This is a genomic window from Acinetobacter sp. AYS6, assembly GCF_025630795.1.
Classification (GTDB): Bacteria; Pseudomonadota; Gammaproteobacteria; order Pseudomonadales; family Moraxellaceae; genus Acinetobacter.
Genome location: NZ_JAOTNV010000005.1, coordinates 345,509 through 460,851, shown reverse-complemented (window position 1 = coordinate 460,851; position 115,343 = coordinate 345,509). Strand labels below are relative to the sequence as shown.

At 37.8% G+C, this 115,343-nt stretch carries 94 protein-coding genes (2 of these 94 running past the window's edge); 42 read left to right on the top strand and 52 right to left on the bottom strand.

Annotated features, from left to right (window positions below):
- Both OD757_RS06890 and OD757_RS18300 read left to right on the top strand, forming a co-directional pair.
- Positions 1 to 1,039: the 3' portion of a hypothetical protein gene (locus OD757_RS06890; protein WP_263031335.1), read on the top strand. The gene continues 1,610 nt to the left of window position 1, outside the view; the window shows 1,039 of its 2,649 coding nt (coding positions 1,611–2,649); its start codon lies beyond the left edge, outside the window; it ends in the stop codon at positions 1,037 to 1,039.
- Positions 1,040 to 1,218: 179 nt separating this feature from the next.
- Positions 1,219 to 1,911 (top strand): plasmid fertility inhibition factor family protein, encoded by a 693-nt coding sequence (locus OD757_RS18300; RefSeq protein ID WP_411267182.1) that lies wholly within the window; start codon positions 1,219 to 1,221, stop codon positions 1,909 to 1,911.
- A 73-nt stretch (positions 1,912 to 1,984) separates the two neighbouring features.
- Here the strand turns inward: OD757_RS18300 and OD757_RS06880 are convergent, their stop codons facing one another.
- Both OD757_RS06880 and OD757_RS06875 read right to left on the bottom strand, forming a co-directional pair.
- On the bottom strand, positions 1,985 to 3,301 hold the full coding sequence (locus OD757_RS06880) for a tyrosine-type recombinase/integrase (protein ID WP_263031333.1): 1,317 nt from the start codon (positions 3,299 to 3,301) through the stop codon (positions 1,985 to 1,987).
- Between the two features lie 562 nt (positions 3,302 to 3,863).
- Complete coding sequence (locus OD757_RS06875; RefSeq protein WP_263031332.1) at positions 3,864 to 4,769, bottom strand: LysR family transcriptional regulator; 906 nt, start codon at positions 4,767 to 4,769, stop codon at positions 3,864 to 3,866.
- Between the two features lie 249 nt (positions 4,770 to 5,018).
- Here OD757_RS06875 and OD757_RS06870 point away from each other — a divergent pair, with 249 nt between their 5' ends.
- Genes OD757_RS06870 through OD757_RS06860 form a run of 3 tightly spaced genes read left to right on the top strand, consistent with a single transcriptional unit; the run spans position 5,019 to position 8,008 of the window.
- Entirely contained in the window at positions 5,019 to 6,317 is a 1,299-nt protein-coding gene (locus tag OD757_RS06870) for a CitMHS family transporter (protein ID WP_148746009.1), read from the top strand.
- Between the two features lie 12 nt (positions 6,318 to 6,329).
- Positions 6,330 to 7,682 (top strand): acyclic terpene utilization AtuA family protein, encoded by a 1,353-nt coding sequence (locus tag OD757_RS06865; protein ID WP_263031331.1) that lies wholly within the window; start codon positions 6,330 to 6,332, stop codon positions 7,680 to 7,682.
- A gap of 5 nt (positions 7,683 to 7,687) precedes the next feature.
- Positions 7,688 to 8,008 carry a hypothetical protein gene (locus OD757_RS06860; RefSeq protein WP_263031330.1) on the top strand — a complete coding sequence of 107 codons (321 nt, stop codon included), beginning with the start codon at positions 7,688 to 7,690 and terminating at the stop codon, positions 8,006 to 8,008.
- Positions 8,009 to 8,262: 254 nt separating this feature from the next.
- Here OD757_RS06860 and OD757_RS06855 read toward each other — a convergent pair whose 3' ends face one another.
- From OD757_RS06855 to OD757_RS06845, 3 genes are all read right to left on the bottom strand, one after another.
- Complete coding sequence (locus OD757_RS06855) at positions 8,263 to 8,622, bottom strand: RidA family protein (protein ID WP_263031329.1); 360 nt, start codon at positions 8,620 to 8,622, stop codon at positions 8,263 to 8,265.
- A gap of 1 nt (position 8,623) precedes the next feature.
- Entirely contained in the window at positions 8,624 to 9,865 is a 1,242-nt protein-coding gene (locus OD757_RS06850; protein WP_263031328.1) for a D-amino acid dehydrogenase, read from the bottom strand.
- Between the two features lie 80 nt (positions 9,866 to 9,945).
- Positions 9,946 to 10,824 (bottom strand): LysR family transcriptional regulator, encoded by an 879-nt coding sequence (locus tag OD757_RS06845; protein ID WP_263031327.1) that lies wholly within the window; start codon positions 10,822 to 10,824, stop codon positions 9,946 to 9,948.
- Between the two features lie 115 nt (positions 10,825 to 10,939).
- On the opposite strand from OD757_RS06845, the gene OD757_RS06840 reads away from it, so the two are divergent.
- Positions 10,940 to 12,367: a gluconate:proton symporter gene (locus OD757_RS06840; RefSeq protein WP_263031326.1), complete on the top strand. Its 1,428-nt coding sequence runs from the start codon at positions 10,940 to 10,942 to the stop codon at positions 12,365 to 12,367.
- A 180-nt stretch (positions 12,368 to 12,547) separates the two neighbouring features.
- Here OD757_RS06840 and OD757_RS06835 read toward each other — a convergent pair whose 3' ends face one another.
- Complete coding sequence (locus tag OD757_RS06835; protein WP_263031325.1) at positions 12,548 to 13,363, bottom strand: YqiA/YcfP family alpha/beta fold hydrolase; 816 nt, start codon at positions 13,361 to 13,363, stop codon at positions 12,548 to 12,550.
- A gap of 464 nt (positions 13,364 to 13,827) precedes the next feature.
- On the opposite strand from OD757_RS06835, the gene OD757_RS06830 reads away from it, so the two are divergent.
- Entirely contained in the window at positions 13,828 to 15,576 is a 1,749-nt protein-coding gene (locus tag OD757_RS06830; protein WP_263031324.1) for an FAD-dependent oxidoreductase, read from the top strand.
- A 180-nt stretch (positions 15,577 to 15,756) separates the two neighbouring features.
- On the opposite strand, the gene OD757_RS06825 is transcribed toward OD757_RS06830, so the two are convergent.
- From OD757_RS06825 to OD757_RS06815, 3 genes are all read right to left on the bottom strand, one after another.
- Positions 15,757 to 16,848: a M48 family metallopeptidase gene (locus OD757_RS06825; protein ID WP_263031323.1), complete on the bottom strand. Its 1,092-nt coding sequence runs from the start codon at positions 16,846 to 16,848 to the stop codon at positions 15,757 to 15,759.
- Between the two features lie 20 nt (positions 16,849 to 16,868).
- Positions 16,869 to 17,957: a YjgN family protein gene (locus OD757_RS06820; protein WP_263031322.1), complete on the bottom strand. Its 1,089-nt coding sequence runs from the start codon at positions 17,955 to 17,957 to the stop codon at positions 16,869 to 16,871.
- An 834-nt stretch (positions 17,958 to 18,791) separates the two neighbouring features.
- On the bottom strand, positions 18,792 to 18,938 hold the full coding sequence (locus tag OD757_RS06815; protein WP_263031321.1) for a hypothetical protein: 147 nt from the start codon (positions 18,936 to 18,938) through the stop codon (positions 18,792 to 18,794).
- Positions 18,939 to 18,987: 49 nt separating this feature from the next.
- Between OD757_RS06815 and OD757_RS06810 the strand changes: the two genes are divergently transcribed.
- Complete coding sequence (locus OD757_RS06810; protein WP_263031320.1) at positions 18,988 to 19,548, top strand: TetR/AcrR family transcriptional regulator; 561 nt, start codon at positions 18,988 to 18,990, stop codon at positions 19,546 to 19,548.
- 89 nt (positions 19,549 to 19,637) lie between these two features.
- Here OD757_RS06810 and OD757_RS06805 read toward each other — a convergent pair whose 3' ends face one another.
- The 9 genes from OD757_RS06805 to OD757_RS06765 form a co-directional block, all read right to left on the bottom strand.
- The gene (locus OD757_RS06805; protein ID WP_263031319.1) at positions 19,638 to 19,997 is read right to left on the bottom strand and encodes a hypothetical protein; all 360 of its coding nucleotides are present in this window, start codon (positions 19,995 to 19,997) and stop codon (positions 19,638 to 19,640) included.
- A gap of 376 nt (positions 19,998 to 20,373) precedes the next feature.
- The gene (locus OD757_RS06800) at positions 20,374 to 21,732 is read right to left on the bottom strand and encodes an amino acid permease (protein ID WP_263031318.1); all 1,359 of its coding nucleotides are present in this window, start codon (positions 21,730 to 21,732) and stop codon (positions 20,374 to 20,376) included.
- A gap of 146 nt (positions 21,733 to 21,878) precedes the next feature.
- Positions 21,879 to 23,324, bottom strand: coding sequence for an NAD(P)/FAD-dependent oxidoreductase (locus OD757_RS06795; RefSeq protein ID WP_263031317.1), 1,446 nt, complete (start codon positions 23,322 to 23,324; stop codon positions 21,879 to 21,881).
- Between the two features lie 18 nt (positions 23,325 to 23,342).
- Positions 23,343 to 24,674: an APC family permease gene (locus OD757_RS06790; protein ID WP_263031316.1), complete on the bottom strand. Its 1,332-nt coding sequence runs from the start codon at positions 24,672 to 24,674 to the stop codon at positions 23,343 to 23,345.
- 187 nt (positions 24,675 to 24,861) lie between these two features.
- Positions 24,862 to 25,569, bottom strand: coding sequence for a cache domain-containing protein (locus OD757_RS06785; protein ID WP_009387741.1), 708 nt, complete (start codon positions 25,567 to 25,569; stop codon positions 24,862 to 24,864).
- A 65-nt stretch (positions 25,570 to 25,634) separates the two neighbouring features.
- On the bottom strand, positions 25,635 to 26,354 hold the full coding sequence (locus OD757_RS06780; RefSeq protein WP_263031315.1) for a FadR/GntR family transcriptional regulator: 720 nt from the start codon (positions 26,352 to 26,354) through the stop codon (positions 25,635 to 25,637).
- 55 nt (positions 26,355 to 26,409) lie between these two features.
- Positions 26,410 to 27,180: a nuclear transport factor 2 family protein gene (locus OD757_RS06775; protein ID WP_263031314.1), complete on the bottom strand. Its 771-nt coding sequence runs from the start codon at positions 27,178 to 27,180 to the stop codon at positions 26,410 to 26,412.
- A 26-nt stretch (positions 27,181 to 27,206) separates the two neighbouring features.
- Positions 27,207 to 28,640 carry a gamma-aminobutyraldehyde dehydrogenase gene (locus OD757_RS06770; protein ID WP_263031313.1) on the bottom strand — a complete coding sequence of 478 codons (1,434 nt, stop codon included), beginning with the start codon at positions 28,638 to 28,640 and terminating at the stop codon, positions 27,207 to 27,209.
- A 329-nt stretch (positions 28,641 to 28,969) separates the two neighbouring features.
- Positions 28,970 to 29,392 (bottom strand): Lrp/AsnC family transcriptional regulator, encoded by a 423-nt coding sequence (locus OD757_RS06765; RefSeq protein ID WP_002120489.1) that lies wholly within the window; start codon positions 29,390 to 29,392, stop codon positions 28,970 to 28,972.
- 135 nt (positions 29,393 to 29,527) lie between these two features.
- Between OD757_RS06765 and OD757_RS06760 the strand changes: the two genes are divergently transcribed.
- The 3 genes from OD757_RS06760 to OD757_RS06750 all read left to right on the top strand — a co-directional run bounded on the left by OD757_RS06760 (position 29,528) and on the right by OD757_RS06750 (position 33,719).
- Positions 29,528 to 30,763 carry an aspartate aminotransferase family protein gene (locus OD757_RS06760; RefSeq protein WP_263031312.1) on the top strand — a complete coding sequence of 412 codons (1,236 nt, stop codon included), beginning with the start codon at positions 29,528 to 29,530 and terminating at the stop codon, positions 30,761 to 30,763.
- Complete coding sequence (gene astA / locus OD757_RS06755; RefSeq protein WP_263031311.1) at positions 30,760 to 31,854, top strand: arginine N-succinyltransferase; 1,095 nt, start codon at positions 30,760 to 30,762, stop codon at positions 31,852 to 31,854. The genes OD757_RS06760 and astA overlap by 4 nt, the downstream gene beginning before the upstream one ends.
- 401 nt (positions 31,855 to 32,255) lie before the next feature.
- Positions 32,256 to 33,719: an amino acid permease gene (locus OD757_RS06750; RefSeq protein WP_263031310.1), complete on the top strand. Its 1,464-nt coding sequence runs from the start codon at positions 32,256 to 32,258 to the stop codon at positions 33,717 to 33,719.
- A 165-nt stretch (positions 33,720 to 33,884) separates the two neighbouring features.
- Here the strand turns inward: OD757_RS06750 and OD757_RS06745 are convergent, their stop codons facing one another.
- The 5 genes from OD757_RS06745 to OD757_RS06725 all read right to left on the bottom strand — a co-directional run bounded on the left by OD757_RS06745 (position 33,885) and on the right by OD757_RS06725 (position 42,612).
- Positions 33,885 to 34,610 carry a hypothetical protein gene (locus OD757_RS06745; RefSeq protein WP_263031309.1) on the bottom strand — a complete coding sequence of 242 codons (726 nt, stop codon included), beginning with the start codon at positions 34,608 to 34,610 and terminating at the stop codon, positions 33,885 to 33,887.
- A gap of 10 nt (positions 34,611 to 34,620) precedes the next feature.
- A complete protein-coding gene (locus tag OD757_RS06740; protein ID WP_263031308.1) occupies positions 34,621 to 34,968 on the bottom strand; it encodes a hypothetical protein in 348 nt (115 codons plus the stop codon).
- Between the two features lie 298 nt (positions 34,969 to 35,266).
- Entirely contained in the window at positions 35,267 to 35,875 is a 609-nt protein-coding gene (locus OD757_RS06735) for a hypothetical protein (RefSeq protein WP_411267181.1), read from the bottom strand.
- Entirely contained in the window at positions 35,859 to 41,465 is a 5,607-nt protein-coding gene (locus OD757_RS06730) for a phospholipase effector Tle1 domain-containing protein (RefSeq protein ID WP_263031307.1), read from the bottom strand. Before OD757_RS06730 ends, OD757_RS06735 begins: the two co-directional genes overlap by 17 nt.
- 25 nt (positions 41,466 to 41,490) lie before the next feature.
- Entirely contained in the window at positions 41,491 to 42,612 is a 1,122-nt protein-coding gene (locus tag OD757_RS06725) for a TadE/TadG family type IV pilus assembly protein (RefSeq protein WP_263031306.1), read from the bottom strand.
- Between the two features lie 72 nt (positions 42,613 to 42,684).
- Between OD757_RS06725 and OD757_RS06720 the strand changes: the two genes are divergently transcribed.
- From OD757_RS06720 to OD757_RS06660, 13 genes are all read left to right on the top strand, one after another.
- A complete protein-coding gene (locus tag OD757_RS06720; RefSeq protein WP_151768311.1) occupies positions 42,685 to 42,966 on the top strand; it encodes a hypothetical protein in 282 nt (93 codons plus the stop codon).
- A gap of 98 nt (positions 42,967 to 43,064) precedes the next feature.
- Positions 43,065 to 44,429 carry a Tad domain-containing protein gene (locus OD757_RS06715; RefSeq protein ID WP_263031305.1) on the top strand — a complete coding sequence of 455 codons (1,365 nt, stop codon included), beginning with the start codon at positions 43,065 to 43,067 and terminating at the stop codon, positions 44,427 to 44,429.
- Between the two features lie 8 nt (positions 44,430 to 44,437).
- Entirely contained in the window at positions 44,438 to 45,169 is a 732-nt protein-coding gene (locus OD757_RS06710) for a TadE/TadG family type IV pilus assembly protein (RefSeq protein ID WP_263031304.1), read from the top strand.
- The gene (locus OD757_RS06705) at positions 45,166 to 45,801 is read left to right on the top strand and encodes a hypothetical protein (protein WP_263031303.1); all 636 of its coding nucleotides are present in this window, start codon (positions 45,166 to 45,168) and stop codon (positions 45,799 to 45,801) included. Before OD757_RS06710 ends, OD757_RS06705 begins: the two co-directional genes overlap by 4 nt.
- Before the next feature lie 180 nt (positions 45,802 to 45,981).
- A complete protein-coding gene (gene cpaB, locus OD757_RS06700) occupies positions 45,982 to 46,818 on the top strand; it encodes a Flp pilus assembly protein CpaB (protein ID WP_263031302.1) in 837 nt (278 codons plus the stop codon).
- Positions 46,811 to 48,160, top strand: a complete 1,350-nt coding sequence (locus OD757_RS06695) for a type II and III secretion system protein family protein (protein WP_263031301.1) — start codon at positions 46,811 to 46,813, stop codon at positions 48,158 to 48,160. The genes cpaB and OD757_RS06695 overlap by 8 nt, the downstream gene beginning before the upstream one ends.
- The gene (locus tag OD757_RS06690; RefSeq protein WP_263031300.1) at positions 48,138 to 49,847 is read left to right on the top strand and encodes an ATPase, T2SS/T4P/T4SS family; all 1,710 of its coding nucleotides are present in this window, start codon (positions 48,138 to 48,140) and stop codon (positions 49,845 to 49,847) included. Before OD757_RS06695 ends, OD757_RS06690 begins: the two co-directional genes overlap by 23 nt.
- A complete protein-coding gene (locus OD757_RS06685; RefSeq protein ID WP_263031299.1) occupies positions 49,848 to 50,684 on the top strand; it encodes a type II secretion system F family protein in 837 nt (278 codons plus the stop codon).
- Position 50,685: 1 nt separating this feature from the next.
- A complete protein-coding gene (locus OD757_RS06680; protein ID WP_263031298.1) occupies positions 50,686 to 51,561 on the top strand; it encodes a type II secretion system F family protein in 876 nt (291 codons plus the stop codon).
- Entirely contained in the window at positions 51,548 to 51,895 is a 348-nt protein-coding gene (locus OD757_RS06675; RefSeq protein ID WP_263031297.1) for a DUF192 domain-containing protein, read from the top strand. The genes OD757_RS06680 and OD757_RS06675 overlap by 14 nt, the downstream gene beginning before the upstream one ends.
- 2,175 nt (positions 51,896 to 54,070) lie before the next feature.
- A complete protein-coding gene (locus tag OD757_RS06670) occupies positions 54,071 to 54,589 on the top strand; it encodes a hypothetical protein (RefSeq protein ID WP_263031296.1) in 519 nt (172 codons plus the stop codon).
- A 401-nt stretch (positions 54,590 to 54,990) separates the two neighbouring features.
- On the top strand, positions 54,991 to 55,554 hold the full coding sequence (locus tag OD757_RS06665; protein WP_009387817.1) for a hypothetical protein: 564 nt from the start codon (positions 54,991 to 54,993) through the stop codon (positions 55,552 to 55,554).
- Positions 55,555 to 55,578: 24 nt separating this feature from the next.
- Entirely contained in the window at positions 55,579 to 59,769 is a 4,191-nt protein-coding gene (locus OD757_RS06660; RefSeq protein ID WP_263031295.1) for a calcium-binding protein, read from the top strand.
- A gap of 81 nt (positions 59,770 to 59,850) precedes the next feature.
- On the opposite strand, the gene OD757_RS06655 is transcribed toward OD757_RS06660, so the two are convergent.
- Positions 59,851 to 61,311 (bottom strand): coniferyl aldehyde dehydrogenase, encoded by a 1,461-nt coding sequence (locus OD757_RS06655; protein ID WP_263031294.1) that lies wholly within the window; start codon positions 61,309 to 61,311, stop codon positions 59,851 to 59,853.
- 129 nt (positions 61,312 to 61,440) lie between these two features.
- On the opposite strand from OD757_RS06655, the gene OD757_RS06650 reads away from it, so the two are divergent.
- Positions 61,441 to 62,511: an AraC family transcriptional regulator gene (locus tag OD757_RS06650; RefSeq protein WP_263031293.1), complete on the top strand. Its 1,071-nt coding sequence runs from the start codon at positions 61,441 to 61,443 to the stop codon at positions 62,509 to 62,511.
- A 15-nt stretch (positions 62,512 to 62,526) separates the two neighbouring features.
- Here OD757_RS06650 and OD757_RS06645 read toward each other — a convergent pair whose 3' ends face one another.
- The 3 genes from OD757_RS06645 to OD757_RS06635 form a co-directional block, all read right to left on the bottom strand.
- Complete coding sequence (locus OD757_RS06645; RefSeq protein WP_263031292.1) at positions 62,527 to 63,423, bottom strand: DMT family transporter; 897 nt, start codon at positions 63,421 to 63,423, stop codon at positions 62,527 to 62,529.
- A 126-nt stretch (positions 63,424 to 63,549) separates the two neighbouring features.
- Complete coding sequence (gene garD / locus OD757_RS06640; protein ID WP_263031291.1) at positions 63,550 to 65,097, bottom strand: galactarate dehydratase; 1,548 nt, start codon at positions 65,095 to 65,097, stop codon at positions 63,550 to 63,552.
- Positions 65,098 to 65,167: 70 nt separating this feature from the next.
- A complete protein-coding gene (locus OD757_RS06635) occupies positions 65,168 to 66,526 on the bottom strand; it encodes an MFS transporter (RefSeq protein ID WP_263031290.1) in 1,359 nt (452 codons plus the stop codon).
- Between the two features lie 284 nt (positions 66,527 to 66,810).
- On the opposite strand from OD757_RS06635, the gene gudD reads away from it, so the two are divergent.
- From gudD to OD757_RS06615, 4 genes are all read left to right on the top strand, one after another.
- A complete protein-coding gene (gene gudD, locus OD757_RS06630) occupies positions 66,811 to 68,145 on the top strand; it encodes a glucarate dehydratase (RefSeq protein ID WP_009387747.1) in 1,335 nt (444 codons plus the stop codon).
- A gap of 267 nt (positions 68,146 to 68,412) precedes the next feature.
- Entirely contained in the window at positions 68,413 to 69,324 is a 912-nt protein-coding gene (gene kdgD / locus OD757_RS06625; protein ID WP_263031533.1) for a 5-dehydro-4-deoxyglucarate dehydratase, read from the top strand.
- A 30-nt stretch (positions 69,325 to 69,354) separates the two neighbouring features.
- The gene (locus tag OD757_RS06620; protein WP_263031289.1) at positions 69,355 to 70,941 is read left to right on the top strand and encodes an aldehyde dehydrogenase (NADP(+)); all 1,587 of its coding nucleotides are present in this window, start codon (positions 69,355 to 69,357) and stop codon (positions 70,939 to 70,941) included.
- A gap of 241 nt (positions 70,942 to 71,182) precedes the next feature.
- On the top strand, positions 71,183 to 71,896 hold the full coding sequence (locus OD757_RS06615; protein WP_263031288.1) for a FadR/GntR family transcriptional regulator: 714 nt from the start codon (positions 71,183 to 71,185) through the stop codon (positions 71,894 to 71,896).
- Between the two features lie 74 nt (positions 71,897 to 71,970).
- Here OD757_RS06615 and OD757_RS06610 read toward each other — a convergent pair whose 3' ends face one another.
- The 8 genes from OD757_RS06610 to OD757_RS06575 all read right to left on the bottom strand — a co-directional run bounded on the left by OD757_RS06610 (position 71,971) and on the right by OD757_RS06575 (position 81,623).
- Positions 71,971 to 73,722 carry a tannase/feruloyl esterase family alpha/beta hydrolase gene (locus tag OD757_RS06610; RefSeq protein ID WP_263031287.1) on the bottom strand — a complete coding sequence of 584 codons (1,752 nt, stop codon included), beginning with the start codon at positions 73,720 to 73,722 and terminating at the stop codon, positions 71,971 to 71,973.
- 32 nt (positions 73,723 to 73,754) lie between these two features.
- Positions 73,755 to 74,144, bottom strand: coding sequence for a PaaI family thioesterase (locus tag OD757_RS06605; RefSeq protein WP_263031286.1), 390 nt, complete (start codon positions 74,142 to 74,144; stop codon positions 73,755 to 73,757).
- Positions 74,145 to 74,186: 42 nt separating this feature from the next.
- Positions 74,187 to 74,723, bottom strand: a complete 537-nt coding sequence (locus OD757_RS06600) for a DUF3237 domain-containing protein (protein WP_263031285.1) — start codon at positions 74,721 to 74,723, stop codon at positions 74,187 to 74,189.
- Positions 74,724 to 74,780: 57 nt separating this feature from the next.
- Entirely contained in the window at positions 74,781 to 76,031 is a 1,251-nt protein-coding gene (locus OD757_RS06595) for an OprD family porin (RefSeq protein WP_263031284.1), read from the bottom strand.
- 81 nt (positions 76,032 to 76,112) lie between these two features.
- Positions 76,113 to 77,252 carry an acyl-CoA dehydrogenase family protein gene (locus OD757_RS06590; protein ID WP_263031283.1) on the bottom strand — a complete coding sequence of 380 codons (1,140 nt, stop codon included), beginning with the start codon at positions 77,250 to 77,252 and terminating at the stop codon, positions 76,113 to 76,115.
- A gap of 74 nt (positions 77,253 to 77,326) precedes the next feature.
- Positions 77,327 to 79,213 (bottom strand): feruloyl-CoA synthase, encoded by a 1,887-nt coding sequence (locus OD757_RS06585; protein WP_263031282.1) that lies wholly within the window; start codon positions 79,211 to 79,213, stop codon positions 77,327 to 77,329.
- An 81-nt stretch (positions 79,214 to 79,294) separates the two neighbouring features.
- Positions 79,295 to 80,746 carry an aldehyde dehydrogenase gene (locus OD757_RS06580; RefSeq protein ID WP_263031281.1) on the bottom strand — a complete coding sequence of 484 codons (1,452 nt, stop codon included), beginning with the start codon at positions 80,744 to 80,746 and terminating at the stop codon, positions 79,295 to 79,297.
- 37 nt (positions 80,747 to 80,783) lie between these two features.
- Complete coding sequence (locus OD757_RS06575) at positions 80,784 to 81,623, bottom strand: p-hydroxycinnamoyl CoA hydratase/lyase (RefSeq protein ID WP_171056853.1); 840 nt, start codon at positions 81,621 to 81,623, stop codon at positions 80,784 to 80,786.
- Positions 81,624 to 81,872: 249 nt separating this feature from the next.
- Here OD757_RS06575 and mhpT point away from each other — a divergent pair, with 249 nt between their 5' ends.
- The 3 genes from mhpT to OD757_RS06560 all read left to right on the top strand — a co-directional run bounded on the left by mhpT (position 81,873) and on the right by OD757_RS06560 (position 84,446).
- On the top strand, positions 81,873 to 83,105 hold the full coding sequence (mhpT, locus tag OD757_RS06570; protein ID WP_263031280.1) for a 3-(3-hydroxy-phenyl)propionate transporter MhpT: 1,233 nt from the start codon (positions 81,873 to 81,875) through the stop codon (positions 83,103 to 83,105).
- Positions 83,106 to 83,175: 70 nt separating this feature from the next.
- On the top strand, positions 83,176 to 83,631 hold the full coding sequence (locus OD757_RS06565; RefSeq protein WP_263031279.1) for a MarR family winged helix-turn-helix transcriptional regulator: 456 nt from the start codon (positions 83,176 to 83,178) through the stop codon (positions 83,629 to 83,631).
- A 122-nt stretch (positions 83,632 to 83,753) separates the two neighbouring features.
- On the top strand, positions 83,754 to 84,446 hold the full coding sequence (locus OD757_RS06560) for a GntR family transcriptional regulator (RefSeq protein ID WP_191012871.1): 693 nt from the start codon (positions 83,754 to 83,756) through the stop codon (positions 84,444 to 84,446).
- Between the two features lie 43 nt (positions 84,447 to 84,489).
- Here the strand turns inward: OD757_RS06560 and OD757_RS06555 are convergent, their stop codons facing one another.
- The 5 genes from OD757_RS06555 to OD757_RS06535 all read right to left on the bottom strand — a co-directional run bounded on the left by OD757_RS06555 (position 84,490) and on the right by OD757_RS06535 (position 90,623).
- The gene (locus tag OD757_RS06555) at positions 84,490 to 85,434 is read right to left on the bottom strand and encodes a PDR/VanB family oxidoreductase (RefSeq protein WP_263031278.1); all 945 of its coding nucleotides are present in this window, start codon (positions 85,432 to 85,434) and stop codon (positions 84,490 to 84,492) included.
- A 12-nt stretch (positions 85,435 to 85,446) separates the two neighbouring features.
- Positions 85,447 to 86,523: an aromatic ring-hydroxylating oxygenase subunit alpha gene (locus tag OD757_RS06550; RefSeq protein WP_263031277.1), complete on the bottom strand. Its 1,077-nt coding sequence runs from the start codon at positions 86,521 to 86,523 to the stop codon at positions 85,447 to 85,449.
- Positions 86,524 to 86,758: 235 nt separating this feature from the next.
- On the bottom strand, positions 86,759 to 87,946 hold the full coding sequence (locus OD757_RS06545; protein ID WP_263031276.1) for an OprD family porin: 1,188 nt from the start codon (positions 87,944 to 87,946) through the stop codon (positions 86,759 to 86,761).
- 12 nt (positions 87,947 to 87,958) lie between these two features.
- The gene (locus OD757_RS06540; protein ID WP_263031532.1) at positions 87,959 to 88,912 is read right to left on the bottom strand and encodes a formylglycine-generating enzyme family protein; all 954 of its coding nucleotides are present in this window, start codon (positions 88,910 to 88,912) and stop codon (positions 87,959 to 87,961) included.
- A gap of 25 nt (positions 88,913 to 88,937) precedes the next feature.
- Positions 88,938 to 90,623, bottom strand: a complete 1,686-nt coding sequence (locus tag OD757_RS06535) for an arylsulfatase (protein WP_263031275.1) — start codon at positions 90,621 to 90,623, stop codon at positions 88,938 to 88,940.
- Between the two features lie 372 nt (positions 90,624 to 90,995).
- On the opposite strand from OD757_RS06535, the gene OD757_RS06530 reads away from it, so the two are divergent.
- From OD757_RS06530 to OD757_RS06520, 3 genes are all read left to right on the top strand, one after another.
- Positions 90,996 to 92,342, top strand: a complete 1,347-nt coding sequence (locus OD757_RS06530) for an MFS transporter (protein ID WP_263031274.1) — start codon at positions 90,996 to 90,998, stop codon at positions 92,340 to 92,342.
- Between the two features lie 31 nt (positions 92,343 to 92,373).
- Positions 92,374 to 93,654 carry an OprD family porin gene (locus OD757_RS06525; protein WP_263031273.1) on the top strand — a complete coding sequence of 427 codons (1,281 nt, stop codon included), beginning with the start codon at positions 92,374 to 92,376 and terminating at the stop codon, positions 93,652 to 93,654.
- Between the two features lie 251 nt (positions 93,655 to 93,905).
- The gene (locus OD757_RS06520) at positions 93,906 to 96,104 is read left to right on the top strand and encodes an OsmC domain/YcaO domain-containing protein (protein ID WP_263031272.1); all 2,199 of its coding nucleotides are present in this window, start codon (positions 93,906 to 93,908) and stop codon (positions 96,102 to 96,104) included.
- Positions 96,105 to 96,165: 61 nt separating this feature from the next.
- On the opposite strand, the gene OD757_RS06515 is transcribed toward OD757_RS06520, so the two are convergent.
- From OD757_RS06515 to OD757_RS06500, 4 genes are all read right to left on the bottom strand, one after another.
- A complete protein-coding gene (locus OD757_RS06515) occupies positions 96,166 to 97,836 on the bottom strand; it encodes a GMC family oxidoreductase (protein ID WP_263031271.1) in 1,671 nt (556 codons plus the stop codon).
- A 28-nt stretch (positions 97,837 to 97,864) separates the two neighbouring features.
- Positions 97,865 to 98,758, bottom strand: coding sequence for an alpha/beta hydrolase (locus OD757_RS06510; protein ID WP_263031270.1), 894 nt, complete (start codon positions 98,756 to 98,758; stop codon positions 97,865 to 97,867).
- Positions 98,759 to 98,828: 70 nt separating this feature from the next.
- The gene (locus OD757_RS06505) at positions 98,829 to 99,683 is read right to left on the bottom strand and encodes an SDR family NAD(P)-dependent oxidoreductase (RefSeq protein ID WP_263031269.1); all 855 of its coding nucleotides are present in this window, start codon (positions 99,681 to 99,683) and stop codon (positions 98,829 to 98,831) included.
- Positions 99,684 to 99,727: 44 nt separating this feature from the next.
- Positions 99,728 to 101,215 carry a flavin-containing monooxygenase gene (locus OD757_RS06500; protein ID WP_263031268.1) on the bottom strand — a complete coding sequence of 496 codons (1,488 nt, stop codon included), beginning with the start codon at positions 101,213 to 101,215 and terminating at the stop codon, positions 99,728 to 99,730.
- 136 nt (positions 101,216 to 101,351) lie between these two features.
- Here OD757_RS06500 and OD757_RS06495 point away from each other — a divergent pair, with 136 nt between their 5' ends.
- Positions 101,352 to 102,374, top strand: coding sequence for an AraC family transcriptional regulator (locus OD757_RS06495; RefSeq protein WP_263031267.1), 1,023 nt, complete (start codon positions 101,352 to 101,354; stop codon positions 102,372 to 102,374).
- 2 nt (positions 102,375 to 102,376) lie between these two features.
- Here OD757_RS06495 and OD757_RS06490 read toward each other — a convergent pair whose 3' ends face one another.
- The 4 genes from OD757_RS06490 to OD757_RS06475 all read right to left on the bottom strand — a co-directional run bounded on the left by OD757_RS06490 (position 102,377) and on the right by OD757_RS06475 (position 106,770).
- Entirely contained in the window at positions 102,377 to 103,252 is an 876-nt protein-coding gene (locus tag OD757_RS06490; RefSeq protein ID WP_263031266.1) for a class I SAM-dependent methyltransferase, read from the bottom strand.
- Positions 103,253 to 103,365: 113 nt separating this feature from the next.
- Positions 103,366 to 104,889, bottom strand: coding sequence for a flavin-containing monooxygenase (locus OD757_RS06485; protein ID WP_263031265.1), 1,524 nt, complete (start codon positions 104,887 to 104,889; stop codon positions 103,366 to 103,368).
- A gap of 22 nt (positions 104,890 to 104,911) precedes the next feature.
- Positions 104,912 to 105,745: an SDR family NAD(P)-dependent oxidoreductase gene (locus tag OD757_RS06480; protein WP_263031264.1), complete on the bottom strand. Its 834-nt coding sequence runs from the start codon at positions 105,743 to 105,745 to the stop codon at positions 104,912 to 104,914.
- A gap of 65 nt (positions 105,746 to 105,810) precedes the next feature.
- The gene (locus tag OD757_RS06475) at positions 105,811 to 106,770 is read right to left on the bottom strand and encodes a metal-dependent hydrolase (RefSeq protein ID WP_263031263.1); all 960 of its coding nucleotides are present in this window, start codon (positions 106,768 to 106,770) and stop codon (positions 105,811 to 105,813) included.
- A gap of 523 nt (positions 106,771 to 107,293) precedes the next feature.
- Between OD757_RS06475 and OD757_RS06470 the strand changes: the two genes are divergently transcribed.
- Positions 107,294 to 107,914 carry a TetR/AcrR family transcriptional regulator gene (locus OD757_RS06470; RefSeq protein WP_009387753.1) on the top strand — a complete coding sequence of 207 codons (621 nt, stop codon included), beginning with the start codon at positions 107,294 to 107,296 and terminating at the stop codon, positions 107,912 to 107,914.
- A gap of 77 nt (positions 107,915 to 107,991) precedes the next feature.
- On the opposite strand, the gene OD757_RS06465 is transcribed toward OD757_RS06470, so the two are convergent.
- Positions 107,992 to 108,714 (bottom strand): pirin family protein, encoded by a 723-nt coding sequence (locus OD757_RS06465; RefSeq protein WP_263031262.1) that lies wholly within the window; start codon positions 108,712 to 108,714, stop codon positions 107,992 to 107,994.
- A 572-nt stretch (positions 108,715 to 109,286) separates the two neighbouring features.
- Here OD757_RS06465 and OD757_RS06460 point away from each other — a divergent pair.
- From OD757_RS06460 to OD757_RS06450, 3 genes are all read left to right on the top strand, one after another.
- On the top strand, positions 109,287 to 109,514 hold the full coding sequence (locus OD757_RS06460) for a hypothetical protein (RefSeq protein ID WP_009387797.1): 228 nt from the start codon (positions 109,287 to 109,289) through the stop codon (positions 109,512 to 109,514).
- 320 nt (positions 109,515 to 109,834) lie between these two features.
- Positions 109,835 to 111,154, top strand: a complete 1,320-nt coding sequence (locus OD757_RS06455; protein WP_009387763.1) for an NCS2 family permease — start codon at positions 109,835 to 109,837, stop codon at positions 111,152 to 111,154.
- A gap of 116 nt (positions 111,155 to 111,270) precedes the next feature.
- Positions 111,271 to 112,269, top strand: coding sequence for an adenosine deaminase (locus OD757_RS06450; protein ID WP_263031261.1), 999 nt, complete (start codon positions 111,271 to 111,273; stop codon positions 112,267 to 112,269).
- 41 nt (positions 112,270 to 112,310) lie between these two features.
- On the opposite strand, the gene OD757_RS06445 is transcribed toward OD757_RS06450, so the two are convergent.
- Positions 112,311 to 112,868: a cytochrome b gene (locus tag OD757_RS06445; protein WP_263031260.1), complete on the bottom strand. Its 558-nt coding sequence runs from the start codon at positions 112,866 to 112,868 to the stop codon at positions 112,311 to 112,313.
- Positions 112,869 to 113,106: 238 nt separating this feature from the next.
- Between OD757_RS06445 and OD757_RS06440 the strand changes: the two genes are divergently transcribed.
- The gene (locus OD757_RS06440) at positions 113,107 to 113,496 is read left to right on the top strand and encodes a hypothetical protein (protein ID WP_263031259.1); all 390 of its coding nucleotides are present in this window, start codon (positions 113,107 to 113,109) and stop codon (positions 113,494 to 113,496) included.
- Between the two features lie 69 nt (positions 113,497 to 113,565).
- Complete coding sequence (gene rnhB, locus OD757_RS06435) at positions 113,566 to 114,132, top strand: ribonuclease HII (protein WP_263031258.1); 567 nt, start codon at positions 113,566 to 113,568, stop codon at positions 114,130 to 114,132.
- A gap of 67 nt (positions 114,133 to 114,199) precedes the next feature.
- Here rnhB and csrA read toward each other — a convergent pair whose 3' ends face one another.
- On the bottom strand, positions 114,200 to 114,454 hold the full coding sequence (csrA, locus tag OD757_RS06430; protein ID WP_004793773.1) for a carbon storage regulator CsrA: 255 nt from the start codon (positions 114,452 to 114,454) through the stop codon (positions 114,200 to 114,202).
- Between the two features lie 245 nt (positions 114,455 to 114,699).
- Positions 114,700 to 115,343 carry the 3' portion of an aspartate kinase gene (locus OD757_RS06425; RefSeq protein WP_004793772.1) on the bottom strand. The gene runs 637 nt beyond the window's last position, so only the last 644 of its 1,281 coding nucleotides appear in the window; its start codon lies off the right edge, out of view — the gene reads right to left on this strand; it ends in the stop codon at positions 114,700 to 114,702.

Here is a 115,343-nt window from a genome sequence, read left to right as displayed (position 1 = left end):
GAATGTTTTAGAAGCAGAAAAATTACATTTTTCAGCATTATTTAATCTTTTATTACTATATACCAATTATCCTGATGCTGAAAAGGTCAATGAAATTGCTCATATTATTGAAAATTCAGAAGAAACTGATTTTTCTCCTGAACAACTCACTAAACTTGAAAGTATTTTATCTAAAGCAAAAGATGCACTTAAACCAAGTCCTGAAGCAATACGTGCTGCGGCAGTCGAGCGTACATTATTGAAATGGAGTAGTATTGTAAGTATTTGTCCTGAGATAGATAAAATAGAATTAAATGATGCTTTAGCACTATTGATGTTATTACGAGTGTCTCCATCAATTAGTAAAACATTTGTATTGGATAGCTTAGATAAAGGTATTCAACCTTTTACTCCAACATTATATCATCGAAAGCTATTATTTAGTCTTTTAAATAATCAATATATAGCCCTAGATCATAGTTCACCATCTTCAGCATTTATTGTGGAGGATGGAGAAGTAGTTAGCTATTATTTAGGGAAAATGAGATGGCGCATCTCTAATGATATATTATATCTTGCAAAGAAAATTGAACAAATTGCACGTTCTAAAGATTGGCCTCACTGCTGGTATGAGCAAGTTTATAATTTAGCTAAAGAATTAGCGGTTGAAGAATGTATTGCTTATTTTAATTATTTAGCTGATGAACGAAACTTCCCAGAACCAGACCCTGAAAAGACAAAGTTGCTTTTTGACGGGTTATTAGTCGATTTTTCAGTGAGTCAGTGTTATTACTTAAGCTATCTTTCTGCTCAAGCTGCTTCTGATTATAAACAAAAGCTTCCTGTAAGTACTGCGCAGGCAGCTAACGTTATGATTTTACGGTGTCAACAAAAGGCGGATCGAGCTCGTAATGAAAAATGGGAGGTTAAGCGTTATAGCAGACCTCGTGATATTACAAGATCATCCATGAGTGAAGTTCTACATGATATTTTTACTGGTTTAGGTGAAAAAGCTTTTAGTGATCCATTGGGAACATTGAACTTTCCTTTAGTTGAATAGAAGCAATTAATACTCTTTCAACCTTGTAAAAAGTTTAAGATTAGGAGTGTAGTCTATTTTAGGAAATCTTTATCCCAGACAGTATATTCTGCTTTTTATATATGTAATTAGCACACTTGATTAAGCTATGTTTTTTTACTTCTTTGTTGATTTACAAAAAAGTGAGGAATATAAATTAAATTTTTAATAGTAGACTAAATCATAGCCAAGAGTTTCAGGGGAGAAAAATTATATCATTTTCAGTTTTTATTAAAGAATATAAACGGTTACGTGAATTATTTAGACTTTCAAGACAAGCGCGTACGCATATTGTACCATCTGTTAGTTTCTATAAGGGTATAAGAGATGGGGTTGCTTATTGGGATATAGAGACAGAGAAAAATAAAATTAGTGTCTTTTACACACTTTATGGCGTAAATGTTAATTCTAAAAAAGACAACTATATTGTTCATGTTGATTCATTTCTATTTTATAAAAAATGGTTAGAAGACACGGTAGTTAGTAAGCGTAATAGATCAACTAATTGTCTAATTAAGGAGGAAATGCATTTAGATGAAAAATTTTATAAAGCAGCGAATATATTGGAAAAAGTGGGTTGTGTAGTTCCACTAGCCAAAGTAACAATCACAAAGGTGTATGGTAAAGAGAGGATATTTTTTAATGATGGTGTAACTAGAACTCTCTGGTTATTATTTAATAATGCAGTGTCATTTCCAATTTGTGTAAATGGAAAGGATAATGCATACAAATTACATCATTTTGTAGGTATAGGTGATGCACCTATTTCATGTCAAAATTTATTGAATTCAGTTAATGATGAATATGAAAAATTTCTAAAAAATAGAGTTGAAATTGAGAAATTTAACATTTGAGTATCTTATCAAATTCTGTTTTTATAAATGTTTAGCTGAAAATGATTGATTTTTGCTTATAAATGCTTCTACCTTAAATGGTAGAAGCATTTATATTTATACAATTTTTTTCTGCATGTAGATTACAAAATTTAGCCCACTCCTCCATTAATCCTTTACGTTTTTCTAGGTAAGCTCCACGTAAATAAGCTGCCTCCACTTCATCTGGCAGTTTATGAGCTAATACATGTTCACAGACTTCACGAGGGTAATCTGTTTTATCTGCTGACCAATCACGGAAAGTTGAACGGAAACCATGTGTTGTGATCACTCGATTTTGCTTAGGATCAATATAGCCAATACCATCTTCTTTAAACTTCTGCTCATGCATGCGCTTGATCAGTGCAGTCAAGGACATATCAGAAAGCATTTCACCACTACGTGGTGTAGGAAAAATAAAGTCATCTGGTTGAGGATGGGTTTCTTGATAAAGTTTTTCAAGTAATCTAATGGCCACTTGTGATAAAGGAACTCGATGTTCTTTATCCGCTTTCATTCGTTCTTTTGGAATAATCCAGATCTTATTTTTAAAATCGATTTCTTTCCATAAAGCCCCAAATACTTCACCTGAACGACAAGCAGTTAAAATTGCAAATTCTAATGCTTTAGAAGAAATACCTTTTTTCTGTCTTAAATGCTGGATAAATTCAGCTACCTGTTCATAAGGTAAAGAGGGATGCGGACGTGATTCTTGTTTTAAATTACCAAGAATGGGTTCAAGGTTGCCTTTCCATGCGGCTGGATTATCTCCAACAAAATATTCCATAGCCTTAGCATAATCGAAAATAGTTTCTATTCGACCACGAACCCGTTTTGCCGTTTCATGTATTCCGATCCAGATTGGTTCAAGTGCTGTAACAATATCTGCTTTGGTAATAGATCCAATCACGCGATCACCTAAGACCGGGTAGATATAGGTTTCTAAACTAGATGACCATTGTGCAATATGTTTTTCATTTTTAAGTTCTAGTGTTTTCTTTTCAATTACAATCTTGGCGCATTCACGGAAAGTCTTCTCGCGATGTTGTTGAAGAAGTAAAGCCTCGCGTTGTTCCTGTTTATGTCGGATAGGATCAATCCCGTTTCGGATTTGCAATCTTAATTCAGTCGCTTTCGCTCGTGCTTCAGCTAAAGAAACTTCAGGGTAGGGGCCAAGACCAATATCACGGCGATGAGGCTTTAGTTTCCCATCTTTATCTAAGCGTTTGCCTACAACAGCACGTAAAATCCATACACGAGAATTACCTTCTACATTCAAACATAGACCATCAACACCCCCTACAGAATGTCGCCCAGTCGCTTTAATTCTCGATACACTGAGTGCTGAAAGCTCTTTGGATTTTTTTGGCATATAACTTTTTACCCCACAACTTACCCCACAAAGAATATTGGAAAGAGCTAGATTGTGCAAGATGGTGTTGGATTGCTTTTATTTTAACTTGATGAACTATATAATTATTTTGTATTTTGTTGGACAGTATAAGACAGATGTTAGACGGACACCGCTTCCGCCAAATATCTTAAAGGGAATCAAACGAATAGTTTGATTCCCTTTTTCTTTGTCAAAATTTTGGCTCTATTCAAGGTTTTAACAATCTCTTCTATAAACATAAAAAACAACAAATTTACTTTTAGCTTACCAATCTTTGATTTTCAGTGAATTCGAATGTACCAAAATGCAATAAGCCTGCATAAAGCTATTGTTCAACAGGAATCTAGGAGAATAAGGAAAATAAAATTATGACTTAGGAAATAAAAGCTTTAATGGATCTGATCTTATTTTAATGTATAAAACGCTTTAAACTTTAACTCGATTTTTATTTACATTTAAATGGGGCGATAGAGTTTTTTTAACTACAACCGAGCGAGAACGGAGCTAGAAATAAGTAAAATTTTAATAAGGGTTAATCAATTTAGCTCATATTTTGAAAATTATTTAGAACAATTCTCATAAATTTTTCAGTAATAAGAGATTGATGTGTAGATTTGAGTTTAATCAAATTAATCGTTCGACTAAAAGGAAAATCAATAATTTTTCGTTTAATTACTTTATTCTCATATAGTGATAGTGGAGTAGATTCGGGTAAAACAGCGATGCCAATATGGGAACTAACGAGCCCTATAGCAGTAGTTAAATATCTGACTTCACATGCGACATCAATATTTTCAATTGATAAATTAATATTTTCAAGAGCACGATTAAACGTCTTATACACGCTACTTCCAGGCATAGTAATAATTTGAGGAAACGATATGACATCCCTAAAATAGATTTGTTCTTTGAATTGTAGATCATGGCCCTCGGTAAAAAAGACTAAGAGTTCATCATCAAATAAGCGATAAAAAGCCAAGTGAGGATCAACAGTCTCAATAGTACCAATACCAATATCAGCTACAGCAGATTTGACAGCCCCATGAATTTCATTTGCATTCAAATCATGTACAACAATTTTGACTAAAGGGAATTCTTTTTTAAACTCTTGAATCCAGTGTGGTAGGAGTGAACTCGCAATAGTCGGTAGAACAGCAATATTAATTGTTCCCAATACATGTTCGGAAATATTTTGACTGAGTTCCAGTGCATGCTCATATTCTAATAATACTGTTTTCAGAGGAATGATCATTTGTTGTCCCTCTGGGGTAATTTTGACGCTATGACGAGTTCTATCAAATAACTTTAAATGAAGTTCATCTTCTAGTTGCTGAATTTGTAGAGTAAGCGTTGAAGGCGATATGCATAAACGATTAGCAGCTCGTGCAAAATTTTTGAGTTCAGCGACAGTGAGAAATGCTCTAATGTGCCTTAATCCTTGTTTCATGACTACATTCCATTGTTCAGAAATTTTAAATTAATAGGCTTGCGAAAGCTCAAAGATACATTATTTATTTTTTAAAGTTAAATTTTCTTCAATTTAACGCTCATATCTCAGAAAAAATCATGGTTCTAAGATACTTTTCTATTCTATATTCAGAAAAATCGAATACTAAATTTGAATAATATTGATTCAGTGAAAGTATAAAAACACATAGGATAAAAGTGAAAATAGGAGCTAATAAAAGGGAATATTATGTTAGCAGGATTAGGATTAATCACGATTATTCTATTATTTGTCAGTATTTTGACAAAAAAGTTATCACCATTAATTGCATTAATTACCATTCCAATCATAGCTTCACTGCTTGGTGGCTTTGGATTAGAAACCAGTAAATTTATTATTTCAGGAATTAAAAATATTGCCCCAATGGCAGGGATGTTTGTCTTTGCTATTTTATTTTTTGGCATCATGACTGATGCTGGAATGCTTGACCCAATTATTAACCGTATATTGAAAACTGTTGGTTTAAAGCCAGCGAGAATTACTGTGGGAACTGCGCTTCTCGCTTTAATTATTCATTTAGATGGTTCAGGGGCGGTGGCATTTCTTATTACGATTCCTGCAATGCTGCCGTTGTATGATAAGTTGGGAATGGATCGACGGGTGTTAGCCTGTGTAGCATCTTTGGCTTGTGGGGTTAATTTTTTACCTTGGACTGGGCCAGTCATTCGTGCTTCTGCCTCCTTAAATATTCCAGTTACAGAAATTTTTACACCTTTAATCTGGGTCCAGATAATAGGTTTGATCTTTACATTTACTGTAGCTTATCTATTAGGAAAAAAAGAAGAAAAACGTCTTGGATTAAAAAATCTTTCCGGTGATTCTGATTTCTTAACATATGACATTGATGAACAAAGTCAGGCTTTGCGTCGTCCACATCGTTTTTGGCCGAATGTTCTCATTACAATTTTTGTTTTAGGAGTAATGATCAGCGGCAAAATTGATCCAGTCGTAATGTTTATGGTTGGTGTAGTTGCTGCTTTGCTCATTAATTACCCTGATATCAATGAGCAGCGACAACGTATTGATGCACATGCAAAGGCTGCCTTAAGCATGGTAAGCATTTTATTGGCAGCCGGCGTGTTTACAGGTGTGATGACAGGAACGGGCATGTTGAAAGAAATGTCCCAACATGCAGTAAATTTTATTCCACCAAGTGCTGGGCAGCATATTCCATTTGCTTTAGGCATTGTGGCAATGCCACTGTCTTTATTATTTGATCCTGACTCTTTTTATTTTGGAGTATTGCCAGTTATTGCGCATACCGCAAGTGCATTTGGTATTGAACCCGTACAAGTTGCACAGGCCGCAATTTTGGGTCAAATGACTACAGGATTTCCAGTGAGTCCATTAACACCAGCAACATTTCTTATTGTTGGGTTATGTAAGTTAGATTTGGCAGATCATCAAAAATATACGATTCCATATTTATTTGCAGCTTCTGTAATTATGACAATTGCTGCGGCTGTATTTGGCGTATTTCCATTTTAAAGGCGTAATATTATGAATACTCTAAATAAAATTCGTATAGGTAGTGGTGCAGGTTATGCAGGAGATCGAGTTGAGCCTGCTATTGAATTAGCCGAAAAAGGTAACCTGGATTATCTGGTATTTGAATGTTTGGCTGAAAGAACGATTGCCTTAGCTAATCAAGCTAAACTTAAAAATCCAAATGATGGTTATGATGTTTTATTGGAAAAACGTTTCCGTGGTGTATTGCCATTTATTCAAGACAAAAAAGGTAAAACTAGATTTAAGATCATTAGTAATATGGGAGCAGCAAACCCTGTCGCTGCAATCCAAAAAATTCGGGAAATATTAACAGAGCTTAATGTTGCTGGTATCAAGGTTGCAGCTGTAATAGGTGATGATGTATTGACTGAGCTCAATGATCAATCTCTGATTCTTGATAATGGTCTAAGTGCTGGGCAATTGTCTTCACAGATAGTTTCGGCAAATGCTTATTTAGGAGTTGATGGAATTTTAGAAGCACTTGCACAAGATGCAGATATTATTATTACTGGGCGAGTAGCCGATCCATCCTTATTTCTTGCGCCGTTAATCCATGAGTTTCATTGGTCAAATACTGATTGGGATAAATTAGGGAAAGGCACATTAATTGGTCATTTACTTGAATGTGCAGGGCAAGTCACAGGTGGATATTTTGCAGATCCTGGAGTTAAGGATGTGCCAAACCTAGACCGTTTAGGTTTTCCGATTGCTGAAGTTGATAGTCAAGGACAAGCTGTAATAACCAAAGTTGAAGGTTCTGGTGGTTTAGTGAGTGAAGCCACATGTAAAGAGCAGCTGTTATATGAAATTCATCAACCTAATGCTTATAAGACTCCTGATGTAACAGCTGATTTTTCTAATGTCTATTTTGAACAAATTGGACCAGATCAAGTTGCTGTTTATGGTGGGACGGGTTATGAAAAACCTCAAAATCTTAAAGTTACGGTGGGTTTTTTTGATGGTTTTATTGGTGAGGGACAAATCTCTTATGGTGGACCAAATGCTAAAGCACGAACAAAACTTGCTAGAGATATTGTCCTTAGCCGTTTAAAACAAACTAATGTTAAGTTCGATGAAATTCGAGCGGATATGATAGGTGTAGATTCTTTGTTTGGTGACTGTTCTCCTCAAGAAATACAAAATCCTTGGGAAGTACGATTACGCGTAGCCGCACGCTGCCAGCAAAAACATGATGCAGTGGCTGTGGCTAATGAAGTTGAATCTTTATATACCAATGGACCTTATGGCGGCGGCGGTGCAGTAAAAAGTGTAAAAGAGGTACTGGCTGTTACATCAACTTTTTTATCTCGTGATCGAGTTCAAGTTCAAGTTATTATGGGATGAAAAATATGAAATTATATGAAATTGCACACAGCCGTACTGGAGATAAAGGCGACAGTTCCAATATTTCAGTTATTGCATATGATGCACAGAATTATGATGATTTATGTGCAATTTTAACTACCGATCTAATTGCTAAACAATTACAACCAGCCTTACAACATTTTTTGGTAGATGAGTTCAGTATTGAGCGATATGAACTTCCTAGAATTGGAGCTTTAAATTTTGTGATTCGGGGAGTCTTAAAAGGAGGTGTTACTCGTTCATTGTCGTTGGATGCCCATGGTAAATCTTTATGTTCTGCCATTTTAAACATAGATTTAAAATGAGAATTAAAAGTCTAAAGCAGGCCTGAGTCTCTATAAATAAATTATGATATGGAGAAATACAGGCTTTTCTTTGACAGAAAATTTGGCACAAATAGTAAAATCTAAAAGATTCTATTGAGATTTAATTGATTGATAAATAATCAAGTAAACTTTTATAGAATCTATTGGAAAGTATTTTAGTGAGTTCGAATCTCACTGCTTCCACCAAGTTCGAAAAGCCCGTGTGAAAGCAGAGGCTTTATTTAAAGCAAATATCATTTGACACTCGCCGTAACCATTACTTCTACTAATACTTGCGGACGAGCTAAATCTGCTTGAAGTGCTGCACGCGCTGGCGCTGTGCCCTCTGGTAACCATGCTTCCCAACATTCATTGAATATTGCGAAATCTTCGGCAATATTTTTAATCCAGATTTGTGCAGTCAAAATACGGCTTTTATCACTACCGGCTTGCTCCAGTAATGCATCAATTTTTGCTAGAACTTCTAAAGTTTGTTGCTTGGCATCAGCATCTAAAGTTGTTGGAACTTGACCAGAAACATAGACTAAACCGTTATGAAGGACACAACCTGATAAACGTGCATTCGTATCAATACGTTGAATATCATGACTCATTTTATTTCTCCAGAGATAAACCATTTAATATAATTGGCGAGGTTGCTTGGCTAATTAATTGACTAATGACCATGGCACAACCAGCAGCCAATGTGAAACCTAAACTACCTTGGCCAATATTTGCCCATAAATTTAAATATTTCGTGCGACCCAAAATGGGTAAACCTGTAGGAGTGGATGGACGTAAACCACTCCATTCTTGTGCAGTATTTACACCTAATAAATCGGGAAATGTTTTTCGTACCGTATCTTTCAATGCATTTATACGTTCTTTTCGGATGTAGATATCTTGATAGCCAATATCGACCATTGCGGCAATACGAAGTTGATTTCCCAATTTTGCATATACAATCTTATTTGCATAATCGGTCACACTCATATTGGGTACAATATTGGCTTTTTCTGGAAATGGTAAAGTTAAGCTATATCCTTTTAATGGATAAACTGGGACTGAAATACCCACCATATTAAAAATTGCGGTACTGCCATTACCAGCAGCAACGACAAATTCATCTGCTTCTATGCGCCCTTGATTTGTTTCAATTGCAGTAATTTTATTATTTTCCACAAAAAAATCTGTCACTTCATGGGTGTACAAGCAACTGAATTTATTACTCTTTTCTAGTGTTTTATACAACGCTAAACAAAATTTGTAGCAATCTGCTGTTTCATCATCAGGTGTATAAATTGAACCTACTAAAGTAGATTCAATACCTTTCAATGCAGGTTCAAGTTGAACTGTTTCTTGTGGTGACAGTACCTTTTGTACAATTGGATCTATCCCAGAGATTGCTTTTTTAAAAGTTTTTTCATCACGATGAATAATCATTTTTCCCGATTTTACCCAGTCAAAATTATCAATTTCATCACGCCATTTAGACATAATACTTTGACTATATAGGGATAACCGTAAAATATGATTTCCATTCACAATGTTGTCTTTGCGATTACATGCCATGAGGAACTGGAATAACCAAGACCATTGGAAAGGTGAGCAATTCAATTTAAAGTTTAAAGGCGAATGGGCTTTTCCTAACCATTGCAGCGCCTGAAATGGCACGCCTGCATCTGCTAAAGGTGCAACATAGCGATAACTGAGTTGACCACCATTTGCAAAACTTGTCTGGCAACCAATCTGGTCATTCGCTTCCACTATTGTAACTTTATGACCTGCTTGAATAAGTGCATAGGCTGTACTTAAACCAATGACCCCACCACCTATGACAACGACATGTTTTTTCATTCTTCCATGCTATATTTCCAAAGCTCATTTGTATTAAAGAAGAAGATAAAAGGTTAAACAAATGAGTTTTTACATAGTACTCATAACTTTTGGTTAATAGATGGCGTCATGAAAGCAACTTCTCTCTTAATCAATTCAATAAAATCTTCTGTCGCTTTGGTCGTACTGACATTGGCATTTTTTAAAATATAAATTGTGGTAAACAAACTTGGTTTTATTTCGTGAATCATATGATTTGGTAAGGAGTGTGCAGCAGTATAAATATCTGTAATGCTACATCCTAAGCCTTCGCGTACCAGTTCGCTCGCCATATAATAGGTTTGTACATTCACAATACTTTTATTAAATGTTCTGTACTTTTTTACAACTTGCATGAGGGAATCTGAGTAGGGTTGAATCCACCTGTTTTCATCAATTGAATGAATATCTTTATTTGAATCAATAGGCTGAGAATCAATATAAACCAGAGGAATTTCCAGCACAGGCGTGGCAATAATGCCATGCTGAGTATGGGGCTGGAATGTTACCGCAATATCAATTTCACGTCTTAATAATTTTTGCTCTAATGCTTGAGTATGATCTGTACCAATATTGACAAAAACATCCGGGTATTTTTTTAGAAATTTTGCAGTTAACTTGGGGATGAGACTCAAACCTAAACTGGGTAAACATCCGAGTGTGATTTGACCTTGAGTATTTCTTGCTAAATTATCCGTTAACTTATTTAATTCATTTATTTTTTCATAAATTGGCTTAATTTCATCAAATAAAACATAGGCTTCTTTAGTGGGCTGTAATTTCCCTTTGACCCGTTTAAATAGAGCAAAACCAAGCCGTTGTTCTGCATGTTTTAGTAATTTACTTGCCGCAGGCTGTGAAATGCATAACGATGATGCTGCCTCTGTAAGTGAACCAAAAAGCATGACTAAATAGAATATTTCTAGGTGTCTAAGATTCATAAATGAGAACATAACTAATAGTTATAGGTAATCTATTAGAATTCATTATTTAATGTCAATGAACCCTTGTAAATTGGTGAGAAATTCAATGCCCAATGATCAAGGAGTGATACATATGTCAGTTGAGCAATCTTCTATAACAATACCTAATATAAGGACACCTAAAAATATTGCCCTTATCGTCATTATTATTTTTAGCTTTGCTTTAGCATTTTATGCAAAAGGCCTACCAATAGAGGAGGTCGGTTTAATTGGATTATTGCCCATTTTTGCCTTGGCGCTCTTAACTGTTATTGGTCTCGATATAGTTCTTGCAGTTATTATAGCTATTGTCATTAGCGTGATAATGACATCCACCAGTGTATTTGAATTAGGTGGAATTCTTGCCAAGTCTACGGGCTCATTTATTGCGACTGTAGGTCTTATTATTATGTTAGGTGCTGGGGTCGGTGAAGTCGCTAACCGAACAGGTGCAGCGAAAGAATTGGTCAAATTTATTGTCAATAAAGTGGGGCTTTCAAGTATTCCTCGCGTCAAACTTGGCATCATGATTTCATCAGTTGTTATTTGTGGTTCATTGGGCACTATGGCAGGAGGTAATGCCATTATTGTTGCTGTCATTATTCCAATTGCCGCAGCTGTTGGTTTAACGCCGCCCACCGTTGCATTACTTTTGATGACAGCTGGTTCTGTCGGTCTTTTTATAGGACCTTTTACACCAAGTACTGTGACTATTTTGGAGTTGGGTGGCTTAACTTACCCGCAATACTTAAGTGCTTGTGCCATCCCTATGAGTGTTGTCACACTTCTTACAGGTTGGTTCATGTCTGGCTATATCCAGAAGTGGACTTTTGGAAAATATACCTACAATGAAAATTTCTTAGAACCTTCTGAAAAAATAGAAAGTGCCTCTGAATTGAAAAGAAGTAAACGCGCAGCGATTGTATTTATTGGCACAATTATCGTGATGGCAATTCTTGGAATTATTTTTAAAGCCGGTTTTAGTTTTGCAATTATTGTGATGCTCACTGTTGCCACATTAACTGGGTTAGTTGCGGGTTTTAGCCCTAAACAAATTTTGGAAGCACTTTATGAGGGATGCGGTAAATTAGTTTGGATGTTTATTCTTTATTGGTTATACAATCCAATTTTAGTTCTTGTTGAAAAACTCAATGCGTACCAAACACTGTTAGATAATGCGACACCGTATTTGGTCGACTTAAGTCCTGCTATGCTGTGTTTTGGTATTTTCTTATTTAATATCGTGGGGCATATACCAGGGGCAGCTGTTGCACAAATGACTTTTACCAATAAAATTTTTGGACCCATTTTACTGGCAAATGGCGTTCCACCTGTTGCGGTTACAGCAGTTTTATTATCAAGTTCCCAAGTAGACTGGTTTGGTCCTTTCCCATCTTCTGATATGTTTGGTCAAATGGGCTTAGCACGTTCAAGTCAACTGAAATACATGCTATATGGTGGTTGGGCGATAGTTATCGCAAATATTCTACTCTTTGCAGTATTGTTTCAGATTTTGAATTAGTTCCTACAAATTAAAGTTATTTCTTATTTAAATGAATTTTAAAAGCCTCTTAATCTAGAAAGTTTAAGGGGCTTTATTTTTCGATGATAATAACTTAGCCCAAGATAAGTAGGATTTCAAAATTCAATCTATTCACTTTTAACAAGAAGAGAATTTTTGCAGCCCCATCTAATCAATTTTTTAAATATTATAATTTTTGATATTTTTTAAGAGGTAATGATCTTTATCTTTCTCAACTATGAAATTAAAGTTAACTTTTCGCATGGAAATTTTTTTTAAGGTTTGTACTATCTCATAGGGAATTGGAGAGTACTTCGTAATACCATTAATTTCATAAAACCCTTTCGACTTTCCATTATCTGTTTTTATACCATCCAATTCTCCATAAACTATTGTGATTTCTCTTTTATATTCCATTAAAAAAAGCCAAATCGATGATGAATAAAAGCTATAGGGTTTGGAAATTTCACCCTTAAATTCATTTCCATATATTTTTTTGACTGCTTGATCTGAATATATCGCTGGGCATAATAGAATCAATTGATCAATTTGAAATTTTTTCGCTAAATGGATTGCAATATAACCGCCTAAACTATATCCAATGACAATATTCACTTTTTTTAGAAGGCTGTAAAAAACAATACTTTCATGTATGTTCTGAGATAAAGATGATTTCGTTTCACTTGTATTATTTAAGCCACTTAAATTGAATGAAAGCGTTCCGATATTTTTACTTCTAAGTAAGTTTTCCAGAGGACTTAAAGAACTTAAATCAGAGCTGCCTCCATGTATCAGTAAAGCGATTTTCTGTGGAAAACTATCATAATAATTGAATTTAGCTTCTAATTCATAAGTACCAAAGTCATGTAGAAAGAAGAAAGAATTTTCATTTTCAGTAGGATCATTTTTTAGCTTATGTGTTGGAAAAATCGTTAGATTAGAAATCGTATTAGAAAAATATCTATCTACAATCGATATAATTTCTTGTTTTTCCATAACTCATATTCCTATTAGAGATGTTGAGAGTGTTCGTTTGTATAAAGTACAATTGAAATAATGATTACTTCATAATTTTATTTTTAAAAGTATAGCTCATATGATTTTTAATAAATAAAAAATTCCGTTTATAAAATTAGAAATTAAACTGGAGAAGGTAGCTCACCCAAAAGATATATTGTGTAGGAGTTTGCCAATGCCACCCATAAAATCTAAATGTTATATTTATTTTAAAATATAGATCATGTATTTTTTACTTTTTTAAAAGATTAAGCTTTAAATAGTTTTAATTGGAGACTTTATTTATAACTTTTATTGGCTCATTTAATACTTAATATTGTGAAATCTTTTTCAGCAATTAGCCTAAAAGATTTTTTAGAAAAATATTATGTTCAAGATGGTTTTTAAAAATATATGTAATAGCTACTTTTAGCTACCAAGAATATGTAAGTAATAGGATAAAAATGTTAGAAACTGATGTTTTAATTGTTGGAAGTGGTCCAGCTGGTTCTTCTGCTGCACTTATGTTAAGTAGTTATGGAATTAGAAATGTCATAATAACTAAATATAGATGGCTGGCAAACAGCCCGCGTGCTCATTATATCAGTCAAAGAACTATGGAAATTGTTCGAGATTTGGGGATATCTGATGAAGTAATCGCAAAAGCAGCACCTAAGGAAGTTATGGGAGATGTTGTTTATTGCACATCTTTAACGGGTGATGAAATTGGACGCTTTCCTTATGGAATGAATCATCCAGAAAGAATGTCAGAATATGCTAAAGCGAGTCCCTGTGAACAGTGTGATCTTCCTCAACACCTATTTGAACCTATTTTACTTTCAAATGCAGCATCACGAGGAAGCCATCCGAGATTTGATACTGAATATTTATCTCATGTACAAGACGAGGATGGTGTAACAGTCACTGTTTTAGATAGATTAACTAAACAAACATACTTAATCCGTTGTAAGTATTTAATTGGAGCTGATGGGGCGAGTAGCAAAGTTGTAAAAGATTTAGATTTACCTATGGCAGGTAAAATGGGGAAAAGTGGCAGTATCAGTATTATTTTTAAAGCCGATTTAACAAAATATGTTTCGCATCGACCTGGCTACCTGTGGTGGATTATACAACCTGGAGCAAACATTGGTGGGATTGGGTTAGGGTTGTTGCGTATGGTCAGACCTTGGAATGAATGGCAGATTGTTTGGGGGTATGACATTGAAAAAGAAGAACCAGCTCTCACCGATGATGAGGCGATTGCAATTTGCAAACAGCTTATTGGTGATAACGACATTGAAATAAATATAAGTAGTAAGTCGTTATGGACAGTAAATGAAATGTATGCAGAGCAATACTCGAAAGGTCGAGTTTTCTGTATTGGTGATGCTGTTCATCGTCATCCTCCTTCTAATGGACTTGGTTCAAACTCATCTATACAAGACGCTTATAACTTATGTTGGAAATTAGCATTTGTATTAAATGGCAAAGCGGGTAGTGGTTTATTAGACAGTTTTAATGAAGAAAGAGCACCCGTTGGTGAGCGAATTGTTAAACGAGCGAATCAAAGTGTTAGAGAGTTCTCTACCATATTTTCTGCTTTAGAGTTAGATGGAAAGTACAGTACAGAGACAATGCAAAAAAGCATTAATGCTTTAAGTGAGAGTCATGAAAAAGGTGCTGTTAAACGCCGTGATTTAAGATCTGCAATTGAATATAAAGCTTATGAGTTTGCTGCTTTAGGTGTAGAAACTAACGTAAGGTATCATTCATCAGCAATTGTTGGAGCAGAATATAATATTGAAAATAAAATAGATTCTAATAGAGATGAAGATCTTCATTATTATCCCTCATTTACCCCTGGTCATAAACTCCCTCATACATGGTTAGTCAAAAATCATAAAAAAATATCAACCTTAGACTTAATCGGAAATGGAAAGTTTACGCTGTTCTGTTGGTTACAGGGTGATAAATGGAAGTGCGCTGTAGACAAACTTAATAACCAGCTCAACTTAGATATTAAAGTTATACAGGTAGGTCCAAAAAGAGATGTCGAAGATTCTTATGGAGAACTTTCTCGCTCTTGGGGTAATGATGAAAATGCTTGCATAATGATCAGACCAGACGGCTATATTGCTTGGCAAAGTAAAGAAATTGAATCGGCGGACAATGAATTGCACAAAGCCATGTCATCAATACTTAGTTTGAATTAGGATTTCATCACTGCTTCCACCAAATTCGAAAAGCCCCTGTTAAAAGCAGGGGCTTTTTTATGTGAATATTTTTAGTACTTAGAAACCCATATAAAAATTTGCATTGAGTTAGGCAGATTTTGATTTCAGCTTAATTTTATCTTTCATAGTGGCTTGGGAATGAATCTTCATTTCTACTATTTAATCTTTAGCATGTTGTTTTTTCTCAAAATCATGAACCATTCGAATACGCTCTTCAGTTGCTGGATGAGAGGATAAAGTATCAAGCACAGCTGTAGATAGTTTATTAGCTGAAGATTCTTCTTGAGAAGTTGGTGGGTTGGACTGATTTTTTTTATCGATACCTTCTTCTGTTGTATCGCTTAAACGTTGTAAGAAATTTGCGAAGTGCGAGACTTCTATATGCTTCCTATCCATCAGCTGTAAAGCATATAGATCGGCTTCGGACTCAAATTTACGCGAGTAATTTGCACCAATCATAGCAGCAGGTAATGACGTAAATAAGTCTGAATTATCTCCTGTCATTGCAATGTATAATATACTTAAGCCTAGACTAGTTAACCCTTGTTGCAAACTATGGCGATAAACCAAATGCCCTTGTTCATGGGCTAATACGCCTAAGATTTCCTGATTAGTATGTGCCATTTTGATCAGTTCATCTGTGACGATAATCGTATTATTAGGTAGCGCTACAGCATTTGCTCCTAAATGATCGCCTTTACGGAAGACTAATTTGGCTGGTCTGTTTTCAGCAATAATATTCAAATATTGCTTAGTAATTTGGTCTTTTTGAGTTTGTGCTAATTGACTGGGTGCAGTCCAATTATTTAATACATAATTCTCGGCTTCATCACCTAGTTTCTTTAAAGTATTTTCAGGTAATTGAAAAGCAAGATAATGGGATGTGGCTGGAACACCCCATTTCACTAGACTGATCGCAAAAGTAACCACAAAAATTACACTAAAAAGAATAAGACTCGGAGAGCGTTCAAGTTTCCAGATCGAATGTTGAACCTTTTTAGTTGTGTAATTAAACCATCCTGGTAATGCACTATGAAATTCAATCCGTGCATCATCAGATAACTCAATCACTGGGTGTAACTGTCCCAGCGCACCAATCAATTTCATATCAGTATATTGATAATGACGCTGTTGTTCTAATTGATCACCATACCGAATGAGAACTTCAGATTTAGATTGAGCTGAAATCTGAGCACGGTGAGGTTTAGACACTATGCCATCATAGAAAATGATATCTACTGGTTGGGACATAAATTATTAAACTCAGATTATTATAGAGAGATGTCAATATCAAAAATATCACTGATTTCTTCAGCTAAAGCACTTTGTTCTTGCTGAGCGAGATTCATCATTTGATCTGGATCATCTAATAAAATTAAACTCATCGATTCAATCTGATATTTGTGAATACGAACTGCAGCCCAAGCAGACATTAAACCTATGGATAAGATTTTTACAATCCAGTTTGAAGCTACAATCCATGCAAAACGCCATTGATTACAGTCTGTTTTAAATTGGCTGTTTCCAACTGTCGTATTGTTCCATGTCGTAATAAAAAGACGTGCAGCAATTAATGGATAAATAAATAATCCAATAAATGCATATACTATAACTATTCCGAAGACTACAACGTTCGGTGAGAACCCAGAAATTGTTCCTGCAAGAGTAAAGTAAATGATTGAAAAAATAGCAATTATACCAATCGCGATAAAAACTGGTATATAAACTGCAGCCATATATGCAGACCATTTCGCGTTTAATTTAAAATTTAATTGTCCAGCATATAAGTTGTTTAGATAATATTTTTTATATAGCCAAATAGCTACAGGTGTAAAGATTCCTAATGTGAAAATATATACCAATATACTTAAAAGAAAGACTTTATAAGATTCTTTTATCGTTCCACCAAAATAAAAACGAGCGTTACCAAACTTACTATTTCTTGCCGTAAAACGCAAAGTAGCGCGAATTAGCCAAGGTATTGCTGTATATAATGCAACTAGTCCAACCACAGTTGCAATCATTGAATACTGTGATGAAATTGCAAATACTGCGTAAATCCCTAATGCAATTAAACGTCCAATCAAAATCTTGGTTGGAATCCCTGTGAAATCAAAGCGGCGTTCAAAAAATTCTGTATTGCCATAGAAATAGCGTAAGCGACGAACTTTAGCCCAAGGTGCATATAAGCTTAAAGTAATAATAGTTAAAAGAATATTAACGATCCAGATTCCAAAATATTCTGAGGCTTTACCATGAAACTTAAAATGATAAATTCCTGATTGAGAAATTGGTGGAGACGTAATATTTTGATCCTCATTCAAATCTTGAGGAGATGAGGGTAAAGCTTGTTCTTGCATTTTATTCTCTTTATTGAAACTAAATGATCTTGATTGAATGTAATAGATAATTAGAAAGCTATTGAGAACATTATATATTTTTTATAAATTGAAAGGAATAGAATGAAAAGCAAACAACACTTTTTACCATTATATTCTTATTGAGTTGTTCCGAGTAAAAAGCTTACCGTGTGAAGCATGCTTATTAGGTTCGAAGTGAGATTGGTACTTTATTGCATTTTTAGCTTTTAAATTTAGTAGTAAATCTAATTTGAACTAAAATTTTTCTGAATCATTCATTTCATGCTATTCACTTTACTTAGCATTAATAGAATATACCTTTCCTTGAATACTTGTTGTACATCTAATAAAGATATTTTCATTTCATCACTTACCATTTTTATATTCTAATCTTACCTGTTAAATCTAATATATCTATATAAATTTTAATCCCGTTATAAACCCTAATTTAATAATAACTCACTCATTATTTATCCTTACTTTTTAATGATCTATTTTAAAGCAAATGTCGTTTTGTGTGCTTGACTGTAAAAGGGTTGGGCACTATTCTTTGCCTGCTGGCCACATTGCCAGCCGGCTTTGACAGGCTGATTCAAACGAGCACTAAAGGTTTTATACTTTTAGTGTGTGCACCCTCGTGCCCCCTCTGCGGCGGAACGGGAGGGGGACACCTTTGGGTGTGCTGGCCTCGTTTGACCAGTCTGTCAACCCTCTTTCGTTCTGCCACCATAATTTTAATGTTTTGGCAGAACTCCCAATAAAAAGGAGTTGGCTTTGCACATTCATCATTTCTTGGCAAACTTTGCCAAACGCTATAACAACACAACTTAGTTTTTAACGAGTTTGATCGCCATAAGGCTGATCAGGCTTTAAATCGTCACGACTAAAAACTTGCAGCAACAATAAAACTTGAGATGTGCCAAGCACAGTCTTTTTAGGCTTTGCTATGCCTTTTATTTGCTTAAAAAAGAGTAAAGGCATTTTTATCTCATTTATATACAACAAGAATTTATTTTATAACGGTAAAACTATGCCACATTCAGATCTTCCATTTCGTGCTTTAAGTGTACTTCACACTTCTCGATATCTGTTTAACAACTATGGCTTTCACAACGTCGGGATCGACAGAATTATTGAGTCGGCGAAAATCCCAAAAGCGACTTTTTATAATTACTTTCATTCAAAAGAAAGGCTAATTCAAATGAGTTTAACCTTTCAAAAAGATGCCCTTAAACAAGAAGTGCTTTCAATCATTCATGTTCAAAAAGAATTAATGCTGCTTGAAAAACTGCGTAAGATTTACTTTTTACATGCCGATTTAGACGGACTCTATCATTTGCCTTTCAAAGCTATTTTTGAGATTTCGAAGGCACATCCAAAGGCGTATCAGGTAGTCGTTGATTATCGAAACTGGCTGATTAATGAAATCTATAAAATGCTTTTAACAACTAATGCCAATGCTTCAAAACAAGATGCGCATATGTTTTTGTTTGTGATTGATGGGGCAATGGTACAGCTTTTAGACCCAAACAAGCCAGATGAAAGAGAAAAGTTATTAGATTATTTTTTAATTACTTTGAGGCGAGATTAATAAGAAAGAAAAGGGGAGGAAAGTAATCAAAACTGCTTACTTTCCTTACTTTTTAAGTAAATTAAACCTGAGCTTAACTTAGATAAGTATTATTTCTTTAATTTAAAACGGTATTTGCATTTTAGGCAGCGGTAGTCCTGAAAAATGTTTTTGTCGATCATTACGCCTGCTTTTTTACCAAAAATATTACCGACCACACCGCCAGTAATACCTGCACTAATAGCACCGATAAAAGTTCCTACAGTTCCACCAACAATCACACCTAATGGGCCAGCAACAGTACCAATAGCTGCTCCAACAGTAGCACCAGTGGCTGCACCACCTACAGTGCCTGCCGTTGTGCCAGCAGCTGTGAGTAAAACACCGCCAGTTGTTCTAAGTAATTTGTCATGGTCACGTGCTTCAACTTCTGTAGAACCACACTTAGGACATTGCAGAGCTTTTTCCATAAAATTTCCTGTCTTTCATCATTGAGTGACACAGTTGATTGGGCTTGAATCAGAGAGTGGGTAAAACAATACTTATCACTAAGCGCTTTGCCTGATCGGTGATTGCAACCATAAACTGGTCTGCTTCGATTTTAGCTGAACATTGACACAAATATTTATAGATCATGTAAACACTTGTACTTTAATAATTATCCCATTAAAAACTAAAGTTTAGAATGACTTAGAGTTACATATCCTTGTATCTAGCAGAGAGCCATTCAATAATGATGAATAGAATGAGAATGTTTTGTAGAGCAGATTTGCTGAAGCTGATGAGGTTGTGGGGGCTGTTAAATGATGAAAGGCTTATCCTGTTTGAATAAGCCTTCTTTAAAGATTAGATTGATTTTTTCCAACTCAAAAATTTATATAATCCAAACATAAAAATAATCCAGATCGGAATTAAAATTACGGATTTTTCAAAGCCTTGAGTCCACATGATATATAAAATCATGCCAATAAAAATCAAAACAATATAGTTACTCAAAGGTGAAAATAGTGCAGGGAATTTAACAACTTTGCCTTCAAGTTTCATGGCACGTTTAAACTTTAAATGGGTAAAGCTAATGATTGCCCAGTTTAAAACCAAAGCTGCCACAGCCATGTACATGAGATAACTTAAAGCGTCTTCGGGGATGAAATAGTTCAGTAATACACAACCAAAAATCAGAATAGAAGAGAAGATAACAGCAGCTTTTGGAACCCCTTGTTTGCTCACCTTTGTAAAAATTTTGGGTGCATGACCTTGTATAGCGAGTCCATACAACATACGGCTGTTTGCATACATGCCGCTGTTATAAACCGACAGTGCAGCGGTCAAAATAATAAAGTTAAGCAAATGTGCTGCCCAACCAATGCCGAGCTGACTAAAAATCATCACAAATGGACTTTTATCTAAACCACCAAGGTCCAGTTGATTCCAAGGAATAAGCGACATGATGATGGCAAGCGAAGCCACATAGAAAACCAAGATTCGAAAGATGACTTGGTTAATGGCTTGTGGAATACTTTTTTCTGGATTTTCCGCTTCAGCAGCAGTCATCCCAATCAGTTCAATACCGCCAAAAGCAAACATTAAGAAGGCGAGCATATAAAATAGGCCCGAGAACCCATGCGGGAAAAATCCGCCATGCTGCCATAAGTTTGAGAAGCTAGCGACAGAGTCACTACCCGCAGTGACCAATAAATATAAGCCAAACACAATCATGGCAATGACAGCAGCAACTTTAATAATGGCTAACCAAAACTCAGATTCACCATAAAATTTAACGTTGCCTAAGTTCAAACATGTGACTAAAACAAAGAAAAATAAGGCTGATATCCAAGCAGGAATGTGTGGCCACCAATAATGCACATATTTAGCAACTGCTGTCAGCTCGGTCATGGCGACCAGAATATAGACCACCCAATAGTTCCAGCCCGATAAAAACCCTGGGAACTTTCCCCAATATTTTTGTGCAAAGTAACTAAAGGAACCGACCACAGGTTCTTCTACGATCATTTCACCCATTTGGCGCATAATTAAAAATGCGACCAAACCGACAATGGCATAACCTAAAATAATAGAAGGACCAGCAGACTGGATGACTTGTGCAGAGCCTAAAAATAAACCTGTACCGACAGCGCCACCCATAGCGATTAACTGGATATGGCGATTTTTAAGTCCGCGTTTTAATTGGGAAGATGAATTGCTCAAAATATATGCGCTGAATAAAAAAGCTGGCGCTATTGTAATAGATTGGCTAGGGATAACCTAGTTTGAAAAGGATTTTACTCAGCTAAATAAAAGGGATTCGCACAAAGCTATACGAATCCCTTTTTGAAAATTGGTTGTTTTATAAATTAGAAAGACACCATTTTTCCAGGGTTCAGCATTGCACCAATGCCATACATACTTTTAGCGAGTGGAATAACAACGGGTGCAAGGGTACGGCCAAAAATAATATTTTGATGATCAATTTTAGATAACATTTCAAAGTCATTAGATTGCCCAACAAAGTCACTCGCAATCGCTTTACCAATGCGTACCGTCTGTGCAACGCCGTGGCCACTCCAGCCGTGAACAGCATAAATCGGGAATTTATTGCCAAACTTACGGCTATCAACTGCACCATTTACGGTTAAATCAGTCGTTCCACTCCAGACAAAATCCATCTCTAGATTTTTAATTTGTGGGAACACCGTATGAATTCGATGTTCTAGATAATTTAAAGTTTTCTCTGGTCCCCAGCATGTTCCTGTACCTTGGCCACCAAACAGTAAACGGTTATTAAACACGGGGCGGTAGTAATCAATCTGGAACTGCGTGTCATAGACTGGATGCCCAAATGGCAGAAGCTCTTTTGTATCAAGCTCTAGCGGGGCAGTCGTCGCAACATAGGTGTAAAAAGGAATCGTTGTATTGTTTTGCTCTGATAAGAGTTTAAACGAGGCATGATGTACCGCCAAAACCACAGATTTTTTAGCTTTGACTACGGCATTTGCTGTTTGAACATAGATACCATCTGCTTTTTCTTCTATCGAAATGACTTCTGTTTGTTCATAAACAGAGCCGCCATTGTGGCAAAACCCATAAATTAAGCCACGGTTCAAAGCTAAAGGATGGATTTGTCCACCCAAATCATCAATTAAACCACCCGTATAATAATCAGACTTAATATAGTCCATGAGTTCGTGTTTACCTACAATGCGCGTATGGACTTCACCTAAATATTTTCGTGCATCGGCGCCTTGTGTTAAACCAACCAAATGTCCTTCATGAACAGCGGCAGTAATGTGCCCATGTTTTCGGTCAAAGTTGAGTTGGTACTTTTCCGAGATGTCATCAATCAGTTGCATTGCTTCTGTAGAGGTAAAATGCCAGAGTTTTTTGGCATCTTCATAACTGAGTCGATCGGCCATTTCTTGAGCTTCCCAGCGCGCTAAACCCGGAGTGAGCTGTCCGCCATTTCTGCCAGAAGCTGCGCTACCAATACGGTTTTTTTCTAGTAAAACAGTATCTACGCCTTGTTCAGCTAAATGTAATGCACTTGATGAACCTAGTAAGCCACCGCCAATAACCACCACATCGCATTCAATATCAGCTTGTAAACTGTCAAATGTATGCCAATCAGAAAGTGAGCTTTCATAGTAGTTCGCTGGGTTATCTACCGATGTGCCTGCTGAAGTTGTTGTGTCAAATTTTGCATGTTTTGGATTTAACCAGCTCCACTCTTTGCCTACTTGTAGAGAATTACTTGGTTTATATTCCACGTCTTTTAAAAGTTGAGGTTTAGAAATAATTTTCATAACAAAGTTCCTGTAAAATTAATAAGCATTACTAATCGCAATACTTTGTTTTTTAATCGTTTTATAGATAAATAAAAGAATGCCTAACGAGAACCAGAAACATCCGAAAGTAAGCGAAGATGAATCAAGGTTAAGCCAGAGGCAAATAATGCTAATGACTGAGATAAGCGGCAAAAACAGATTTAAAAATTTGTTTTTAAACCCTGAGCGCTGTTTATCTTTAATATAAAACTTCATAAAAACCGAGAAATTTACGGCTGTAAAAGCAACTAGTGCACCAAAGCTGATCAGGCTTACAACTTGTGCCAAATCTAGAAAAACCGCAGACATCGAAATAAGACCAACAAATAAAACCGAGAAAAATGGTGTACCTAAGGAGATGTGAATTGTCCCAAAATACTTTTTAGGAAAAATATTATCGGTGCCCATTATATACAGTAAACGCGAAGCACTGGCATGAGAAGCAAGACCAGAGGCGACTGTGTTCATAATTTGTCCGCATAAGAATATGGACTGGAAAAAAGCACCGCCCACATAGAGCACAATTTCAGGAAGCGCTTCTGAAGGGTGATGAAAGCGAAGATTATTAGGGAAATAAAGCTGAATAAACCAAGCCGCAGTAAAGAAAATAAACCCACCAGCAAGTGTCGTTAACATGACTGCTCGGGGAATATTTTTGGTGGGTTGTTTGGTTTCATTTGAAAGCGTAGTAACCGCATCGAAACCTAAAAACGAAAAGCACAAAACTGAGGCACCTGCTACAAGGGGCAAGATAGATTGCTGCTCATGCCAGAGTGGAGCCAACGTAAGCACATGTTCATAGCCTTGCGTAGAGCCAATACCTTGAATGACTAAATACACAAAAATGACCATGAGTATGATAGGTGCAAATACAAACAATAGGCTCAGATTGGCAAGTAACCGAATGCGGAAACAATTCACTAAAGTGACTAGGCTTGCTGACACAATCACCCAGAACCAGTAAGGTAAACTTGGAATAAGAGCGGTGAGATAAATTGCGGCAAGCAAAACATTAATGAGTGGTAATAATAGATAGTCGAGTAGAGAACACCAGCCGACAAAAAAACCACTTTTAGGGCCTAAACTTTCGGCCGTATAGCTATATGCCGAACCTGATTTTTCCGAAGTTTTACTGAATCTTGCATAGCTCCAAGCGGTGAGTAACATGGCGCCAAGTGCGAGTAAATATGCAAGTGGCACATGACCATTGGTAATTCCAGAGACAATACCGAAAGTATCAAATACCGTCATGGGTGTCATGTAGGCAATACCAATAATGGTGACTTGCCAAAGAGACAGTTTTTTTAAGGAAGACGTTTTATTTTCCATGTCATTTCAACCTCAAATTTCGTTGTTTTGCTTTTCATCCGGAAAAGCGATGCTATTTTTGAGCCAAAACTTCCCCTAGACCTGAGTAAACACGTCTATTTGAAGAAAGTTTGTACAAAAGTGGGTGGCTGTTGCGCCTTGGTGATGCCCTAAAGTAAGGTCAAATATTTATATCTTTGACTTCACTCTAGATCACGACCAGTTGAAAAGATTGACACGGTCGCGAGAGTACCTGCTGGGTGCTTTGTCCTCTAAATAATGTGCCTGTCCTGATCGTGACGTCATTTGAAGTAATGACTCGAGAAGAATCATTGATGACGATTGCTTTTTGTTTGATGTTTTTAAGCTTCGGCATGAGGAGTTTTTCGAGTGCAGAAACTAAAATGTCGGTGGCAATTACACCAATAAATTGATCGCGAATCATGACCGGATGGGCAAGGGTGATGGTGTATGCACCATTACAAATATAGTCGACATATGGTCCATGGATGCACGGACTTTTATTTTGGGCAGGTTTATGGAACCATTCAAAAGAACGAAAATCTAAAAACCGCTGAGCATTTTGATAGTTTTCAAGTTTTGCTTGCTGCAACTGATCTTCTTTTTTATACCACCATTCGAGTGTCCAATAATCTTGTTCTTCTTGCGTTGCAGGGCTATAACTTGCAAAGCCGATACCTTGACTGTAATGGCTTTCCTGTAGCGCCTTTTTAATTTCTTTTTGCAATGCTGCACGCTCTGAACCTGAAAGCTTAATATCTTTAGTCTTTTCAGGTTCATGCTTAGAGAGAATTTTGCTCGCTTTGGTCGCCAGCTTTTCTGTAATGGCTGTCGTTTCTTCAACCACCGTCTTTAACAAATTTTGAAGCTCTTCTATATCTAAATGTTGGGTCATTCCTATAACTCCTAAAATTCCGTATTTCTCACTTGATACTTTATAAGCGCTCTACTTTATTGTTTTTATTCGATAGATAACTTATATCGAAGCATTTGGTCTGTTAGCATCGAAATGATTTTTCGTGCTTGAATAACAGCATCATCTTCATTGCCTTGAACAAAAGATGATAAAAGTTGGTGATATTGTGCGACGACCGATTGATGAAATTGATCATCTTGGTAAAGCACAGCAATGAGCGGTGCCCACTCGGCTTGTATAGTTAACTCTTGATTTGCCAAGCGAGCTGATTGGGCAAACGAGGTGAGTGTCAGCAAGCAACGTAAATCAAGTTGAGCACGTATGTCTGCTTCAACGGCCTGTTCAAATTGCTCAATAAGCTCTTTGATTTTATTCAGTTCATATTCAGTGGTTCTTTGTGCGGCTAAATAGGCGCCATGACTTAAAATTGCACTATGAAACTCGCCTAGATCAGCTAGATATTCATTGGAAGCTTGACGTAGCGGATGTTTGTTTAAGAGCAAATCAGGTGGTAACTCACAAACAAAACTTCCGCCGTTTCGCCCGCGTCGTGTATCAATCAGACCCTTTACGCGTAAAGTATTTAACGCTTCACGAACGGTAATGGGTGACACTCCCATTAAGCGAGCTAAATCCGCCTCGTTAGGAAGTTGTTCATTACTTTTAAGCAATCCAGAGATAATTGCATTTTCTAAGCGTTCTACAACTTGTTCCGATCGAGTTGCCTGAGCGATAGGTGCAAAAATTATCGTATATGCTGACATGGCGAATTCTCTAAAAGCTAAGTCAGAGACTTAGCTTAATGAAACGGATAAATGATTAAAACACGCCATATTGATGGACTGCCTGTTCATCTTCAGGCACGGCTGGTATTGCATCCCAAAGTTCAACAATCTTGCCGTTATCCACACGCCATAGTTCAAAATAGGCATGTCGATTACCAGCAATATTTCCTTCAGAATGTGTCAATACAAATTGACCATCAGCAATGGAGCGATGAGTTTTGGAGTATACCAAACCTTGTCCTTCATTACGGATATTGTTCAAAAAATCAATCACTGCCTTAACACCATCGCCAATATCTGGGCTATGTTGAATGAACTGATCATTGTGGGTGTATTCTTTAAATGCTTCGTAATTGCCATCAATTAATGACTTTTTAAAGAAAGAGGTCACAATCTCACGATTTTTCTCTGGGTCATGGTGAGTCACGATTTCAGTTGGGCCATCTAATTGTGTTCTACCACTTACATTTGGAGCGGCTTCTGCCACCAGACCATCCCAGTGTTCCACAATTTTGCCATCTTTGACTCGGTAAATATCAAAACCAACCAAAGGGTTTTCATCTAATCCCTGAAAGCGGCCATGAATTGCAACCAAGTCGCCATCTGCAAGTACACGTACAGCTTCATGCTGCATGTCCGGGCAGTCTTCTACCAGTTGGCGAAGTCCGGAAAGACCATTTGCAACCAAAGGTGAGTGCTCAATAAAGTCTTCAGAAAAATAACGGTCCAAAGCAGTGGTGTCGTGCAAATTAAATAGCTCGTGATGGGCTTTAGTCACCAAGTCTTTCATTTCTTGTTTATTCATTTTGATCTCCTTTTCAAAACTAATTTTTATTGTTCATTTGAACTCATCACATGCTTAACGCGAGTATATTCTTCAAATCCATAGCCTGATAAATCTTTACCATAACCTGATTTTTTGAAACCGCCGTGCGGCATTTCTGCGGTGAGTGGAATATGGGTATTAATCCAAACTGTACCGAAATCGAGTTCACGAGACAGGCGAGTTGCGCGCGCATGGTCTTTTGTCCAAACACTTGATGCCAAGCCATATTCAATATCGTTGGCTTTTTCAATTGCATCATTTTCATCGGTAAATTTTTGAACAGTGATGACCGGTCCAAAAATTTCATTCTGAATTGCTTCATCGTGTTGTTTTAAGCCACTAATGACGGTTGGTTCAAAATAGAAGCCCGGACGGTCTGCTTGTTTTCCACCAGTTTCAACTTTGGCGTGGGCAGGTAAATTGTCAATAAAGGCTTTAACATTCTTTAATTGATTGGCATTGTTAAGTGGACCATAAAGTGCGTCTTGATCATCTGGTTCACCAAAACGAGTATTTTTTGCAGCTTCAACTAACTTGCTTAAAAATTCATCATGAACAGATTCAGCCACAATCACACGCGTTGCCGCAGTACAGTCTTGGCCTGCGTTGAAATAGCCCGTTAATGCAATCATTTCCACTGCTTTATCAATATCGGCATCTTCAAAAACTACCACAGGCGCTTTACCACCCAGCTCAAGATGAGCTTTTGCTAAATTTGCAGCAGCAGAAGCTGCAACTTGTAATCCGGCACGAACTGAGCCTGTGATAGAAACGAGTGCAGGGGTCTTATGTGATACAACTTTTGAACCCACCTGAGCTTGTCCTAACACCACGTTAAATGCACCTTTAGGGAAAAATGGTGCAGCAATTTCAGCAAGTAAAAGCGTACTTTCAGGCGTGGTATCACTTGGTTTAAGTACCACTGTGTTACCTGCGGCCAAAGCAGGCGCAATTTTCCAAACAGCCATCATGAGTGGATAGTTCCAAGGTGTAACTTGCCCAACTACACCGACTGGTTCGCGGCGAATAGAAGAGGTTAAACCTTCTAAATATTCACCTGAAGCAGTGCCATTAAGTAGGCGAGCAGCTCCGGCAAAGAAACGAACCTGATCTGCTGATGCACCCACTTCTTCAGATGCAATTAAGTGTTTTAACTGACCTGTATTACGACTTTGAGCCTCAATTAAACGCTCTGCATTTGCTTCAATGGCATCTGCCAATTGAAGTAAAGCTTTTTGACGAGTCGAAGGTGTACTGCGTCCCCAAATTTTAAATGCTTCTTTTGCAGCGGCATAAGCTGCATCAACTTCTGCCTCGGTTGCATTCGGTGATTGTGCATAAACTTCACCAGTCACCGGGCTTACCAAGTCGAAATAATCATTTCCTTTGCTAGCAACATATTCGCCGTTAATAAAGTGTTGTAGTTGAGTTTTAGCCATTTTTTATACCTTGTCCTTAGGTTTTAACATATAACATATAATACTATATGTATTATGTTTTAAATTTCCTGTCAAATGCTTTGATGAGGGGAGTCAGCGAAAAAAGTTGGAATTTAAATCAAATTAGATTTTAAGTTTTTGATTTGATTATTTAAAAAAATTAAAAAATTTATTGAAGATTTTTAGGGGATGAACACTGTCGTCGTAGTTCAGTAGATTTGAGGAAAGCCAAGAGCAGAATTTTGCTAATCAAAAGCAGCTTGATGAGCTAAACCAGATGCTTAGCTCATCAATTTTTTGTTTTTATGATTTGAAGTTAAAACGGATGATTAGGTTTTATGACTTGCAAGTAGAATGCTGGTTTCACTGTTATAAATACCAGAAATATTTCTGATTCTCTCTAAAACTTTATCGAAGTTTTCTAAGGTGTCAGAGCGTAGTTCAACCAAAATATCCCATTTACCGTTAGTTTTATGCAGACATTCCACGGCACTTTCTAGGCGTAGTTCTTTAATCACAGACTGTGCTTTGGTGCCTTCGACCATAATGCTCATCCATGCACGAATAACGTTGCGTTCTGCATTGGGCTTAAACCTTACCGTATATCCAGTAATGATGCCCGAAGACTCCAAATACTCGATTCTCTTTTTAACCGTTGCGCGTGAAACGTGAACTTTTTCGGCTAACTCGGTAACAGACATCCGTGCGTTATCTTTAAGTAAACCTAAAATAATTTGATCAATGTTATCCATATTGTAATTGTCAATTATCAAATTGGTAAAAAATAATTCATTTTTGACTGAATTACAAATTTTGTGAATCAATTTGATTTTGAATAATAGGGTCATCAGTTAAGCCTAATAATTCAATTTAATGGACTAGATAAGATGAATAATTTTGCAGTTTCTCGTAATGACTTTAACGAGTGGATGGTTCCAGTTTTTGCACCGGCAAATTTCATTCCGGTACGTGGCGAAGGTTCACGTATTTGGGATCAAGAAAATAAAGAATATATTGATTTTGCAGGCGGGATTGCAGTAAATGTATTAGGTCATGCGCATCCAGTGGCAGTAAATGCTTTAACAGAACAAGCAACAAAACTTTGGCATGTCGGTAACGGTTATACAAATGAACCCGTTCTACGCCTTGCAAAACAACTCACCGAAAATACATTTGCAGATAAAGTGTTCTTCTGTAACTCAGGTGCTGAAGCGAACGAAGCTGCTTTAAAACTGGCTCGTAAAGTTGGTCTAGACAGCGGCGTTGCTGGCAAAAGTGGCATTGTGGCATTTAATAATGCTTTCCATGGCCGTACTTTATTTACTGTTTCAGCGGGTGGTCAACCTAAATATTCACAAGACTTTGCGCCACTTCCAAATGGCATTAACCACGTTGCTTTTAACGATTTAGAAGCTGCCAAAGCAGTAATTAATGAGCAAACATGTGCCGTTATTGTTGAGCCGATCCAAGGTGAAGGCGGCGTTATTCCTGCTGATCTCGAATTTTTAAAAGGTTTACGTGCACTGTGTGATGAGTTTGGCGCCTTACTTATTTTTGATGAAGTGCAAACTGGTGTTGGCCGTACAGGCACACTTTATGCCTACATGAACTCTGGTGTTATTCCAGATGTGTTAACGACTGCAAAAGCATTAGGTGGTGGTTTCCCAGTAGGCGCAATGTTAACAACTGATAAGTTTGCTCCACATTTTTCAGTGGGTACACATGGTACGACTTATGGCGGTAACCCTTTAGCAAGTGCGGTTGCAGGTGCAGTATTTGAGTTTATTAATACGCCTGAAGTGCTTAACGGTGTTAAAGAGCGTCATGACTACTATAAAAATGCTTTAAATCAATTAAATGAAAAATATGAAATTTTTCAAACGATTCGTGGTGAAGGTTTACTGATTGGTTGTGCTTTAAAAGCCGAGTTTGCTGGTAAAGCAAAAGACATTAATAATCTTGCGGGCGAAGAAGGTTTATTGAGTTTGATTGCTGGTCCAAACGTTATACGTTTTACTCCGTCTTTGATTATTCCATTTGCCGATATTGATGAAGGTCTAAAACGCTTCGAACGTGCGCTTGCTCGCTTTGTGGAAATTCAAAAGGATGAACAAGCAGCATGATGATTATTCGTTACATCGAACCTAAAGATGTTAATGATCTTTACCTGTTGGCGCAAAAGGCAGGTTTTGGTTTGACATCTTTGCAGCCCAATATGGAAAAACTTGCTGCGCGTATTGAGCGGGCGTGTAAAACAGTCGCAGGCGAACTCCCCAAGGCAGATCAGGTTTATTTATTTGTTTTAGAAGATACTGAACTCAACAAAGTTGTCGGTGTTTGCGGAATTGAAGTCGCGCTCGGTTTAAAAGAACCTTGGTACAACTTTCATGTAGGAACCCAAGTTCATGCGTCAGAACCCTTAAGTGTTTATAACGCTTTACCGACTTTGTATTTGAGTAATGACCATACCAACTGTAGTGAGCTTTGTACTTTATTTTTAGACCCTGACTATCGCTTAAATAAAAATGGCAAATTTTTATCGAAAGTCCGTTTCTTATTTCTCTCAGCATTCCGTCAATATTTTGAAGAAACCATTGTTGCTGAAATGCGTGGATACTCTGATGCCAATGGACAATCACCTTTTTGGAATGCGGTAGGACATAAGTTTTTTAATATTGAATTTACCAAAGCTGATTATTTGAGTGGAGTCGGGCAAAAGGCTTTTATTGCTGAGCTGATGCCAAGACATCCCCTCTATGTCGATATGTTACCTGACGATGCTAAAGCTGCGATTGGAATTGTTCACCCAAATACCCGACCAGCCTACAACCTCTTGCTTGAAGAAGGACTGCGCTACAAAGGCTATGTCGATATTTTTGATGGTGGTGCGACCTTGCAAGCAGATATCGAAAATTTACGGGCGATTAAAGAAAGTCAGTCTGTAACGGTACAAATTGAACAATCTGAAAATATCGCTGTAGGGGATGAAGCTTACATTGTGGCGAATGATGATTATGAAAATTATCGCGCCATTCTTGTGTATAGCCAGCCTCATCAGAACATATTGCAGTTAACAAAAGAACAGGCAAAACAATTGAATGTCGAAAATGGCTTTTTAGTTCGTGTGCTAAGTGTTCAAGTTAAACAGGTTGCGAGTCCAGAATTGGTCAATAAACTCAAAGCCACTGAACATTCTCGAATGGCTGTTAATTAAGCGAAAATTACTATACATTTCACCAAATTTAAGAAGGAATACTATATTATCGCTAGCGCAAGATTTGTATATGGATAAACACAATCTTGCTCGCTGAGCTGGAATTAATTAGCCTGTTTCTATTATATGAAAGACAGATAATTAAAATATTTAATTTATTTATATATTTTAATTGTGTGCTGAAATTATATTAATAGACGATGGGCTAATATAATAATGAAGGAAAGGATTTATGATGGATTTTTATGGTTGTAGGTAATAGCTTTTAAAAAGGAATTTATAAGGTTTTAAGTGATTTAATAATATTATTAACATGATTTAATGGACTAAATTAATAATCATATAATTTATTTATTATTAAAGCATTTACGACGGTTGCTATAAATTGGAGTAAATATTACATGAGTAAGAATAACGGAAAGCAGTTCCTGGAAGGAGATCTTCTTGGTAGTCAACATATGACTGAGCAAGAAGAAGAGAAATTGCAGCGCTCATTAACCAATCGTCATATTCAGATGATTGCGATTGGCGGTGCAATTGGTACTGGATTATTTATGGGTTCTGGAAAAACATTAAGCATTTCAGGTACTTCAATTGTTTTAACCTATTTAATTATTGGTTTTTTCTTTTTCTTCGTAATGCGAGCAATGGGTGAGTTGCTGCTGGCGAATACTAATTTTAAAACATTCGCCGATTTTGCAACGGCTTATCTTGGCCCGTGGGCAGGTTTTTTTCTGGGTTGGTCCTATTGGTGTAACTGGATTATTACTGCGATTGCAGACGTAATTGTGATCGGAGGGTACATGCAGTTTTGGTATCCCGATTTACCCGTCTGGATTCCTGCATTTACTTCCTTAGCAATTTTAACCATACTCAATTTTGTAGCTGTTCGGCTATTTGGTGAGCTTGAGTTTTGGTTTTCCCTCATCAAAATTACTGCAATTATTCTGTTTATTCTGGCTGGTATTTATTTAATTGGTACCGGATTTACTTCTCCAAATGGTGTTAAAGCATCGGTTAGCCATTTGTTTGAAACAGAATCAATGTTCCCATATGGGGTAACTGGTTTCTTGGCCGGCTTTCAAATTGCCATTTTTGCGTTTGTAGGTATTGAGCTTGTCGGGACAACTGCTGCTGAAACAAAAGACCCGCACACCTCACTTCCAAAAGCCATTAACTCGATTCCTTTACGCATTTTGCTATTCTACGTAGGCGCATTGGTTTGTATTATTGCCGTTACATCTTGGGCTAAGGTTTCACCAGAAAAAAGTCCATTTGTAGAAATGTTTACTTTGGTCGGGTTACCAATTGCAGCGGGTTTAATCAACTTTGTTGTTGCGACTTCAGCTTTATCTTCTGCAAATAGTGGAATCTTTGCGACCAGCCGTATGTTATATGGTTTAGCTTTAGACAATGATGCGCCTAAAAGCTTTAGTAAACTATCAAAAAGAAAAGTTCCGATTAGAGGCCTCGTATTTTCAATGGCTTGTGTGACGCTTGGAACATCCATTTTGTTTATTGTTCCAAATGTTATGACAGCGTTTACGATTATTTCAGCGCTTACTTCAATTTTATGTATTTTTACATTCATGCTGATTGTGCTTTCATATATTTATTATCGTAAGAAAAGCCCAGAATTACATATTCAGTCAAAATATAAAATGCCGGGTGGCTTATTTATGGCATGGTTTACGATGCTATTTTTAGTTTTTACTATTGTAATTTTAGCATTAGATCATGACACTCTGATTGCTTTAGAGTTTTCACCAGTATGGTTTATTGGTTTGTTTATTGCCTATAAGTATAAAAAGAAAAAGATGTTGCAGCTCGACATTTTAAAAACTCAAAAGGTTGATTATATTTAAATAACTTTTAGTAGTTTTATTAGAAATCTTAGTATTTTAAACCCAATAAAAAAAGCCTCATTAGGAGGCTTTTTTATAATCTATGCTCATCGAACTGAGTAAGTAAAGAGTTAGCAAAGGTGATGATATCATTGCTGAATGTAATAATATTTATACTCAATAGTATTATTTTCCTACAATCTCACCTTTACGATTCATGGTCACATGACCTGCGAATTCGTTAAGATTGATAATATTTCCATAACCAGTAAATTGTTCTAGCCTAATTTCCTTACCTTTTTCATCGACAATAGAACTCCATTGATCCATTAGAATTGGAACTTTAAAACCATTGAAAGTGTTATTCGTGGTCTGAACTCGAGGGGAGTGGTCTAAAACAATTGCATAGGCTTGATCATTTTTTTGAGTGAGGGTAAAGGTATTGCCATCAATAACGGTATCAGGGGAGAATTTGACGTAAAGGATGTTTGGTATAGATGTTTTGTCATTCCAGCGATCAGGAAAGATTTGTTTAGAAATATCTATAAAAAATGATTGATTTAACTTAATTAATAAAAAGTTTTTTTTATCTTTATCAATATTCGCCTGTGAAATAATTTGATTTTTCTGTATGGTAGATTTTGACCCATCAATATTTATATTTTGAGTAATAATAAGTTTTGAGTTTAATATACCTCCTCCCCATGAGCGTAAATAAATATGATAAGGACTAGCATATAGTTTATTAATGAAACTATTTTCTATAGATTCATTTTCATATTGTTGTGCATAGATAAAATCAACTTTTTCATCTGACTTCCCAATTTGTTTCTTGGTGTTGAAATTAGGAGAAAAATACCCTCCTCCAAGAAATATATTAGTGTTGAGTATAACTCCATTTGTAATTTGCATATTAGAAGTTCTAAGTTCTAAGTTCTAATTCAGAGTTATGTTGATTAGAAAAATTCCAGACATGTCCTTGCAAATCTAATTGTTGATTTTTTAATTTCAGAATAACGCCGACAGGGTCTATTGGTCCATAGTAACCACTGCTTCCTTCGGCGGCGAGAAATGCCAACCAGTCCTTTTTCCGTTTTCTTGGTTTTAAGGCGATAAAATCACGAGTTGCACAGACTTTAGTTATATTTTTTTCATTCAATATACTTTGTCCACATATTGGAAAGTTATATTCTAGAGAAGGTCTTTCCTGTGCCGCAAAAGAACAACTTGAAAACATTAAAAGACCGAAAATAGGGATTAATTTTTTCATTGATTGAGATATTTCTCTGGTTCAACTTTAGAGGTATGCGGAATGTACCAAATTCCATTCGTATATCTGAAAACTTAAATTTTTCACACTCAGACCATATATTCTTAAAATAAGTAAAGGCTATGTTGTGATGAATATACAACAACTTTTGTTATCATTCGATTTTGATATTCATATAAATTATTTTTTACATCAAAAAATCCTTTAATTTATAACTAGGGCCAACGATAAATTTTTCTCTATCTGTGAATAAAAAAATGACAACAACACAACGAGTTGCCATTTATTCTAAAGATAATTAGTTCCAGTTTTTCTGATAAGGAACTTTCCAGTAAAGTTTGGTTGTAATGGTGTAGGTGCCATCTGGATTAAGGGAAATATTGTAATGAATTTCCTTCCCTCGCTTTGGATCACCTTTACCCTCCGGGAGCTGATTTTTATATTTTGCAACTTCTTGTGGGGGGTAAAGAACTATTTGTTTCCAAGATGAAGTTGGAAGCTTATCAATTGCTAATTGTATTTTTTTTTCATTTTGTTTGTCATAAGCTAAAAGTGTTTCTAAAGGAGGTTGTTTTCCTAAAGGTATATTGTCAAGATTAAATGCAGTACGGCTATTGCCCATACCAGCTTTTACTTGTTCTTCATAAGTCAGCCAAGAGGTATATTCAATAACAATTTTTTCAGGAACATAACCTTCGGGTGATACCTTACAACTATCTGATAAGTCGTTATACTTTAACTTTGGATTAATCTTAAAATTATTGCATTCAGGCCAGGTATTTTTATAAATATAGCTTTTATTTTGTCCTTTTATTGAGAAACTGATACTATTTTCCATCATAGATGAGCATCCTGTACTTGACCCTAGCAGTATTATTAATAAGCTATTTTTAATGAGTTTGGCCATTATAAACTCCCTCTTTAGGTTTAAATGTTAATACTGTTCCATAATTGGTTTTAATCCAGTCTAGGTATTTTTGTGTTTGGATTGCTTCACGTTGTTGAGTAGGGTCATAAACAATAGTTGCAGTACCTGTGACATCATTAGACTTTCGTTCCTGATATTCGGTTAATGCCCTGCATCCCCCAATAATTTCCTTGGGTTTACAATCAGAATCATGAGTAAATTCTTGTTCAATTTGTAAAAGTTGTTGAAATTTTCCAGGATTGGTTGGTCCATATTGAGCATTTTGAAATTGCAAAGTTTGTTCCCAATTCAGTTTTAAGTGGTTGGTTTGCGAACTGGCACTTGCTTGCTCAGCAGATTGGGCATATCCTGCTAAATATTTCGCGAGTGTTGTTTGGTCCATACCAGTCAAATGTTGATTAATGTGTGTATTATCTGAATTCGCCCAAGCAAATTGTCTTCCTGGTTCAAAATATGGACCAACTGTTATACCTCGACCATCGCCACTGACTTTATTTCCTGTACTGTCGTGAATAATTGGATCACTTACAACGTTGTATTCACGTTTAGCAATGAGTTTGTCATTAAAAACAATGCCTGCATTTTTAGCTTGGTCAATCATCCACATTAGAGCAACATCACTAATGTCACCATCACTATAACCACCACCTATGTCTGAATGGGCACCCATAAAGCCACGTTCAACACGAGTATTGATTTGTTGCTTTAAGGTTGACTGATATTGTTTTCCATCTTTCTTTTGAGCATCAGCAGAACTGCTATAAATTGATCGTGCCATAAAACCTTTACGATGTTCATTCATAGCAACAGCATGAGCAACAGATTTAAAACGCTCGGATACCGCAACAGTCATATTGTTAGACTTAACATACTGAGTCATATCATCTGAAGGGTCTAAGCCAAGTGCAGGAACACTGTCCCATACACCCATAAATCGGAAATTTATACTGATATTGTATTTCGACTTTAAACAATCTAGGTTGAGTCTACCCCAGTCTGTTTTTACTGCTGTAATAGATTGATAAGATGGATTAAGAACAGCATCACGTTGATTTGGAGAATAACTTTGTGTGAGGAGATATTCTAATTTACTTGCAAACATTCGAGCACTGGCTGCACCACGGCTAAATCCAATAGTATCAATATCAATAATTTGTTCAGTTTTATTAGCTCCAGCTTTTTTCTGCTCTTCTATTAGCTTTTGCACATATTGTGAAAAATAGATCAGCATTTGATCAACACGGTTAGGGAGGGATCCACCTGTAGCATTGTCAATGAGATTTAGTGATGTAGAGTTTGAACCAATATTAGAGTATTGGTCTTCCGTTCCTGCACCTGCAATATAAAAAACATTGTCATGATTTTTAGTCAGTCCTGTTTCAGCATTACTAGAGAACTGTTTTATCTGATTTTTCCAAAGGGTTTGAGTTACATCCATTTGTCCTTTCGATGCATAGGCATCCATAAACTTTTCAACATTACTAGGGTGGTCATTTGTATCTGTATTCCCTGTACCATCGAAAGCAAATAACAACAAACCTTGAGGGTCAAAATACTGGTTAGGCTGTTGATTGACATAACCATATAAATTTTCACCACCTGCTAGTCCTAATGGATCTGGGGTAGTATAGCGACCTGTAGTAGGATCATAATAACGGTAGCCGTTATAGTAAAGTCCAGTTTCCGTATCGGTATATTGCCCAGCATAACGAATATTTAATTGGTACCCTTGACTTATAATATTGGATTCACCAAATAATGCTTTGCCTTGATCTTGCCATACAATGCGTTGCAGTTGATCTGTGACCATACGTGGTCTTCCCATGTAGTCATTAACTACGTAATACCATTTTGCATCTGGTTCCTGATCGGTAAATAGGGCTGTAAAACGTTGCCATAATGTCAATGGTACGGAGTTTGGTTTATGACCATGTCCTGCATAGTCCATAATGGCTAATAACCGATCGCCTGTATAAATATATTGTCGAGTAATGTGGCCTTCTGCATTTAATTCACCAGCAAGTTGAGTTCCATTATAGAAGTAGTAGCTAATTTGAGGATGTTTTAAAGGCTTTTGCTGTTGATCGACATAAATCGTTTTTTTAATACGCTGGCCTGCATCATTGTATTGATAGTCTGCAACCAATTGTTGACCACGCCATACTTTTGCAATTTGTCCGTTTATATAACTAAAGCGAAATTGTCCGTGAGTGGTAGGGTACTGTAGAGGTTCGCCTGCAGTATTATATTGAACAGTAAATTGCAGCGTATTCTTTTGTATACTAGCTAAACGACCAGATTGATAATGATAACCTTGAATACTTTGTTTTGCTTGTTGGTTTTGTCCAATCAAGCGATTTCCAAGTGCATCATAAAAATACATTTCTTGCGGTTCAAGTTTTGCATTAGAGCGAGCGATTACATGCTGCTTGCTATCATATAAATATTCCTGTTGATCTTGTAATAGACCATGATCACTGACTTGGGAAATTTGATGCCTGTCGTTAAAACTCCAATGTTGGCTAAGTAGTAATGTTGGAACTTCATCTGCATAAGCTGATTGGATAAGATTCAAACTTTGTTTTTGAGTTCCTCTAGCATAATGTAAGCCTCGCCAAATGCCTGTAGCAGAGTACTCGAAACCTAAACGAAGTTGATTACCTAAAATATACGTCAGTTGCTTTTGGCCAGATGTTGTATCATCAAAATTTTGTTTTTCAAGTAAAGTCTGTTTAACCCATTGTTGTGGAGTAAGATAGGACATTGTATCTTTACTAGTGGTTAATAAAGTCCCATCTGGTAAAGTCATTCCTAGAGGGATGTCTTTTTTATCATAGTGGTAGTGTGTGACTAAAGGAGACTTGAGGTCCTTATAAGAGATAGAACGACGATCTAAATGACCTTGATCATTATAGTGATATTCTATTGTTTGTAATGGATCTCTAACCTTGACCAAATGTGTACCGAAGTAATCAAAATAGGTCATTTGATTAATAGGTTCTAACGCATTCTTAGCTGGTTGAGTTAAACGGCGTGCTCTTAAGCGATTATAGTCATCATATTGAAATGATAATATTGCGCCTGTTGATAATAGTGCCTGTTTTACTCGATTTGCTTGATCATAACTATAAATCGTTTTGCCTTGTAAGCTCGAGTCTAAAGAGACTAAACGGTTAAAGTCATCGTATTGATAAATTGTTTTAGTACCATCATTTTGAGTAATAATCTTGTGTCCTGGCTTATAGGTATATTCTATTTTGCTTGGAGCAATTAAGCCATTACCTAACGCCGGAACATCCCATTCAGTTTGTATTTGTCCATCCCCAGTATAACGCTGCCACAAAGCATCTCCATGTTGGTTTAGAATTCGACCACTCACGCCATCTGAAAAATAGTCAACATGGCTTAAAACACCTTGCTTGCTATCTGCAATTGTAGTGAGGCGACTATGATCATCATACTTGTAACCCGTTTCGGTAAAAGTCTTATCAGTAAGTTTTTGCTCTAACAATATTTTATTTTCATTATCAAGTTGATAACGTTTTAAACCAGTTTTCGAATCTAGAGTGGCAAGTATTCTATTCGCATCATCATAATAATAAGACTTGATTAAATGGTCATTTATATCAGTGATTGATTGTAAACGGTTTAAATCATCATAATGATATCGTATACCTTGAGTCGACTGCCCGCCATTATTTAACGTAACTTCTGTATGTCGACCATTTGAATCATACTGAAACTTAAAGATTTCAACCTTCGGTTTTGTATCTGTTTCTTGAGAGGTTTTTGTATATTGTATGACTCGTCCTAATGGATCATATTGAGCTGTTGTTTTTGAATGAGAAAAAGGTGTATTCCATGACTCTAACAGGTCATTTTTCCCATAAGTATAAATAATGATATCACTGTCTTTAGGCGAATTAGTTTTTCCGTTAGGTAGAGGACCATCTTCCCAACTGAGCCGTCCTTGAGCATCATAACCATAACGAGTTTCTCGAACTAAAGTTTCACCTAAAGGCGAGAATCCCATTTCTTTAATTGCAATTAATTGATTGTTTTGATTATAAGTATAGCTTTTTCGATATTGCTTTCCCGGAACAACACTTGGATGTGACTCAGCTTTTAAACGACGGAAATCTTGTTGATCAAATTGATTGAGCAGAGGATTGACGAACGAGTGTTGATTTCTTTGCTGTATTAGATAAGATTCATACTCATAGGTTGTGGTCTGAGAAGTTAAACCAGTACCCGATACAGTTTTTGCAATGACCTCACCATGATCATTATATTTTAGGTCAATCGCTCGAATAATTTTACCTGTTGAATCGAGATCAGCAGCATAATTAACTAGTCCTTGAGCATTAAAGCGATATCGCTTATTGACTTCACCACAACTACTACAACCAGCTCCAGAACTTTCTAGTAAATGAAATTGAGTACCATCAATCTGATAAGAATAAGTTGTTTTTTGCCCCAGACTATTGGTTACAATATTTTTAAAGACTGGTTTGTTTTCTGCATAAGTTGCCGGCATATTTTGATAGGTTCTAGCATCATATTGAATTGATACCTTTTCCACACCATTAGCATGTTGGCTTAAAACTGCTCGATCTTGATTGTCATATTGCCATTGAGAAATTAACTTAAACTTTTTTTGAGGCTGATTAAACTGCCATTTTGAGGTCAAGTTATGAATATCACCACCCTGAAACTTAGGGTCATAAGCATATTTAAAACGACGACCATCAGGGTAGACCACTTGAGCCAGATTGTGATTCCGATCGAGGAAATAATAATATTTACCAATAGGAGTTATCACAGTAATTTGAGGTAAACCAAAACGTGTTGTTGTATGCTGAATAGAAAGTTGTTGTCCCTGACCATTTTTAACTGCAACTAAACGTTGTTGTTGATCATAAACAAAAGAAAAATTTAGAGTGGGGTTGTTTTGATCATTATTTGTTGAAGCCGAAATTTTAGTAATGTGTGCAAGACTAGGATCTTGCCCACCTAAATGTTGAAAAAAGTATTCCTGTCCGGTTTGAGTTTTATGCCAAACCCATGCTGAACCATCTATTTTTTTTTCAATCCAGCCATCATTTGGATTTAGTGGTAATGCTCGAATGATAAATTGATTATTGCCAAGAGGAATTTTATTCTTCTTGAAGTTGATGCGCTGCCCAGATTCTAAACGTATTTGTATGATATCTGGTTGTTCATAGAGTTTAATATCAAAAGAACTATACCAACCATAACCTAGTGCTGTATCCGCATGACTTTGACTATTATAAAATCTAGAAAAAGAAAGACCTTTAAATGCTGGAAGCTCTTTAAAGTCATTGATGGTCTCAAATTTATTACCGTTTAGAACATTGATTGGATTCCCAACTCCAGTGTCAAGACCACCACAAGCATAAGTTGGCCCTTCACTTTGGGTAACTATTGCGAATGAAGAGTTTGCGCTACATTGACTAAAGTCAACTACACCAGCATGAGTGGGTAATGAATTTAAACTAGTCGCTAAGCCTAAACTGACTGAGCAAATAGCGAAAATCAAGTTTTTCATATACTAAATTCTTTTAAAGTCATTATTAATAAAAATTTGTTCTCGTTGCACCAGAGCTGCAACTAATTAAATTGTTCGTATCACCAATAATGCTATTGGTGGATGAACTTGTACTACCTGTAGGGGAGTTGTTGCCAATGAGACTGCCTGCCAATTCAGAACCGATATTTGTAATACCCTGAAAGTTCGTTGCATCTTTTTCAAAACTTGAAATTGCAGATTTTTCTGCCGAATCTTGAATATCTTCTAAAAGATCTTTTTCTTTATGACCAACTTGCCATTGCATTGCTTGATTTTCTTGAAGGCGATCAAGTAAATCTTCCCCGACTAAATAACCATTTCGATTAACTGTATTAGTTGGTAGTCCACCCTCAATAGCAGGACTTAGCATTTGAGCAGAAATATCGACCACTATAGGTATTCTGCCAGCAGCTAAAATTCTCAAATTTACAGCATCACGATTACTCGTAAAAAATGAAGTTAATGAACTAAAAATATTCTTCATCATTGGAATGCGTGGTTCATATCCATAGGTAAATCGAAGTTTTAATACATTGGCATCTTGTATGTTTTGCTTTGATTTATCTTTTATTGTCTTAGATTTTGTATCTAAATTATCATTTGGGATAATGCGTACAATTTGTCCAGTTTTAATCTGATAGGCTTTCATTAAAATAGGGTCACTCCAATCATCAAATGATGCTTTAGAAGGATTAACCATATGCATACTGATGAAAGCAGATTCTGTTTTTTTAATAATTTCTTTTAACGCATATCCTTGTAAACCCACTTCAACTAAATTTGGGTTAATTTTTTTTATAGGGCTATTTATATGAGTATCACCAGGTAAATATATTCCAGATGTTGAAAAATAAGGTACTAATCCCTTAAAAAAAGCATTTTGAATTCGCGCTGGATCAGCATTATAAATAGCCCCAGCGCGAGCAGCTTCATATGCTGCATATGTAACATTTAAACGAGCAATATAGATAAGGCCATATTGAATACCAATTAAGCCAATAAATAAGATAAGTGGAGCTATAATTATAAACTCAGTTAGAGAAACACCATTCTGATATTTCTTTCTTTTTTGCACAATAATACCTATAAAAATAAAATAATATTTGTTTCTTAATTGAATTTGCACGATAATACACGAAAATGTACAAAAATAAACTGTACATTTAAAACATTTTATTTTTTTGACTAGGGTGCTTTAATGAAAAAAACAGATTTAAAACTTAATGTAAAAATGAATAAAGTTCGTGGTCAGGGTATGACGGAATATATTATTATTGTGGCTTTAATCGCAATCGCTGCAATTGGGGTGTTTCGTTATTATGGTAATACAGCACGCTCACAAGTGGCAGTTGCGGCAGCAGAATTAGGTGGACAATCTTCTGCAACTGGTAGAACAAATGCAACGAATAATGCAAATAGTGCAACTAAAGAAGGTACTGTTGATAAAAAATTAGGTAGCTATGAACAACAAACAAAATAATTAATTATAAGTAGAGCTATTTAAATTTTCTTGAATAGCTACTCATTATTGTTATTAAAATAATGAGTAGCTATAAATATTATTGAGATGAGGGCGGTATGAAGCATCAATCAGGGCAATCAACAATGTTGATGCTTATTATCTCTTTAATATTAATGTTGACGATAGTTTTTGTTTTTAATACAGCTCAACTATTATCTGAGCGGCAAAAGGCGAAAATGCTTGCCGATCAAGCTGCATATGCAACAGCAACTCGGCAAGCAAGATTATTGAATATAAATGCTTATATTAATCGAACTCAAATTGCTAATCAGTTAGCTATTGCTCAAGGTGTTAGTACAGCTTCTTGGGCTAAATATGCAGCTAAAACCTCTGATAACATTAGTACAGCTACATACTGGTTTCCGCCAGTCAGTGCTGTTTTTTCAAAAATTAGTACTGGCTTAGATTACTTTGCAGATTATATTGGGCCATATATAGAAGCTTATGGGGTTGAAGTTAGGGCGTTAGAGTCGGCACAAGCTGCTTTAAATCTGGTGAGCAATACTACTGTATTAAATACTCCAACAGAATTTGCTGAATTAACAAAAAGTAATAGTTCTGATTATGATGTCCGCTTAGTCATGTCAGCTTCGACCTTTCCAGCTCAGATTATGAAGCAATATGTTGAGAAAGAAAGGCAACGTATGGCTGATGTGGTATTGAGTTCAGCAGATCCTTTTATTACCAACCGCAGTAAAAATGATATTTTACCTAAGCTGATTTTAGCGCCAGGTGGATGGGATGAATATCGTATTCATAAAGCTGGCGGTACTGAATTGGTGCAACTTGATGAATGGAAAGGGGTTGATACTTTATCTATTCATCATTATTACAAAACCATTAAAAGATGGCGGATACGAAGTAGGCATGATGAGATGCCAATTGGTTGGGGTAGCGCACTCGGAAGTCAATTAGGCGAAGATCAAGCACAAAGATCAGGTAGTTATGGAGGAGCAAGCTCAACCAATCCTCGAGCTCGGGATTATTCTGAAAATAATACTCCTCAATGGGATGTTCGAGATAATGGCGGAGAAATGACAGGTGTGGGGATCCCCAAGTTTTATGAATTGAAAGACTTAAATAATAAAGAAATGAATTTTCCATTTGTTATTTCGGTTAAAAAATCTCGCAATAAGCTTGAAACGGTTAATAGAAACTCTAACTTACGAATGTCTCCTAACTTTACGGTACTTGATAATTATGATGAGTTAGAAGGTGGCAAGTTTCGAAATGGTGATATGCAGGCTATTACTCAGGCTGAAGTTTATTTTCAGCGTCCTTGGGAACTTGAGGTAGTTGGAAATCAAATCAATCATGAGTATGGCTCGTTATTTAGCCCTTACTGGAAGGTACGATTATCTGATGATATGGATGTTAGTAAACGGGCGTTGGTAACCGCAGAAGCTGCTTGGTTGAATTGAGAATAAATATGCAAAACAATCAAAAAGGACAATCAATTGCCGAGTTCGCAATTGTGGCAGGAATCCTTAGTATGTTACTGATCGCTATTCCTATGGTTTCTAAACTGGCTACTGTTAAATTAAAATCAGAACAGGCAGCAGATTATGTTGCTTGGAGAGTCAATAAAGGAATTAACACGGATGATTCGGATAAGCTTTCACAGGAAGTTGGACAACGTTTTTTCGCTAGAACTGGTGCTGATGTTTTAAGTGGGCGGAATGCTGATTGTGATGATGCGGCTGATCAGGATATGGCAGGTCAATCATTGGTGCATTGGGATTCTATACAGGTATCCGCTAGTCAGCAAAATGAGAAGTATAGTAAAACATTACGAATTGATCCTTTAGACGTGGCTGCTAAACCTTTTCGAAGTTTAAAATCTAATGGGCAATATACCGTTGACGTTACTGTTCCTGTTAATTTTGTGACAGGTATTATTGATTTCGAATTGCCAGAAACATTTAATATTAAAAGCTCATCAGGAACATTAAGAAATAACTGGGCGGCAAATGAACCAAAAGAAATCAAAAAAATTGTAAAAAAATCCCGCTATTTAATTCCTTATGAACTCATACAAGCCAATATTAATACAGTATATAACGTTGCTGTTGCTTCAATGGGGTTTGAGAAAAAAATTCGTGAAGATGGTATTTATAAAATGGAAATTGTTCCAAATGACCGAAAAGATACATTAAAATGATCAAAAAAAGAAACTTAATATCTATTCTGACTTTAATTTTTTTTATTGCTACAGATGCAAAAGCATGTCTGTTTGGTGATTTGAAAGAAAAGAATATGCAATTGATACCTATTGGTAAAAATACCATATTAAATGGATCAACAATTCAAATGTTTAACTTATTTTCTCCTAGTTGTAGTTTGGAATGTTATATGAGAATTTTAAATGAAAAAAATTTAAGATTCACAAAACAGGGTTCTTTATTTTATATCGGAAAAGAGGGTGGGATTACATTACAACTGTTAAGTTTATCTAATAATGCAATGTCTGCTCGGGTTATTTGTAAGGCGAAAAATAAATTAAAATATATCCAGTTGCCTAACTATATAAAATTAAGTAATCCATCTACTGATTTTCAAAGTGAAGATAATGGTTCTGTTAGTCGGACTATGATGTTTAAGAATTTTAAAAAAAATGATTACTTGAATCTAGTTTATCAAATACAAAAGCAAGCAAAAACGAGTGACTTAAATTCATCATTTTCTTATTTTGAATTAAAAGATGGCAGTGAAGTAAATCTAATCTTTGATATGAGAAAACTAATCAATAATTTAGTTGTTGTGTATGTTGAAAAGAGTATATCGCATGCGTAATTCAATCAACGGAAATACAACTACAGAATACTTAATATGCATGATTTTTGTTCTAACTTTATTAGTTGCTGGTAATAGCATTTTTGGCGATGGAAGTTTTTTCTTTATGTTTAAGGATACTTACGATTTATTTATGAATAAATTTAATGCAACAATTTTGAATTTGGATGCGATACCGTAATGAATTTACCTCATATTAATAAAAAAGTTTTTGCTTTTATTATTTCAATTTTAATCGGGGTATTCAGTATCTGGGGTTTTAAAAAGGCTTTTGATCATAAAGTTGAAAGCCTTACTCAAAAAGGACCTGAAGTTACATATGTTGTGGCGAGTAAAGAGCTAAGTGCTGGAAATCTGATTTCAACCAATATTGTTTCACAAAGAAATGTTCCATCCGAATATCAGCAGTCTAATGCAGTATTGGCTTCTGATTATGATTCCATTGATGGTCTTCCATTAAAGGTGGACTTAAAACCTGGCGATATCATTATGTATTCCATGATTGAGATGAAAAAAGATATCTCTAAGCTTATTCCACCAGGAAGAAGAGCTTTAACGATTCCTGTAGATGATGAAAGTTCAATTTCTACCATGCTGAAACCTGGTGATTTAATTGATCTCATGGTGACTTTGCAAAGTAGCGAGAAAACAGCAACTGTACCTTTAATGCAAGGCGTTAAAATTTTAGCGACCGGAAAGCAAACAGATGTTAATTATGAGGCTGGTGAAACTAGTGGTTATACCAATATTACTTTAGATGTAAGTGCCGAAGATGCTAAGAACATTACCATGGCAGCGAGTATGGGACGAATTTCTGCGGTGCTAAGAAATCCTGATGATCAGGTGATGAGTGATACAACTGGCTTTATACAGTTAATCAATATGCAAAAACAAAATACGGTTGTAAAGACTCCTGTTGTTCAAGTGCCCGTGGTAAAACCTGAGGTTAATTCACATATTCAAGAAAATCAAAAACATTCAGGTTTTAATATTATTTATGGAAATAAAGATGAATAAGTCAACTTTATCTAGAACAATACAGAGCACATCTTTAGCTTTAGTGGCCAGTATTAGTGCATTTCATGTTAGCGCAATGTCTGATGAGTTATATATTGGGGAAACACTTTATCTAAATGATCCAGCTATTACAGATGTTGTTATTGGTAATGATCAAATTGTTAAAGCAAAGAATATTGGTCGTAAAGGTATAGCATTAACAGGCGTGACTGCTGGAGATACCACGGTTAAAATTTGGAATGGTAAACAGTACATTTCATCTGAAGTACATGTTTTTCCGAGTAATTTAAAAAAGACTTTAGAAAATTTGCGTTCAGCTCTAGGTACTATTCCAAATCTGAGCATTAATATTGTTGGTGATAATGTTGTTCTGCAAGGAGCGAATATTAGTTCAGATGATAAAGATAAAATTGATAACTATGCCAGTCTTTTTAAGAATGTTGTCAATTTAGCCAAGACTAAAGAAAATAATGTCCAAGAAAAACAAAAAATGATTTATCTGGATGTTCGTGTTGTAGAAATTTCAACTTCTTCTACTAAAGAAATAGGAATTAATTGGAATACCTCTTCTATTGATGGTCCAAAATTTGGGATTATGGGGGACTTAAAACGAAGTGCCGCTTTTAGTTCAGCCAATAATCCACTTGCTAATAATATTCTTCCATTACCTAAGATTGATCCATTCCAAACATATTTTGGTTTAGCTAGTTATATTGATAGTAAGATTAATCTCTTACAAGAAAATGGAACTGCTAAGATCATTGCTCGACCACTTTTATCTTGTAAAAATGGTGGGAATGCAACTTTCTTATCTGGTGGGCAAATTCCTTATCAATCGTCAGGAGCAACAGGAACGCCTTCGATAGAATTTAAAGACTATGGTATTAAGCTAGATATTCATCCTACAATTTCTAATGAGGGAATTGTCGCTAAAATTTTAGCTGAAGTGAGTACTATTGATTCATCGGTACAAGTATCTGGCGTACCTGGATTTGCAACAAGAAGAACAGAAACAGAGTTTGTGGTTGGTCAAGGACAGACACTCGTACTAAGTGGTTTGGTCGGGGCTGAGAAAAATAGTACTGGAAGTGCAGTTCCTGGTTTAGGAAAAATTCCGATACTTGGTAACTTATTTAAAAGCCGTTCTAATCAAATAAAACAAAATGAACTGGTCTTTTTTGTGACACCTTATGTATATGAAAAAGATTTTGAATCAAAAATGCAGCGCATAGGCCAAAGTGCAGATAGCGTTGCTCAAGCTGAGCTGGGTTCTGGATTAATGCTTCCTAGAAACTATAATTTGCAAGATGAGAATGTTGATGAAACTGAAAATAACAAATAAAAGTCAGGAATCAATATTCACATTTGAAAAGACGGAAATTTTGATTGGTAAGTCGAAGAAATGTGATTTACAACTCAAGGGATGGTTTATAGCCGATCAACATTGTTCACTTAAAAAGTTGAGTGGAGGATATGTTGTTGAGGATTTAAATCGCGGTGCTAATGGGACAGTTGTGAATGGGCGGAAAATTGATTTTTATGGTCCGATTAATTTACAGGTTGATAGTATTGTCATTGGCGGATATACAATTCAACTTTTAGAGGATGATTCAATTGATCAATCTATAAAAGTTGTCAATTTTGAATCGATTGATCAGAACGTATTAGATGCCTTACGAGATACGACAGATGATGAGGCTATTTATAGTACTCAAGTTACCAATATTCCTTATAACTCTAAAACCTATAAGATTCTAGAGGTTGAATGGATTCAGATCTTAAGAGAAAAGTTGGTTAAACAAATGGACTTGAGGCGCAAGGATATTAATACCATGACGCCAGAAGAGTTGAAAGTAGAAACTTTAACATGCTTGGAACAGGTTTTATTTGATGTTGATGAAGAGCTTCCTCAAGTTTTAAATGTAGATAGATTAAAACAAAAGATCATTAATGAGGCGATTGGTTTAGGGCCACTAGAGGAGTTATTAAGTGATCCACAAGTCACTGAAATTATGGTTAATGCGAAGGATGAAATTTTTATTGAACAATCCGGGAAAATTATTAAAAGTGATTTAGAGTTTACTAGTAATAAAGCAATCTTAGATGTAATTGAACGGATTGTGACACCATTAGGACGAAGAATTGATGAAAGTTCTCCTATGGTGGATGCTCGTTTAAAAGATGGTTCTCGTGTAAATGCGATTATTCCACCTTTAGCAATTAAAGGACCCACAATAACTATTCGTAAATTCCCAGAAAAACGAATATTAATTGAAGATCTGGTCAGCTTTTTTAGCTTGAATGATGATATGGCTGATTTTCTTCAACTTTGTGTTGCTGCAAAAAAGAATATTCTAATCTCTGGGGGAACTGGCTCTGGGAAAACCACTTTACTAAATGTGCTCGCAGGATTTATCCCGAATGGTGAGCGTGTGATTACAATTGAAGATGCAGCAGAGCTTAAATTGGATCATGACCATCTGATTTCTTTGGAAGCACGTCCTGGTAATAATGAAGGCAAAGGTACGGTGAATATTCGTGATTTAGTTAAGAACTCATTACGTATGCGTCCTGACCGTATCGTAATCGGGGAATGCCGAGGACCTGAAGCACTTGATATGCTTCAAGCCATGAATACAGGCCATGAGGGCTCACTTTCAACATTGCATGCAAATACACCACGAGATGCGATAGCTCGTCTTGAAACCATGATTATGATGGCAGGTATGGATTTGCCACTTAATGCAATTCGGGAGCAGATTGCATCAGCGGTTGATATTCTCATACAGCAATCCAGATTTTCATGTGGTTCTAGAAAGATTACCTATATCACTGAAGTGACAGGGATTGAGAGTGGTAAAATCCAGCTGCAAGATATTTACAAATTTGATAAAACAGGGCTTGATTTAGAGTCACAAAAAATAAAAGGTTATTTTGGTGCAACAGGGCTTATTCCTACATTCTTACAGGAATTAAAAGAATCTGGTTTTAAAATAGATATTGCTAAATTTCAGAACAGTGGTTTTTAAATGTATATTTATTTAATATTGATTGCTGCTGTTATGGTTGTGTTGACTTATTATCTGATTGTTTCTGAAAGTTTAAGTAATATTTTTTTAAAAAAAACCAATAAATTAGAAGAGCAACTGAACCTTAGCTATGTATTTTTAAACTTAAAGAAAATTCTCTTTATTTATTTTATATTGCTTCTCCTATTTTTTAGTTCAGTACTGCTAATCTTTAAATTTAGTGTGATTTATATATTTGCAGCGATCTTTTTTTCGATTTTACCTTTTCTTTTAATTAAAAGGTTTAAAAAAATACAAGTTGAAAAAATGGAGCAACAATTACCTGATGCTTTGATGCTGATTTCTGGTGGATTAAAGTCGGGAGCTAGCTTAAGTACTGCCTTATTCCAACTAACAAATGAATGTTTACCCCCATTGAAAAATGAGATTGCTTTAATAATTAAAGAGCAGAAAGTTGGTCTACCATTAAATGATGCACTATTCAATTTCCAACAACGCATGCCGATCAATGCGGTCATTCTCATGACAACTAGTATTCGCATTGCTTTAGAAACAGGTGGGGAATTAGCTGAAACTTTAACTAAAGCAGCCGAGACTCTACGTCAAATTAATCAATCAGAAGGAAAAATAAAGGCATTAACAGCACAAGGAAAAATGCAAGCATGGGTGGTTGGTCTAATGCCTATTGCATTGATTTTAGTATTGAGTCAAATGGAACCCGAAGCTATGGATAAATTATGGTCGACTCCAGCAGGTTGGATAGCACTGGCTGGAATCGCAATATTTGAATTGATGGGTATGATCGTTATCAAAAAAATTGTCAATATTGATGTATAACATGAATAATATAATTTTATATATTTGTTTTATTGGATTTGGGGCAGCGATCTCTTTTCTCTCTTGGCAGATCTTTAGTTTTATCTATGCAGTACCAGATGAAAATCGTGAGTATTTAGATAAACCTCCCTTTATATTTTATCTGCAATGGGTACTCATAAAAACTATTGCCTTTTATATAGGGCCTTGGATATCAAAGAAAACTGAAGAACGTTTAACAATGAAAATTGTATATGCGGGCTATGAATATGTTTTTAAGCCAAAAGAAATTGTTGCTTCGCAGATTGTTTTTGGGGGGATGTTTTTTTGTTTAGCATTGGTTTTATTGTATCTATCCAATATAAATGTTCTCTATAGCATTGCATTTGCACTATATGGATTATTATATCCAGTGTTATGGTTAAAAAGCGAAAAAAAGAAAAGAGAGAACATCATTCTCAAAGAAATCCCATTTTTTTTAGATATCATTGTACTGTGCGTAGAGGCTGGTCTTACATTAGTGAATGCATTGGATCAGGCTGTAACAAAGTCAATTAAAAGTCCCACTCGATACGAGTTTTCTAGAGTATTGGCAGACATTCGCAAAGGTATTCCAAAAAATGAAGCTCTACGAAATATGGCGCAACGTGTAGAACAACCATCTGTACAAAATTTGGTATCAGCAATTATTCAGGCTGAAAACATGGGTATGAATCTTGGCCCAATTTTACGAGGTCAAGCTGAACAACGCCGTGTTGAGCGTTTTTTAAGGGCTGAAAAATTAGCTTTGGAAGCGCCTGTCAAAATGCTTTTTCCTTTAGTTGCATTTATCTTTCCTTGTACATTTATTGTTATTGGATTTCCAATATATATCATGATGAAGGATGCATTTGGATAATATGTACTTAAATAATTCTAATATAAAGTTTGAAGTATTTACTGCTACAAGTTTTTTTTCTAGAGCTGCTGGGCTTTTATTTCGAAAGAAATTAAAAGAAAACCAGTGTTTATTAATTAGCCCATGTACCTCAATCCATACTATTGGTATGAGGTATAATATAGATATTGTTTTTATTGATGCTTTTGGTTATGTGACTGATATTTATTATGATGTTAAACCTTTTAAAGTTGTATCTGGCTCAAGCCAAGCTTGTTCAGTGGTTGAGTTTTTAGGAGGTACATTAAAAGATTTATCAATTAATGATAATCATTTATTTACTAAGAAATTGTAAGGTATTTTAAAATATTTATTAAATAAATTTGAAATATTTAGTTTATGTATATTTTAAGTTTATTTAATAATGTTTGTGTTGAATGATGTTGGGTTGGTTTTTGTAAATAAAGTATAGGTAAAATTTATTCTATTAAAATAAATTGATGTGACATTATTCAATTATCATAATTTTATTAAGAAGATGAAAAGTGTCTGTTGAATTTTAAATTAGATGTAAAATTTTAGAAAATAAATCAAGAAAACTTATAATGAAATTATTACAGAACTTGATAAAGCTAATTTTTCAGGACATATTTATAGTTTAACGGAACTACATAATTTAGTTCGTCAAGTATCAGGAAGTTTGAGCGACAATACAACATTAACTTTCTATTGTTCAGATCGTACCTTTAGAGAAAAATACTTAGTACTAAAATAAATATGAGATGATTAGTATCAATTCTTATAGCGAAACTGTGAGAATTGATCAGATTATTGTTTTTTATTTATTCGATAAAAAGTTTTTTAAAATATTTTAAAAGAATGTTTTTAAATATAGCAGTGATTTAACCCATGCAATTAATGAATATAGATTGTATGGGTTAAATGAACAGCGATATGTAAAAGAGTAAAATTTATGATTTTTAAGAAAATGGATATAGTAGGTGAGAAATTAGATCACCTTGTGAGTTTAGTTGAGCCACTCATACAAGATTTGGATCTAGACTTTCCTATTAGGATTGATGACAGCTTGATGGTTGATGAAGAACGGAATATTTATCATTCTTTGTAGGAAGTGGTTATTTGTCACCTGCTGAAAAAATTATCTTAGAAAAAGAGGGCCGTATTATTTTGACGGTTATGAAAATAACCCTGTAACCCCATTTCATTGGCCCGCAGTAGAGGCAATTGTAACCCCTACACAAGCGATATTGTTTACGTCTTTTGAGTTTTCAGTTTCAACAGTTCAAGATCATAGATCACATAGTGAATTTTATGTATCTTCACTGAGTGTTAAATCTTTAAATAACCCGAATATTATCCATATTCATTCAGAGACTGAAGTTCCTCAAGACATAAATAATCTTATTGCTGAAGTTTTAGATATTTATGAAAAAGAAATAATGGATAGATGGGCAGTTTCTACACAGCTTTATTATAACTTTGGTGTAGATATGCTCAAGGGCTTAAGAAACTAATAATTAAAAGAAGAAAATAGAGACATGGCAAGATCATTAGAAACCAAAAATATTATTAATCAACTTGCTGATATCGAGAAGATGATTAGATAATTTAGAATTTAAGATGGATCTTTTTATTTTAAAGAAAATGTATGTAATTGGTAAATTTAATATATTTTTCTTATTAAAAGTGATGGGAAATATATTAAGTGATTTTGTTATATATTTAAATTATAATATTTGAAAATTTGAACTAACAAGTAGCGAAAGGCGATTAAGAAGAAATGAGTTTTTATTGCATACCAAAACAAAATTACTGAAAGTAAACCCGAACATGTAGCTATATATGAACGCTATTGGAAACTACCTCATGAAGTTTTAAAAGAGCATAATTACCTTTATGGTCATTGGCAAAGAGATAGAAATGATCGGCAATTCAATGACAGAATTTATATCTATGCTGATGATGAACGTCATATTGGTTTGATCTTGATACATAGGGGGGTTGCTGCGGGAGTGGAGCATGCCCCAGCTGCTTATGTGTTCTATGCAGAAGATGAGTTGGTGCTGTTGCAAGTATCCGATATGATTAGTTATCCAATTGATATAGAAAAAATTATATGGCAGAAAAATTTATTTAACTCCTTTTGTAGTGGCACCTAAATTCATTGGTCGAGAAGATACTTTAATAGAGTTAATAAGAGAGGCCCTTTTAGCAGAATTAAAAAATCGTAGCTCAGTAAATCAGCAATTTGTGGATGTACAACTATTTTTAAATCATCCATTTGAAAATTATGCTTGGTAACTTATTAAAAAAATAAATAAATCATGAAAACTTATAATGAAATTATTACAATGGAGATTTTTATTTTAAAGTAAATGTATATAATTGGTAAATTAATATATTTTATCTTATTAAAAGTGAGGAGAGTGTATTAAGTGATTTTATTATATGTTTATATTAGAATGTTTGAGAATTTAACTAATAAGTAGTGAAAGGCGATTAAGAAGAAATGAGTTTTATTGCATACCAAAACAAAATTACTGAAAGTAAACCCGAACATGTAGCTATATATGAACGCTATTGGAAACTACCTCATGAAGTTTTAAAAGAGCATAATTACCTTTATGGTCATTGGCAAAGAGATAGAAATGATCGGCAATTCAATGACAGAATTTATATTTATGCTGATGATGAACGTCATATTGGATTACTTTTGATTCATACTGCCATTGCAGCTGGAGTAGAGCACGCTCCAGCTGCCTATGTATTCTATGCAGAAGATGAGCTAGTACTACTTCAAGTAACTAAAACCTCAACGTATCTAATTGATATAGAGAAAAAGATATTAGGTCGAATTTTTGAATTGGCGCCATTTAGTATTCCTGAACATTTTATTGGTCGTGAAACTGAGTTAAAAGAATTAATTAAAAAGATATTTATAAATAAAGAAAAAAAAGAAGATCCACCTTTTTTATTTTCTGAAATAAAAGTGATTTTTGATCAACCATTTGAACATTATGCTTGGTAAGTTATTAAAAAAGAAATAAATTATGAAAACTTATAATGAAATAATTACAGAACTTAATAATGCTAATTCTTCAGGACATATTTATAGTTTAAAGGAACTACATAATTTAGTTCGTCAAGTATCAGGAAGTTTGAGCGAGAATACACCACTAACTTCTATTTTTCAGGTCGTACCTTTAGAGAAAAATACTTAGTACTAAAATAAATATGAGATGATTAGTATCAATTCTTATAGTGAAACTGTGAGAATTGAACTGATTGTTATTTTTTATTTATTTGATAAAAAGGTTTTTAAAATATTTTAAAAGAATGTTTTTAAATATAGCAGTGATTTAACCCATACAATTAATGAATATAGATTGTATGGGTTAAATGAACAACGATATGTAAAAGAGTAAATTTATGACTTTTGAGAGAAAGAAAATTTGGGGCGAGCAACTAGAACAGCTTGCTGGATCGGTTGAGCCTTTATTGGAAGAGCTTGATCTAGATTTACCAATTAAACAGGAATCTACATTGCTAGTTGATGAAGAGCGAAGTATTTATTATTTATCATTTTTTGTAGGAAGTGGTTATTTGTCACCTGCTGAAAAAATCATATTAGAAAAAGAGGGACCGTATTATTTTGACGGTTATGAAAATAACCCTGTAACCCCCTTTCATTGGCCAGCAGTAGAGGCAATTGTGACCCCAACACAAGTGATATTATTTACGTCATTTGAGTTTTCAGTTGCAAAAGTTGAGGAGTGTAAAGCTAATAGAGAATTTTATATATCTTCACTGAGTATTAAATCTTTAGATAATCCAGATATTATCCATATTTATTCAGAAGATCAGGTTCCTCAAGAAGTACACAGTATTATTGCTGAAGCATTTTATATATATCAACAAAGAAAAGAGTGGAAAATTACCACACAGCTTTATTATAACTTTGGTGTAGATATGCTCAAGGGCTTAAGAAATTAATAATTAAAAGAAGAAAATAGAGACATGGCAAGATCGTTAGAAACCCAAAATATTATTAATCAACTTGCTGCTATTGAGCAGACAAATGGGCAAGTTACTATTCAAGACTTACGGCAGGCATTTCTTAATCTTGTGCCTGATGTTACTCAAGATTTAGCAAATAAAACAACTTTGTTTTATGCAGGGAACAACCCAACAGATCCTCTATATATAGCAGCAAAAGCAATTTCGAAGGATACTAGTAACCCTTTAACTATTATGGGTAATACCAAGCTTTCAGAATTAATGCACTCAGATGAAGTGATAGGTTATTTAAAAGAAATTGCTGAAAAAAATAAGATTGCAAAATATACGGACATTATGAACGATGAAACCACGATTGATGGGGTTAAAAGTCGTGCATTGTGGGATGATGCTTCAGAAGCCCTTGCAAAAGCTTCTTCTGGTGATGTTCGTACCCTTACGCCATTTGGTACCGAAGATAAAGTTTTTGCCCGTGTGGAGCTACCAGCTTTACTTGAAAACCCAAATGTAAAAACCATTGATGGGATACCACGTGAGGTACTGAAAACAATATACGATGCTGATATTGCCAGTGGACTCACGCATGCGGAGGCAATAAATAATGCACGTGCGGCAGTACAGGCAAAATCACTCATCTATACTTCGCTCATTGATGAAATTAGCAATGCAAATGGTAAGGTGACCTATGAGGTTAGCCGATTTATAGAGGGGCCAAATAATCTTTCTGACTATACGAAGGGGGCTGCAGTTATTCCACATGCAGATACATCAATAATTCATTCGACATTACTTGGAGATACACCGAGTACCAGTCTATTAAACCCATCCCAAATAGAGTTTTTGAATAGAGGGAAGACTCAATTAGAGCGGGTGGAGTTAGTTACCCAGCAATTGGCTCAGAACGTATCTATATTTGAAAGTACACATCTTTCGAACTTGGCAAAAGGGGCAGGTTTAGCAAGTTTAACGATTGGGTTATTTACTGTGACTGAAAAAGCCCAAGCTGCTGAAACCCCAGAACAAAAACAACAAATTATAGATGATTGGGTCGGTCATACCACGGCAGAGTGGATTGCAGGATCAATTGGTAGTGCGTTATTGGTAGGGGGGGTAGCAGCATTTACAGCAGTATCTGCACCTGTGACTTTAGCTTTAGCGATTGTGGGTGGAATAGTCGGTTCGATTGTGGGTGGTGACACGGTCTATGAGCTTATCAAAGAGGGTGTTAATAAAGTTTTAAGCGACATTAAGTCTAGTTTACATTCAATAGTTGGGGAGTTTTTAGATCAGTTTGATTTGAATGATGTTATGGGGTTATATGAACAGGCAGAGCATGTAACTAGCCCATTAATACTCGATTTAAATAAAGATGGCGTGGTTGGAACACGTGCATTGAGTGAAAATATTTATTTTGACCATGATGGTAGTGGATTTAAAGAAAAAACAGGTTGGGTCAGTTCGCAAGATGGTTTGCTAGTTTTAGATAAAAATAATAATGCAGATATTGAAATAGGCAATGAATTATTTGGAAATCAGACTAGCTTGAATAGTGGCCAATTAGCAAAGAATGGATTTAAGGCTTTAGCAGAATATGACCTAAATAATGATGGAGTGATTGATGCAAAAGATGAAATTTATCAGCAGTTACAAGTTTGGCAAGACATCAATCAAAACGCACATGTAGATCAGGGAGAGCTGACTGGTTTACAAACAATAGGTATCCAACAAATTGATTTAGCTTATACCTCGGCTAAGCAAGTTGATGTCAATGGTAATTATCATAAACAGCAGGGGCAGTTTATCTGGGCAGATGGAACTGCTGGAAAAATAGATGATGTATGGTTTCAAGTAGATACCTTACATTCCCAGATAAATCAGGCCCAAATAGTTGAGATTGATCCTTCAATTGCGATATTACCTGATATTCACCAATTTGGTAACGTTGATAGCTTACATCAGGCTATGGCAAAAGATACAAATGGAATATTACAACAATTAGTTGAACAATTTGTTCGGACAGACTCTCTGTTGGTTAGGCAGCAACTCGTGACTGATATTATTTATCAATGGACTGGGGTAGCTGATTTACCAAGTCACGAAAGAGGAATGTATTGGGATGATCGGCATCTATTGGCTTTAGAAAAAATAATGGGGCGCCAATACCATTCATTTGCAGATGATCCTGAGTGGACTTTAGCAGTAGGAAATAATCAGGCATTTGCTTTAGAGGAAGCATGGGGACTCTTGCGACAGAAAATCTATGATCAACTCTATTTACAACAAAAAATACCTGAAATTTTTGAAAAAATTCAAATATCTGAATCAAATGAACTCGATGTAACTCAACTTTATAGTTATATCAAACAACATAGCCTAGTTGACGTTGCAGAACTATATGATGTTTTAAGCCGTGGTCCACAATTGTTTAAGGATGTACAAAATAGTTTGAGAGACCTTGCTTTGAATGTTTCTACACCAGATTTGATTGATCAAATTCTAGATCAAACTTTGCAAGTTCAGATCTCATCTGTAAATGATAGTTTCTATATAGGAAGTGATGGAGATGATTTACTGATCAGTAATATTGGGACAGACATATTTGTAGGTGGTGAGGGTGTAAATATATATTTTTTTAGTTCTAATAGTGGGCAAGATACTATTCAGGCAAGCTATTTATCGGAAAACTCGTCTTTGACAGAAACTCATATTGTTTTAGATGCCTTGCCGCAGGATATAGTGGTTGAGGTTGCTTCAAGCGACATTATTTTAAAAATCAGTGGAACTGAGGATCAATTAAAAATAGAAAATGCAATTTCAGAGAGTTCAACATTCAAAACGATAACCTTTGTAGATCAAACCGTCTGGACCATTACCGATATTTTAGCCCAGCCCTTGCTAGGTACTGAAAATGATGATTACCTGATAGGTATAGATGCGCGTGATAACACGATTTATGGTTTTGCAGGCAATGATAATCTCTATGGTGCGATTGGTAATGACTATCTAGATGGTGGTGCTGGTGATGACTATTTAATTGGTGGTGAAGGAATCAATACTTATTATTTTGACCGCGGTTATGCAAATGACATCATTATGGCACCTTATTTGACACCTGAATCGGCATCTACAGAAACCCATATTCAATTAGGTATATTGCCTGATGACGTTAGCGTTGAGCTCTTTGATCAAAGCATCCGAATTACAATTAAAGATAGTGGGGATACATTAGAGATTCGTGATGCATTTGTAGAAAACTCAGTGTTTAAAACGATAACCTTTGCAGATCAAACAGTTTGGACCATTACCGATATTTTGGCCCAGCCTCTGTTAGGTACTGAAAATGATGATTATCTAGTTGGTATAGATGTTCGTGATAACAAAATCTATGGTTTTGCTGGCGATGATTATCTCTATGGTTCTATCGGCAATGATTATTTAGATGGCGGTATAGGTGATGACGAGTTAAATGGTGGAGATGGAATCAATACTTATGTTTTTAACCGTGGCTATGGTTATGATTCGATTAATACCCCTTATTTAGATGAAAATTCACCTCAAATAGAAACACATATTTTAATGGATGTATTGCCAAGCGATGTTTCAGTTGAAATTTCATATCAGGATGTCTTTATTAGTCTTAACAATACTGACGATCTCTTGGAAATTAGAGGCGTGTTTACAGAGTTTTCAGCTTTTAAAACGATTACTTTTGCAGATCAAACTGTATGGACTATCCAAGATTTACAGAATTCCGCTTCAATAGGCAGTAATCAGGATGAATCATTAACAGATTTGTTGAGTGGTTTAGCTGACAATTCTAACTACGAAGAGTACGGTTATTTATTTGATGAGTTGTCAGATAACCAATCATTAGTTGGACAGCTTGAAGGGAACAATACGCAAGTGCTGACAGACTCTTTGGTATTAGAAGAAAGCTCTGACGTTGACTATCAATTTAATCTTTTAACAATTGAAGATGTGCAAAAGTCTGATATTGATGTTAATAAATTATTGATAATTACCAATGCGAATAGTGATAGTGAAAATTCTCAAAATGTTAAAAATATTTTGACTCAAAAATATCAGTTTGATGAAGTTGATGATCAAATCGTATTTGATAACACTGCATTTTCAATGGTAAATAATATTAGTTTATGGAATACATCATTTAATCAACAGTTTATAGCCTAAATTTTTTATTATTTTCTTAAAAAACAACTTATTGATTTAAATAAATAAAAAAGCCTCATTACGAGGCTTTTTTATATTCTATTATTTAATATTTGGATCGCCTTTTTTCAAGAAAAAGCGAATCGCTAATTTTTGTAAGAATGTCCCATAAGGAGGGTGGAAAAGCTGAGTCGGGAAAAACCGATGACGTATAAAAACAGTTTTTGCATGTGAAAGTTCACGGAAACCTTCTTCGCCATGATATGACCCCATGCCTGAGTTTCCAATACCACCAAAAGGAGCATCATGGTTAACTACATGCCAACCCCAATCGTTGATGGTCACACCACCTGAATGAGTTTCACGTAAAATACGATCACGTTCTACCGAGCTATGGGTAAAGAAATAAAGAGCTAAAGGTCGTTCGTCCGATTTCACATAGGTAATCGCATCATCTAAAGAATCATATGCCACTACAGGTAAAATAGGGCCAAAGAGTTCTTCTTTCATAATGCGCATGTCGGGAGTGCAATTCAGTACAATCTGTACAGGCATTCTACGGCCTTGTTGGTCGAAGCTATACGTGTCGCAAGGAATAATACGTGCACCTTTTTCTTGTGCATCGGTCAAAATATCTTGAATGCGTTTTAAATGACGGTCATTGACAATGGATGTGTAATTCTCATTGTTCGTGATGTTTTGACCAAACATTTTTATAAAGCTTGATTTTGCAGCATCCACAAACTCATCAATACTTTCTTTTGGAACCAACGCATAGTCAGGTGCTACACAGATTTGACCACTATTGGTTGCTTTACCATGTGTAATGCGTTTAGCAGCATCGGCAAGCGGGTAATTGCGGCTTACAATTGCAGGTGATTTACCACCTAACTCAAGTGTAACAGGTGTTAGATTTTCAGCTGCTGCTCGCATGACGACTTTGCCAATGGCTGGAGAGCCAGTAAAGACAATATGGTTAAATGGCAAAGAGGTAAATCTTGCTGGGTCTGTAATTTCTTCACCAAAAACCGCCACTTCATCTTCATTAAAGACTTCAGCCAGCATGCGGCGAAGCATTGCATTGGTATTCGGTGTAATTTCAGGGAGTTTAACCATGACTCGGTTGCCCGCAGCTAATGCGGCAATGAGTGGGCCAAGTGCTAAATAAACGGGAAAGTTCCAAGGGACGATCACACCAACCACGCCTTTAGGTTGGTATTGCACACTTAAACGGTTTGATAAAAATAAAAGCTCGGTACGGCGTTTACTTGGGCGCATCCAGCGGCGTAAATGATGAATCGCATGATCGGCTTCCAATACAGAGCCAAGCAAATCTAGTAGTTTAGATTCATCGAGTGATCTTGAACTAAAGTCAGCATTAATCGCGGCAGCCAAAGCATCTTGATAACGGATAATTTGTTTTTTAAGTTTATGCAGTTTTGTGCGGCGTGCTTCAAGACTTGGGTAAGGATCTGCCTCAAAATTAGCACGTTGTTTGGAAAAAATAAGTTCCATATGTTCTGTGGCAGAGCCGCTATATTCTTTTAAGGTGGACTGTTCCATTATTATTCCTTCCATACTTTTGCTTATCATACTTTATGCTTGAAGCGTCGTATGGTCGATGTTAAATTGAGACAACAAGAGGTAGTTTAGTGCCATTATGCACGTCACTCTAGGGATGGTGTGAGTTAAATGCCTAAAAATCTTTATAAAAATGCAAATAGTGTTATTGAAGGAAATGATGATAATACATCCTTAGGTTCGAATACATATTTGCTAGGTTTAACCAGTTTATTTGATGAAATGGGTTTGCAAGGCCATTCAATATCCGATGTTTTATCTGGCACGAATATTTCAACAGATGAGATAAATCAATCCTCTTTATATATTTCCCAAGTCCAAAAAATTCAGCTATTTCAAAATATTCAAAAGCTATCACATGATCCACTCATTGGTCTGCGCGCAGGGCAAAAGCAGCGGTTGTCTGATTTTGCGGTATATGGCTATGCGTTATATTCCTCACGTAATTTTAGACAAGCGGTAGAGCTTGGTATCCGACACATTAAGCTTGCAGGACCTATTTTAAAGAAGTCATTTTATATTCGAGATGATGTTGCCGTTTTTGAAGGGCAGGACATTATTGCACTTGGTAAGCTTCTGCCCTTGGTATGCGAGTTTTGGTTTAGCTCCATGCAAACTTTAATTGAACGGGTACTTGAAGAACCATTTCAAGCGAAGAAGCTTTTATTACCCTACCCAGCGCCTGACTATGCAGAAGAATATGAAAAAGTTTTTCATTGTCCTGTTCAGTTTAATGCTGGGGTAATGCAATGGCACTTTGATTTAAAATGGCTCGATGTACCTTGTCCAAATGCCAACCCGATTACTGCGGACATGTGTAAGTCGTTTTGTGAGCGGATGCTAGGTGCTGCTGAACTTGAGGAGCCTGAGTTGGTGAAAACGATTCGTTTAATACTATTGGATGGAACAGGGCTTTTTCCATCAGCTCAAGAAATGGCTGAACGTTTACATATCTCAAAGCGTACTTTACACCGGCGCTTGGCAGGTTTTGATTTAACCTATCAAGAATTGTTAGATGAGACTCGGCGCCGTCTTGCTGATGAATATTTGCGAGAGACAACTTTAACCATAGATGAAATTGCTGAGAGAATTGGCTTTTCAGATACTTCTAACTTTCGAAAAGCCTACCGTCACTGGACAGGCATTTCACCAAATGAGTATCGAATACAGTACCTAAATTAGATTAAGGTTTGTTTATTATTTAAATCGAGAGAGTAACTTTTTCTGCAAAAATGGATTACAGAGCAAAATCGCAAATAAAATAATAAAAATGCCGATAATACTGAATAGATCTGGTAATTCATGCCAAAAAACAAATCCCCATATCCCTGCAAAAATAATGGCAATGTAGTTCATTGGGCCAATTTGGCCAGCTGGGGCTAAGCTATAAGCATAAGACATAAATAGTTGGCTAATATTAGCTAAAAGTCCTGCAGCAATGAGTAGTACCAATTCGTGCCAAGTAAAAATGCGCCAATGCCAAAACATTGGAATAGAAGAAATCAAACTACCAAAAATACAGAAGTAAAAAACAATACGTTCAGGTGGCTCTGTACTGGTTAAAGCTCTTACGGTCACAAAAGCCATTGCGGATAAAAAGCATGCACCCAAGCCAATAAAAGACAACGCGTTAAATAAACCTTGGTCGGGTTTAGCGACAAATAAAACCCCAACGAGTCCAATAACTGCGGCAAAAATCATCGATTTGGTAATTTTTTCTTTTAAGAAAAGCCATGCAATCAGCGGAATAAAGATAGGAGATGAATAACTAAAAACCATGGCATTTGATAATTTTAAGTTCGCAATGGCATAGAAAAAACCATACATTGCAGCAAGTCCCACTAGACTTCGCCACGTGTGCATCCAGAGTTTATCGGTTTTAACAAAATCTAGCCCTTGTTTAAAGAGCATTGGAATAAAAATAAATAAACCCACTGCATTTCTAAAAAACACGACGGTCGCATTGTCTACCGTTTCTGAAGCAAAACGAATGCACACTCCCATAATGGAAAATAATAATGCCGATGTCATAAGACAAAGCAGTGCTTTTCCAAGTTGAGTTGAGGGGAGGTTTGGAGCAGTCTGATTTTGCATAGAGAAATAGAGTTCTTAATTTTCGATGTTATTTTAGCAGCGATGTTAAGTTTTGGTGAAATGTGTCGTAATTAATATGGGAAATGTGAAAAAGATGAGGTGATATGCCTCATCTTTTAAACTTTATTAGGTCACGGGTGCAGGGTTAAATACAGCGAGTGAGTTATGAATACCCCAACGGTCCGACCACGTTTGTTTTTCACCGCTAGCCACTTGTAAAATTAGTTCAAAAAGTTCCCAGCCCACTTCTTCAATAGTTTTCTTCCCAATGGCAATATCGCCAGCACTGATATCAATCAGGTCATACCAACGGTTCGCAATATTGTTTCGGCTTGCCATTTTAATAACCGGCACTGCTGCCAGCCCGTAGGGTGTACCGCGACCTGTGGTAAAGACTTGAACGGTAATACCAGATGCCATTTGCTGCGTACCACAGATAAAGTCACTCGAAGGGGTGGCCGCAAAAATTAAACCCTTTTTAGTCGGTCTTTGGCCCGGTGCTAGAACTTCTACAATCGGTGAGCGGCCCGATTTGGCGATCGATCCCATCGCTTTTTCTACAATGTTATTCAGTCCACCTTTTTTATTACCTGGTGTGGTGTTGGCACTTCGGTCTACTTGGCCTGCGGCTAAATAGTCATCGTACCATTTCATTTCCCGAATTAGATCTTTGGCAACTTGTTCATTTACTGCACGTGGAGTAAGTAGGTGAATACCATCGCGGACTTCCGTAACCTCAGAGAACATGACTGTACCGCCACATTGCACAATCAAGTCAGCTGCGAAACCAACGGCAGGGTTAGAGGTAACTCCCGAAAATGCATCACTCCCCCCACATTGCATGCCTACAACTAAATTAGAAGCTGGAACTTCTTCTCGAGTACGTTGATTAAGCTTTTCAAGGTGTTGTTCTGCCACGGTTAAAATATGGTTGACCATACTTTCAAAACCGTTATGGCGTTCATCTTGCAACTGAATAATATCTTCATTTGCTAGGGGAATATATTTGTTTTCTTTAGGAATATTTAAAAGTCGTTCGGGTTGCATTTTTTCGCAGCCCAGACTCACCACCATAATCTCTCCACCAAAATTAGGGTTGAGTGCAAGATTATGTATGGTACGAATAGGAACAATTGCAGCGGGCGCGTCAATTGCCACACCACAACCATATAAATGGTTTAATCCGACTACACCGTCTACATTTGGATATTTAGGAAGTAAATCACGTTCAATAATTTTAACGACATAATCGACAATACCTTCTACACAGTTAACACTGGTCGTAATACCTAAAATATTCTTTGTGCCGACACTGCCATCTTTATTTTTATAACCTTTAAATGTATATCCGCTCAAGGCTGGAAGCTTTGGATCAGGGCGAGTTGCTAACTCAAGATCATCTAGCTCAGGTGCCTCAGGCATTTGGGTAACAGCTTCATTTACCCATGAACCCGCGGGTAAATCTTTATTGGCATAACCAATAATTTCCCCATAACGAACAATTGCTTCACCTTGCTTTAATGACTCTAATAAAACTTTATGTCCTTGTGGCACATGATCAACCAAGATGAGTTGGTATTCTTCAATAGGTGTAGAAGGTGGTAAACCGCCGTCATTCACTACAATGGCTACATTATCAAGAGGACTAATTTTTATGAGGAGAGGCTTCAGCATGATCGTTCCTTGTATACATTTGAAGAGAGGTCATAACGCTTAAGTTAGTTAAGCGTTATGACTTAAAGTTTTAAGAGGTAGGTTTTAACTCGAAGCGCTGGATTTTGCCGACAATAGCGGTATAGCAAATCACTGCTGCAATCGCATGCACACCGACATAAGTCAATGCAAGGTTGAAAGAACCAGTACTTGCTAAGATATAGCCGATCACAATTGGGGTCACGATTCCTGCCGTATTACCAAACGCATTCATCATTCCTCCTGATAAACCCACCATTTCTTTTGGTGCAACATCAGACATGACTGCCCAACCTAAAGAGCCGATGCCTTTCCCAAAGAAAGATAAGGACATAAAGAATACAATTGCTGCTTGAGAGTCGACGTAATTACACATAATGATTGAGGTTGAAACCAAGAATCCGACTACGATAGGTAGCTTTCTTGAAAAGCTTAAGCTGTAATTCATTCGAATTAATTTATCTGAAATCAAGCCACCTAAAATTCCACCTACAAAGCCGCAGAGTGCAGGTGCAACTGCTGCAAAACCAGCCTCTAAAATGCTGAGATGTCTTTCTTTGACAAGGTAAACAGGGAACCAAGTCAAGAAAAAATAGGTCAGTGTATTTACACAATATTGCCCAATAAAAATGCCGAGCATCATACGGGAAGCAAGAAGTTGCTTAACTTTACCCCATGTAATTTTCTCTTTTTTAGCATTTTGGCTGTTTTCACCCATGTCGAGTAAAGCACCTTCTGAAGCAATATATTTTACTTCTTCGGGATTTACTGTTGGGTGATTGGTTGGGCTATAAATGACCTTGAGCCAGATAAATGAAAGTAGAATTCCTAAACCACCCATAACCCAGAAAATAGATTGCCAATGTACAGTCGCGACAAGCCAGCCCATGAGAGGAGCGAAAAGTACAGTGGAAAAATAGGAAGATGAGTTAAAAATGGCAGCCGCTGTTCCACGTTCTTTGGTCGGAAACCATGCAGCAGCAATTTTACTGTTACCCGGAAAAGCAGGCGACTCAGATAAACCAACTAAAAATCTGAGTACAAAGAGTGAAGTAATGATGGTTGCTGTGTCACCTAAAATATTGGTAAAGCCAATTAAGACAGTGAACAATGACCATAAAAACAAGCTCCAGAAATACACACGGCGAGCACCAAACTTATCGAGTAGCCAACCACCTGGAATTTGACCAATCACATAGGCCCATGCAAAGGCCGAGAAAATATATCCCATGGTAACTGAGTCGATACCTAGCTCATGAGACATTGGCGTTGCAGCCATTGAGAGGGTTGCACGATCACCGTAATTAAACGCCGTCACCAAAAAAATCATCGCAAGAATGTAGTAGCGAGTTTTCGTATGTTTGGCTCTTTGCTGAGTCACTACAGCGATATTTGTTTGCAAATTATCCATATACAAACTCTTTTAATAATCGACCTATTTGCATATCCGTGAAATAGGTGACGTCATGTCAAATTCATCGATAGAATAGATGAGAAAACGGAATTCTGTATCTACTCTATAGTCCTAGTTCTAAAACCGCGTCTTTAGATGTATGACATCATATGATTAAAAATATTATTTTGGCAAGTGGGGCCGAAAAATAATTTTTATGCGGGTTTATATTGACAAGTTGTCTGATGTCTTATAAGTTTTGGTGATGAAAAAATAGCATCAATATGCCAAGGAGTATTTTAATGGCGACCTCTACACCTATCGTTAAATCAATTCGAGCAATTCCTGTTGCTGGACATGACAGCATGCTGCTCAATTTGAGTGGTGCTCATGGACCTTATTTCACTCGTAATATACTCATTATCGAAGATAACTCTGGAAATATTGGTGTAGGTGAAATTCCGGGCGGAGAAAAAATTTTAGCGACATTAAATGATGCTAAAGCCTTGGTAGAAGGACAGCCGATTGGTGAATATAAAAATTTACTTAAAAAAATTCAGCAAACTTTTGCTGATCGTGACAGTGGTGGCCGAGGCAATCAAACCTTTGATTTACGTACCACAATTCATGTTGTAACAGCCTATGAGTCGGCATTACTTGATTTGCTTGGTAAGCATTTAAATGTGAATGTCGCAAGTTTGCTTGGTGAAGGCCAGCAACGTAGTGAAGTTGAAGTTTTAGGATATTTATTCTTTATCGGTGACCGAAAACAGACTTCATTAGACTATGCAACTACACCTCAGCATAACCATGACTGGTATAAAGTCCGTCATGAAAAAGCGTTAACACCCGAGGCAGTACAGCGCTTAGCAGAAGCTTCTTATGATCGTTATGGATTTAAAGACTTTAAGTTAAAAGGTGGCGTATTACAGGGTGAACAAGAAGCTGAAGCGGTTACAGCAATCGCGCGCCGTTTTCCAGAAGCGCGTGTGACACTCGATCCAAACGGTGCATGGTTTTTAGATGAAGCAATTGCTTTAGGCAAACATCTTAAAGGGGTGTTGGCCTATGCAGAAGACCCATGCGGTGCAGAACAAGGTTATTCAAGCCGTGAAATTATGGCCGAGTTTAAACGTGCAACAGGCTTACCCACTGCGACCAATATGATTGCGACCGACTGGCGAGAAATGTCACATAGTATTCAATTGCAAGCCGTTGATATTCCTTTGGCTGATCCACACTTTTGGACATTGGAAGGTTCGGTTCGAGTGTCGCAGCTCTGCAATATGTATAACTTAACGTGGGGTTCGCATTCTAATAATCACTTTGATATTTCACTTGCTATGTTTACCCATGTTGCTGCTGCCGCGGTAGGTAAGGTTACGGCAATTGATACACACTGGATTTGGCAAGAAGGTACAGATCAGCTAACCAAAGCGCCGCTTGAAATTAAAGACGGTAAAATTCAGGTGCCAACAGCACCGGGGCTTGGTGTCGAACTGGACTGGGACCGAATTAACCAAGCGCATGAACTGTATAAATTAAAAGGTTTAGGAGCTCGTAATGATGCCGATGCGATGCAATTTTTAATACCAAACTGGTCGTTTAATAATAAAAAGCCGTGTTTGGTGCGTTAATATTTTATCGTTATTTTTGAAAAATTCACTTTTTGAATTGTCTTAATGCTTTGCTGTCCCTATGGGCAGCTTTTTTTTATGTTTAACGATTAGCTGTAAAATTAAGAATTTTTAACTATATTTTATAAAACAATAGGTTAAATGATTTTTGGTAATGAGCTTTTATCTATTTAAAAATTTTAGATTCTCAGAAGAAAAATATATTGATCAAAATAAAAATTATGATGTAAGATGTCTGACAACATAAACATGTATGGATATTTTCTAATGGATGCTCTTGAGTTAAAAAACATTGTTTCTGATGGTCTTCTTTCTTTTCCGGTGACTGACTTTGACCAAAATGGGGACTTTAATAAATCTTCTTATGCAAAACGTCTTGAATGGTTAGCGCCTTATGGTGCAAGTGCATTATTTGCTGCGGGTGGTACAGGCGAGTTTTTCTCGTTAACTGGAAATGAATATTCTGACGTGATTAAAACTGCAGTCGACACTTGTAAAGGTAGTGTACCGATTATTGCTGGGGCAGGTGGTCCGACACGTCAGGCGATTGAACAGGCAAAAGAAGCAGAGCACTTAGGTGCACACGGTATTTTGTTAATGCCGCATTACCTAACTGAAGCAAGCCAAGAAGGTTTGATCGAACACGTTAAGCAAGTATGTAACTCAGTAGACTTTGGCGTAATTTTTTATAACCGTAGCGTATCAAGATTAAATCTCGATTCAATCCAAAAGTTAGCCGAGATGTGTCCGAACTTAATTGGCTTTAAAGACAGCTCTGGTCAAATTGATATGATGACGGCAGTGACTCAAACGATGGGTGACCGGTTGTCGTATTTAGGTGGTTTGCCAACAGCAGAAGTTTTTGCAGCCCCATATAAAGCCCTAGGTTGCCCAGTTTATTCATCTGCTGTATTTAACTTTATTCCAAAGACTGCAATGGAGTTTTATAACGCGCTTCGCAGTGATGACTTTGAAACAACGAATCGTTTAATTAAAGATTTCTTCTTACCACTGATTAAAATTCGCGACCGTAAATCAGGTTATGCGGTAAGCATGATTAAAGCAGGTGCCAAGATTGTTGGGCACGACGCAGGTCCAGTGCGTCCACCATTAAGTGATTTAACTCAAGCAGACTATGAAGATTTGGCTGCGCTCATTGCGACACTTGGTCCGCAATAATTCTAACTGTTTAGGTATTGGAGCTTTAAAATGAGTAAAAATAACGGTCGGCAGTTTATTAATGGTCAACGCGTTGCTGCAAATGCGCCAGCTCTAGAAAGTATAGCTGCAAAAGACTATCAGCCAACAGGTTATGTATTTAGTCAGGCGACCCTTGAAGAAGTGGATCAAGCTGCTCAAGCTGCACATAACGCTTTTTTAGTTTACAGCCAAACTTCTCAAGAGCAACGTGCCTCTTTTCTTGAAGAAATTGCTCGCCAAATTGAAGCATTAGGTGCGAACCTGCAAGAAGTCGCTTCACTTGAAACAGGCTTACCACTTGCTCGTCTTCAAGGAGAGACAGGCCGTGTTACGGGTCAGCTTCGACTGTTTGCTGAACTTTTACGCCGTGGCGATTTTTACGGTGCTCGTATTGATGTGGCATTACCAGAACGTAAGCCTTTGCCGCGTGTCGATTTGCGTCAATATAAAGTTGGGGTAGGACCGGTTGCTGTGTTTGGCGCGAGTAATTTCCCACTTGCATTTTCAACTGCAGGCGGTGATACCGTAGCTGCTTTAGCAGCAGGCTGCCCGGTTGTCTTTAAAGCACACTCTGGCCATATGGCAACTGCTGAGCTTGTTGCAGAAGCCATTGAAAAAGCAATCGAAGTTTGCGATATGCCTAAAGGCACATTCAATATGATTTTTGGCGGTCGTATTGGCGCAAACTTGGTAGAACATCCACTGATTCAGGCAGCTGGTTTTACGGGTTCTCTTGAAGGCGGAATGGCACTTTATAACCTTGCGCAGAGCCGTCCTCAGCCAATTCCATTCTTTGCTGAAATGTCGAGTGTGAACCCTGTAGTGGTTTTATCTCAAGCGCTGAGTTCTCGTGGTGAACAAATTGCACAGGATACGGTTGCCTCATTTAATATGGGATGTGGTCAGTTCTGTACAAAACCAGGGTTAATTTTAGGCGTACAAGGTCCTGAATTTGACAGTTTCGTAGCAGCTTTAGCTGAAAGCACGCAAAAAGCTGTGCCTCAGGTCATGTTGAATGAAGGAACTTTAAAAAGCTACCGTCAAGGTATTGATGCTCTAAACAGTGAAGCTGGTTTTGAAGTTATTGCGACAGGACAAGACACCGAGTTAGTTTCTCAAGCAAAAGCACATCTATTTAAAGCGGACCAATCTGTTTTATTGTCAGGCAACCCAAAACTACAACATGAAGTTTTCGGGCCAATGTCGATTGTGATTGGCGTAGAGGATGAAGCGACTTTGTTAAAAGGGATCGAGGCTTTAGGTGGACAGCTCACGGCAACCATTATTGGTGATGAAAATGAGTTGTCCGAAGCAGGCGAGCTTCTTCATTTGCTAACTGGTAAAGCTGGCCGTGTATTGTTTAATGGTTTCCCGACAGGAGTTGAAGTGTCTGATGCAATGGTGCATGGTGGTCCTTTCCCTGCAACGAGTGATGCACGCGGAACTTCGGTAGGTACGGGAGCGATTGAGCGTTTCTTGCGTCCGGTATGTTTCCAAAATACACCACAAGTTTTATTACCCGATGCATTAAAAGATAGTAATCCACTACAGATTACTCGTCTGGTCAATGGGCAATTAACTCAGGCCAAAATTTAAAAATTATGCAGCTCAATCAACGCTATTGAGCTGCATATTTTTTAACTTATTCAACGTATTATTAAATATCAACAGAAGCACAAGTTGCTTACTTTTTAAATATGTGTGAGGGTTTGATAAGCGAGATAAAATATTTTATTTTTAATAACTTAGGGGTCTAAAAACCGAATATGACTATCGTCTAAGTTTATAGTAAAATGAATTTTCTAATTTTTTCAACATTTCATGAGTTCTTCAGATTATGTCTAGTGCAATTAAACCTAGATCAACAAAAAAACTAAGCCAGATTATTGTAGAACAACTGATCGAAAAAATTCAGTCTGGAGACTTCCAAGTTGGAGAGAAAATTCCGACCGAACTTGAATTAATTGAAACTTTTGAAGTAAGCCGTTCTGTTATTCGTGAAGCCATCACTGAGTTGCGTTCTTTAGGGTTTGTCGAAACTCGTCACGGGATTGGTACTTTTGTAAAAGAGCAGACTATTGAACAGAATTTTTTGCTGTCTAATGCCAGTTTAGAAACCATTAACGATATTGTTTCTTTACTAGAGCTTCGAATTAGCCTTGAATCGGAAGCTGTCTTTTTAGCCTCAGAGCGCCGTAAGCAAATCCATATCGATAAAATGAAAGCTGCGCTTGAAGACTTTGAACGACATATTTCTTCAGATGAAAATGATGGCACAGTAAAAGCTGATTATGATTTCCATATTGCCATTGCTGAAGCTTCTGAAAACCAATATTTTGTTGATTTTTTAAAGTATCTGGGTGAAAAAATTATTCCGCGTGCACGCTTAAAATCGATTGAGCAAAGCCCAGAAAACCGTGAAGAATATTTAAAAGCGGTTCATCATGATCATGTCAATATTTATAACGCAATTGTCGATCAGGATGGTTTGTTGGCCCGACAAATGATGCGAGCTCATCTGTCTAAAAGTATTAAAAAATTTAAGCAGTAAAGCTTGAGCTAAGATTAGGCAGAGTAAGATAAAAAGAGAGCTTATTTAAGCTCTCTTTTAAATTTTATAGGGTGTTATTTACAGCTAAAGTTTTCAGCTTTTTCGCTATTGCCTTGACCATTGTAACGGGCAATCAGTGGGTAAGGACAAAGTGGACGGGTGCGGTCTGGTGCCCAGTCTTGTGGAAGCTCAGTATTCACTTGTCCACTTGGGTTACCTGCGCCGCGTGCGGTTGCAATAATTTTGTCAGGTGCTTGGCCATATTCAACCCAGTTGACTAAAGCTGTGAGTGCGTCAAATTGGTCGGTCGCAATGCCATCACGGGTATGGTTCATGCCCGGAACTCTAAAGAAACGTGCGAATTCAGGTGCTGTACCTTTTGCATCATTTTTATAGTGTTGTAGCAGTTGATCGTACCAATTTTGGGTGTCATCTACAGAGAAAACGCCGTCTGCTGTGCCTTGTACCACAATCATTTTTCCACCGTGATTACGGAGTTTATCCAGATTGAGTTCATCGGGTGGCATCATGAAAGACATCGAACTTTCAGTATAAACATCATTGGTTGCCGAGAGTTTTGGATAATCGGTATCGAAGTTAAAATTAAAGGCAAATTGTCTAGAATTTTGAGTCACAGTTGGGTCTGGTGGGACTTGAAAAAGAATGCCGACTGCAACTGGGTCACGCGCTGTTCCCACCGAAGATTCGAATTTCCAGCTTGCCCAGTTGCTTCCCACTAAACCGGGGTCGAAAGGTTGGGTTGCATAGAGCGCTTGTCCAGCAGAGTTTACAGGACCGCGGTAAATGTTGGCTAATACATCAATTTGTTCGGTGCTTAGGCAGGTGCCATCTCTTGTGCTTGAGCAAACGGGTACATCGTTGTGAATATCAAAAGCTGTACGGCAAGCCTCGACATCTTGAACCAAGCCATCTGCAACACCGTCTAAAGTATCGCATCGATCTAAAATCGCTTTTGCTAAAACTTTACGCTCTGGAAGAGTAAGAGCAGTACTTAGGTCATTTTCATCTGTTGCGACACGACGAAGCTGCTGCGCTGTGTAGAGCTGAGCCGCGGCTGCGCGAGGTAAATGAAAACCCGGTGTGCTTGCCAAGATTCCATCATATTGGTCGCCCAAACGGGTTGCGGCAATCATGGCATGCCGTCCGCCGTTCGATGTTCCGCCTGCATAGGAGCGGTCTGGCAATTTACCATATGCTGTTTTAATTAGGTTTTTTGCCATAGGCGTGAGTTTGGTAATCGCACCGTAGCCGTAGTTAATTCTAGCTTGAGGGTCTAAACCGAACATCGGATTTTGTGAGGCATTATGTCCAGCATCGGAAGAAATGACCGCAAAACCATCATGTAAAGCATTGGTCAGTGGACCACCGCTGCCGACCTGACCCGTTGCAGGCACTAAGTTACCATCGGTTCCGCCGTTGCCTTGATAGAGAAAACGGCCGTTCCAGTCAACAGGTAAGCGCATTTCAAAACCAATTTGATAAGTTTGTCCATCGACAGGGCTTACACGTTGATCCATATAACCTTTAACCAAACAATGTGCGCCAATCGGTTTATTGGCGACCGTCAATGTGCCTGTTTCTTGAAGGGTGGCAGAGCTAATAACGGTATTGTTGTATTGAAATCCGAGTAAGTCCGTACAGCTTCCTGTCATTTTTACGCCCACGGCAGGAGTCAATTGAGGTGGTTTAGTGGTTGAGGGAACCGTTGTGTCATCATTATCACTTCCACAGCCCGTCAAAGCACCAAACATGGCAAGTACTAAAACGGAGTGGGTCAAAATTCGTTTATTGTTGGTGTAATTCATTATTCATATCCTTATTGAATGAATGGTCGCAATTAATCTAAAACCAGAAAATTAGCTGTGCTTCGTGCAATCATTTTGTTGTTTTGCCAAGCTTCACTTTCAATATTCAGTACAGTTTTGCCTTGTTTAATGAATCGGCATTTTGTAATGACTTCGCCTACAGCACAGGGTCTTAAAAAATCCATGGTTAAATTGATGGTGGTGGCTGGTTTACGGTCATTGGCGAGATATGCAAAAAGTCCCATCACATCGTCAAGCATGGCGCAGATCATGCCGCCTTCAACGGTGCCGCGTGGATTGGTAAAGCTTTCCAGTGCTGTGTAGTAGATGGTGAGTTCAGTATTTTCTTCATTCCAATGAATGTTATGACCACCCAAATGATGGTGGATTGGGGGTAAGTTTTCTAAATTTTTTTGGTCCATAATGAAGAGTCCTTCCTTTTTTGTATGGGGTTATAAAAATTGTTATTTCAGCGTATAGGCATCATAAACAACTGCTTTGCCCAAGCGCATTGCACTGCCTACCGCAACGGTCTGATTGAGCCATGAATATTTTGGTGAGCTAGTTTCAAACTGCATGGTGATTTTGAAATAGTAGTTTTTCGGGTCGACATCTTTGCCTTGGGCAAGCTGTTTTAGTGTTTCTGCCGCGCCATGGCGGTAACCTTTGGTTTGAAGATAAATCAGTGCGCCGTCGTCGGTTTCTAATAAATATCGTGTATCAATAATGGCCAGACCTTTACTGTCAACGATTTGCCAATCTGCGCCATTATTTAAAATGCGGCCCTTAAGTGATTTTCCTTCGAATGTTCCACCTGTAATGGGAATAATTCGGCGTTTACCTGCGTCACTGGTTGTGCCTAATTCCCAAACAGGCGCATTTAGATCAACACTAAATTTTGCTAAAGGCTCAAGCTGAATAGGTGGCGGGCTATATTGCGTTTCGGCATGAGTCAGGCCAATGAAACAAATTCCGCAGAGTAACGTTACAACTTTCTTCATGATGAATTTCCTGAAATAAAAAGAGGTTCTATGTGTGACAGAACCTCTCGTTTTGAATTATTTAAATTTCCATGTGTAGTCGATGTTGATACGGGTTTCGTTTACAGGTTTGATGTTGGCTGTAGAGAGCATGTTGTTGTCATAAATGGCATAGCGCGCGCGTAGCCCTAGATTTTTTAACCAGCCACTTTGAACGGTGTAGCCTAAATCAAAGTCTGTTTCGCGTTCTTTTAGATTAGTTCCGCCTAAGTTGGGTGCATAAATATTGTGACCTGTGGTGTAACGGGTCATAAAACGTAAACCCGGTACATAATCTTTAAAGTCATATTCATAACGGAAGCTATAGGCTTTTTCTTTTGGGTTTAAAAACTCACCCGGCCATGTATCAATCAGAAGTCCAGTTTCACCACCAGTCAAATACGGAAACGCGGTGTCACCGTGGTGCTGGAAAGTCCCAAAAATAAATTTATGGTTTTGATGTTTGAGTTCGAAGTGCGCATGATAAAGATCATTATCGACTAAGCCTGCTTTTGCTTGTCCATCATCGCGGCTGCGGTAGTAACGTAATTGCGAGCTAAAATTAGTGGTGTCATTAATTTTGTGTTGATGTAAGGCACCGACCATGGTTTGGTTATAAAGGTCATCAACATCCATGTAAAAAGCGGTGAGCTTCAATGCAGGATTAAACTGATAGTTTCCACCTAAATAATAGAGTCCATCAGTTTCGGCACTTTTAAATCTTCCATTTACCCCAGAAATTTTAATTTTTTCATAGTTGGTCGAATCACGATGATTTACTTTATCAAGGTAGGCCGCTTGTAAGTCGAAGTCTTTAATATCTTTACTGGTCAGTGAAATGCCTCGATAGGTTTGAGGAAGCAAACGAGCAGGTGAAGCTACTAAAACAGGATTCATTGGCATTAATGTACCGATGCGTAGCTCGGTCTGGCTCATTTTTGCTTTTGCTGTGACTCCAATTTCGCCATAAGAGTCGGCAGGTTCATTGGTGCGGGTGTCTCTAGGTAAGTTTCCTGTACCTCCGTGCTCGGCATCGGCATCGAGTTTAAAACCTGCCGTTGTAAGCACATCCAGCCCAAAACCGACAGTCCCTTCGGTATAACCTGAATTGGCTTTAAGAATAAACCCTTGTGTCCAGTCCTTGGCAGCAGGGTAAGTGGATTGCTCTTGGTAGTCGCGGTCAAAATAGAAATTTCGCGTGGTGAGTTCTACTGAACTGTTATCAATAAAACTGCCAGCCCACACTGAACTTGAGAGCATAAGGGTAGAGTACATCCATAATTTCGACATAGCATTTCTTCCTGAAATAACATTTTTTGTTTTCAACAAGGCATAGTTGTTGTGTCTGCCTTGTTTGGTTTTTAAATCGAATTATTTTCCGAGCAGTTCTCGGGCGACGATTTCTTTCATAATTTCATTGGTTCCCCCATAAATTTTTTGTACCCGCGCATCCACAAAAAAGCGTGAAATCGGGTATTCCTGCATGTAACCGTAGCCACCAAAAAGCTGAAGTAATTGGTCAATCACTTCACATTGGACATCGGTAATAAAGCATTTCAGTGCGGCAACTTGAGTCACGCTTAACTGTTGTTGTTGATACAGTGCTGCACATTGGTCTACAAAAGCTTGAGCGGCTTTGGCTTTAATTTGCGCGTTTGCGAGAACAAAGCGCGTGTTTTGCATTTGGCTTAAAGGTTGCCCGAAAGCTTTACGTTCTAATACATAGTCTTTGGTCAGTTCTATGGCACCTAAAATTGACCCCAACGCCATCATTGAAATGCTTAAACGTTCACGAGGTAACTCTTGCATTAAATAAGCAAAGCCTTGTCCTTCTTCACCTAAACGCTGAGTTGTAGGCACATAAACATCATCAAAAAATAGTTCGGCTGTATCTTGAGCATGTAGCCCGATTTTTTGTAATGAACGGCCTTTTTTAACGCCATCTAAAGCGGCATTGACTAATAAAATCGAAATACCTTTTGCTTTAGCTTGCGGATCAGTTTTCGCAACCAGAACGATCAGGTCGGCATGCAAGCCATTTGAGATAAAGGTTTTTGAACCATTAATACGGTAGTGGTCATTTTCTAAAATGGCTTGAGTGCGTATAGCTTGTAGGTCTGAGCCAGCATTCGCTTCGGTCATGGCAATTGCAGTGACGACTTCACCTGTCACCATTTTTGGTAACCAATAGCGTTTTTGTTCCTCAGACCCAATATTTTGTATGTAAGGAGAAACCAACTCATTTTGCCCGCCAATGGCAACCGCCAAAGATGCAAAACCAGCTTGAGCAGTTTCTTGAACCAGCATGAGTGAGTAATGAATAGGAGCACCGTAGCCACCATATTCTTCGGGTACATCGACGCACAAAAAGCCATTTTCCCCAAGACGAAGCCATAGGTCACGTGGGATGAGGCCATCGTGTTCCCATTGTTCGTAGTAAGGAGCAACCTGTTCTTTTAAGAACCTGCGATAGCTGTCCCGAAATAGTTCAAATTCTGTATCGTGTGGCATGTTGAACCTTTTTTAGGCAAAAGTGAGGCTAAGGCCCAAACCGAAGTTTGAGCTTCCTTTTTTATTTCAATTGCTTATTGTTTTAAGGTGGGCACCCGTATAATCAGCGGGTTATCAGTCTGCTTTTGATAAAGCTCATCAATTAAAGCGGCACGACGTTTCGTAATACTGCTTTGATTGAGGTTGCCTTTGTCGGTCACTTCACCGGCATCTAACTGAGGTGGTTCGGTCATTAAATAAAGCATTGAGACTGTATTTGAGCTGCCAGTCGCATCTTTATTAAAGGTCGTTAAAAATTGGCGGAACCATTGTTGGACTTTAGGGTGTTGCAGTATCTCTGCTGCAGAATGTTCGCCCAGCTTAAGACCTGCATATTGAGCACATGCTTCTAATTTTGGAAAAATCAGAAAGCCAATAGCATTTAGATTTGAACCAGTAATACAAACATCCTGAATCAGTAAATTACCTTGAATCAGTACTTTGTTGCGTAGTGTGCCGACATTCACAAAAGTACCCGTATTGAGTTTAAAGTCTTCGGCAATTCGTCCGTCATACATTAGGCCTTTAGTCGGATCATTGATATCGACTAAACGAACGGCATCGCCTGTATGGAAAAAGCCTTCATCATCAAAAATAGTACTTTGCTGGTCCGCCTTTAAGCGCCAATAGCCTTTCATGACGTGTTTGCCACGAACGCAAAACTCAAGTTTGTCACCACATGGTACTAGCTTAATTTCACATCCCGGAGCAGGGTAACCAATAAAGCCAGCCATTACGCGTGGGCCAGTTGTAAAAGCACAAGAGGGAGCAGTTTCGGTCATGCCCAATCCGCTCATAATGCGAATTTTCTCTCCGCAATGTTGCTGAGCAATTTTATCGAGTCTGTTCCAGCCCGCTTCTGAGAGCGCAGCACCTGCAAAGAATAAAATTTTAACTTTGGCAAAAAAGCGGTCTCTTAATTCTTCATCTTTTTCTAACGCTTCGGTGAGTTCTTCCCAACCTTTTGGCACATTTAAATAAACAGTTGGAGAAATTTCTTTGAGATTACGAATGGTTTCGTCAAATTTTCCTGCAACGGGTTTGCCATCATCAATGTAAATCGTACCGCCGTTATAGAGTGCGATGCCGACATTGTGACTGCCGCCAAATGTGTGGTGCCAAGACAACCAGTCGAGTAGGACAGGCGGCGTTTCTTCAAACTCAGGGAAAGTCTGCAATAACATTTGCTGATTAACACACAACATTAAATGTGTGGTCGGCACAGCTTTAGGCAATTTGGTTGAACCTGATGTAAATAGAAATTTGGCAATCTGGTTTTCATCAAGGGTTTGGTAAAACTCTTGAACATTTGAAACGGGCGTATCTAACAGCGATTGAAAAGACGTGCAGATCTGATCGCCTACAATCCCTTTATTGGTTACCACTTCAATATCGGATGTAATGCATGCCTGAATGGCTTTGGCAAAAGCTTGTCCATCGCTGGCATAAACCATACCAGGTGTAAGCACTTCAAACACATGTTTGAGTTTGCCAAAGTCTTGAGAAATCAGAGAGTAGGCAGGGGAAATAGCCGAGAAAGGCACACCCGCCAGCATGGCACCCATAGAGAGTGTTAAATGTTCGAGATCATTGCCACTTAAAATGACGAGTGGTCTTTCTTGGCTTAAATTGCGGTCATGCAAAGCCTGAGCAATATGCCATGCGCGTTGTAGAACTTCTGCATAACTCAGTTTGACCCATTCGCCTTGAGCATTGCGTTTTGCTGCAAAAATATGTTCGGGTTTGGTTTGTGCAAAATGAATTAACCGATCTGTCAGTTTTTGTGGATACGGTTTTAATTGCTCTTTTGGGCTGATATAGAGCGTGTCATCTTTATGGTGATAATGAATATCATGTTGCCCTAATTTTACGAACCGTTCGCGGTCTTGTGATTGAGTGGCATTCATTTGCATTTCTTTCACTCCATGGAAAGCGCATCACTGCGCTTTATTTTTTGCATCATGCAATTTTTATTTAATATGTTGTTGTCCGCATTAGCCTGACTAAATCGGGTAATGACGTGATTGGGTCTGAATAGTAATCCAGCGTAGTTCAGTAAATTCGGCAACAGAGACTTTACTACCAAAACGTCCGTAACCACTCGATTTTGTTCCGCCAAATGGCATTTGCGCTTCGTCATGTACGGTTGCGCCGTTAATATGACAAATACCCGAATCAATTTGTTGAGCGACTTCCAATGCCTGTGAAATATTTTGGCTAAACACTGCTGAAGAAAGACCGAACTCGCTGTCATTTGCCAGTGCTATGCCTTCTTCAATGCTTGAAAAACGTTGAACTGTGCATACAGGTCCAAATGATTCTTCGCGGTAAAGCAGCATGTCAGGTTTAATATTGAGCACCAACGTCGGTTGCATGGTGGTGTCTTCAATATGGATGCCTAAAGGTAAGTCAGCTCCTTTGTTTTGGGCATCTTCTAGCAAATGCTGAATGCGGTTTGCAGCGCGTCGACTTTCTAAAACACCCAGTACATTGTCTTTTGACATCGGATTACCTGCCCGAATAGAGCGGGTTTTCTCAATCAGCTTTTCAATAAACTGGTCGGCAATTTTGTCTTGAACCAAAACACGTTCGGTCGACATACAAATTTGCCCTTGATTAAAGAATGCTCCAAAAGCAACTGCATTTACGGCTTCATTAATGTCAGCTTCATTTAAAACCACAACAGGGGCTTTACCACCCAATTCAAGTAAAACAGGTTTTAAATATTTAGCCGCAGTCTCGGCAATAATTTTTCCGACTTTGGTTGAACCGGTAAAATTAATGCGTTTAACGGCTGGATGAGACACTAAGCGCTCCACGATTTGTGGGGCATCTTCGGCGGCATGGGTAATCACATTCACCACACCTTCACCAAGTCCTGCTTCGTATAACACTTCGCCAATCAAACGATGCGTTGCTGGACAAGCTTCCGATGCTTTTAACACAACCGTGTTACCACAAGCCAAAGGCATGGCAAGTGCACGTGTTGCCAAAATGACAGGCGCGTTCCAAGGTGCAATCCCTACAATCACACCACAAGGAACTCGCACACCCATCGCAAGATTGCCCGGCACATCTGACGGAATCAGACTTCCATCAATTTGTGTGGTCATGGCTGCGGCTTCACGTAACATGTTGGCAGCAAGATGAACGTTAAACCCATACCATGTTGCAGTTGAACCTGTTTCGTGCATTCCAGTTTCAATGAATTGCTCGGTTTTTTGGTCCATTAAATCGGCTGCTTTTAACAAACGTAAGCGACGTTCGGTAGGCGAGAGTTTCGACCATACTTTAAAAGCTTGTTGTGCCGAGTCTATTGCACGATCAACATCTTCCAAAGTTGCAGCAGCGGCTTTACTTGCCACTGATCCATCAATTGGACTAATACGCTCAAAAGTTGCCTGATTTGATGCATCAACAGATTGACCGTGAATAAGTAACTGTACATTTTGCATGGGTTGTGTCCTTACATTGCCATTAAAAAATCAAAAGTTAACCAGTACGTTTATAGCTCTGTAAACCCGGTTTAATTGATTTTTCATCTAAAAATTGTTTCAAACCTTCTTGGCGGCCATTTTCCGTATCGCGGTGGATACATTGATCAAGTTTGGCATATAAGTAGTCTTCGTTTTGATCCCATGTCAGTTCGCGGCAACGCTTAAAGCCATTTTTAGCGGTACGAAGAACCACAGGGTTTTTCTCAAGTAAGCAATTTGCAAGTTCAGTCACTTCTGCTTTTAGCTGTTCAAGCGGTACGCTTTTATTCACAAGGCCCATGGTTTCAGCTTCTTTACCACTAAAGGTTTTACCCGTCATGATGTAATACAAAGATGCACGGTGACCTACGGTATCTGCCATTGCTTTGCTTACAAGGTTGCCCGGTGGGATGCCCCAGTTAATTTCAGATAAACCGAAAGTTGCTTCATCTGCTGCAATTGCGAGGTCACAAGCCACTAAAGGTGAGAAACCGCCTCCAAAGCACCAACCGTTAACCATTGCAATGGTTGGTTTTGAATACATGCGAAGAAGTTGCCACTGCCAACGGCATGAGTCGCGGCGAATACGTTCTTGATAAATTTCTGGTTGGGTATCGACTTCACGGAAATATTCCTTCAAGTCCATGCCTGCTGTCCAAGAATCACCTGCACCTGTCAACACAAGCACACGTGCATTTTGATCAAGTTCTATCGCTTCAAGCACATCAATCATTTCACGGTTGAGTGTTGGGCTCATGGCATTTTTCTTTTCTGGGCGGTTCAGGGTGACCCATGCAATTCCATCTTCAACTTTAACATCTACTGTTTCCCAGCGGTTTTCATAACTCATCTTCATACTCCTTGAATGATTTTTAGCTGTTCTGGGATTTAATTTAATATCAGTTAAACTTACATTCAAGTCTTTTTTATTAAATTTCATAAATATTTTATAATCCATTGTATTTTAAATATTAATTAATTTTATTGGTTATTTAATATAAAAATATGTTGATTTTTTAGTAAGTTTAACTGATATTTTTTGGTGTGTTTAAACAATAATACACAAAGGGCTAAATGGAACGACTAGTCAATAAAGGACAACACAATGGAAAAAATATCAGGACAGCCTTCAAGGGCAAAAATCACGTTGCTACTGTGCTTTGCCATAGCAATTTTTGAAGGTTTTGATCTTCAATCAATGGGGGTAGCCGCTCCACGAATGCGGGCTGAGTTTATGTTGGATAATGCTCAGATGGCGTGGGCATTTAGTGCTGCAATTTTAGGAACACTACCAGGTGCCATATTAGGCGGTAGATTTGCCGATATTGTCGGGCGTAAGAAAATTCTGATTTTTAGTATTTTACTTTTTGGAATTATGTCTTTGCTAACGGCTTATGCTGCTAACTTTAGTTTGCTATTACTCATTCGTTTTTGTACTGGTTTAGGAATGGGTGGGGCACTTCCAATGATGATTACACTGGCATCTGAAGCTGTACCTGACCAGCACAAAGGGACCGCGGTGAGTATTATGTACAGCGGTATTCCTTTTGGTGGGTTACTTACTTCTGTCGTTGCTATGTCGTTGGCAGGTGATGCAGAGTGGCGTCATATTTTCTATATTGGTGGTATTGCGCCTATTTTACTCATTCCACTCATTATTCGCTTTTTACCTGAGTCAAATGATTATCTACAACGTAAAGGTCAAGCGCAAAAAACCACGCCATTCTTGGAAGTTTTATTTGCGAAAGAACGTCGTATGTCGACCATTCAGCTTTGGGTCAGTTTTTTCTGTACGCTCGTTGTACTGTATTTCCTGTTGAACTGGTTGCCGTTGCTGATGGGCGCGCAAGGCTTATCGAAACTTCAGGCAAACTATGTACAGATGGGCTACAACGTTGGTGGAATTTTAGGTTCAATCCTGATGGGTGTATTGCTTGATAAATTACGCATGAGTTTTGTGATTAAATTAATTTATCTCGGCATTTTATTTTCGCTGTGCTGTTTAGCAATTTCTCCGACAGTTGCTTTACTTGCACTTTCGGCAGTGGGTTGTGGTTTATTTATTGTGGGTGGACAATCGGCGTTGTATGGTCTGGCTGCCATGTATTATCCAACCGAAATGCGGGGAACTGGTGTAGGTTCAGCAGTTGCAATTGGGCGTATCGGTTCTTTTGCTGGGCCTTTAATGGCTGGGTTTTTACTCTCGCTTGGACAAAGCTCGACCATCGTGATTGGTTCAAGCATTCCAGTGATTTTAATTGCAGCGATCTCTGCATTACTTCTTGTCAAAAAACCTAAACAGCCTGTACATTTAGTACAAAGCTCAGGTGCTCGCTAAGTTTTAACGAAAGTATGGGGTTAGCGCCTCATACTTTCATTACAGATTTTCTTATGATGATTGAAAGGTTATGGTACGTTCGAATTTAGTTCCAAAAAAAGTAGAAGATGAGCCTAAGTTAAGTTACATGATTGCTCGTGTTGACCGAATTATTAGTAAACATTTAACAGAACATTTAAAAGAGCTTGAAATTACCTTGCCGCAATTTACTGCACTTTCTGTTTTAGCTTCAAAAAGTAATGTATCCAATGCCAAGCTTGCTGAGCGCTCTTTCATTAAGCCGCAATCGGCCAACAAAATTCTGCAAGATTTACTGGTGAATGGTTGGATCGAGAAAAAACCTGACCCTACACATGGTCGCCGTATTTTAATTACCCTGACTGAAAGCGGTATTGATAAGCTCAATAAATGCAATGAAGTGGTTTCAAAAGTTGAAGAAAAAATGCTGGAGGGTATTGATATCAATTTGGCTTATTTAATTCGTAATAACCTCGATATTATGGTGAATAATCTTAAAAACCTTTGAACGAATGTCTGTTGTAAATTAATTTTTAAACTTAATAGAAATGCTTAAGCACTGATTCAAACAGAAAATTTATTTCATTTTACAAATGAACTTGCTAGCATCGAAGTGACGTTTTTGGTGATGTGTGGCAGCGAATGTCTTCAGGACAACAAGTTTTACTTAAACTAAGAAAAATGATTATTTCAGGGGAACTTGAAGGCGGTGCCAGAATTGCCGAAATTCCGACTGCCGAGTTACTTGGTGTTTCGAGGCAGCCTGTTCGTATTGCCTTTCGGTTGCTCGAGCAAGAAGGGCTCCTCATCAAAAACCCAACTCGTGGTTACACGGTTCGTGAAATTTCAGAACAACTGGTTCATGATGCACTCGAAGTGCGAGGCGTGCTGGAAGGGTTGGCTGCGAAAACTTTGGCAGAACAAGGCTTAAGCGAAGAGCAGAAAAAGACGCTGCAACATTGTATTCAAGAAACTGAAAAACTCTTTAATGATAAAGACGAATTTGGCGATGCTGAACTCGAACGTTATCATCATTTTAACGTCATTTTTCATGACACCATTATTGAAGGGGCGCAAAACGTCGCGCTCATACAAGCCTTAGCGAAAAATAACCAATTGCCGATGGCGTCTGCTCAAGCCATTACCTATGACCAGAACCAAGCTTTGTCGGAATATCGCCGTTTGCACTACGCGCATTTACAGCATTGTTCGATTTTCGATGCATTGGTACATCGTCAGGCAGGGCGTGCTGAAACCTTAATGCGTGAGCATAGTAGTGTGGTGATTTTAGGTGAAACGCTAAGAAATGTTTTAAGTACTTAAGATGAAATAAGTTCCTTTATGTTTGAATAAAGGAACTTTCGAGTTAAAGCTCAATCACAAGATTTTTAGTTTTTGCGCGAGAACAGCAGGGCGTAAATTGGTTGTTTAGTGCATGTTCCTCATCAGTCATGAATAGATCTCGATGATCAGGCGTGCCTTCTACTACACGGGTAATGCAGGTACCGCAAATGCCTTGTTCACACGAAACAGGAACATCAAAGCCATTCGCAATTAATGCTTCAGTCGCAGTCTGCTCTGGTAATACTTCAATGCGACGGCCCGTACCTTTCACTTCAATGGTAAAAGCTTCATCGTTAGACGTATCTACTTTTTGAGCCACAAAATGCTCTTGATGTAACTGATCACTATGCCAACCTGCTTGTTCAGCCGAGCTCATGACAAACTGCATAAACCCTGTCGGACCACATACATATAAGTGTCTATCTGGTGAAGCTTGGACTAAAACCTCTGCCATATTACATTCGGTTTCTGGCTGATCTTGAATATGAAAATGGACTTGATCACCAAAGTGCTCGGTTAAGTTGCCATAGAACGCAATCATTTCATGACTACGAACAAAGTAATGCAATTCGAAAGGAATATTGGCCGAATTAAGCCGATACGCCATCGACAAAATAGGGGTAATACCAATACCACCCGCAAATAAAATAGCCTGTTTTGTTTGAGGGTGAATCTCAAATAAATTGCGTGGTTCACCAATATGTAAATGGTCGCCTTCACGATATTCAGTGTGAATGCAACGTGAACCGCCACGTGAATTGGCATCATGTAAAACACCAATCACATAACGATGCTTTTCAGTGCAGCAGTTTGAAAGTGAATATTGACGGGTGAGGCCGTTTTTCAGATGCACATCAATATGTGCACCTGCCTCAAAATTCGGCAGCTCTGTACCATTTGCTGCAACCAATTCAAACGCGCGAATGGTTGGGGTAAGCTGATGAATTTTTTGAATGATAACGTCCATGTTCATGCTCCTTTAAATAATCCGAATGTTTGGAAACTTCTGCGCGGACGTTTCAGGAGGTGTTTTATTTTCTTCAGCAAGCAGGCGCTCAATAACCTTACGAGACTGCACACCGCCTGAGTCGATGTTGAGCATTAGTAACTTGCGATGTGGATTGTTCAAAATATTTTGCTGCTGCTGTTCCAGCATTTCTAAATCTTCAGTAAAGATTTTGCCTTGACCTTCACGAATTTGATCGGTGAGTTCAGCATTATCTGGCTGGAAGTTGCGTGCCATTCCCCAGAAATACCAATGTGAGGTTTCGGTTTCCGGTGTAATAAAATCGACCACAATTGAGGAAACTTTTTTGTCACTTGGTGCGTGATAACCACCATGTCCAGCATGTGCGACACCGACTTCAATATGCACATTGCTTGGTGCAAAGAAGTGACAACGTTGCCAACGGTCAACAGGTACATCATCCGCCAAGTGATTACCACGAAGGGCCATTTGCCAAAATGGAGGTGCGATCACATTTTCCATATAGCGTTCGGTAATGACATGGTCACCGTCAACTTTAGTGACAGGCAATGATTCATCAATCTCTTTTTGTCCAATACTGCTTGAGTGAACATAGGTCTCGTGGGTTAAATCCATCAGGTTGTCGACCATCAAGCGATAATCACACTGAATATGAAATAGACCTCCGCCATAGCTCCATTCAGGATGATCTGCCCACTCTAAAGTTGGAAGTTTTGCTTCATCTGCTAAAGCTTTCTCGCCTGGCCATATCCAAATAAAGCCGAACTTTTCGACAACTGCATATGCTTTGTTGCAAGGGAATCCATTTACCCGTTGGGCTGGCATTGAAACAGTTTTTCCGTCACAACCCATCACTAAGCCATGATAACCACATACAAGGTTGCCATCTTCGACATAGCCAAGTGAAAGTGGGGCGCCGCGATGGGGACAAAAATCTTCAACGGCTGCAACTTGGTTTTCTTTGCCGCGATAAAAAACAATTTTTTCACCACAGATGGTGCGACCTAATGGTTTGTCTTGGATTTCTTCTGGGCGGCAGGCAACATACCAAGCATTTTTAATAAACATTGTGACGACTCCTTATCACTTATTGGATCCAATTTATAATAAATAAAAATATTGGTCAATTGATAAGCAGTATATTTTTTAAAAAATATTGATCTTTTGATTTGGTTGTTTTGTATATTTTTTAATTGCTATTAAAGACTTTTGTGTTTACTTTGAATTTTAGAGGCTAAATTTTTATTGATCTTAATTTGGATCCATAATGGCTATGGTTAAGCCATTATAGGAGTGTAGAGATTTAGAAATTAACCGTGTAGTGAAGCATCATGCGCTGTTCGTCCAGACTTTTGCCATGTTTGGTGTCGTAATTAATATTTAAGAAAAGAAACTTAAGATTTTTAATCCAAGCATTGAGATCATACTGAATCAACACATCACTTTCTTGTTCAAAATCATTTTGATTCATGGTTGGAAATGAATCGCCATAAATATATTTATAGGTGATTTTTAGACCGTTGATATAGTCTTTAAAGTCATATGAAGCAACGAAATGATAAGACTTTTCATCAGCTTTGGTAAACGCGCCTAAGGTCCAGTTCACCATATGGGGGATGGGCATATTGTCGAGTTTTGGAATACCATCTTTGCCAAAATTTTCTTGATAGCCAATTCCGGTTGTAAAGTTGCCATGTTTGATAAAATGCATAGCGCCTACGGATGTATTGTCATATTCACCAAGCTTTGATTTGCCGACATCGTCGTGGCGAAACACACGTAATTTTGTGGTGTGTTGTTTTGTCCATTGATAATCAAAAGCAAAGTAACTTTGATTGATGAGATCTGTTAAGTAACCATTATAAAATTTCCAATGATATTGAGGCGTTTTTCCATCCCACTGGAAAAAGTAAAGCCCATTAGATTCATGTTTTGAAATGGCGAGTTTGTGGTAGTCTTCCTCATTTTTTGGCGAATAACGATTAATCAAACCCAGCTCGAAATTTTGTTGCGGTGTCTTATATTTTAATTCCAAGCCTTTGTAGTTCACGCGTAATTGATGTGTATCGACTTGTGGCGTAAGTGGTGAGTCGGGAGTGATTTCACCTATATTTATGCGAAAGTTTTGATATTCAACTCCAGCACCTAAGCCATATTTAATTTGGTCTTGTGCTTGTTTCTTGGGGTTAGGGTCAAAGGGTATGACCATATCATTGGTGTGTTGGTCGCTACTTAGGCGATATGCATATTGGATGCTTGGATTGAGGTGTAGCTGAACATCATTAAGTTTGGTTGTCCAGTCACCACGATAGATCAAGCCTTGACTCAAGCTATGGGTATCGGGACTCGTATCATTTTCATATTGTCTGTCGAAGTTAAATGTTTTTAGTGTGAGTGTATTTTGAAAATTAACATCTACTGCACTGTGAGCTAAACAGCAGGCAAGGGTTGTCCCTGAGAAGAAAATCCCATAAATAAAAATATGCTTCATTTTTTAATCCGTTTAAAAGCGTTTTACTGTTCTAAATCCGACATGGCTGGTGGCAAGGTCGAGTTCCTGTGGATGCCTCGCGGCAGCACGATAACGCGCGCAATAATTAGTAGCGCATAAATAAGACCCACCTTTAATGGTGTATTGCAAAATCTGTTCGTGACTTTGCCGATATTTCGATGGATCTCCCATATGGTGATCTCTTGGACCTGTATAGGGTGTTTGCGTCCATTCCCATACATTGCCAATCAAGTCATATAAGCCAAATGGGTTTTTATTAAAACAGCCAACAGGTGCAACATCCTTAAAACCATCTTCCTTTATGTTCTTATAAGGAAATTCGCCTTGCCAGAAATTGGCTACAATATGGCCTTCGTGAGTAGGGCCAATATCGGAATTTTGTTGAAAACCTTTGGCTGCATATTCCCACTCAAGTTCGGTCGGTAAGTCATGACCCAGCCAGTTTGCATAAGCGTAGGCATCATTCCATGTCACCATGCGAACAGGCTCGTGAGGCGCGGGCTGTTTAGGGTTGTTTAAGCCCCATGGATGTTTCCAATTGGCGCCTTTTTCAAATCGCCACCACTGTAATTCTTCAACTGGATGATCTGGTTGTACAAACATAGCTGCGCCGCCTTGCTTTTCTGCATCGGTGACATAACCCGTTTGTTTAACAAACTCTTGAAATTGGGCATTGGTGACTTCAGTTGCATCGATTAAAAACGCGGGAACTGAAGTTGCCTGTAGGTTTAATGGGCGTTCATCTTCATAACCTTGTGTGGTGCCTAAAACAATTTTTCCTTGAGGAAGTTTGACCATGCCGGCTTCTTTATTTTTAGGCCAACCCGAAGGAAGGCCAGAATAATAAGTACATTTAGCTTGAGTACCTAAGTCGGGCAAGGTGGTTTGTTTAAGTTGATGTGTGGTTTTTTGGCACGCACAAAGTAACAAGAACGATGAAAGCATCATGATCTGTTTCATCTAGTTTTCTCTACTTTTTGTTGTATTGCTCAAAATCCACAACACCATTTTCATCGGCATATCTTAAATATTTATCATTTAAGACTTTGACGATCTCAGGATGTTCTGCGTAAACATTATGTTGCTCATTAAAATCTGTTTTTAAATTGTAGAGTTCCCAACCGTGACTTTTAAATTTAGAAGGTGAGTTTTCAACGAGTTTCCATTCCTCAGTTTTGGCATAGCGGCTGCCATGTAATTCTTTAAAGTCATAATAATTGACTGGCCGAATGCGGGCATTATTATTTTTAAAAGCAGGGATTAGACTAAAACCAGATGGTTTAATTTTGGTGCTTGAATTTGGATAAACCTGATTATTTTGAATCCCCGCTAGCTCCATCACAGTTGGGAATATATCTCTGACTGTCGCAAAGTTATTGTTAATTCCATGTTGTTTAGAAACCTGAGCTGGTGATTTAACAATAAATGGAACTCGCACACCGCCTTCTGAAGCGGCTGACTTCCAGTGCGTAAATGGAGTGCTGCTCACTTCGGCCCAGCGTGGTCCCATGTAAACATATGAGCTGGCATTGCCTATATTTTCATAGCGATTGTCGGCATCACCCATTGGGAAATTATGATCACCCCCTTCAGCGCCGTTATCTGACATAAATACAATTAAAGTATTGTCATATAAATGATGCTTTTTAAGATATTGAATGACATCACCTACGCGGTCATCTAACTGCGTAACCATGCCAGCATAAACTTCCATTTTACGCGCTTCGTATTTGCGCTCTTGTGGGGTGAGTTCATTCCAGCTTTTGGTGCCTAAAGCTTGGTTACCACGCTCGACTGGGTATTCTGCATTTGCAGGAATTAATCCTAATTGCTTTTGTCTCTCAAAGCGCTGTTTACGAATTGCATCGTAGCCTTGATCATATTTACCTTTGTATAAGTCTCTATAATGAGCAGGTGCTTGTAGCGGCCAGTGTGGAGCGGTATAGGCTAGGTAGGCAAAAAATGGTTTTTGCGCTTTATTTTTGTCTAAGTACTCAAACGCTTTTTGTGTAAAAAAGTCGGTCGAGTAGTAGTTGTCAGGCAAAGTAACCTTTTGACCATTTTCAGTGTATTGGGTGTTACGCGGATAGTTCTTAGGTTGGTCTTTAAAGTGTAAATCGAAGCCATCGAGCAGAGCAAAAGATTGATCAAAACCACGGGCTTTAGGGTTTTGTTCGGGAGCATAGCCTAAGTGCCATTTACCGACCATGAAGGTGTAATAATCTTTTGTCTTTAAAATCTCTGCGAGTGTATAAGCATTTTGCGTTAAATGACCTGAATAGCCATCAATTTTGAGGAGTGCACGCGGGCTATCGGCTCCAACCAATTTTTCTTGTCGTTTTGAAGTTTCATACATAGCCCCTAAACCGACCAAGTGGTTATCGGCACCTGTCATAAGCTGTGCACGAGTAGGTGAACACATGGATGAAGCATGAAAATTAAAAAGCATTTTTCCTTGTTTTAACAGGCTATCAATATGAGGAGTTTTAATTTCGCCGCCATAAGCGCCAATATCTGAAAATCCAAGATCATCGGCCAGAATAATCATGATATTAGGTGGTTGTTGGTTTTTTGGAGGTGCTGCTTGCGTTGTGTAAAGCAATTGACTGGCAAAAAAAAGTCCCAATGTAAGCTGGCTTACTCTTTTGAATTTCATAACAACAATCCTTTGAAGTTTTATAAATGCATCTTGCATTTCCTAGAAATAAACAGAGCTTTCTTGGCTAAAAACTGCTCTGGAATCGATCATAATAGAATTTTTATTGTGGATCCATAAAAATATTAAAGCATTCTAATTTTATGTTTTTAATAATTTTATACTTATATAATTTATATATTTATAGGGTTTTTAATAATCCGTTTATAATTTTAGTTGATTTTTTGGATCCAAATATTCAGTATAGAAAAAGAGCAGGATGCTCAAAAAATTAATATTCCTCTAGGTCATTATGGATACGGATGTGCATAACCACCCAATCGCTCATATTAGCAATGTCGTGTGTATGTCTTATCCAAGGGAGATACACAAATGGAAAGAGACGTTCTAAGTGAGATCAATCAAAACAACATGAGCCGCTACCAATGGTTCGTCATTTTGATCTGTATTTGTCTCAATATTATTGATGGCTTTGACGTGATGGTAATGGCATTTACCGCTCCATCCGTGTCAGCAGAATGGTCACTTTCAGGGGCACAAATTGGTTTATTGCTGAGTTCTGGCCTTTTTGGAATGGCTGCCGGTTCCATTTTTCTTGCACCGTTAGCGGATAAAATCGGTCGCCGTTTACTCATCTTAGTTTGTCTTGTCATTGCAGGTCTTAGCATGTTGGGATGTGCTTTTGTACAAAGCCACGGCATGTTAGCAGCACTTCGGTTTATTACCGGAATTGGGGTAGGCGGCATTCTTGCGAGTAGTAATGTACTGGCAAGTGAATATGCCAACGCTCGTTGGCGTAGTCTCGCAGTGAGCTTAATGTCTACAGGTTATGGAATTGGCGCGACACTTGGTGGAGTACTATCACTGGCATTGATTGAGCATTTAGGTTGGCGCTCAATCTTTTTAGCAGGTGGAGTTACTACCATTGCAATGCTGCTGATCAGTGCGTGGTTGCTACCGGAGTCTTTAGATTACTTACTCGCGAAACGACCAAAACAGGCACTAGAACGAATTAATGCAACTGTAAATCGTATGGGGCTAAACAAATTACCAGTTATGCCACGTTATGAAAAAATCAGTACGCAAAAGGGCAGTGAACTGGGCAAATTATTTGCTGGACAACTTGGATTTCAAACACTTTGTTTGTGGTTTGCCTTCTTTTTAGTGATGTTTGGCTTTTACTTCGTCATGAGCTGGACACCAAAAATTCTTATTTCAATGGGGATGTCGCCACACCAAGGCGTAAGTACCGGTATTTTAATTAGTATTGGCGGTATTTTCGGGGCAGCCATTATTGGTTTATTGGCATCACGCATGAAAATTTTCTATGCCTTAAGTTTATTTTTAGGGCTAACGTCTGCATGTGTTTTCCTATTTGTTGCAGTCTCATCTCAAGTCAGCATCGCACTCATGGTGGGTTTATTACTCGGCACTCTCATTAATGGCTGTGTAGCAGGCTTATATTCTATTTCTCCAACAATTTATGATGCCGAAATCCGTAGTCGCGGCGTGGGCTATGCAATTGGTTTTGGTCGTATTGGGGCAATTTTATCGCCAACGGTCGCAGGCATTTTTCTGGATAAAGGGATAGCACCCGCAACGCTATATGCCTATTACGGTGTGGTCTTTATTTTGGCTATTTTCCTGATTTTAAGTTTAGGCAATGCTTTTTACCGAAGTAAGAAAGAGCAAAACTACTCTCTTAAAACAGCACCTTAATCCATTAAAAATTAAATAGTTGAGATAAAAAATGAAAAAGACACCATTGTGGGTGGGGGTATGCTTGTGCCCATTATTTAGTCAAGTTGTGCATGCCGAGTTTATCGAAGACAGTAAAGCTGAGCTGACACTACGTAATTTTTACTTCGACCGAGACTATAAAAAAGACCCATATCCCTATACAGCAGCCAGAGATTGGGCGCAGGGTTTAATTTTTAAAGGACAGTCTGGTTATACCGAAGGAACGGTTGGGTTTGGTGTCGATGTACTGGCAATGGCAGGTTTTAACCTGATGGGAAGCCGTGCTGATGACTATGCACGTAGTGGCTTACTTCCAGTGAATACCGATAACTCACGTGATGATTATTATGGAAAAATTGGCATTACAGGAAAGGCTAAATTTAGGAAAAATGAGCTTTTTGTGGGGGACTTAGTTCCACAATTACCGACCATTTTTTCATCGCCAGCGCGTTTGTTCCCTCAGACTTACCGTGGTATCCGCTTTGTTTCAAATGAAATTCCAAATCTTCAACTCGAAGGCTTTTATGTCGACGAAGTACGTCAACGTGATTCGATTCGTTATACAGATGTTGGAACAGACAATATCAACCATCGTTTTGACAAAGCGGCAACTACCGATTCTTTTTATACCTTAGGTGGAAGTTATCAGTTAAAGGATTACCGGTTACGTGCTTATCATGCTGAACTCAAAGACATTTACCAGCAACAGTTTTTAGGCTTTAACGGCAAACAACCTTTAAATGATCAACTTAATTTTTTAAGCGACGTGCGTTTTTTTAATAGTGAAGAAACTGGAAGTAAAAAAATAGGAGAAGTCGATAACCGTCATTTGAGCGGCCTATTTGGTTTGAACTATCAAAATCATACGGTTTCTTTGGGTTATATGCAGTCGTTTGGCTCGACTGGTCTGCCATTTTTGTCGGGAACTGAAAGTCCGGTTGTACTTGATTTTATGAGTTCGGACTACTCAAATAAAGATGAAAAAGTCTACTCAATTCGTTATGAGTATGACTTTAAAAATGCGCGGGTAGGTGATGTTTCATTAAACGGACTGCGTTTTATGACTCGCTACGCAAAAGGCGAAGACATTGATTTACTGCAATATGGCGATCAGCGTTTTAAAGAAGAGTCGATGGAATTTGATTTAGGCTATAAAATTCCTGAAGGTAAGTTAAAAGGTTTGGGAATGCGAGCTCGTTTTTCTCACTATCGCAACGATATGCCAAGTAATATGACATTTCATTCGACCAATGAAACTCGTTTGAATGTCGATTACACCTTTAAATTTTAATGCTCAATATTTAAGTAAATTAAAGACAAGTTAAAACATTGTGAGCAGCAATGTTTTAACTTTAGTTATCAACTGCACAAAATCCCTCTATAATACGGCCAATCTTATTAAAGCCAATTGAGTCTCTCATTAAACACATGGCTTTAATCTCTCATTTTTTAAGTCAATTTCTTCGCTGTGATTCGGCTTATTTTTCAATATTTAGAATTTTATGTGTCTGTGCTGACACATAAAAATATTTAGGTGCCAGCATGGAAATCAAGGTTAATTATCTCGACAATCTTCGACAGGAAGCTAAGTTCGATGACTTTACGGTAATTGCCGATCAACCAATTCGCTACAAGGGTGACGGTTCGGCACCGGGCCCATTTGACTATTTTTTAGCATCGTCAGCATTGTGTGCAGCGTACTTTGTAAAAGTGTATTGTGCCGCTCGAGATATCCCAACTGATAATATTCGTTTATCGCAAAATAATATTGTTGATCCTGAAAACCGCTACAAACAAACCTTTAAAATTCAAATTGAATTACCAGCCGATATTTCAGAGAAAGATCGTCAAGGGATTTTACGTTCGATTGACCGTTGTACTGTTAAAAAAGTGATTCAAACGGGTCCCGAATTTATTATTGAAGAAGTTGAAAGTATCGATGCAGATGCACAAGCATTGTTATTACCAAGCCTAACTTCAGAAAGCCATACCTATATTCAAGGTAAAGACCTGCCATTAGAAGAAACCATTGCCAATATGTCAGCTATTTTGGCAAATTTGGGCATGAAGATTGAAATCGCATCTTGGCGTAATATTGTCCCAAATGTATGGTCGTTACACATTCGTGATGCACAGTCTCCGATGTGTTTTACCAATGGTAAAGGTGCAACCAAAGAAAGCGCTTTAGCGTCTGCATTAGGCGAGTTTATTGAACGTTTAAACTGTAACTTCTTCTATAACGACCAGTTCTGGGGTGAAGAAATTGCCAATGCTGAATTTGTGCATTATCCAGATGAAAAATGGTTTAAACCGGGTCCAAATGGTGAATTACCTAAAGAAATCTTAGATGAATACTGTCTTGAGATTTACAACCCAGATGATGAGTTACTTGGCACACATTTATATGACACCAACTCAGGTAACGTAGAGCGCGGCATTTGCTCGTTACCTTTTGTGCGCCAGTCTGACGGTGAAGTTGTCTATTTCCCATCAAATTTAATTGAAAACTTGTACTTAAGTAATGGTATGAGTGCAGGTAATACTTTGGCAGAAGCTCAAGTTCAATGCTTGTCAGAAATTTTTGAACGTGCTGTAAAACGTGAAATTTTAGAAGGTGAGATTGCACTTCCGGATGTTCCTGAAGAAGTATTAGCAAAATACCCAAATATTATTGCTGGTATTAAAGGTCTAGAAGAGCAAGGTTTCCCTGTTCTCGTTAAAGATGCATCGCTAGGCGGTCAGTTCCCTGTAATGTGTGTGACTTTAATGAACCCGCGTACAGGTGGGGTGTTTGCGTCTTTCGGTGCGCATCCAAGTTTTGAAGTTGCGTTGGAACGTAGTCTGACTGAATTACTTCAAGGCCGTAGTTTTGAAGGCTTAAATGATTTGCCTCAACCGACTTTCCAAAGTAATGCGGTCACTGAGCCAAACAACTTTGTTGAGCACTTTATTGACTCGAGCGGTTTGGTTTCTTGGCGCTTCTTTAGTTCTAAATCTGACTATGACTTTGTTGAATGGGATTTTTCTGGCGAAGGCGAAGAGTCGAACGCAGAAGAAGCTGCAACATTGTTCGGTATTCTCGAAGAGATGGGCAAAGAAGTATATATGGCAGTATACGAGCACTTAGGCGCGACTGCTTGCCGTATTTTAGTACCAGATTATTCAGAAATTTATCTCGTTGAAGATTTGATTTGGGACAATACCAACAAAGCACTTTCATTCCGTGAAGATATTCTAAATCTGCATCGTTTGGATGATGAGCAGCTTGAGGCATTGGTTGAGCGCTTAGAGGAATGTGAGCTAGATGATTACACTGAAATTACCACACTCATTGGCATCGAGTTTGATGACAATACAGTTTGGGGTCAACTCACAATCTTAGAGCTGAAATTGCTAATTTATGTTGCTTTACAACAATTTGAAGAGGCAAAAGAGCTTGTCGAAACTTACTTGCAATACAACACCAACACCGTTGAGCGTGGCTTGTTCTATCAGTGCATGAATGTGGTGCTGGAAGTAATGTTAGATGAAGAACTAGAGCTTGAAGACTACCTGACTAATTTCCGTCGTATGTTTGGTGATACCCGAATGGACGCGGTATTAGGTTCTGTCGATGGTAGCGTTCGTTTCTATGGTTTAACACCAACAAGCATGAAACTAGAAGGACTTGATCGCCATTTACGTCTGATTGAGAGCTATAAAAAATTACATGCAGCTCGTGCTAAAGCCGTGGCGATGTAATTTAAAAAGCGAAAAAAAGCCTATTTTAAAATAGGCTTTTTTTATAAAACAACTCGCTAGTTTAAGCAGAAACTTTTATTAACTCTAAGGTTTCTACCTCTGCTGTATCATTCTGATGTTCGCCCAAAGTGTGTTTAGCTGGAATATACGACATTGCACGTTCTGCAAGGGCTGTAATGGTTAAACTTGGGTTAACACCCAAATTGGCACCTAGCATTGAACCATCTACAACATATAAGTTTTTATAGTTAAAAACGTGATTTTTTCCATCGACTACACCTTGTTCTGGGCTAGATGCAATCGCGCAGCCACCCATACAGTGCGCTGTAAAAGGCACGTTAAACAAAATTTCGGTAATGGTTGTTATGGGATGTCCATTAAACATTTTGGCAACTTTTTCGGTAAAGACATTGGCTTGTGGAATATAAACCGGTAGCTTTTTACCTTCACTAGATAATACCTTGCCAAAAGGCCAAAACCAGTTGCGTTTCAGGCGCATGTTAATTGAGGCATCAGCCGTTTGCATCACCAAGAAAATTAAGGTTTGCCGTGCAAAGCCAACAGGGTTACTCATGCGTAGAAATATAAGTGGGTGGCTAATGAGTACCCATAACCAATAAAAAATACGGGTCCAACCTGGTTTGCCTTTTGCCATGTAGGTACACATCAGTCCCATAGCATCTGAACCACTTTGATAGCGAGTTGCCTCAATATGAGTGTCATGATCAATATAGATACTTGAACCGATGGCAACACCCTTACTCATATCGACATCTTTATCAAAGAAACGAACGCCCAAAATAGACTCAGCATTGGTACGAACCCGATTACCCAAATCATCGGAAATATTTGGTAGAGAACCCGACTGCTTTAAGCGGAAAAGCATCTCTTGCGTGCCCAAAGAGGAAGCCGAGAAAATGACGTTGCGAACACGCCAAGTACGACGCTGTTTGTTAAACCATGAACTTGAACATTCGGTAGTGACTTCATAGCCATCGCTACCATCGACTTTACCATTGAGGGGCTTAACATCAACAACTTTGGTTTCTTCGTAAACCTTGGCGCCATTTTTTTCGGCAAAGTACAAATAGTTTTTATCTAAGGTATTTTTTGCATTGTGTTTGCAACCAGTCATACAACCGCCACAAGCGGTACATGTTCCTCGGTCTGGGCCTTCGCCATTAAAATATGGGTCAGGGTAGGTCTTGCCACCTTGTTCACCCTCGGGCGGAAAAAAGGTCGCAACACGTGTCGGTTTAAATGTGTGTCCAACACCAACTGCATCGCCCATTTTTTTTAGCATATGGTCGGCAGGACCAAAGATTTTATTATCCGTCACCCCAAGCATACGTTCTGCTTCGGCATAGTGCTGAGGCATCTCATTTTTCCAGTCAGCCGCGTCTGCCCATGTACCTTCATCCCAGATATGTTCAGGTGGAACGAGTAAAGTGTTTGCATAAGTAATAGAGCCACCGCCTACGGCATTCCCACAAATAATGGTGACATGGCGAAAAAAACGCATGTTGAAATAGCCAAAAAGCTTCATGCCCGGACGCCAAATCCAGCGGCGGGAGTTCCAGTTATTTTTCGCAAAATCTTCGGCTTTCCAGCGACGCCCCATTTCCATTACGGCCACAGAATAGCCTTTTTCAGTTAGACGGCAGGCAGAAACACTACCACCAAAGCCTGAACCAATAATGAGGTAATCATAGTCATAATTGTTTGTTGCCATGCCGAGGGCTCCTGTCTAGTGATATTTTTTATATTGACTGCGTATGTTTATCAATGAATTGTCCAATGCGCTCAATCGAGTCATCGGATTCTTTTAGTATACCTGCATGAAATTGAAAAACGTGTCCGACTTGGTCATAAACCTTTAAGTTCGTCGGAATACCGTACTTTTCAGTTTGTTCGGCAAGGCGTTTTGCATCGTCTAATAAGACTTCTTCGGTGCCGACATGAATCAGAACCGGTGGTAATCCTGTTAAGTTGGCATAGAGTGGAGAGCAGCTCGGATCGATAGTGGGTTTTTGTCCGCAATAGTTTTTTGCACACCAAGTTAACCAATCTTCGGACAACATCGCATCTTGAGCAGTATGCGTTTTCATCGTGCTTCCAGAAAGACTCAAGTCAACCCAAGGTGAAAGTAAAACTAATGCCGCTGGTAATGGTAACCCTGCATTTCGTATTGCAATTGCAGTACTTAAACTCAGGCCGCCGCCAGCAGAATCCCCTGCGATCACGAGTTTGTTCGGGTCTTGTCCTTGAGCAAGTAAAGCTTTATAAACTGCAATTACATCTTCAATAGCAGCAGGGCTTGCGTGCTCTGGGGCTAGGCGATATTCAGGTAACCAGACTTGTGCTTGAGCTGTATGTCCAATTTGAGCAGCAAGCTTAGTGTGACTTTTTGAGCTACCCACCACATAACCACCGCCATGTAAATACAAGATGCCGAGTTCTGATTGAGTTATTTTGGGCTGAATATGGACTGTCGGTACTTGATCTATCGTTTGCTTTTTTGTTTTATAGCCACGTGGTCCAAGCACAATTGCACTGGCTGCATCGCTACAAAAACGCTGTAGCTTTAGTGGCATTTTTGGGGATAAAGCTGGACGTAGCGTGGTACGGATGGTCCATGCAAGAAGCTGCTTCATAATAAGGACTCAGACTAAGCCTAATGTCAGTCAGCATCTCTTAAAATGAAGAGTATGCTGACCACTATTTTTATTTTGCTGATTTGTTGAGTAGGCGAGTTTGCAAGGCAGTCGCAGTTGCAAAAATCTTTTGGTAACCCTGGGGAAGAATACGCTGAATCACATCAACGGCTTTCGCATCGGCTCCAATCAGTAAGCGGCGACGGTCCTTACGAACAGCTTCTAAAATTTGTTGAGCGGCCTCATCAGCTGGGGTGCGAAGTAATTTATCGAAAGCATCCTGACTTTTTAGAGGGTCCATTCCTAAAGACTGGACGCTATTATTCATGCGCGCAGCTTTGGCAATATTGGTACGAATACCACCGGGATGCACACAAGTCGCACTCACTCCTGCATTTTGTAAATCGAGTTCTTGGCGTAATGATTCAGTAAAGCCACGAACAGCAAATTTACTGGCGTTATAAGCACTTTGGGTTGGCTGAGCTGTTAAACCAAACATACTGGAAATATTAATAATATGTCCGTCACCACTTTGCTTTAAGTAAGGCAAAAATTCTTTGGTGCCATAAACCACGCCCCAAAAATTAATCCCAATGAGCCATTCAAGATCTTCATAGCTCACACCTTCAGCCGTACTACCAATGGCTACACCCGCATTATTAAAAATCAGGTTAACTTGGCCATGTTCATCTACTACTGCCTTTGCCCAAGTTGCAACCTCATCACGTTTAGCTACATCAACTTTTTGAGTGGTGACTTTGACAGAATAAGGTGCCAAAAGCTCGACTGTTTTAGCTAATCCAGCTTCACTGATATCAGAGAGTGCCAGATGGCAACCTTGTTTGGCTAATGCAATGGCAAGCGCTTGTCCAATACCAGAGCCCGCACCTGTCACAGCTGCGACTTTATTTTTAAAAGACTTCATAAAATTCTCCGTTTATTTTTTTCATTTCCTATGGTGAAGCTTGTTTAAGAAATAGCTGAAACCTGCGTGTAGTTTTCAATATCGAAGCGACGAGTACGTTGTCGATATTCAAGGGTAAAACCCGGCCAGTTATTGGTATTTTTGCCATCAGCAGTCTGATACCAACTGGTACAACCTTGTGCCCAGACAGTTTTTTTCATTTTTTCTTGAATGCTTTGATTAAACTCATGTTGAACTTCTGCACGAACATTAGTGAACAGAAGTTTGTTTTGTAGGGTGGTTTGAATGGCATCTAAAATATAATTCACTTGGCTTTCAATCATATACACAATTGAGTTGTGCCCAAGATTGGTATTTGGACCATAGAGCATAAAGAAATTTGGAAAGCCGCTCACAGTTAAACCGAGATAAGCTTCTGCACCATCTTTCCATGTATCTTTTAAGGTGCGGCCATCAAGACCTGTGATCTGCATTGGCGCCATAAATTCTGTTGCAGCAAAGCCTGTACCATAAATAATGGTATCGATTTCACGCAGATTTCCTTCCGTATCTAAAATACCGTTTTCAGTAATTTCTTGAATGCCCGTATTAATCACATCGACATGAGGCTGAGTCAGTGTTTCATACCAATGGTTAGAGATTAAAATACGCTTACAACCAATTGGATAGTCAGGCATTAAGCGGTGGCGCAACTTCCCATCTTTAACGACTTTACGAATGTGGCGCTGGAATAAATATTCCACCAAAGGCATTTCATTGAGTGAAGTAGTAAAGGCCAGCAAACGAATTTCATGGTGTCCGTATTGCAAGGCACGGTCCAGACTTTGCAAAATAGGTAATTTACGGAAAGCCTTTTTCTCTAAAGGTTGGTAAACCCGATCTGGTTTTGGAATCACGTAAGGTGCCGAGCGTTGATAAACGTCTAGATGTGCTACTTGTTTTGCAATTTCAGGTACAAACTGAATTGCGCTTGCGCCTGTGCCAATGACTGCAACACGTTTGCCAGTTAAGTCATAGTCATGATCCCAACGTGCTGAGTGAAATGCTTTACCTTTAAAGTTTTCAATACCTTTAAGTTTTGGATAGGTGGGGCGGTTGAGTTGGCCTACTGCGCCCACTAAGAATTCAGCTTTAAACTGTTCGCCAGTCGTACTTTGGATGTGCCATACACCTTGTAGGGCATCAAATTCTGCACTGGCTATTTCAGTGTTAAATTGAACATGCGGACGAATGTCATATTTATCCGCGCAGTGGCGTAAATATTGATAAATCTCTTGAGATGTTCCGTAACGGTTCTTCCAGCCTAACTCTTGCTCAAAAGAAAAGGAGTACAGATGAGAAGGTACATCACATGCAGCACCCGGATATGTGTTATCACGCCAGACACCACCAACATCGGCAGCTTTTTCAAAGAGTGTAAATTGTTCAAAACCTGCTTGTTTGAGACGAATGGCAAGTCCTAGACCACCAAAGCCAGTGCCAATAATGGCGATACGTACATTTTTATTTGAATTAGTCGACGAATTAAACATAGGCTGCTCTAAAATCCTTAAAAACAGTGAGCGAAACAATCGCAATTTCCTGTATGCAGAATAGACGTTTATTTGCTTGATTTAGAGGATGGATGAGGACAAAATATTGTGATTCGAGGACATTCTGAGCAATACAGTGAAGTATGCATGGGCTTTTGAACGCAGTGTACATAGTGTTCGGTTAATGGCTGATTTTGCGGTGGAATCAGGCATTTCTTATCAGACGATTTTAAAAGGGACTGGGCTTGGCCAACAACAATTACTTGATCCTAATATGGTGGTGACAGGCCATCAGGAATTACAGCTGATTCAGAACCTAGTTGAGCAATTGGGAAACAGGTCCACATTAGGCTTAGAAGTAGGTACACGCTATCATTTCACAACATTTGGGCCATTAGGCATGGCCCTGATGAGCAGTGCCAGCATTCGCGAGGCACTTGATTTAGCCTTAACCTATTTCTCACTTACTTTTGCGTTTACCCGGTTTTTAGTTTCAGATACCAATGAAGGTACTCGTATTGAAATTGACGATGAAGGCATCCCATCTTCAGTGAGGCAATTTATTATTGAACGTGATGCAGCCGCTTTAATTACGGTACAACGCGATCTAGTCCAAGATAATTTTTGCCAATATTTAGCTTTTTCTTTTGAACCCGCAGGTAGTTTAGAAGCTTACAAAAACTTATTTGGGGTGATGCCTGAATTTGGTTCTAGCAAAAGTTTTGTTCTGCTTGATGCTCAGAAAATTAATCAAAAGTTGCAAATGGCAAATGAGCTGGTGCTACATACGGCAGAAGAACAATGTCGACAAATTTTAGATAAGCGTCAAACCCAAAAGAAATTTATTAATTTAGTACAACAGCAATTGATGACTGTGCGAGGTGAAATGCCTTCTATGGAAATCGTGGCTGATCGTTTGTATTTAAATGTCCGTACTTTACGCCGTCACTTGGCATCTGAAGGAATGACTTTTATTCAGATCCGTGAAGAAGTCAGACAAGTTTTAGCAGAACAATATCTAACTTTGCCCAAGGTATCTATTGAACAAATTGCCGAGTGGCTGGGTTATGCCGAACCTGCCAGTTTTATTCATGCCTATAAAAGATGGCATGGGAAAACACCGCATGCAGTAAGGTTAAGTGGTAAATCATCAAGCTGACTTCATTTATTTAAACGCAAATGCAATAAACGCGTTGCCGAGGTGTGGCGAATCTCATCGATTCGTGCATTAAAATAACGTTCAGTAATGGCTTCACCTGATAAGTCTTCGACTACTTCAAATCCCATCTGCTCCACGGCGTGATGTAAATCTATTGGTTTAAATTGACCTAGTAAAGGCTCTTTCAACAAATGGGTAAACTGAGCAACGCCCATACTTCCAAGTCTCTCAATACCATTTAATTCCTGAAAATCGGTTGAATAGTCGAGTACCACTTCACTACCGTTTGCAGCAAATTCGGCAATACTTTTTAAAGTTTCCAAGGTCGTTTGCGGGTTTAAATAGTGCGTTGTACCTAACCATGAGAAAAATGCAGGAGCAGATGAATCATAGACACTTCTGGTCAGAGCTTCTGAAATAGACTCTTTTTCAAAATTAATTGCGACAAACTCAACGGTAGTAGGAATATTTCCTAACTTTTTTAGCTTGGCTTGTTTGGCCGCTTGAGTATCAGGATGGTCCACTTCAAAAATTTTCAAAGTAGGGTAATGCTGTGATTCGCGTAGTGCAAAAGAGTCTAGGCCAGCACCCACTAATACATACTGTTGAGTGTTTTTCTGAACTGCTAGATCAAGTAAATCTTCGGCATAACGAGAGCGTCCGACCACTTGCCCAGTAAGTAAACCTAAAGTGCGGTTTAAAACTGCAGAATTCATGACTTTAACAATCAGTGGGTTAGAGAGCAGTTTTTTCCAGCCCTTACTGGTTAGTTCAAAAGCATAAGGATCTGAAAATACAGGGTTCTTTATATTTTGAAAATGATTGGCCCGTAATGCAGCAGCAGCTTCGGCGGTACGACTTGATTGACCTTCTTTCATCTTTATCCTGTTTTTTTACTTCTTGAAGATATTCAACGAAGAAGGCAGTGTATTTCATGAAAACCTAAAATACACTGCCTCTTTCTTACAACGGATTTGATCGAAATTACAAATTAGTGAGTCTTTGTTGTTTGGTACGTCACTTCATAATCTTTCAAATCTACTTTTTTCAAACGTTGTTTAAGTTTTTTCAGTGACCATGGCCATGCAGCAAAGTTACGCCCGTTGGCATCAAGGTAGTAACTCTTACAGCCGCCGCTATTAAATACCGTTGTTTGTAAGTGTTTTTGTACCAAGTCATTGTGCTTCTTAATCACATCAGGCTTAACATTTAATTTGCTAATTCCTTTGTTTTTAATTTTCAATAAGCCATCTACGATATAGTCGAGCTGCGCTTCTGCCAAACCAATGAAAGAGTCATAGACCAGTACGTTAGGCCCCAAAACTAAAAATGCATTTGGTACATTTTCAATGTTGGTGCCTAAGTAAGCCTCTGGTGAACTATTTTTCCAGATATCTTGTAAACATTGACCTTTTTCATTGTGAACACGTTTACCAATGGGTGGGTGGGATACTTCAAAGCCTGTACCCCAAATAATCACATCAACTTCGTGGCGTTCACCATTCGCAGCAACCACCGTATTGCCTTCAACTTTAACCAACCCATGAGGGATTAGGGTCGTGTTTGGTGCTTGTAGCGCAGGGTAGTAATTGTTAGCAAACAAAATACGTTTACAGCCAATATCAAAGTTTGGCGTGACATTTTTACGTAGCACTGGGTCATTAATTTGCAATTTAAGTAATTGCTTACCCAATACATTGACTGGTTTGAGTGCGAGTGGATTACGTAAACCAAAGTTAATCGCATTCAGCGTTAACGCTACACTTTTACGCCAGCTCGCCTGAATAGACGGATATTTAGCAATCACTGATTTACTAAATTCGCCCAAGTCTGTATCCGGTTTTGGTAATACCCAAGGCGCTGTACGTTGAAATACAAAAAGCTCTTTCACTTTTGGTTGAATTTGTGGCACAAACTGAATAGCAGATGCACCAGTACCAATCACGGCAATGCGTTTACCTGTCAAATCATAATCATGGTTCCATTTAGCTGAATGGAACATCTCGCCTTTAAATGTTTCTAAGCCTTCAAGACGTGGAATTTGAGCTTCAGTAATTGGACCTGTCGCAAAAATAACGGTTTTAGACAAATATTGACCAGTACTTGTATCAAGTACCCACAGATGACGTGAGTCATCCCATGCTGCGTTGAGCAGTTCGCTATTAAACTCGATTTTAGACGTAACATTAAACTCGTTACTCACATCTTCCAGATAACTTAAGATTTCTGGTTGGCGCGCAAATAAATGGCTCCATTTTGCACTTGGTGCAAATGAGTAAGAATAAAGAGCAGATGGTACATCACAGCCACAACCTGGGTAGGTATTTTCACGCCATGTTCCACCAACACGACCAGCTTTCTCAATAATTTTATAATTGGTATAACCAACTTGATCTAGGCGAATGGCAGCAGCAATACCTGAAATACCAGCACCCACAATAAAAGTATCGAAAATATGGCTTGGTGATTTGACAGCTTTTTTTGCTGAAGCATTTGTTTTCATTTGCGCAGTCATATGTGTACTACCTATAAATTTCTTATTTAAATAATTTGTACGAGGTGCCAAGGAACTTCGTATACAAGCTTGGAGATGCACGTTTCATAAGCCAGAACAACTTCGCATCAATTTGAGGAATCGTATAAAGCTCATCTTGATCAAGGCGATTAAGCGTTAATCTTGCGACATCATCACTTGTGGTGAGGGCATAGTTCATCAGTGCATGGTCTGCAAGCTTGGAGTAGCGTCCTGGAATTCGACCATTTTTAATGATATTGGTTGGAACCAGTGTCGGGCAGAGTACATTCACTTTAATATTGAATTTGTGCAGTTCGGCAGAAAGCGTTTCTGAAAGCGCACGCACACCCGCTTTAGTCACATTATAAGCAGTCATTTCTGGTGCAGCTGTATACGATGCGGCAGAAGCAACATTAATAATTGCGCCGTAACCTAACTTTTTAAACTTTGGCACAAATGCATGGCATCCATGAATAACACCCCAAAGGTTAATATTCATGACCCAGTTCCAGTCTTCTAGGCTCAATTCATCAAACTTACCGCCTAAACCTACACCTGCATTATTAATGAGTAGGGTTACAGGGTGTTGCATTAAAATTTCAGCTTTTTCAGCTAGATTTGCCACCTGTTCTGGATTGCTAACATCACAGCGCATGGCAAAGGCTTTTGCACCTTCTTGTTCAAGAAGTTTTACGGTTTCTTCAGCAGCTTCCAGATTAATATCTGCACACACTACGCTGCCACCACGTTTTGCCAGTTCAATTGCAAAACTTCGACCAATCCCGCTGCCTGCACCCGTCACTACGGCATAAGCTTTTTGGCTTGGTTTAACTTTCTTTTTGCCAAATAAAATCATGATTCATCCATAAATAGCTTGAAGAGATACCAGCTATCTTCTTGATAGCTGGTCATAGAGGACGATTAAGACACGCGTACTGGTGGAGTAAATTCTTTAACAAAGAAAGGTGCAATCGCGCCGCCTTCGTTCAGTAATTTCTTTTTGTAATACTCAAGATATTTAGTTGTATCATGATCATTTGGATGAAAGTCTGGACGTAAATAGTCAAGAATTTGACCAATTGTGCTGCCAAAAACGCCATCTTTCGGTCCAAAAATTAGACCAACGCCACGGCGAGCATCTTTCCAGAATTTTAAGGTCAGCATCTCTTGCGGCTTTCTTAACACAGGGACAAATAACGTAGTCGCAGGGATTAAACCTAAAATCGTAAATAGCGCAAGGAAGAAACCAGATGCGCGCAGTGGATAGCTGCCATTTAAGATTTGATAAACATCGTAGGCAATGTCTTTATGTTCAGATTCTTCAAGCATATGCCACATCCACAACGCACGGCTCTTCTCATCATCTGAATAATAGAAATTCTTTTCATGTTTCATCATGTATTCAGCAAGTACCGCAGTAAAATGCTCAATACCTGCCATCATTGATAATTTGAGTGGCTGTGGAAACTTTAAAAATACATATTTAAAGAAGTTCGAACCAAGAAAACGATATAGCGCAACAGGATATTCTGCATCTTGCAGCGCATCGTTATATTCATTGTGCAATTTTGAATGAATTGCTTCTTGGCCAATCAGTGATGTAACACGCTGCTTTAATATCGGATCTTTAATAAACTCACGGTGATGGCGAGCGGTTTCAATGACCAGATCTTCACCATAGGTTAAAAAGACCGAAAGCGTGGCAAAAAACAAAGTAGCAAACTGATTGTCCATATAGAATCTGACATCAATTTCCTTTCCATCAAAACCAATATTTAAATGTCGGATTGGAATTGAGCTTTTGCTAGAAAAATCCGGTAACTCAATTTCACGCTGAAATTTAAGTTTGTTGAATGATTTTTTAACTGCGGTCGAGATCATGGCGACACCCTGAGGCAAAGTAGTGGTGCATTTTGATGAAAATTAATAAACTCAATGATCAACAAAGCACTGTAAATTCCATTTTCAAAAACAGATAATTCTCTGCATTGACTACGGTGTTGTTGCTCCGTTATTTGTTTGATTATTTGGCTGAATAACGGAAAGAAGAGTCGTTCCTGACTAGAGTCGATTAATGACTCTTCTTTAATTTTTTCATATTAATCTGACTTTATGTTCGGATTCAATTCGGGTAAATTTTTAAATGTAGAAAGGTATTTTATAGAAATGTTGTTTAGTAGAAATTTTAATTAATTTAATATTATGTATTTGATAAATAATAAATAAATTTGAAATATATGTTTTAAATACAATAAATAAAAAACCACTTGGAGCGACGTTTTTAACTATGCTTTTCTGAATTTTTTAACTAAGTTTGACAACTATTCGGATTTTGTTTTTTTATTTCTATAGCATCAGATTACATGCTAATCTGAATTTATGTTCGGATTATTGATTAGATCGTATGACTACACGGAAACCTCGTCAAACTCGAGCCAAAGTTACTGTGGATACTATTATTGAAGCTGGTTTTATTGGGGTGGCGCTGCATGGGCCTAGTGGAACCACGACACGTCATATTGCAGAAATTGCAGGAGTGAGTGTCGGGTCTTTATATGAATATTTTAAAAATAAAGAAGAAATTTATGATGCGATGAATCACTACTTTGTTCGGGAAATTCTGGACATGATTACAGAGCTTACGCCGACTATTTTGCAGTTGGAGTTAGAACCTGTCATTGAAATGATTTTTTATACTTTTAGTGATTTATTAAAGAAAAATAATGACCGCTATTTGACCGTTTTACGGTATGCAGGCGAGTTACAGTACGACAAATACATTCCCAAAATTGAACAGGCTTTAATGGAAGTCATCATGAAATATATGATGCATAATCCAAAATACCTAAAAATCAATAATTTGCCTGTAATTACCTATATTTGTATTAATAGTGGAATTTTTAATGTCGCGCGACATCTTATTTTGCCAAACCCTTATATTAGTTTTGATGAAATGGTGCAGGGGCTAACCACGATGATCATGAGTTATATCAACACAGAGATGGCTCGTTCAGAAGAACATTGAGCTGAGTTAGAATTTTTATAAGTACGATCAACAATAAAAAAGCCCTCACATAAATTTTATGCGAGGGCTTAGTTGCATTATGGCATGGTTGGAACTTCTTCAGAACGCATATCGAAAATCAAAATTTCGGCGTTATCACCATTGGTAAACGATAAGCTTCCGCCTTCACGAATACGTGCAGCATCACCAGTGTTAAAGGTTTTACCATTTACATCAACACGACCTTTGGCAACGTGCAGGTAAACATATCGACCGTCCGGAATCGCAAATTCAGCAGTTTCTTCACCATCAAACAGACCTGAGTAAATATTAATGTCTTGTTTGATCGACAAAGTTTTCTCACCACCTTTTGGTGAAATGATCAAATGCAATTTACCGCGTTTGTCTGCTTCATCAATATGAACTTGTTGATAGCCCGGTTCTGTATTTACTTCATTTGGAACGACCCAAATTTGCAAGAAATGAACGCCTTCTTGAGCTGAATGGTTAAATTCACTATGGGCAACACCGCGACCTGCACTCATCAACTGAATGTCACCAGGCACAATCACAGAACCTGTACCCATCGAGTCTTTATGCTCTAACGCACCTTCAAGTACGTAGGAAATAATTTCCATATTGCGGTGAGGGTGAGTACCAAAGCCTTTAGATGGGGCAACGTTATCATCATTAATTACAAGTAGATCCGAAAAACCGACTTGTTTTGGGTCCCAATAATTAGCAAATGAAAAGCTATGTTTTGATTGTAACCAACCATGATGTGCTGCACCACGCTCGTGAGATAAACGCATATCAAACATGATGTATTCTCCTGATTTAATTTTTTCTCTGAGTACATTTTATCGTAGCGTTTATTGTGATAAAGCTCTGAAAATAGAAAGCTTGGTGCGATTTATAGAACGATGAAATGAAAAACTATGTGCTAAATAAGAAAAAGGTTCTTTTAGTTAAAATTGGAGTTTTATTTTTTAAAATAGAGATGAAATACGGGAAATGGCTAGGTAGCCAAATAATTTTAAATAGAACAGTTCAAAGAAAAATAGAGCTTTTTATTCTATTTATTCGTTAAAAAATTTAGATATATTTCAAGCAATATACTCATTTGTCTACACTGTATATTTAAATGAACTTAATAATGAAAATAGATAAAAAGCTAATATTAAAAATAACTAAATAGAAACTATTTTAAAATAAAGTGACTTTTCAATGGAAAAGTTTTGTATTTATCAAAAAATGTAATTGAACATCTTAAATCACCTTTTTTTTCAAATAGTTGAGTGAGAGTGTATTATTGTAAATAAATGTGAAAATATTCACAAAGCTAAATTTTTTTGTTAAGATCATTAACATTAAAAACATAGAGATAATAATAATGATCAATAAAGTATTAATAGTGTTGTGTGTGGGTATTGTCTTTGTATTAGGATACTGGGCTTATTTAGATACTCAAAATAAAAGACATCAAGAACTCATGCAGATCATTCAAGAAGCAGAAAGAAACCTACAAAGTATCGAACGCAATCCAAATCATGCCCATCACAGCAATTTAGCTTCTTATAATATGCAAGAATATATCGGCGAGAAAAAAATTATTTTCTAACAATATTAGATGAGAAATTTCTAACTTTCACTTTGTTATTGGTCATATCTTTTCATAAATTTTGATCATGTTTCTGTTGAATCTGTTAAACTTATTGAACGTATAGTAAAAAAGCTGCATAGGGGTTATGCAGCTTTTTTGTGTTTCAAGAGGGGCCGTGGTTATTTCCTGTGTATGAACTAGAAACCAAGTGAGTGGCATATTTGTTGCTTCTTTTATTTGTGATTCTTGTTTATAGACCTGAACAGAAAAACAATATTGTTCAGTTATCTACATAGAAGTAAATATTCCACAGTTCAGATTTTGCATAGAGGCTACTTATGGCGGCGCCCAATTCTTCGGCAGGCTGGTTAGAGCGTTTATTTAAGTTAAGCGACAATAAAACCACTTTCCGAACTGAAGTTCTTGCTGGTGTAACTACATTTCTAACGATGTGTTACATCATTATTGTCAATCCACTCATTTTATCTGAAACCGGCATGGATCATGGTGCCGTATTTGTTGCGACCTGTTTGGCAGCAGCAATCGGATGTTTAGTGATGGGGATCATTGCAAATTATCCAATCGCACTGGCCCCTGGTATGGGTTTAAACGCTTACTTTACCTACTCGGTTTGTATGGGGATGGGCGTGCCATGGCAAACAGCTTTAGCGGCTGTTTTTGTTTCAGGCCTTGTTTTTCTTGCAATTAGCTTCTTTAAAATTCGTGAAGCGATTGTCAATGCAATCCCAATGTCGCTTAAATTTGCCATTGGTGGGGGTATCGGCTTATTCCTCGCACTTGTTGCTTTAAAAAATGCTGGCATTATTGTTGCCAATCAAGCAACCCTAGTGGGTTTAGGTGATATCAAGCAACCTACAGTATTGTTAGCATTATTTGGATTTTTAATGATTGTGGTTTTACATCATTTAAAAGTTCGAGGCGCAATCATTATTAGTATTTTGGTTGTTACCGCAATTGCTACTGTTTTGGGCTTGAACGAGTTTAAGGGTGTTGTTGGAGAAATTCCATCAATTGCCCCAACCTTTATGCAAATGGACTTTGAAGGTCTATTTACTGCAAGTATGATAGGCGTTATTTTCGTATTCTTTATTGTCGACTTGTTTGATAGTACGGGTACTTTAGTTGGGGTTTCACATCGCGCCGGTCTTTTAAAAGATGGTAAATTACCACGTTTGAAAAAGGCTTTATTCGCTGACTCTACTGCAATTGTTGCGGGTGCCGCATTAGGTACATCTTCAACTACGCCATATATTGAGTCAGCTTCGGGGGTCGCAGCAGGTGGACGTACTGGTTTAACTGCCGTTGTGGTTGCAGTTTTATTTATTTGCTGTTTATTTTTAGCACCTCTTGCTCAATCTGTACCAGGTTTTGCAACAGCACCAGCTTTATTGTTCATCGGTGTGTTGATGATTCAAGGGATCACTCACATCGATTGGGATGATATTACAGAAGCGGTTCCAGCCTTTTTAACGATTGTATTTATGCCATTTGCCTATTCAATTGCTGATGGTATTGCAATGGGCTTTATTAGCTATGCATTAGTTAAATTATTCACAGGTAAGGCAAAAACAGTACCGTACATGGTATGGATTATTGCTGCGCTTTGGGTATTTAAATTTATCGCGTTTGGCGGTTAATATGATTTTTTATAATTTTCTTCTTGAGCTGTCTTAGACATAGTTGTTAATAAGAAGAAAATTATAGAAGGGTGTGATTTTGACCACACCCTTTTTTCTTTAGACGTGGAGTTAATATGAATCAAGTCGAGCTGATTCGCGCCTTACCAAAAGCCGAATTGCATGTACATATTGAAGGGACTTTTGAACCTGAATTAATGTTTGCAATTGCCCAGCGCAATCAGATTCAGATTCCTTACAAATCTGTTGAAGAAGTAAAGCAAGCTTATAACTTTCATAATCTTCAATCATTTTTAGATATTTACTATGCTGGTGCAAATGTTCTTGTACATGAACAAGACTTTTATGATTTAGCATGGGCTTATTTTGAGAAATGCGCCGAAGATCATGTCGTTCATACAGAAATGTTCTTCGATCCGCAAACCCACACTGATCGTGGTGTTGCGTTCTCAACAGTGATTAGCGGTTTAAAGCGTGCGTGTGCAGATGCCAAAGCTAAGTTTGGTATCAGCTCACAACTGATTATGTGTTTCTTGCGTCATTTAAGTGAAGAAGCTGCATTTGAAACACTTGAGCAGGCTTTACCATTTAAGCAAGATATTATTGCTGTAGGGCTCGATTCAAGTGAAGTGGGCCATCCACCAGCTAAATTTGAACGTGTTTTTGCTAAAGCACGTGAAGAGGGCTTCTTGATCGTTGCTCATGCTGGTGAAGAAGGCCCACCGGAATATGTCTGGGAAGCTTTAGATTTGCTTAAAGTGAACCGTATTGACCATGGTGTGCGTTCTGAAGAAGATGAACAATTAATGGCGCGTTTAATTAATGAAAAAATGCCTTTAACTGTTTGTCCTTTAAGTAACTTAAAGCTATGTGTTGTTAAGGATATGAAAGATCACAATATCCGTCGTTTACTGCAAAAAGGCGTAAACGTGACGGTTAACTCTGATGATCCTTCATATTTCGGTGGATATATGAATGACAACTTCTTTGCAATTCAGCAGGCATTAGAGCTAAGCAATGATGAACTGAAACAGCTAGCTGTGAACTCATTTGAAGCTTCTTTCATTTCTGATGAAGAAAAACAGAAGTGGATTGCAGAAATTCAAAAAATCTAAATAAAAAAACCGCCTATCTCAGGCGGTTTTTTTATGTGCAATTACTTAGGTTGTTTGGTCATACTATTTAAAATATTGTCTTTATCAACAAAGTGATGTTTTAACGCTGCAAGTACATGTCCAACAATGAGAAAACCTGCAAACCAAGAAATATAAATATGTAAAGGTTTAACAACAGCTAAAAGCTCTGGGTTATCTTGTACTAAACGCGGAATTTCAAATAAATATAAAACAGGGGCGGGGTGACCAGCGCTCCAGCTAAATAAACAACCAGTGACAGGTAAAGCCACTAAAATCACATAAAGTAATAGATGACCAATGTGAGCTAGAGTTTTCATCATTGGAGACATGGTATCAGGTAGTTTTGGAGCCGGATGGGTATAGCGCCATAAAATCCGGACAATCACCAAAAAGATAATGGTTGTTGCAATATTCTTATGTAACGTAATGACATCGCCTTTAAAGCTGCCATCAACGTCATAACTTAAAAAATTTCCGCTATAAAAGCCAATAGCCCATGCTGCGATGAAAATGATTGCCATCACCCAATGCAGGATTTGTGCGGTACGGGTGTAATACTGAGATGAAACAGCAGGCATAAAAGACCCTATTTTTTTGTCGTTTTGATTTTTAATTTTATGGGAAAGCACTAATTTTGAGAAATATTTTAAATGTAACAGAGCGTGCTAAAAACAGAACGTTTAAGAAAAAATGCATTTGATGAGCCGAGTTTTGCTGGGGAAAATAGATTGCATAAATGCATCAAATTATTTGTTTCTTCTAAAGTCGAGTTTAGGCACAATACGCGCTGCCAACGTTCAATCAAAGGAAAAAATGATGAAAAAATTGATGCTCGCTCTAGCGCCAGTTGTTTTAGCTTTAACAGCATGTGCAACGACTACAGGTACGGGTACAGGCGCTAGTTCTGCACAAACTACAACTCAACAGTTGGGTGTTGCTGCATTAAAAGTTGCTGTAAATGCAAAATGTATTACAGAGATTAATAATGTTGCCGCTTGGAAGACAGCAACAAAGCTTATGACTGCTGAGCAACGTGACAGCATTCAAACTAATGTTTGTGGTTGTGTAAGCGAGAAGGCACCAAATAGCGTGACAGCAGTAGAATTGGCAGCGGCTGCATTTGATGTAAATGCACGTGCTACAATTGTAAACCAAGTGGTTTCAAAAACTGTAAATGAGTGTGTGGCAGAAGCTTTACAAAAGTAATTAATAATTTTTGTATTAAAGAAGGCTGATTATATTGATCAGCCTCTTTTGTTTAAAGGTAGAGAGTTGATGTTTATTGCTGGTGTAGATGAGGCAGGACGGGGGCCTTTAGTAGGTTCAGTTGTGGCAGCGGCTGTTATTTTAGATCCGAATAATCCAATTGTAGGATTAAATGATTCTAAAAAATTAACTGAAAAGAAACGTGAAAAGTTATTTATTGAAATACAAGAAAAAGCCTTAGCGTGGTCAATTGCTGAAGCAACGCATGCTGAAATTGATGAATTAAATATTTTACAAGCAACTTTTTTGGCCATGCAGCGTGCAGTGGATGGTTTGCAAACTCAACCACAAAAAGTGATTGTAGATGGTAATCAAATTCCAAAAGGAATTGTTATTCCTTGCGAAGCTATTGTTGGGGGCGATGCAAGTCATGCCGAAATCAGTGCTGCGAGTATTTTGGCAAAGGTTACACGTGATCGACAAATGCAGGAATTAGATCAACAATATCCATTATTTGGTTTTGCCAAACATAAAGGATATCCAACTAAAGCACATTTTGAAGCGATTGCAGTGCATGGGGTAATTGATCAGCATCGCCGTAGTTATGCACCTGTTAAACGTGCTCTAGGCCTATAAATACAACGTCCTAAAAAATTTAAAGCGACTATAAAGTCGCTTTAATTAGGGAGAGAATAACTTCATATTAACGATTGAAGTTTTTCTGTGCATAATTATCATCTTCAAAAGAGACTTGATAATCTTGATCAAGATGTTGAAGGTGTTCATGCATTGCACGTTCATGTTGAATACGTTGATAAATTTCTTCGCGATGAACAGAAACCTCTTTTGGCGCATTCACACCAATACGAACCTGGTTTCCTTTGACGCCAAGCACAGTAACACTGACTTGATCCCCAATCATTAATGTTTCCCCGACACGGCGGGTCAGAATCAGCATGTTTATCTCCTTGCTAAACGCTTAAAACTGCAATATAGGTACCCAAATAAAAGCTCAACCTCAGTTTTCAGTCAGATTCTAACAGAAATATGAGAACAAAGTCATATTTTGATAATCACTGCCAAAAAACTTTCCGTTTAATATAACAGAGCCGCTATAAAAAAAACTATAGCGGCTCTGTGTTTTCTTTGATTATTGTCGGACAAGTAAACATTTTTTAATGAATTATTGACCGTTTGGTAAAATTATGCGCGGGCGCTGCTTTCACCATGTTCACGATCTAAACCAAAAGCGGTATGTAGACAACGAACTGCAAGCTCAAGATATTTCTCATCAATAATCACAGAAACTTTAATTTCAGATGTTGAAATCATGAGGATATTAATACCTTCGTCAGCAAGGGCAGTGAACATTTTGCTCGCTACACCTGCATGTGAACGCATACCTACACCCACGATAGACACTTTAACGATATCATCACGTGTTGAAACTTCACGTGCACCAATATTTTTGGCAGTTTCGTTTAAGATTTTTTCAGCTTTCGCTAAATCAACACGGTTTACAGTGAAAGTGAAATCTGTTGTGCCATCTTCTTCAACATTTTGCACTATCATATCGACTTCGATATTGGCATCACTTACTGGTGATAAAATTTTAGAAGCAATACCTGGTTCATCAGGTACACCTAAAATCGTTAATTTTGCTTCGTCACGGTTAAAAGCAATACCTGCAATAATTGGCTGTTCCATAGTATCTTCCGCCTCAGTCGTAATGAGTGTACCTACATTTTCTTTAAATTCTTCGTCAAATGCGCCGTCGTTATCATTATCAAAACTTGATAATACTCGTAAAGGAACTTGATATTTTCCGGCAAATTCTACTGAGCGAA

Excerpts from the sequence above, each read along its gene's own strand:
- OD757_RS06880 (WP_263031333.1), bottom strand. The coding sequence starts at position 3,301 with ATGCCAAAAAAATCCAAAGAGCTTTCAGCACTCAGTGTATCGAGAATT.
- OD757_RS06875 (WP_263031332.1), bottom strand. The coding sequence starts at position 4,769 with ATGAAACAAGGATTAAGGCACATTAGAGCATTTCTCACTGTCGCTGAA.
- OD757_RS06870 (WP_148746009.1), top strand. The coding sequence starts at position 5,019 with ATGTTAGCAGGATTAGGATTAATCACGATTATTCTATTATTTGTCAGT.
- OD757_RS06865 (WP_263031331.1), top strand. The coding sequence starts at position 6,330 with ATGAATACTCTAAATAAAATTCGTATAGGTAGTGGTGCAGGTTATGCA.
- OD757_RS06860 (WP_263031330.1), top strand. The coding sequence starts at position 7,688 with ATGAAATTATATGAAATTGCACACAGCCGTACTGGAGATAAAGGCGAC.
- OD757_RS06855 (WP_263031329.1), bottom strand. The coding sequence starts at position 8,622 with ATGAGTCATGATATTCAACGTATTGATACGAATGCACGTTTATCAGGT.
- OD757_RS06850 (WP_263031328.1), bottom strand. The coding sequence starts at position 9,865 with ATGAAAAAACATGTCGTTGTCATAGGTGGTGGGGTCATTGGTTTAAGT.
- OD757_RS06845 (WP_263031327.1), bottom strand. The coding sequence starts at position 10,824 with ATGAATCTTAGACACCTAGAAATATTCTATTTAGTCATGCTTTTTGGT.
- OD757_RS06840 (WP_263031326.1), top strand. The coding sequence starts at position 10,940 with ATGTCAGTTGAGCAATCTTCTATAACAATACCTAATATAAGGACACCT.
- OD757_RS06835 (WP_263031325.1), bottom strand. The coding sequence starts at position 13,363 with ATGGAAAAACAAGAAATTATATCGATTGTAGATAGATATTTTTCTAAT.
- OD757_RS06830 (WP_263031324.1), top strand. The coding sequence starts at position 13,828 with ATGTTAGAAACTGATGTTTTAATTGTTGGAAGTGGTCCAGCTGGTTCT.
- OD757_RS06825 (WP_263031323.1), bottom strand. The coding sequence starts at position 16,848 with ATGTCCCAACCAGTAGATATCATTTTCTATGATGGCATAGTGTCTAAA.
- OD757_RS06820 (WP_263031322.1), bottom strand. The coding sequence starts at position 17,957 with ATGCAAGAACAAGCTTTACCCTCATCTCCTCAAGATTTGAATGAGGAT.
- OD757_RS06815 (WP_263031321.1), bottom strand. The coding sequence starts at position 18,938 with ATGCCTTTACTCTTTTTTAAGCAAATAAAAGGCATAGCAAAGCCTAAA.
- OD757_RS06810 (WP_263031320.1), top strand. The coding sequence starts at position 18,988 with ATGCCACATTCAGATCTTCCATTTCGTGCTTTAAGTGTACTTCACACT.
- OD757_RS06805 (WP_263031319.1), bottom strand. The coding sequence starts at position 19,997 with ATGGAAAAAGCTCTGCAATGTCCTAAGTGTGGTTCTACAGAAGTTGAA.
- OD757_RS06795 (WP_263031317.1), bottom strand. The coding sequence starts at position 23,324 with ATGAAAATTATTTCTAAACCTCAACTTTTAAAAGACGTGGAATATAAA.
- OD757_RS06790 (WP_263031316.1), bottom strand. The coding sequence starts at position 24,674 with ATGGAAAATAAAACGTCTTCCTTAAAAAAACTGTCTCTTTGGCAAGTC.
- OD757_RS06785 (WP_009387741.1), bottom strand. The coding sequence starts at position 25,569 with ATGACCCAACATTTAGATATAGAAGAGCTTCAAAATTTGTTAAAGACG.
- OD757_RS06780 (WP_263031315.1), bottom strand. The coding sequence starts at position 26,354 with ATGTCAGCATATACGATAATTTTTGCACCTATCGCTCAGGCAACTCGA.
- OD757_RS06775 (WP_263031314.1), bottom strand. The coding sequence starts at position 27,180 with ATGAATAAACAAGAAATGAAAGACTTGGTGACTAAAGCCCATCACGAG.
- OD757_RS06770 (WP_263031313.1), bottom strand. The coding sequence starts at position 28,640 with ATGGCTAAAACTCAACTACAACACTTTATTAACGGCGAATATGTTGCT.
- OD757_RS06765 (WP_002120489.1), bottom strand. The coding sequence starts at position 29,392 with ATGGATAACATTGATCAAATTATTTTAGGTTTACTTAAAGATAACGCA.
- OD757_RS06760 (WP_263031312.1), top strand. The coding sequence starts at position 29,528 with ATGAATAATTTTGCAGTTTCTCGTAATGACTTTAACGAGTGGATGGTT.
- astA (WP_263031311.1), top strand. The coding sequence starts at position 30,760 with ATGATGATTATTCGTTACATCGAACCTAAAGATGTTAATGATCTTTAC.
- OD757_RS06750 (WP_263031310.1), top strand. The coding sequence starts at position 32,256 with ATGAGTAAGAATAACGGAAAGCAGTTCCTGGAAGGAGATCTTCTTGGT.
- OD757_RS06745 (WP_263031309.1), bottom strand. The coding sequence starts at position 34,610 with ATGCAAATTACAAATGGAGTTATACTCAACACTAATATATTTCTTGGA.
- OD757_RS06740 (WP_263031308.1), bottom strand. The coding sequence starts at position 34,968 with ATGAAAAAATTAATCCCTATTTTCGGTCTTTTAATGTTTTCAAGTTGT.
- OD757_RS06735 (WP_411267181.1), bottom strand. The coding sequence starts at position 35,875 with ATGGCCAAACTCATTAAAAATAGCTTATTAATAATACTGCTAGGGTCA.
- OD757_RS06730 (WP_263031307.1), bottom strand. The coding sequence starts at position 41,465 with ATGAAAAACTTGATTTTCGCTATTTGCTCAGTCAGTTTAGGCTTAGCG.
- OD757_RS06720 (WP_151768311.1), top strand. The coding sequence starts at position 42,685 with ATGAAAAAAACAGATTTAAAACTTAATGTAAAAATGAATAAAGTTCGT.
- OD757_RS06715 (WP_263031305.1), top strand. The coding sequence starts at position 43,065 with ATGAAGCATCAATCAGGGCAATCAACAATGTTGATGCTTATTATCTCT.
- OD757_RS06710 (WP_263031304.1), top strand. The coding sequence starts at position 44,438 with ATGCAAAACAATCAAAAAGGACAATCAATTGCCGAGTTCGCAATTGTG.
- OD757_RS06705 (WP_263031303.1), top strand. The coding sequence starts at position 45,166 with ATGATCAAAAAAAGAAACTTAATATCTATTCTGACTTTAATTTTTTTT.
- cpaB (WP_263031302.1), top strand. The coding sequence starts at position 45,982 with ATGAATTTACCTCATATTAATAAAAAAGTTTTTGCTTTTATTATTTCA.
- OD757_RS06695 (WP_263031301.1), top strand. The coding sequence starts at position 46,811 with ATGAATAAGTCAACTTTATCTAGAACAATACAGAGCACATCTTTAGCT.
- OD757_RS06690 (WP_263031300.1), top strand. The coding sequence starts at position 48,138 with ATGAAACTGAAAATAACAAATAAAAGTCAGGAATCAATATTCACATTT.
- OD757_RS06685 (WP_263031299.1), top strand. The coding sequence starts at position 49,848 with ATGTATATTTATTTAATATTGATTGCTGCTGTTATGGTTGTGTTGACT.
- OD757_RS06680 (WP_263031298.1), top strand. The coding sequence starts at position 50,686 with ATGAATAATATAATTTTATATATTTGTTTTATTGGATTTGGGGCAGCG.
- OD757_RS06675 (WP_263031297.1), top strand. The coding sequence starts at position 51,548 with ATGCATTTGGATAATATGTACTTAAATAATTCTAATATAAAGTTTGAA.
- OD757_RS06670 (WP_263031296.1), top strand. The coding sequence starts at position 54,071 with ATGAGTTTTATTGCATACCAAAACAAAATTACTGAAAGTAAACCCGAA.
- OD757_RS06665 (WP_009387817.1), top strand. The coding sequence starts at position 54,991 with ATGACTTTTGAGAGAAAGAAAATTTGGGGCGAGCAACTAGAACAGCTT.
- OD757_RS06660 (WP_263031295.1), top strand. The coding sequence starts at position 55,579 with ATGGCAAGATCGTTAGAAACCCAAAATATTATTAATCAACTTGCTGCT.
- OD757_RS06655 (WP_263031294.1), bottom strand. The coding sequence starts at position 61,311 with ATGGAACAGTCCACCTTAAAAGAATATAGCGGCTCTGCCACAGAACAT.
- OD757_RS06650 (WP_263031293.1), top strand. The coding sequence starts at position 61,441 with ATGCCTAAAAATCTTTATAAAAATGCAAATAGTGTTATTGAAGGAAAT.
- OD757_RS06645 (WP_263031292.1), bottom strand. The coding sequence starts at position 63,423 with ATGCAAAATCAGACTGCTCCAAACCTCCCCTCAACTCAACTTGGAAAA.
- garD (WP_263031291.1), bottom strand. The coding sequence starts at position 65,097 with ATGCTGAAGCCTCTCCTCATAAAAATTAGTCCTCTTGATAATGTAGCC.
- OD757_RS06635 (WP_263031290.1), bottom strand. The coding sequence starts at position 66,526 with ATGGATAATTTGCAAACAAATATCGCTGTAGTGACTCAGCAAAGAGCC.
- gudD (WP_009387747.1), top strand. The coding sequence starts at position 66,811 with ATGGCGACCTCTACACCTATCGTTAAATCAATTCGAGCAATTCCTGTT.
- kdgD (WP_263031533.1), top strand. The coding sequence starts at position 68,413 with ATGGATGCTCTTGAGTTAAAAAACATTGTTTCTGATGGTCTTCTTTCT.
- OD757_RS06620 (WP_263031289.1), top strand. The coding sequence starts at position 69,355 with ATGAGTAAAAATAACGGTCGGCAGTTTATTAATGGTCAACGCGTTGCT.
- OD757_RS06615 (WP_263031288.1), top strand. The coding sequence starts at position 71,183 with ATGTCTAGTGCAATTAAACCTAGATCAACAAAAAAACTAAGCCAGATT.
- OD757_RS06610 (WP_263031287.1), bottom strand. The coding sequence starts at position 73,722 with ATGAATTACACCAACAATAAACGAATTTTGACCCACTCCGTTTTAGTA.
- OD757_RS06605 (WP_263031286.1), bottom strand. The coding sequence starts at position 74,144 with ATGGACCAAAAAAATTTAGAAAACTTACCCCCAATCCACCATCATTTG.
- OD757_RS06600 (WP_263031285.1), bottom strand. The coding sequence starts at position 74,723 with ATGAAGAAAGTTGTAACGTTACTCTGCGGAATTTGTTTCATTGGCCTG.
- OD757_RS06595 (WP_263031284.1), bottom strand. The coding sequence starts at position 76,031 with ATGTCGAAATTATGGATGTACTCTACCCTTATGCTCTCAAGTTCAGTG.
- OD757_RS06590 (WP_263031283.1), bottom strand. The coding sequence starts at position 77,252 with ATGCCACACGATACAGAATTTGAACTATTTCGGGACAGCTATCGCAGG.
- OD757_RS06580 (WP_263031281.1), bottom strand. The coding sequence starts at position 80,746 with ATGCAAAATGTACAGTTACTTATTCACGGTCAATCTGTTGATGCATCA.
- OD757_RS06575 (WP_171056853.1), bottom strand. The coding sequence starts at position 81,623 with ATGAAGATGAGTTATGAAAACCGCTGGGAAACAGTAGATGTTAAAGTT.
- mhpT (WP_263031280.1), top strand. The coding sequence starts at position 81,873 with ATGGAAAAAATATCAGGACAGCCTTCAAGGGCAAAAATCACGTTGCTA.
- OD757_RS06565 (WP_263031279.1), top strand. The coding sequence starts at position 83,176 with ATGGTACGTTCGAATTTAGTTCCAAAAAAAGTAGAAGATGAGCCTAAG.
- OD757_RS06555 (WP_263031278.1), bottom strand. The coding sequence starts at position 85,434 with ATGGACGTTATCATTCAAAAAATTCATCAGCTTACCCCAACCATTCGC.
- OD757_RS06550 (WP_263031277.1), bottom strand. The coding sequence starts at position 86,523 with ATGTTTATTAAAAATGCTTGGTATGTTGCCTGCCGCCCAGAAGAAATC.
- OD757_RS06545 (WP_263031276.1), bottom strand. The coding sequence starts at position 87,946 with ATGAAGCATATTTTTATTTATGGGATTTTCTTCTCAGGGACAACCCTT.
- OD757_RS06540 (WP_263031532.1), bottom strand. The coding sequence starts at position 88,912 with ATGCTTTCATCGTTCTTGTTACTTTGTGCGTGCCAAAAAACCACACAT.
- OD757_RS06535 (WP_263031275.1), bottom strand. The coding sequence starts at position 90,623 with ATGAAATTCAAAAGAGTAAGCCAGCTTACATTGGGACTTTTTTTTGCC.
- OD757_RS06530 (WP_263031274.1), top strand. The coding sequence starts at position 90,996 with ATGGAAAGAGACGTTCTAAGTGAGATCAATCAAAACAACATGAGCCGC.
- OD757_RS06525 (WP_263031273.1), top strand. The coding sequence starts at position 92,374 with ATGAAAAAGACACCATTGTGGGTGGGGGTATGCTTGTGCCCATTATTT.
- OD757_RS06520 (WP_263031272.1), top strand. The coding sequence starts at position 93,906 with ATGGAAATCAAGGTTAATTATCTCGACAATCTTCGACAGGAAGCTAAG.
- OD757_RS06515 (WP_263031271.1), bottom strand. The coding sequence starts at position 97,836 with ATGGCAACAAACAATTATGACTATGATTACCTCATTATTGGTTCAGGC.
- OD757_RS06510 (WP_263031270.1), bottom strand. The coding sequence starts at position 98,758 with ATGAAGCAGCTTCTTGCATGGACCATCCGTACCACGCTACGTCCAGCT.
- OD757_RS06505 (WP_263031269.1), bottom strand. The coding sequence starts at position 99,683 with ATGAAGTCTTTTAAAAATAAAGTCGCAGCTGTGACAGGTGCGGGCTCT.
- OD757_RS06500 (WP_263031268.1), bottom strand. The coding sequence starts at position 101,215 with ATGTTTAATTCGTCGACTAATTCAAATAAAAATGTACGTATCGCCATT.
- OD757_RS06490 (WP_263031266.1), bottom strand. The coding sequence starts at position 103,252 with ATGAAAGAAGGTCAATCAAGTCGTACCGCCGAAGCTGCTGCTGCATTA.
- OD757_RS06485 (WP_263031265.1), bottom strand. The coding sequence starts at position 104,889 with ATGACTGCGCAAATGAAAACAAATGCTTCAGCAAAAAAAGCTGTCAAA.
- OD757_RS06480 (WP_263031264.1), bottom strand. The coding sequence starts at position 105,745 with ATGATTTTATTTGGCAAAAAGAAAGTTAAACCAAGCCAAAAAGCTTAT.
- OD757_RS06475 (WP_263031263.1), bottom strand. The coding sequence starts at position 106,770 with ATGATCTCGACCGCAGTTAAAAAATCATTCAACAAACTTAAATTTCAG.
- OD757_RS06470 (WP_009387753.1), top strand. The coding sequence starts at position 107,294 with ATGACTACACGGAAACCTCGTCAAACTCGAGCCAAAGTTACTGTGGAT.
- OD757_RS06465 (WP_263031262.1), bottom strand. The coding sequence starts at position 108,714 with ATGTTTGATATGCGTTTATCTCACGAGCGTGGTGCAGCACATCATGGT.
- OD757_RS06460 (WP_009387797.1), top strand. The coding sequence starts at position 109,287 with ATGATCAATAAAGTATTAATAGTGTTGTGTGTGGGTATTGTCTTTGTA.
- OD757_RS06455 (WP_009387763.1), top strand. The coding sequence starts at position 109,835 with ATGGCGGCGCCCAATTCTTCGGCAGGCTGGTTAGAGCGTTTATTTAAG.
- OD757_RS06450 (WP_263031261.1), top strand. The coding sequence starts at position 111,271 with ATGAATCAAGTCGAGCTGATTCGCGCCTTACCAAAAGCCGAATTGCAT.
- OD757_RS06445 (WP_263031260.1), bottom strand. The coding sequence starts at position 112,868 with ATGCCTGCTGTTTCATCTCAGTATTACACCCGTACCGCACAAATCCTG.
- OD757_RS06440 (WP_263031259.1), top strand. The coding sequence starts at position 113,107 with ATGAAAAAATTGATGCTCGCTCTAGCGCCAGTTGTTTTAGCTTTAACA.
- rnhB (WP_263031258.1), top strand. The coding sequence starts at position 113,566 with ATGTTTATTGCTGGTGTAGATGAGGCAGGACGGGGGCCTTTAGTAGGT.
- csrA (WP_004793773.1), bottom strand. The coding sequence starts at position 114,454 with ATGCTGATTCTGACCCGCCGTGTCGGGGAAACATTAATGATTGGGGAT.